General features: G+C 68.6%; 81 protein-coding genes and 3 pseudogenes (1 of these 84 running past the window's edge). 60 read left to right on the forward strand and 24 right to left on the reverse strand.

The genetic code is table 11. From position 1 onward, the window contains the following. Nucleotides 1-988, reverse strand: the 5' portion of a protein-coding gene (locus H4281_RS37740; protein ID WP_182895641.1) for an ABC transporter ATP-binding protein. 806 nt of this gene lie to the left of the window's left edge; the window shows 988 of its 1,794 coding nt (coding positions 1-988); its start codon is at nucleotides 986-988; its stop codon lies beyond the left edge, outside the window. Between the two features lie 209 nt (nucleotides 989-1,197). Here H4281_RS37740 and ffh point away from each other — a divergent pair, with 209 nt between their 5' ends. From ffh to H4281_RS37835, 19 genes are all read left to right on the forward strand, one after another. Next, a complete protein-coding gene (gene ffh / locus H4281_RS37745; RefSeq protein ID WP_182895642.1) occupies nucleotides 1,198-2,739 on the forward strand; it encodes a signal recognition particle protein in 1,542 nt (513 codons plus the stop codon). Then, a complete protein-coding gene (locus H4281_RS37750) occupies nucleotides 2,736-3,809 on the forward strand; it encodes an amidohydrolase family protein (protein ID WP_182895643.1) in 1,074 nt (357 codons plus the stop codon). The genes ffh and H4281_RS37750 overlap by 4 nt, the downstream gene beginning before the upstream one ends. A 182-nt stretch (nucleotides 3,810-3,991) precedes the next feature. Beyond that, on the forward strand, nucleotides 3,992-4,714 hold the full coding sequence (locus H4281_RS37755; RefSeq protein ID WP_182895644.1) for a CPBP family intramembrane glutamic endopeptidase: 723 nt from the start codon (nucleotides 3,992-3,994) through the stop codon (nucleotides 4,712-4,714). 88 nt (nucleotides 4,715-4,802) lie between these two features. After that, entirely contained in the window at nucleotides 4,803-5,594 is a 792-nt protein-coding gene (locus H4281_RS37760; RefSeq protein ID WP_182895645.1) for a CPBP family intramembrane glutamic endopeptidase, read from the forward strand. A 190-nt stretch (nucleotides 5,595-5,784) separates the two neighbouring features. After that, nucleotides 5,785-6,228, forward strand: coding sequence for a 30S ribosomal protein S16 (gene rpsP / locus H4281_RS37765; RefSeq protein ID WP_116205654.1), 444 nt, complete (start codon nucleotides 5,785-5,787; stop codon nucleotides 6,226-6,228). After that, entirely contained in the window at nucleotides 6,225-6,464 is a 240-nt protein-coding gene (locus tag H4281_RS37770) for an RNA-binding protein (protein WP_003103110.1), read from the forward strand. Before rpsP ends, H4281_RS37770 begins: the two co-directional genes overlap by 4 nt. A gap of 26 nt (nucleotides 6,465-6,490) precedes the next feature. Next, nucleotides 6,491-7,006, forward strand: a complete 516-nt coding sequence (gene rimM / locus H4281_RS37775; RefSeq protein ID WP_182895646.1) for a ribosome maturation factor RimM — start codon at nucleotides 6,491-6,493, stop codon at nucleotides 7,004-7,006. Between the two features lie 10 nt (nucleotides 7,007-7,016). Then, nucleotides 7,017-7,724, forward strand: coding sequence for a hypothetical protein (locus H4281_RS37780; RefSeq protein ID WP_182895647.1), 708 nt, complete (start codon nucleotides 7,017-7,019; stop codon nucleotides 7,722-7,724). A 4-nt stretch (nucleotides 7,725-7,728) separates the two neighbouring features. After that, a complete protein-coding gene (trmD, locus tag H4281_RS37785; RefSeq protein ID WP_182895648.1) occupies nucleotides 7,729-8,475 on the forward strand; it encodes a tRNA (guanosine(37)-N1)-methyltransferase TrmD in 747 nt (248 codons plus the stop codon). A gap of 197 nt (nucleotides 8,476-8,672) precedes the next feature. After that, nucleotides 8,673-9,041: a 50S ribosomal protein L19 gene (rplS, locus tag H4281_RS37790; RefSeq protein WP_009074470.1), complete on the forward strand. Its 369-nt coding sequence runs from the start codon at nucleotides 8,673-8,675 to the stop codon at nucleotides 9,039-9,041. 31 nt (nucleotides 9,042-9,072) lie between these two features. After that, the gene (gene lepB / locus H4281_RS37795; protein WP_182895649.1) at nucleotides 9,073-9,999 is read left to right on the forward strand and encodes a signal peptidase I; all 927 of its coding nucleotides are present in this window, start codon (nucleotides 9,073-9,075) and stop codon (nucleotides 9,997-9,999) included. 95 nt (nucleotides 10,000-10,094) lie between these two features. Then, on the forward strand, nucleotides 10,095-10,883 hold the full coding sequence (locus H4281_RS37800) for a ribonuclease HII (protein WP_182895714.1): 789 nt from the start codon (nucleotides 10,095-10,097) through the stop codon (nucleotides 10,881-10,883). Next, on the forward strand, nucleotides 10,880-11,203 hold the full coding sequence (locus H4281_RS37805; protein WP_003096226.1) for a DUF2469 domain-containing protein: 324 nt from the start codon (nucleotides 10,880-10,882) through the stop codon (nucleotides 11,201-11,203). Before H4281_RS37800 ends, H4281_RS37805 begins: the two co-directional genes overlap by 4 nt. 247 nt (nucleotides 11,204-11,450) lie before the next feature. After that, entirely contained in the window at nucleotides 11,451-11,831 is a 381-nt protein-coding gene (locus H4281_RS37810) for a YraN family protein (protein WP_182895650.1), read from the forward strand. Then, nucleotides 11,831-13,342: a YifB family Mg chelatase-like AAA ATPase gene (locus tag H4281_RS37815; protein WP_182895651.1), complete on the forward strand. Its 1,512-nt coding sequence runs from the start codon at nucleotides 11,831-11,833 to the stop codon at nucleotides 13,340-13,342. The genes H4281_RS37810 and H4281_RS37815 overlap by 1 nt, the downstream gene beginning before the upstream one ends. Nucleotides 13,343-13,736: 394 nt before the next feature. Then, nucleotides 13,737-13,952, forward strand: a complete 216-nt coding sequence (locus H4281_RS37820; RefSeq protein ID WP_182895652.1) for a hypothetical protein — start codon at nucleotides 13,737-13,739, stop codon at nucleotides 13,950-13,952. Then, complete coding sequence (gene dprA, locus H4281_RS37825) at nucleotides 13,949-15,121, forward strand: DNA-processing protein DprA (RefSeq protein WP_182895653.1); 1,173 nt, start codon at nucleotides 13,949-13,951, stop codon at nucleotides 15,119-15,121. Before H4281_RS37820 ends, dprA begins: the two co-directional genes overlap by 4 nt. A gap of 51 nt (nucleotides 15,122-15,172) precedes the next feature. After that, a complete protein-coding gene (locus H4281_RS37830; protein WP_246412606.1) occupies nucleotides 15,173-16,192 on the forward strand; it encodes a tyrosine recombinase XerC in 1,020 nt (339 codons plus the stop codon). Beyond that, nucleotides 16,167-17,150, forward strand: coding sequence for a FliA/WhiG family RNA polymerase sigma factor (locus tag H4281_RS37835; RefSeq protein ID WP_182895654.1), 984 nt, complete (start codon nucleotides 16,167-16,169; stop codon nucleotides 17,148-17,150). Before H4281_RS37830 ends, H4281_RS37835 begins: the two co-directional genes overlap by 26 nt. 160 nt (nucleotides 17,151-17,310) lie before the next feature. On the opposite strand, the gene H4281_RS45955 is transcribed toward H4281_RS37835, so the two are convergent. Further along, a complete protein-coding gene (locus tag H4281_RS45955) occupies nucleotides 17,311-17,826 on the reverse strand; it encodes a murein hydrolase activator EnvC family protein (protein WP_376772008.1) in 516 nt (171 codons plus the stop codon). Nucleotides 17,827-18,982: 1,156 nt separating this feature from the next. On the opposite strand from H4281_RS45955, the gene rpsB reads away from it, so the two are divergent. The 5 genes from rpsB (at nucleotide 18,983) to H4281_RS37865 (ending at nucleotide 23,396) form a co-directional block, all read left to right on the forward strand. Further along, on the forward strand, nucleotides 18,983-19,864 hold the full coding sequence (gene rpsB, locus H4281_RS37845; protein WP_182895655.1) for a 30S ribosomal protein S2: 882 nt from the start codon (nucleotides 18,983-18,985) through the stop codon (nucleotides 19,862-19,864). Between the two features lie 82 nt (nucleotides 19,865-19,946). Beyond that, nucleotides 19,947-20,762 carry a translation elongation factor Ts gene (gene tsf / locus H4281_RS37850; protein ID WP_067589176.1) on the forward strand — a complete coding sequence of 272 codons (816 nt, stop codon included), beginning with the start codon at nucleotides 19,947-19,949 and terminating at the stop codon, nucleotides 20,760-20,762. 96 nt (nucleotides 20,763-20,858) lie between these two features. Then, nucleotides 20,859-21,605, forward strand: a complete 747-nt coding sequence (gene pyrH, locus H4281_RS37855; RefSeq protein ID WP_037366649.1) for a UMP kinase — start codon at nucleotides 20,859-20,861, stop codon at nucleotides 21,603-21,605. A gap of 49 nt (nucleotides 21,606-21,654) precedes the next feature. Beyond that, nucleotides 21,655-22,212 carry a ribosome recycling factor gene (gene frr, locus H4281_RS37860; protein ID WP_037810317.1) on the forward strand — a complete coding sequence of 186 codons (558 nt, stop codon included), beginning with the start codon at nucleotides 21,655-21,657 and terminating at the stop codon, nucleotides 22,210-22,212. 296 nt (nucleotides 22,213-22,508) lie between these two features. Next, nucleotides 22,509-23,396, forward strand: a complete 888-nt coding sequence (locus tag H4281_RS37865; RefSeq protein ID WP_237601018.1) for a phosphatidate cytidylyltransferase — start codon at nucleotides 22,509-22,511, stop codon at nucleotides 23,394-23,396. Nucleotides 23,397-23,400: 4 nt separating this feature from the next. On the opposite strand, the gene H4281_RS37870 is transcribed toward H4281_RS37865, so the two are convergent. After that, entirely contained in the window at nucleotides 23,401-24,243 is an 843-nt protein-coding gene (locus tag H4281_RS37870; protein ID WP_182895657.1) for a VOC family protein, read from the reverse strand. 108 nt (nucleotides 24,244-24,351) lie between these two features. Between H4281_RS37870 and H4281_RS37875 the strand changes: the two genes are divergently transcribed. After that, nucleotides 24,352-25,176, forward strand: a complete 825-nt coding sequence (locus H4281_RS37875) for a class I SAM-dependent methyltransferase (RefSeq protein WP_237598514.1) — start codon at nucleotides 24,352-24,354, stop codon at nucleotides 25,174-25,176. Here the strand turns inward: H4281_RS37875 and H4281_RS37880 are convergent. Then, nucleotides 25,110-25,778, reverse strand: coding sequence for a PadR family transcriptional regulator (locus tag H4281_RS37880; protein WP_182895658.1), 669 nt, complete (start codon nucleotides 25,776-25,778; stop codon nucleotides 25,110-25,112). The genes H4281_RS37875 and H4281_RS37880 overlap by 67 nt on opposite strands. A 183-nt stretch (nucleotides 25,779-25,961) precedes the next feature. Between H4281_RS37880 and H4281_RS37885 the strand changes: the two genes are divergently transcribed. Further along, nucleotides 25,962-27,614, forward strand: coding sequence for a glutamate--tRNA ligase (locus H4281_RS37885; protein ID WP_182895659.1), 1,653 nt, complete (start codon nucleotides 25,962-25,964; stop codon nucleotides 27,612-27,614). A gap of 43 nt (nucleotides 27,615-27,657) precedes the next feature. Here the strand turns inward: H4281_RS37885 and H4281_RS37890 are convergent, their stop codons facing one another. Beyond that, on the reverse strand, nucleotides 27,658-28,302 hold the full coding sequence (locus tag H4281_RS37890) for a response regulator transcription factor (protein ID WP_182895660.1): 645 nt from the start codon (nucleotides 28,300-28,302) through the stop codon (nucleotides 27,658-27,660). Continuing rightward, nucleotides 28,287-29,531: a sensor histidine kinase gene (locus tag H4281_RS37895; RefSeq protein ID WP_182895661.1), complete on the reverse strand. Its 1,245-nt coding sequence runs from the start codon at nucleotides 29,529-29,531 to the stop codon at nucleotides 28,287-28,289. The genes H4281_RS37890 and H4281_RS37895 overlap by 16 nt, the downstream gene beginning before the upstream one ends. A 182-nt stretch (nucleotides 29,532-29,713) precedes the next feature. Between H4281_RS37895 and H4281_RS37900 the strand changes: the two genes are divergently transcribed. Continuing rightward, nucleotides 29,714-30,121: a hypothetical protein gene (locus tag H4281_RS37900; RefSeq protein ID WP_182895662.1), complete on the forward strand. Its 408-nt coding sequence runs from the start codon at nucleotides 29,714-29,716 to the stop codon at nucleotides 30,119-30,121. Here the strand turns inward: H4281_RS37900 and H4281_RS37905 are convergent. Together H4281_RS37905 and H4281_RS37910 are read right to left on the reverse strand one after the other, a co-directional pair. Continuing rightward, complete coding sequence (locus H4281_RS37905) at nucleotides 30,105-32,459, reverse strand: penicillin acylase family protein (RefSeq protein ID WP_182895663.1); 2,355 nt, start codon at nucleotides 32,457-32,459, stop codon at nucleotides 30,105-30,107. The two genes, H4281_RS37900 and H4281_RS37905, sit on opposite strands and share 17 nt — an antisense overlap. 456 nt (nucleotides 32,460-32,915) lie before the next feature. After that, nucleotides 32,916-34,172 (reverse strand): aspartate aminotransferase family protein, encoded by a 1,257-nt coding sequence (locus H4281_RS37910; protein WP_182895664.1) that lies wholly within the window; start codon nucleotides 34,170-34,172, stop codon nucleotides 32,916-32,918. Between the two features lie 87 nt (nucleotides 34,173-34,259). Here H4281_RS37910 and H4281_RS37915 point away from each other — a divergent pair, with 87 nt between their 5' ends. Continuing rightward, nucleotides 34,260-35,225: a LysR family transcriptional regulator gene (locus tag H4281_RS37915; protein WP_182895665.1), complete on the forward strand. Its 966-nt coding sequence runs from the start codon at nucleotides 34,260-34,262 to the stop codon at nucleotides 35,223-35,225. Here H4281_RS37915 and H4281_RS37920 read toward each other — a convergent pair. Continuing rightward, nucleotides 35,159-36,112 (reverse strand): NAD(P)H-dependent flavin oxidoreductase, encoded by a 954-nt coding sequence (locus H4281_RS37920; protein ID WP_182895666.1) that lies wholly within the window; start codon nucleotides 36,110-36,112, stop codon nucleotides 35,159-35,161. The two genes, H4281_RS37915 and H4281_RS37920, sit on opposite strands and share 67 nt — an antisense overlap. Nucleotides 36,113-36,159: 47 nt before the next feature. On the opposite strand from H4281_RS37920, the gene H4281_RS37925 reads away from it, so the two are divergent. Beyond that, complete coding sequence (locus H4281_RS37925) at nucleotides 36,160-36,498, forward strand: winged helix-turn-helix transcriptional regulator (protein ID WP_182895667.1); 339 nt, start codon at nucleotides 36,160-36,162, stop codon at nucleotides 36,496-36,498. A gap of 34 nt (nucleotides 36,499-36,532) precedes the next feature. On the opposite strand, the gene H4281_RS37930 is transcribed toward H4281_RS37925, so the two are convergent. Further along, nucleotides 36,533-37,300 (reverse strand): hypothetical protein, encoded by a 768-nt coding sequence (locus tag H4281_RS37930; RefSeq protein ID WP_182895668.1) that lies wholly within the window; start codon nucleotides 37,298-37,300, stop codon nucleotides 36,533-36,535. 3 nt (nucleotides 37,301-37,303) lie between these two features. Continuing rightward, nucleotides 37,304-37,873 carry a papain-like cysteine protease family protein gene (locus tag H4281_RS37935; protein ID WP_446680398.1) on the reverse strand — a complete coding sequence of 190 codons (570 nt, stop codon included), beginning with the start codon at nucleotides 37,871-37,873 and terminating at the stop codon, nucleotides 37,304-37,306. 398 nt (nucleotides 37,874-38,271) lie between these two features. Here H4281_RS37935 and rlmN point away from each other — a divergent pair, with 398 nt between their 5' ends. The 4 genes from rlmN to H4281_RS37955 all read left to right on the forward strand — a co-directional run bounded on the left by rlmN (nucleotide 38,272) and on the right by H4281_RS37955 (nucleotide 43,502). After that, nucleotides 38,272-39,378 (forward strand): dual-specificity RNA methyltransferase RlmN, encoded by a 1,107-nt coding sequence (rlmN, locus tag H4281_RS37940; RefSeq protein WP_182895670.1) that lies wholly within the window; start codon nucleotides 38,272-38,274, stop codon nucleotides 39,376-39,378. A gap of 30 nt (nucleotides 39,379-39,408) precedes the next feature. Continuing rightward, entirely contained in the window at nucleotides 39,409-39,684 is a 276-nt protein-coding gene (locus H4281_RS37945) for a hypothetical protein (RefSeq protein ID WP_312872254.1), read from the forward strand. A gap of 833 nt (nucleotides 39,685-40,517) precedes the next feature. Beyond that, nucleotides 40,518-42,041, forward strand: a complete 1,524-nt coding sequence (locus H4281_RS37950) for a flavin monoamine oxidase family protein (protein WP_182895671.1) — start codon at nucleotides 40,518-40,520, stop codon at nucleotides 42,039-42,041. A 117-nt stretch (nucleotides 42,042-42,158) separates the two neighbouring features. Then, complete coding sequence (locus tag H4281_RS37955) at nucleotides 42,159-43,502, forward strand: MFS transporter (protein WP_182895672.1); 1,344 nt, start codon at nucleotides 42,159-42,161, stop codon at nucleotides 43,500-43,502. A gap of 59 nt (nucleotides 43,503-43,561) precedes the next feature. Here H4281_RS37955 and H4281_RS37960 read toward each other — a convergent pair whose 3' ends face one another. Together H4281_RS37960 and H4281_RS37965 are read right to left on the reverse strand one after the other, a co-directional pair. Continuing rightward, a complete protein-coding gene (locus tag H4281_RS37960) occupies nucleotides 43,562-44,749 on the reverse strand; it encodes a saccharopine dehydrogenase family protein (RefSeq protein WP_182895673.1) in 1,188 nt (395 codons plus the stop codon). Nucleotides 44,750-44,791: 42 nt separating this feature from the next. Then, on the reverse strand, nucleotides 44,792-45,184 hold the full coding sequence (locus H4281_RS37965; protein ID WP_182895674.1) for an acyl-CoA thioesterase: 393 nt from the start codon (nucleotides 45,182-45,184) through the stop codon (nucleotides 44,792-44,794). Between the two features lie 168 nt (nucleotides 45,185-45,352). Between H4281_RS37965 and H4281_RS37970 the strand changes: the two genes are divergently transcribed. From H4281_RS37970 to H4281_RS37985, 4 genes are read left to right on the forward strand one after another with little or no spacing between them, the layout of a single operon-like run. Then, complete coding sequence (locus H4281_RS37970) at nucleotides 45,353-46,855, forward strand: AMP-binding protein (protein ID WP_182895675.1); 1,503 nt, start codon at nucleotides 45,353-45,355, stop codon at nucleotides 46,853-46,855. Then, complete coding sequence (locus H4281_RS37975; protein WP_182895676.1) at nucleotides 46,852-48,408, forward strand: acyl-CoA carboxylase subunit beta; 1,557 nt, start codon at nucleotides 46,852-46,854, stop codon at nucleotides 48,406-48,408. The genes H4281_RS37970 and H4281_RS37975 overlap by 4 nt, the downstream gene beginning before the upstream one ends. Then, entirely contained in the window at nucleotides 48,405-48,620 is a 216-nt protein-coding gene (locus tag H4281_RS37980; protein WP_182895677.1) for a biotin/lipoyl-binding carrier protein, read from the forward strand. The genes H4281_RS37975 and H4281_RS37980 overlap by 4 nt, the downstream gene beginning before the upstream one ends. A 3-nt stretch (nucleotides 48,621-48,623) precedes the next feature. After that, the gene (locus tag H4281_RS37985; RefSeq protein WP_182895678.1) at nucleotides 48,624-49,997 is read left to right on the forward strand and encodes an acetyl-CoA carboxylase biotin carboxylase subunit; all 1,374 of its coding nucleotides are present in this window, start codon (nucleotides 48,624-48,626) and stop codon (nucleotides 49,995-49,997) included. Nucleotides 49,998-50,183: 186 nt separating this feature from the next. Here H4281_RS37985 and H4281_RS37990 read toward each other — a convergent pair whose 3' ends face one another. Then, nucleotides 50,184-50,813, reverse strand: coding sequence for a TetR/AcrR family transcriptional regulator (locus H4281_RS37990; RefSeq protein ID WP_182895679.1), 630 nt, complete (start codon nucleotides 50,811-50,813; stop codon nucleotides 50,184-50,186). A 56-nt stretch (nucleotides 50,814-50,869) separates the two neighbouring features. On the opposite strand from H4281_RS37990, the gene H4281_RS37995 reads away from it, so the two are divergent. The 7 genes from H4281_RS37995 to H4281_RS38025 all read left to right on the forward strand — a co-directional run bounded on the left by H4281_RS37995 (nucleotide 50,870) and on the right by H4281_RS38025 (nucleotide 59,623). Next, the gene (locus H4281_RS37995) at nucleotides 50,870-52,507 is read left to right on the forward strand and encodes a GMC family oxidoreductase (protein ID WP_182895680.1); all 1,638 of its coding nucleotides are present in this window, start codon (nucleotides 50,870-50,872) and stop codon (nucleotides 52,505-52,507) included. Then, nucleotides 52,504-52,935, forward strand: a complete 432-nt coding sequence (locus H4281_RS38000) for a hypothetical protein (RefSeq protein WP_182895681.1) — start codon at nucleotides 52,504-52,506, stop codon at nucleotides 52,933-52,935. Before H4281_RS37995 ends, H4281_RS38000 begins: the two co-directional genes overlap by 4 nt. Before the next feature lies 1 nt (nucleotide 52,936). Next, nucleotides 52,937-54,427 carry an aldehyde dehydrogenase family protein gene (locus H4281_RS38005; protein ID WP_182895682.1) on the forward strand — a complete coding sequence of 497 codons (1,491 nt, stop codon included), beginning with the start codon at nucleotides 52,937-52,939 and terminating at the stop codon, nucleotides 54,425-54,427. A 138-nt stretch (nucleotides 54,428-54,565) separates the two neighbouring features. After that, nucleotides 54,566-56,104: a flavin-containing monooxygenase gene (locus H4281_RS38010; RefSeq protein WP_182895683.1), complete on the forward strand. Its 1,539-nt coding sequence runs from the start codon at nucleotides 54,566-54,568 to the stop codon at nucleotides 56,102-56,104. Then, nucleotides 56,101-57,141, forward strand: coding sequence for an alpha/beta hydrolase (locus tag H4281_RS38015; protein ID WP_182895684.1), 1,041 nt, complete (start codon nucleotides 56,101-56,103; stop codon nucleotides 57,139-57,141). The genes H4281_RS38010 and H4281_RS38015 overlap by 4 nt, the downstream gene beginning before the upstream one ends. 83 nt (nucleotides 57,142-57,224) lie before the next feature. Beyond that, nucleotides 57,225-58,763 (forward strand): long-chain-fatty-acid--CoA ligase, encoded by a 1,539-nt coding sequence (locus H4281_RS38020; protein WP_182895685.1) that lies wholly within the window; start codon nucleotides 57,225-57,227, stop codon nucleotides 58,761-58,763. Beyond that, the gene (locus H4281_RS38025) at nucleotides 58,760-59,623 is read left to right on the forward strand and encodes an NAD(P)-dependent oxidoreductase (protein WP_182895686.1); all 864 of its coding nucleotides are present in this window, start codon (nucleotides 58,760-58,762) and stop codon (nucleotides 59,621-59,623) included. The genes H4281_RS38020 and H4281_RS38025 overlap by 4 nt, the downstream gene beginning before the upstream one ends. On the opposite strand, the gene H4281_RS46700 is transcribed toward H4281_RS38025, so the two are convergent. Then, complete coding sequence (locus H4281_RS46700; protein ID WP_182895687.1) at nucleotides 59,620-60,852, reverse strand: PucR family transcriptional regulator; 1,233 nt, start codon at nucleotides 60,850-60,852, stop codon at nucleotides 59,620-59,622. The genes H4281_RS38025 and H4281_RS46700 overlap by 4 nt on opposite strands. Nucleotides 60,853-61,024: 172 nt before the next feature. Between H4281_RS46700 and H4281_RS38035 the strand changes: the two genes are divergently transcribed. From H4281_RS38035 to H4281_RS38045, 3 genes and pseudogenes are all read left to right on the forward strand, one after another. After that, nucleotides 61,025-61,438, forward strand: a complete 414-nt coding sequence (locus H4281_RS38035) for a nuclear transport factor 2 family protein (RefSeq protein ID WP_182895688.1) — start codon at nucleotides 61,025-61,027, stop codon at nucleotides 61,436-61,438. A gap of 701 nt (nucleotides 61,439-62,139) precedes the next feature. Next, nucleotides 62,140-62,712: pseudogene (locus H4281_RS38040) on the forward strand (radical SAM protein); the annotation flags it as partial. Nucleotides 62,713-62,745: 33 nt separating this feature from the next. Next, on the forward strand, nucleotides 62,746-63,018 hold the full coding sequence (locus H4281_RS38045; RefSeq protein ID WP_182895718.1) for a hypothetical protein: 273 nt from the start codon (nucleotides 62,746-62,748) through the stop codon (nucleotides 63,016-63,018). A gap of 343 nt (nucleotides 63,019-63,361) precedes the next feature. Here H4281_RS38045 and H4281_RS38050 read toward each other — a convergent pair whose 3' ends face one another. Continuing rightward, nucleotides 63,362-63,595, reverse strand: coding sequence for a GIY-YIG nuclease family protein (locus tag H4281_RS38050; RefSeq protein WP_182895689.1), 234 nt, complete (start codon nucleotides 63,593-63,595; stop codon nucleotides 63,362-63,364). 95 nt (nucleotides 63,596-63,690) lie between these two features. On the opposite strand from H4281_RS38050, the gene H4281_RS38055 reads away from it, so the two are divergent. Next, nucleotides 63,691-64,359, forward strand: a complete 669-nt coding sequence (locus H4281_RS38055) for a hypothetical protein (RefSeq protein ID WP_182895690.1) — start codon at nucleotides 63,691-63,693, stop codon at nucleotides 64,357-64,359. 220 nt (nucleotides 64,360-64,579) lie between these two features. On the opposite strand, the gene H4281_RS38060 is transcribed toward H4281_RS38055, so the two are convergent. The 3 genes from H4281_RS38060 to H4281_RS38070 all read right to left on the reverse strand — a co-directional run bounded on the left by H4281_RS38060 (nucleotide 64,580) and on the right by H4281_RS38070 (nucleotide 68,654). Then, the gene (locus H4281_RS38060; protein ID WP_182895691.1) at nucleotides 64,580-66,781 is read right to left on the reverse strand and encodes a hypothetical protein; all 2,202 of its coding nucleotides are present in this window, start codon (nucleotides 66,779-66,781) and stop codon (nucleotides 64,580-64,582) included. A gap of 46 nt (nucleotides 66,782-66,827) precedes the next feature. Then, nucleotides 66,828-67,418, reverse strand: coding sequence for a GNAT family N-acetyltransferase (locus tag H4281_RS38065; RefSeq protein WP_182895692.1), 591 nt, complete (start codon nucleotides 67,416-67,418; stop codon nucleotides 66,828-66,830). Between the two features lie 573 nt (nucleotides 67,419-67,991). Continuing rightward, complete coding sequence (locus H4281_RS38070) at nucleotides 67,992-68,654, reverse strand: hypothetical protein (RefSeq protein ID WP_182895693.1); 663 nt, start codon at nucleotides 68,652-68,654, stop codon at nucleotides 67,992-67,994. Nucleotides 68,655-69,077: 423 nt separating this feature from the next. On the opposite strand from H4281_RS38070, the pseudogene H4281_RS38075 reads away from it, so the two are divergent. The 4 genes and pseudogenes from H4281_RS38075 to H4281_RS38085 all read left to right on the forward strand — a co-directional run. Continuing rightward, nucleotides 69,078-69,650, forward strand: a pseudogene (locus H4281_RS38075) (radical SAM protein); the annotation flags it as partial. Between the two features lie 30 nt (nucleotides 69,651-69,680). After that, nucleotides 69,681-69,956, forward strand: a complete 276-nt coding sequence (locus H4281_RS38080; RefSeq protein WP_312872255.1) for a hypothetical protein — start codon at nucleotides 69,681-69,683, stop codon at nucleotides 69,954-69,956. Between the two features lie 1,012 nt (nucleotides 69,957-70,968). Further along, the gene (locus tag H4281_RS45290; protein WP_220508432.1) at nucleotides 70,969-71,403 is read left to right on the forward strand and encodes a DUF262 domain-containing protein; all 435 of its coding nucleotides are present in this window, start codon (nucleotides 70,969-70,971) and stop codon (nucleotides 71,401-71,403) included. Then, nucleotides 71,361-73,076, forward strand: coding sequence for a GmrSD restriction endonuclease domain-containing protein (locus tag H4281_RS38085; RefSeq protein ID WP_376772009.1), 1,716 nt, complete (start codon nucleotides 71,361-71,363; stop codon nucleotides 73,074-73,076). The genes H4281_RS45290 and H4281_RS38085 overlap by 43 nt, the downstream gene beginning before the upstream one ends. A gap of 400 nt (nucleotides 73,077-73,476) precedes the next feature. Here the strand turns inward: H4281_RS38085 and H4281_RS38090 are convergent, their stop codons facing one another. Then, a complete protein-coding gene (locus H4281_RS38090) occupies nucleotides 73,477-74,076 on the reverse strand; it encodes a TIGR03086 family metal-binding protein (protein ID WP_182895695.1) in 600 nt (199 codons plus the stop codon). Between the two features lie 55 nt (nucleotides 74,077-74,131). Further along, nucleotides 74,132-75,004 carry an alpha/beta fold hydrolase gene (locus H4281_RS38095; protein ID WP_182895696.1) on the reverse strand — a complete coding sequence of 291 codons (873 nt, stop codon included), beginning with the start codon at nucleotides 75,002-75,004 and terminating at the stop codon, nucleotides 74,132-74,134. A 60-nt stretch (nucleotides 75,005-75,064) separates the two neighbouring features. On the opposite strand from H4281_RS38095, the gene H4281_RS38100 reads away from it, so the two are divergent. After that, nucleotides 75,065-75,667 carry a TetR/AcrR family transcriptional regulator gene (locus H4281_RS38100; RefSeq protein ID WP_182895719.1) on the forward strand — a complete coding sequence of 201 codons (603 nt, stop codon included), beginning with the start codon at nucleotides 75,065-75,067 and terminating at the stop codon, nucleotides 75,665-75,667. Here H4281_RS38100 and H4281_RS38105 read toward each other — a convergent pair. The 3 genes from H4281_RS38105 to H4281_RS38115 form a co-directional block, all read right to left on the reverse strand. After that, nucleotides 75,606-77,783 carry a molybdopterin-containing oxidoreductase family protein gene (locus H4281_RS38105; RefSeq protein ID WP_182895697.1) on the reverse strand — a complete coding sequence of 726 codons (2,178 nt, stop codon included), beginning with the start codon at nucleotides 77,781-77,783 and terminating at the stop codon, nucleotides 75,606-75,608. The genes H4281_RS38100 and H4281_RS38105 overlap by 62 nt on opposite strands. A 120-nt stretch (nucleotides 77,784-77,903) precedes the next feature. Beyond that, a complete protein-coding gene (locus tag H4281_RS38110) occupies nucleotides 77,904-78,518 on the reverse strand; it encodes a VOC family protein (protein ID WP_182895698.1) in 615 nt (204 codons plus the stop codon). A gap of 53 nt (nucleotides 78,519-78,571) precedes the next feature. Continuing rightward, complete coding sequence (locus tag H4281_RS38115) at nucleotides 78,572-78,979, reverse strand: MmcQ/YjbR family DNA-binding protein (RefSeq protein ID WP_182895699.1); 408 nt, start codon at nucleotides 78,977-78,979, stop codon at nucleotides 78,572-78,574. Between the two features lie 49 nt (nucleotides 78,980-79,028). Between H4281_RS38115 and H4281_RS38120 the strand changes: the two genes are divergently transcribed. From H4281_RS38120 to H4281_RS38150, 7 genes and pseudogenes are all read left to right on the forward strand, one after another. Further along, nucleotides 79,029-80,567, forward strand: coding sequence for a PucR family transcriptional regulator (locus H4281_RS38120; protein ID WP_182895700.1), 1,539 nt, complete (start codon nucleotides 79,029-79,031; stop codon nucleotides 80,565-80,567). Between the two features lie 117 nt (nucleotides 80,568-80,684). After that, entirely contained in the window at nucleotides 80,685-81,947 is a 1,263-nt protein-coding gene (locus H4281_RS38125) for an NAD(P)/FAD-dependent oxidoreductase (RefSeq protein WP_182895701.1), read from the forward strand. 7 nt (nucleotides 81,948-81,954) lie between these two features. Further along, entirely contained in the window at nucleotides 81,955-82,125 is a 171-nt protein-coding gene (locus H4281_RS38130; protein WP_037810387.1) for a hypothetical protein, read from the forward strand. Between the two features lie 87 nt (nucleotides 82,126-82,212). Next, nucleotides 82,213-82,671 carry a GreA/GreB family elongation factor gene (locus tag H4281_RS38135; RefSeq protein WP_182895702.1) on the forward strand — a complete coding sequence of 153 codons (459 nt, stop codon included), beginning with the start codon at nucleotides 82,213-82,215 and terminating at the stop codon, nucleotides 82,669-82,671. Nucleotides 82,672-82,699: 28 nt separating this feature from the next. Beyond that, entirely contained in the window at nucleotides 82,700-82,930 is a 231-nt protein-coding gene (locus H4281_RS38140) for a hypothetical protein (RefSeq protein ID WP_067590978.1), read from the forward strand. Between the two features lie 148 nt (nucleotides 82,931-83,078). Then, nucleotides 83,079-83,450, forward strand: coding sequence for a hypothetical protein (locus H4281_RS38145; RefSeq protein WP_051728743.1), 372 nt, complete (start codon nucleotides 83,079-83,081; stop codon nucleotides 83,448-83,450). A 94-nt stretch (nucleotides 83,451-83,544) separates the two neighbouring features. Continuing rightward, nucleotides 83,545-83,919 (forward strand): annotated as a pseudogene (locus tag H4281_RS38150) (hypothetical protein); the annotation flags it as partial.

Raw genomic sequence — 83,919 nt, forward strand, 5'->3', positions numbered from 1 at the left:
ACAGCGCCTTCGCCGACGAGACGTTCTGGCCAACCGTCTGCATCGCGGTCGCCGGAGCGAGCAGCCGGTTCACCATGCTGGTGAACGCGACGACAGTGCCCAGCGAGATCGGCGCCGCGCCGCCGGCGAGTTCCAGTCCGGCTGCCCAGTAGACCAGCGCGGGGATGATCGTCAGGCTCATCGACCGCGCCGCGCGCTGCCACCGTCCGGCCAGCGCGGCACTGCGCTCCAGCGCCGCGACCTCGCGTGATTCCTCGGCGAACCGGTCGCGCATCAGCTTCGCGTTGCCCATCGTCTTCGCCAGCAGCACGCCGGTGACCGACAGCGATTCCTCGACGATCGTGGTCAGCCGCGCCATCCGCCGGGTCCGGCCGCGGGCGAGCTTCCGCTGCTTGCCGCCGAGGCGCAGCGTGAACAGCAGGAACAACGGCACGACGACCAGCGCCAACAGCGCCAGCTGCCAGTCCATGACCAGGATCGCCACCGCGATCGCCAGCGCCGTGGTGCCGTTCTGCACGATCGACGCGGCGGTCCCGGTCACGACGTTGTCCACGCCGCCGATGTCGTTGAACACCCGCGACAGCACCTCGCCGGTCTTGGTCCGGGTGTAGAAGCCGAGCGACATCCGCTGCAGATGGCTGTACACCGCGACCCGCAGCTCGTTCATCACGCGCTGGCCGATGGTGTTGGACAGCCCGGTGGTCCGCACGCTCAGCGCGCCGGACCCGAGCGCGGCGGCGATCATCCCGGCCGCCAGCAGGCTGACCAGCAGGGCGTCGCGGTGCGGCAGCGCGTCGTCCAGCATCTCGCGCAGCAGGAACGGCGAGGTGACGCCCAGCCCGGCCTGCACGACCAGCAGGGCGCACAGCCCGGCCAGCGCCCGCCGGTGCGGCCGGAACAGGCCCGCGATGCGGCGGAACGGGACCTGTTCGTCCTCGTCGCCTGCCGGTTCGGCGAGCGTCGGACGCCGGGCAGTAGCTGATGTCATACGCCTATGTTTACTTAATTTCCGAGCCAGTGCGAGAGGTTTTCGCCTGGTTGACCTGTTGCCGCGCGGTCAATTAATACGCGCACGCGTAGTACCCTTCCCGTACCCGTGAAGGCCGGGCGGCCGGGGCGGCTACCCTCGGAAGATGCCGGGGGTGCCGAGCACCGCCCGGCACGCGAACTTTCGACCCAGCTGGAGCGTGCACCCCCGTGTTCGACACCCTCTCCGATCGGCTCACCTCGGCCCTGCAGTCGCTCTCGCGCAAGGGCCGGCTGTCCGACGCCGACATCGACGCCACCGCGCGCGAGATCCGCATCGCGCTGCTGGAAGCGGACGTCGCGCTCCCGGTGGTCAAGGCGTTCATCGCGAAGATCAAGGACCGGGCGAAGGGCGCCGAGGTCTCCCAGGCGCTGAACCCCGCGCAGCAGGTCGTGAAGATCGTCAACGAGGAGCTCGTCGGCATCCTCGGCGGCGAGACGCGGCGGCTGAACCTGGCGAAGAACCCGCCGTCGGTGATCATGCTCGCCGGTCTCCAGGGCGCGGGCAAGACGACGCTGGCAGGCAAGCTGGCGATGTGGCTGAAGAAGCAGGGCCACGCGCCGATGCTGGTCGCCTGCGACCTCCAGCGGCCGAACGCGGTCAACCAGCTGCAGATCGTCGGCGAGCGCGCGGGCGTCACCACGTTCGCGCCCGAGCCGGGCAACGGCGTCGGCGACCCGGTCGACGTCGCCCGCCGCGCGATCGAAGAGGCCAAGCACGCGCAGCACGACATCGTCGTGGTCGACACCGCGGGCCGGCTGGGTGTCGACGAAGAGCTGATGAAGCAGGCCGCGGACATCCGCGAGGCCGTGCAGCCGGACGAAGTCCTGTTCGTGGTCGACGCCATGATCGGTCAGGACGCGGTCACCACGGCCGAGGCGTTCCGCGACGGCGTCGGCTTCACCGGCGTGGTGCTCACGAAGCTCGACGGCGACGCCCGCGGTGGTGCGGCGCTGTCCGTCCGCGAGGTCACCGGCCAGCCGATCCTCTTCGCGTCCAACGGCGAAAAGCTCGAAGACTTCGACACGTTCCACCCGGACCGGATGGCCTCGCGCATCCTGGGCATGGGCGACGTGCTGACCCTGATCGAGCAGGCCGAACAGCACTTCGACCAGGAGCAGGCCGAACAGGCCGCGCAGAAGCTCACCAGCGGGCAGCTCACGCTGGAGGACTTCCTCGAGCAGATGCTCGCCGTGCGCAAGATGGGCCCGATCGGCAACCTGCTCGGCATGCTGCCCGGCGCAGGCCAGATGAAAGACCAGCTCGCCGCGGTCGACGACAAGCAGCTCGACCGGCTCCAGGCGATCATCCGCGGCATGACGCCCGCCGAGCGCGCCGACCCGAAGATCATCAACGGCTCGCGCAGGCTGCGCATCGCGAACGGCTCCGGCGTGACCGTCCGCGAGGTCAACGACCTGGTCAACCGCTTCTTCGAGGCGCGCAAGATGATGGCGCAGATGGCGGGCCGGTTCGGCTTCGGCGGCGGAGGCGGCGGGAGCAAGAACCGCAAGGGCAAGAAGGGGAAGAAGGGCAAGAAGGGCCCCACGCAGCCGAAGATGCGCGGCGGGATGCCCGGCGGCATGCCGATGCTGCCCCCCGGCGGCGGGATGCCCGGCGGGATGCCGGACCTGTCCCAGCTCGGCGGCATGAACGACGTGCCCGGCTTCGACCCGTCCAAGTTCAAGCTGCCGAAGGACCCGAAGAACAATTGAGCCCGCTGCACCTTTCCGGCACCGTCCTGCCCGACGGCGAACCGCGTGACCTCTGGATCCAGGACGGAAAGCTGTCGTTCGAGCCGGTTCCCGGCGCGGAAACGCTGTCCGCCGGCGGATTCGTGGTCCCCGGGCTGGTCGACGCGCATTGCCACCCGGGCCTCGGCCCGCGCGGCGGACTGTCGGTGGAGGAGGCGGCGGACCAGGCCGCGACCGACCGCGACGCGGGCACCCTGCTGATCCGCGACTGCGGCCTGCCGCTCGACGTCCGGCCGCTGCAATCCCGTGCCGACCTGCCCACGATCATCCGCTGCGGACGCCACCTGGCGCTGCCGAAGCGGTACATCCCCGGCTTCGCGATCGAGCTGGACGACCCGGCCCTGCTGCCCGAAGCCGTCGCCGAACAGGCCCGCGACGGCGACGGCTGGGTCAAGCTCGTAGGCGACTGGATCGACCGCGGCCAAGGCGACCTCGCACCGCTGTGGCCGGACGACGTGCTGGCCGAAGCCATCCGCATCGCCCACGACCTCGGCGCACGCGTCACAGCGCACGTGTTCGGCGAAGCGGCGTTGCCGGGCTTGATCGGCGCGGGCATCGACTGTCTCGAGCACGGCACCGCACTGTCGCCAGACCAACTCGCCGAACTCGCGCGCCGCGACGTCGCGCTCGTGCCCACGCTCATCAACATCGAGAACTTCCCGGGCATCGCGGACAAGGCAGGCAAGTACCCGACGTACGCGGCCCACATGCGCGCACTGCACGCCGGGGTGGGCGAGATGGTGTCCTCAGCGGTCGAAGCGGGCGTACGCGTCTTCGCGGGTACGGACGCGGGCGGCATGGTCGCGCACGGCCGTATCGCCGACGAGGTCGAAGCACTCCACCGCGCGGGCATGTCGCGTACGCAGGCTCTCGCGAGTGCTTCCTGGGAAGCGCGCGAATGGCTGGGCCACCCCGGCATCGAGCACGGTGCCCCAGCCGACCTGATCGTTTACGCCGACGACCCGCGCGCCGACCTGGCCGCGCTGCACCACCCGACGCACATCGTCTTGGGCGGCACCGTCTTCCACTGACGACCTCGGACCGCGTTCGGTGCGGGAGACGTCCCCAATGCGGCGTTGGTTGCGCTGAACGCACCCAATGTGGCGTTCGGTGCGTCAGACGCACCCAATGCCACATTGGGGCGCATTCCCGGCAGCGATCGCGAGACGACCCCGCCTCGATGCGCCACAACACAGGCACATAGCGTGAACCCGTGGCCGAAGACGGTGGGGGAAAGCGAATTCTGGGCGCCCATTGGGCATTCGCCGCGTTCTTTTTCGGCGTAGCCGGCTACTACCTCGTCACCCTCCTCACCGCGGCCGCCTTCAACCGGCACGTCGGCGACGACGACCCGGTCGAGGCGTACGCGGGACCGTTGCTGCTGCTGGCGTTCCTGCCGAACCTGATCCTCGGCCTCGGCCCGGCGATCGCCTCGCTGCGGTACGGCTCTGGCCTCGAACGCGACTTCGGACTTCGCACCCGCGGCCGCGATCTCCGCATCGGCCTCGCCTGCGGCCTGCTCGCGCTCGTCGTCGGCTTCGTGCTGAACGCCGCCGAAATAGCGGTCTTCGGCGGCGACGAGGTGTCCGACAGCCCGCTCACCGACCTGCCCGACGTGTCCGGCGGCAGCCCGGTCTGGCTGATCGCGACCGCGCTGGTGCTGGTGATCGCCGTCCCGCTCACCGAGGAACTCCTTTTGCGCGGTGCGCTGTGGAACGCCCTGCTGCACTACAAGATCCCGCCGTGGGTGGTGCTCGTGCTCACCTCGCTGGTGTTCGCGCTGCTGCACGGCGAGACCACGCGCACGATCGCGCTGTTCGGACAGGGTCTTGTCCTCGGGCTGGCGCGGCAGTTTTCCGGCCGGACCTCGGCGAGCGTGCTCGCGCACGCGGCCAACAACCTGCCGCCCGCCGTCCTTCTCTTCACCGGACATTGACGGAAACCGGTGACCGCTCGAGTACTGTGCGAAACCATTTCGGCCGCTAGGCTCGACCGGTGAGCAGAGCGAGCACGGGGAGGCGGGCGTGACCACATCACAGCCCCGTGAACCACTCTCTCGTGCGCTCTCCCCGGAGGACTTCGTGGCCGAACCGACCGCGTTCCCGGCTCATCGCTGGGGATTCGGGGCGTTCCTGCTGGTCGAGGCGGTGCTGCTGGCGTCGGCCGCGTTCATCGGCGCGCTCGCCGGCCCGACGGCTCCGGGCCGGCCCCTGCCGATCGGCACGGTGCTGCTCGGCACGATGCTGCCCACCATGATCGCCGCGGGCGTCGCGGTGCTGATCACCGTCGTGCGCGGCAACGGCCCGAAACTCGACCTGCGGCTCGAATGGCGCTGGGCGGACGTCTGGACCGGGCTCAAATTCGGCATGCTCGGCCTCGTGCTCACCTCGCTGAGCGCCTACGTGTGGACCCAGCTGGTCGGCTCGGCGGACGCGACGTCGGCGATCAGCGCGCTGGTCGACGACCGCAAGATGTCCGTGCCCGCCGCCGCGGTGATGTTCGGCTACCTGTGGCTGCTCGGGCCGATCTGCGAGGAGATCATCTACCGCGGCCTGCTCTGGGGTGCGGTCGAGCGGCTGCAGTGGCGCAGCGAGCGCTGGGGCCGGGTCGCCGCGTTCCTGCTGTCCACCGCGGTCTTCGCGGCCAGCCACCTGGAACCGCTGCGCACCACGCTGCTGCTGGTGATCTCCATCCCGATCGGGCTGGCCCGGCTGTCCACCGGACGGCTGGCGGGCAGCATCGTCGCGCACGCGGTCAACAACTTCCTGCCCGCGGTCGCGATCCTGCTCGGCGCGCTCGGCCTCGCGTCCTTCTGACGCTGGTCACGCACGTCTAACCGGGGCCTTGTGCGGGCACGGCGACGGGCATCTGGCAGAATGTTTGCTTGCCCGCTTCCGCCGGACCCTCTCGCCGTGTGGAAGCTCCTGACCTCCGGGCGCCGCAAGCCTGTCCCCACGGGTTCGGCGCGCGCCCTGCACCACACAGCACTGAGGAGTACCCACACCCGTGGCCGTCAAGATCAAGCTGCAGCGCCTCGGCAAGATCCGTGCGCCGTACTACCGCATCATCATCGCCGACGCGCGGACCCGCCGGGACGGCAAGGCCATCGAGACGATCGGCAAGTACCACCCGAAGGAAGAGCCGAGCTTCATCGAGGTCGACACCGAGCGGGCGCAGTACTGGCTGGGCGTCGGCGCGCAGCCGACCGAGCCGGTCCAGCGCATCCTCGAGATCACCGGCGACTGGCAGAAGTTCAAGGGCCTGCCGGGCGCCGAGGGCACCCTGAAGGTGGCCGAGCCGAAGCCGTCCAAGCAGGACCTGTTCAACGCGGCGCTGGCCGCGGCCGGCGAGGAGCCCTCCACCGAGGCCACCACGCCGAAGAAGAAGTCGGCCCCGAAGAAGGCCGAGGCCGAGAAGGCGGAAGCCGCTGAGGGCGAGAAGTCCGAGTGAGCTTCCTCGCCGACTCCCTCGAGCACCTGGTGCGCGGGATCGTCGACAACCCGGACGAGGTCCGGGTCGAGCTGCTGACCACGCGTCGTGGCCGCACGCTTGAGGTGCACGTCCACCCCGACGATCTCGGCAAGGTGATCGGCCGGGGCGGGCGCACCGCGACCGCTCTGCGCACCGTGATGGGCGGCATCGGCGGCCGAGGCGTCCGCGTGGACGTCGTCGACACCGATCGCTGACCCGAGATTCTCGGAAACGGTCAGGTATGGACGTCGTAGTCGGCCGTATCGCGAAGGCGCACGGCATCCGCGGCGAGCTCGCGGTCGACGTGCGCACGGATTCGCCGCAGCAGCGGTTCGCGATCGGTGCGGTCGTCACGACGAAGCTGCGCGACGGCAGCACGAGAGAACTCACCATCGCAGCCGCCCGCGAACACAGCGGGCGGCTGCTGGTGCGTTTCGAGGAAGTGCTCACGCGCGACGTCGCGGAAACCCTCCGCGGTGCCCTGCTGCTGGCGGACACCGACTCGCTGCCGCCCACCGGCGACCCGGACGAGTTCTACGACCACGAGGTGGCCGGGCTTCGTGCCGAACTGGCCGACGGGACGGTCGTGGGCAAGGTCGTCGAAGTGGTCCACTCGCCCGCCGGGGAATTGCTCGAACTCGATCATGACGGACGCTCGGTCTTGGTACCTTTCGTCCGCGCCATCGTTCCGGTGGTGGATGTCGCGGGGGGCCGGGTCGTGCTCGATCCGCCCGAAGGCCTCCTCGACGCTGACTGAGGGGGAGCTCGTGAAGTTCTGGACGAAGGCTGTCTTCGCAGCCGTTCTGGCCACCGCTTTCGCCGCGCCGTCCGCGCAGGCCGCTTCGCCGGTGTACGGCGACTTTTCGCTGATGTTCCAGCGCAGCGCCGGCCAGTACGCGCCGCCGGGGGAGAAGGCGTTCCAGTGGGCCTGGTCTCCGCAGTCGGCCACCGAATCGCAGATCACCTGGGGCGACCCGGTCACGTGGCCGCCCGCGACCGCCGAGCACTTCGTCCGCTCGGGCGACTGGGTGCTGATCGACGGCTGGGACGGCAACGGCACGTACTACACGGAGCGGGTCACCGAAGAATCCGTGTGCACCGGCTCCACCTGCACGCCGATCCCGTCCGACGGCGGCCGCCAGCACTACGTGCGCTGGACCGTGCCGTCCACCGACTACCGGCTCGTCGCGCGCGGGACGATCACCGAGAAGAGCTCGGGCAAGGTCGTCCACTTCGAGCACCTGCAGACGTGGGGCGCGCCGGCTCCGTGCTCGAACGCCCGTTTCGGAGCGCGCACCTGCGTCACGCAGACCGAGACCTGGTCGGACGACAACGGGCTGCCCGCCGGGTCGCCGATCCGCAAGACCCTGCACCGCAGCATCAAGATCGCGAAGGGGCTCGGCATGGCCTTCGCGATCGACCAGGACGTCCCGAGCCCGTGGCACGCCGAGGCCACCGAGTACTGGAACTGGTAACCGCTTGCGCATCGACGTCGTCACCATTTTCCCCGAGTACCTCGACCCGCTGCGCGCCGCGCTGCTGGGCCGGGCGATCGACCGCGGCCTCATCGAGGTCGGCGTGCACGACCTGCGCGACTGGACCCATGACGTGCACCGCGCGGTCGACGACGCGCCGTACGGCGGCGGCCCCGGCATGGTCATGAAGCCGCAGATCTGGGGCCCGGCGCTGGACGACGTGTGCGGCGACGGGACCCGGCTCGTGGTCCCGACCCCGGCGGGCAAGCCGTTCACCCAGGAGCTGGCGCACTCCTACGCCGCGGAAAAGCATCTGGTGTTCGCCTGCGGCCGCTACGAGGGCATCGACCAGCGGGTCGTCGACGACGCGGCCCGCCGGATGCCGGTCGACGAGGTCTCGATCGGCGACTATGTGCTGGTCGGCGGCGAGGCCGCGGTGCTGGTGATCGTCGAGGCCGTGGTCCGGCTGCTGCCCGGCGTGCTCGGCAACGCACGGTCGGCTGCCGAGGACTCGTTCTCCGACGGCCTGCTCGAAGGCCCCAGCTACACCCGCCCGGAGGTGTGGCGCGACCTGGCGGTTCCGGACGTGCTGCGCTCGGGCAACCACGCGCTCATCGACCGCTGGCGGCGCGACCAGGCGCTGGAACGCACCGCGCGGCGGCGGCCGGATCTGCTGGCCCAGCTGCCCGAGGGGAGCCTGGACAAACGGGACCGCGAGGTGCTCGACGGGCTGGACGACCAGCCCGGATAGGCCCCGTGCGAGGTCTCCGGGGGCCTCTGCCATAATGAATCAGTTGGTGTGACGCTTTGTTCTTGACATGCGCCTCAGGCGGATGTCAAGTACCGCGAAGCCAACCGTGAATGCCATCAGCCCTGGGTTAGTCACAGTGACTTTGACTGTGCGCTCAAGCTGTACGTAAGCCACACGAATACGAGGACGGACCACCGATGAACACCCTGGACGCGCTGGACGCGCAGTCACTGCGTTCCGACATCCCGGACTTCCGCCCCGGCGACACGCTCAAGGTGCACGTCCGCGTCATCGAGGGCAACCGCGAGCGCAACCAGGTCTTCCAGGGCGTCGTGATCCGCCGTCAGGGCGGCGGCATCCGGGAGACCTTCACCGTGCGCAAGGTTTCGTTCGGCGTCGGCGTCGAGCGCACCTTCCCGGTGCACTCGCCGAACCTGGCCGAGGTCGAGGTCTTCAAGCGCGGCGACGTCCGCCGGGCGAAGCTGTACTACCTGCGCGAGCTGCGCGGCAAGAAGGCCAAGATCAAGGAGCGCCGCGAGAACCGCGAGACCACCTCCGCCTCCTGAGTGACGAGCCGGTTACCGGTAGCCTGGCGACGTGGTCGAACCTGTGTCGCGGAACGCCGATGAGGACGGCCCCGAACGCCCGGACGAGGACCAGGAACGGTCCGGCGGGCGTCGGGGGTCGCACCGGCGGGGCAAGTCCTCGAAAAAGCGGTCGTTCTGGAAGGAACTGCCGATCCTGATCGTGATCGCCCTGGTGCTCACGATCCTGATCCAGGCGTTCCTCGCCAAGGTCTACATGATCCCGTCGGGGTCCATGGAGTCCACGCTGCACGGCTGCCCGAGCTGCACCGGCGACCGGATCCTGGTCGATCGCGTCACTTACGACTTCACTGACCCCTCCCCGGGGGACGTGATCGTGTTCAAGGGCCCGCCCGCGTGGACCGAGAACGAGATCGCGCCGCAGGAGTCGAGCAACATCGTCGTGCGCGCGCTGCGCGGCCTCGGCTCGCTGGTCGGCTTCGCGCCGCCGGACGAGCGGGACTTCGTCAAGCGCGTCATCGCCACCGGCGGCCAGACCGTCCAGTGCTGCGACGACCGCAACCGGGTGATCGTCGACGGCAAGGCCCTCGACGAGCCCTACATCCACTGGGAAGACGACCACCACCGCGTGCAGGAGCCGTTCGCCCCGGTGAAGGTCCCGCAGGGCGCGCTCTGGGTGATGGGCGACAACCGCAACAACTCCGCCGACTCGCGCTATCAGGGCGGCGGCGGACCGAACGGCGCGGTGCCGGTCGACGACGTCATCGGCAAGGCCCGCGTGATCGTGCTGCCGCCGAGCCGCTGGGGCGGGATCTCGGACCACAATCCGCAGGAGAACGCCCAGCCGGTCGCGCTCGGCGCACCCGCGTGGCAGCAGGGGCTGCCGCTCGGCATCGGTTTCGCCACCGCGGTGCCGACGCTCTTCGTCGGACGCCGGTTGAAGGCAGGCCTCCGCAAGGCGGCCGGCCGGAGACGGTAAGCGGTGCGCTCCGTCGTCCGCGACTCCCGGGTGGTGTTTCGGTGACTCTCCCTCCTCCCCGCACTCCGGCAGAACCGCTGCGCCCGCCGCGTGCTGTGGTGCGCGGCGAGCTGTTCTGGGGTCTGCAAGGCGCACTCGAACGACGCGGCCTCGGCCCGGTCGCCGGCGTGGACGAAGCCGGTGCCGGAGCCTGCGCGGGCCCGCTTGTGGTGGCGTCCTGCGTGCTCCGTCCCGGCGACGGTGCGCGCCTGCCCGAGCTGACCGATTCGAAAATGCTCACCGCGAAGGCCCGGGACCGGGTTTACGACCGGGTTCTGCAACGCGCCCTCGACTACTCGGTGATCGTCATTCCTTCCGAGCAGGTGGACCTGCTCGGCATCCGGGTGATGAACCTGGAAGGCATGCGCCGCGCCGTCGCCGGACTGCGCACCCATCCCGGCTACGTCCTCACCGACGGTTTCCCCGTTCCCGGCATTCCCGCGCCGAATGTCGCGGTGATCAAGGGAGACCGCAGCGTCGCGAGCATCGCGGCGGCGTCGGTCCTGGCGAAGGTGACGAGGGACCGGATCATGGCCGGCCTGCACGAAGAGTTGCCGGCATACGGCTTCGACGTGCACAAGGGCTACAGCACCTCGGACCATCTGGCTGCGCTGAGTGAGCACGGCCCGAGCCCGGTGCACCGCTGGTCCTACACGAATGTCGCCACTGTCGCCCTCGCGCACGGACTCACTGCCCCGCATCCGGTCGTGCTCACCTACGCTGCACTGGAGAATGCCCTGGAAAAAGCGGGCGGGCCGGTCCGTGCCCCGGGCCGCTCGGTGGGTAAGAATGAACGCTCCGCCGCCGGAGCAGGACGAACGCGAGGAGGGGCGCGGATTTCATGAGCGCAGAGGATCTCGAGAAGTACGAGACCGAGATGGAGCTCTCGCTGTACCGCGAGTACCGCGACATAGTGGGCCAGTTCTCGTACGTGGTGGAGACCGAGCGGCGGTTCTACCTGGCCAACGCGGTGGACGTGCAGGTCCGCGACGGCGGCGGCGAGGTGTACTTCGAGGTGCGCATGTCGGACGCCTGGGTGTGGGACATGTACCGCCCCGCCCGGTTCGTGAAGCACGTCCGGGTCATCACCTTCAAGGACGTCAACGTCGAAGAACTCGACAAACCCGACCTGCGGCTCCCCGAGGACGGCCCGTTCTCGGGCTGACCCCACTGCTTGCTTTCGCCACGAGGCCACCCGGCACTTCGCCCGGGTGGCCTTCGTCGTTCTCTCCCCCCCGCACACCACACTGACAATCCACCTGGCTCTCACCTCCTCAGACCAGTTCTGATCCACAACCCCCGGGTTATCCACAGCTGCTCCGGATCCCCCTGGCGCTGGGTTTGATCACGCTGCGATCGTGACAACACACGCACCGTGATCGACGGTGCTCGCGCTGTCCGAGGGGGACACCATGAACGACGGCCCGCACCCTGGCGCGGCCTGGCGCCGGACGTTCGGCCGCTGGGGCGAGGACCTCGCCGCCCGGCATCTCCAGGCCGCCGGCATGGTCCTGCTCAGCCGGAACTGGCACTGCCGCGAGGGCGAGCTGGACCTGGTCCTTTCCGAAGGCGACCGGGTGATCTTCTGCGAAGTCAAAACCCGCTCCAGCACCGAATACGGCACCCCGGCCGAATCCGTCACGCCGGACAAGATCGACCGCGTCCACCGAGCCGCCATGCGCTGGCTCAAGGAACACCGGGTCGGCTGGTGCCGCATCCGCTATGACGTCGTGACTGTCTACGCTCCCGACGGCGAAGAGCCCGTCGTCCGGCACCTGATAGGTGCTTTCTGATGCCGCACGCCAAAACCTGGTCCGTCGCATTGCTCGGCATCGAAGGCCGGGTAGTGGAAATCGAAGCCGACCTAGGCGGCGGCCTGAGCCGAGTAACCCTGGTCGGCCTGCCCGACGCCGGCCTCCGCGAGGCGAAAGACCGAGTCCGCTCCGCAGTCCGCAACTCCGGCCAATCCTGGCCGGACGGCAAGATCACGCTGGCCCTCTCCCCAGCCAACCTGCCCAAAATGGGCTCGGGCTACGACCTGGGCATCGCCGCCGCTGTCCTGGCGGCCATCGGCGCCGTTCCAGCCAGGAAACTCCTGCACACGATCCTCCTCGGCGAACTGGCCTTGGACGGCCGAATCCGCCCGGTACGCGGCGTCCTTCCCGGTCTGCTGGCCGCCAAAGCCGCAGGCCACGAACGCGCCGTAGTGCCCACTGAGTCGTTGGTCGAAGCCGCCTTGGTGGACGGCTTGGAAGTCTCCGGAGTAACCCGCCTGGCCGAACTGATCGCCTGGCTCAAAGACGAAGCCGACCTGGAACTCCCCGCCGCTCCCACGGTCGCCGCCCCCGCGGAAGTCCCCGACCTGGCCGACGTAGTAGGCCAGCCAGAAGCCAGATGGGCCCTGGAAGTCGCCGCAGCAGGCGGCCACCACCTCCTGCTCGCCGGCCCGCCCGGCGTCGGCAAAAGCATGCTGGCCAGACGCCTCCCCGGCCTGCTGCCGGATCTCTCTCCAGCCGAGTCCCTGGAAGTAACCGCCATCCACTCGGTAGACGGCTCCCTGTCCAAGTCGTCGCCCCTGGTGACAGTCCCGCCTTTCGTCGCCCCACACCACTCGATCAGCCCCCCGGCCCTCATCGGCGGCGGCACCGGCCTGGCCGCTCCCGGCGCCATCAGCCGGGCCCACCGAGGTGTGCTTTTCCTGGACGAGGCCTGCGAATTCGGCAACCAACGCCTCGACTCGCTCCGCACCGTCATGGAGGAAGGCGAAGTCCGCATCGCCCGCGCGAAGGGCGTCGTCCGCTATCCCGCCCAGTTCCAACTGGTCCTGGCCACCAACCCCTGCCCCTGCGCGCCACCCCGGGAAACCGACTGCACCTGCTCAGTAACCACTCGCCGCCGCTACCTGTCGCGCCTCTCCGGCCCTCTCCTGGACCGAGTAGACCTCCGCGTCCGCCTACGCCCCCTGACCGCGATCTCCGCCCACCAATCCACCACCCCCGAACCGTCCTCGACCGTCCGAGCCCGAGTACAAGCCGCCCGCGACCGAGCCAAACACCGCTGGCACGAACACGGCTGGCAATCCAACACCGAAGTCCCTGGCCCCGTCCTGCGCCGAGACTTCGCCCTGCCGCCACCCGCCACCGCAGTCCTGGACCGAGCCCTCGACCGGGGTTTGCTGACCGCCCGGGGAGCCGACAGATGCCTGCGCATCGCCTGGACTTTGGCCGATCTGGCAGCCCTGCCCCAACCCGACGCCGACCACGTCACCGCAGCCCTGGACTTCCGGGAACGCAAAACCGGCTGACCGACCCCGCGCGCCGAATCCACGGCAACTCCAGCCCCGGACGGACGGACGGTCCGTCCCGACCGGATCAGCTCGAAGCCGTTCGCGATGCCCTCGCCTCCGGAGGCTCACGCCGACACGGGCGAGCGCATCCTGCCCGGCGCCGTCAGGCCGATGCCACGTGGCGGACGTCATCGGAACCGCGCCGCTGAGCGTCGCCTCGGCGGACGGCCCGACCGCGGCGGTTCTGATGCCTGCTCAGCCGTGCACCGAGACCGTCAGACCGACGGCCACACGCGCTGTGCCTGCAGCGAGCCCGAAACCTGCCCGCCCCAGCCCGCTGGAGCCCGACCAGATGTCCCAACCCGGCCAGGCAAACCCGCCCGTCCGGAACCTCCGACGAAAGGAAAGCACCATGTCCGACCGAGCCGTCCCGTCCTCGTCCCAGCGCACCCGGCACCGCAGGCCGAAGACGCCGCAGCACAAGATCGTCCGGCATCTGCATCCGGTCCGGCGCCGGGAAATCCGCCCCGAACACGATCCGGTCCGGGTCCGAGAACGGTTGGCGCTGCACCGCCACCTCGCCGTCGTCCGCTCCGAAAACCCTGGTGGCCGAAGAGGTGCGGCGTGAGCGTGGCCGTCGAGGACACCACAGCGGCGACCGACTCCGAACGGCTCGCCCGCGCGTATCTGCTCGGCGTCGCTGAACCACCGGCGCCGCACCTGCTGGAGTTCGTCGGCGAACACGGCCCGGTCAAGGCCGCGGAACGGGTCCGGGCGGGGGACTGTCCTGAGAAGGTTTTCCGCGAAACGGCCGCACGGCGGGAATCCACGGTCGCGGAACGAGATCTTGAGGAGGCCGCCAAAGCCGGTGCCCGGCTCGTGGTTCCCGAAGACCACGAATGGCCCGCGTGGCCGCTGCTGTCGCTGGCGGTAGCAGCCGGAAACGGCGTGAAGCACGTGGCGGCGCCGCTCGGACTCTGGGTGCGCGGCGACGCGAGCCTGGCCGAAGTCGCGGACCGTGCGGTGGCGGTCGTCGGCGCGCGGATGGCCACGGACTACGGCCTGCACAACGCCCTCGAGATCGGCCACGCCTTGGCGATCCGCCAAGTACCGGTCTTCTCCGGTGCCGCGCTGGGCATCGACGCCGCCGCCCATCGAGGTGCGCTCAGTGGCGGCGGAGTCACTGTCGCGCTGCTCGGTTGCGCAGTTGACTATTCCTATCCCGTGGGGAACAGCGGCTTGTTGGACCGCATCGTCGGCGAGGGCGGCGCGATCGTCAGCGAGTACGCGCCGAAGACGCCGCCCGCGCGCCATCGATTTCTGGTGCGCAACCGCCTTATCGCAGGCCTTACCGACGGCACAGTCGTTGTGGAGGCCGGGATCCGCAGCGGTGCGCGCAACACCGCCACGATCGCGGGCGCGCTCGGCAAGGTCGTGATGGCGTTGCCGGGATCAGTGCATTCGGGCAGTTCAGCCGGTTGCCACGCGCTGATCCGGGACTGCAAGGCCACATTGGTCACGTCAGTTGACGAGGTGCTCGAGACCGTGGGCCGGTTCGGCGCCGCGGCTCCGGCCGTTGAGCCACATCGGCGGCCCACGGACAATCTCGGTCCGGAGGCGTCACGGGTCTACGACGCGCTGCTTCCCCGGGCCGGCCGGGCTCCGGAGGAGGTCGCGGAAAGCGCTGGAGTGCCCGTTTCCCGAGTTCGCGCCTTGTTGCCCGCACTGGAAATCGACGGCTTCGCGGTGCGCGGCGAGACCGGCTGGCGGCAGATCGTCCGAACGGCCAACCGATGATGGGCGTGGCGATGCTTGACCAATGGCGATGGTTCGCGCAGCGTAATCGCCATGCCGTCAGCGAGTGCACGCAAGGACGCGGTCCCGCGTCCCGGTGGACACCGGAAACGCCCGCCACGACCCGATCTTCGTGCACTTCGCGCCGAATTGCCGGAGTCCGCCGAGTCGGTGGTGGCCGGTTACGAACGGCATCTGTCGTTGGAGCGTGGGCTGTCTCCGCACACCGTGCGCGCGTACGTCGGCGACGTCGTTTCGCTGTTGGCGTTCCTGACCGCGGGGGAGGGCGACCGTCCCGCGCGGCGCTTTGAGGACTTGGACGTCACGCAGCTGCGGGCGTGGCTCGCGGGGCAGCGCTCGGATGGCGCCGGGCGCACCACCCTCGCGCGCCGCGCCGCGGCCGCGCGCACCTTCACGGCTTGGGCGCACCGCACCGGTTTGCTGAAGTCGGACCCGGGCGGTCGGCTGGCCGCGCCGCGCACGCACCGGACCTTGCCCGGAGTGCTCCGTGCCGAACAGGCCGACGCGCTCATGGACGCCTCCGCGAAAGGGGCAGCCGAACGGGATCCGATCGCTCTGCGTGACCGCGCGTTGGTCGAATTGCTGTACGCAACCGGCATTCGGGTGTCGGAGTTGTGCGGACTGGACGTCGGCAGCGTGGACTTTTCCCGCCGCGTGGTTTCGGTGGTGGGCAAGGGAGACAAGGAGCGGACAGTTCCGTTCGGCGTCCCGGCGGCCGAGGCGCTGACCGCGTGGCTGGAGGACGGACGGCCCGCGCTGGCTGGGGAAACGCCGTTGACGGCGCTTTTCCTGGGCGTTCGCGGCAAGCGCCTCGACCCGCGCGCGGCGCGCCGCGTGGTGCACGAGGCGGTGGCCGCGGTGCCGGGCGCAACGGACATGGGGCCGCACGGGCTAAGGCATTCCGCCGCGACGCATCTGCTCGAAGGAGGTGCCGATCTCCGGAGCGTTCAGGAACTGCTTGGTCACGCTACGCTGGCCACGACCCAGCTCTACACTCATGTGACCGTCGATCGGCTGAAGGCGATCCATGACCGAGCACACCCGCGGGCCTGAAGAGGCCGGCGGCGGCTCGGCCGGGGACGGCAGGGCCGAACCGCCGGCGCACGCGCATCCGCACGAGCACGGAGACCACACTGAGCAGCACGCCGAGAACGACCGTGCAATGACTTCCACGTCGCAGGTCACGGAAGCCGGGGCGGAACGCCCCGGCGTGCAGGACGCCGTCAACGGGGACGGTCGTCCTGTTCAGGACGTCGACGCGGGGATTCAGGCGCTGTGGCAGCAGTTCGCCGACAAACCGGACCAGACGTCGCGCGACCGGCTGGTGCTGCACTACGCACCGCTGGTGAAGTACGTCGCGGGCCGGGTCGGCACCGGTCTGCCGACACACGTAGACGTCGGCGACCTTGTGCAGTCAGGCATTTTCGGGCTGGTCGACGCGATCGAGAAGTTCGATCCGGAACGCGGCCTGCGCTTCGAGACGTACGCGATGCAACGCATCCGGGGCGCCATCCTGGACGACCTCCGCTCCCAGGACTGGGTACCGCGCGCGGTGCGCAGCAAGGCGAAGGAAACGGCCCGCGCGCTGGAGCGCCTCGGCGCCCGCCTGCACCGAACCCCGACCGACGCCGAACTCGCCGGCGAAATGGGCATCAGCCTCGACGATCTGCGCGACTTTTACGGCCAGCTCCGCCTCACCAGCGTGGTGGCGCTGGAAGACCTGGTCGCCGCGGGCAAAGACGCCGGCTCGCTGGTCGACACCCTCCCCGACGACGGCGCGGTCGACCCGGTGGCCGTCCTCGTGGACCAGGACAACCGCCGTCAGCTCGCCGAAGCCATCGCGCAGCTGACCGACCGGGACAAGATCGTCGTCAGCCTCTACTACTTCGAAAGCCTGACCCTGGCGGAAATCGGCAAGGTCCTCGGCGTCACGGAATCCCGCGTGAGCCAGTTGCACACCCGCGCGGTGATGCGGCTGCGCGCCAAGCTGATGGAGCAACCCAGCGGCTGAACCCCGGTTCCGCACCCGGCGCAATGGCGACTGCCTTTGCCGCGACGCTGTCCGGTGCTCGCGTGCGTTCGGTGCGGGCCACGGTCGACGTGGCGGTGGTTTGAGCCTGATGACCTCCTTCGGATCGATCGGCCGGCGAGAGGCGGGGGCCTCCTTGGTGTTACGGGCCTTCTGCCCACGGCTTGAGGCGTACCCGGCCGGGGGCGCCGACCAAGGCGAGCGGGTCGATGTATTCCGTGTCGCGGCGGGCTCCCCAGTGCAGGCAGACGGCGGTCGGGCAGCCGGGATGGCCTGGGGCCGCGGTTCCCAGCGGCTGTCCGCGGTAGACCTGGTCTCCGGCGGCGACTGCCGGGGCGATCGGGAGGTAGGTCGTGTGGAGGCCGCCGTCGTGGTCTACGGCGACAACTCCCTGGCCTGCGACCTGACCGGCGAAGACCACCACTCCCCTGTCCGCGGCCAGTACTTGCTGTCCGGCGGCGGCTTCCAGGTCTACGCCTCGATGGCCTGGGCCGAACGGGGTCGCGGGCGGTTCGAAGTTGCGGGTGACGTGCGGGCGGGGCGTCAGAGGCCAGGCGAGGCGGCCGGGTTCTTCCGGAACGGGCTGGAGGGGCGCGGCGTCGGCTCGGGAGTGGAAGAGGGCGGCTGAGCCCGCCGACAGGGTCAAGACCGTCGCCAGGATCAGCCACGTTCGGGTGGTGCTTTTGCGGCTGAACGGCGGGAGATCGCCGCCTGCCCCGGCCAAGCGCAGGGGTGGATGCCCCCAGCTGAAATCGCAGGGCAGGGAGATCCGGATGCTCGGCAAGAGGGCCGCGGGTCTGGGGCGGGCAGGACGGAGGAGCCGACGGGAGACGAAGAGGGCGTAACGGTTGGCGGTGCCGGCGGCGGACGTCGCGCGGGCCCAGACGCGGCGGAGCGCGGTGCGGATTCTGGGCGGTCTGGCGGGTGGTCTGCGGTGACGGCCGCTTCGAGGGAGAGAACCCGTCCAGGTACCGGGCGGGACCGCGTCGTCCGGGCTCAGCAGGGCTGCGGCCGCAGGTGGGTGCTGGGTGAGCAGGGCGGCGGTCGCCAGGACTACTGGGTGAGCCGAATCCGGGGGAGACGGGACCGGCGAGGGACCGGCGTGGCTGCTCGCTTCTCTGTCCGGGCGAGGAACAGGGGAGGGCGTTGAACTGGCCCGGCTCGGTGTCGAGGGCGTGCGCAGCGGGGATGCGGTGCGGGAGCCGGTGGGGCCGGCCGCAGCGGCGACGATGGGCGAAGTGCCCGGTGTCGAGGGCGAATGCAGCGGGCGAGCCGCGCGGGAATCGGCGGGGGAACCGGCAGCGGGCGAAGAACTCGGCGCCGAAGGCGCGCGCAACAAGGATGTCGCAGGAGAATCGGCAGTCCGGGAAGCAGCAGCGGCAACGGGAAAAGATCGCGTAGTGGTCATGTCCCCATCCTCGGCCACCGCCCGACCGGAACCCGCTGTTCAGCGGCAGTTGTCCACAGGCGGACGGGGTTGTGGACAACCCCGGGCCGGGCGAAGGCCGCCCGCAGGGGCGGGCCTGGTGGCAGGGGGTAGAATCAATTCCGCAGTCCACTCGCTGGGCTGACTTCGCGTGCACGTGCGCGCGTCCCCGGACGGGCCGCTTCGGCGGGAACCCGGACGGAGGGGCGCACGGTGTCCGGCGGTCCCTGGGGTTTCGCTCTGCCGAACCCGCGGGTCCGGGCATCGGCTGCTGCACCAGGGCCCACGACCTCCCGGTCGGGGGCGACTAACCGGAACAGCGCCTCCGCGGGCGGATCGAACACCGACAGCGGGAGCGCGCGACTACAGAGAAGGTGTGATTCCGGCAATGGCCGTCGTCACCATGAAGCAGCTGCTCGACAGCGGCGTGCACTTCGGGCACCAGACCCGTCGGTGGAACCCGAAGATGAAGCGCTACATCTTCACCGAGCGCAACGGCATCTACATCATCGACCTGCAGCAGACGCTGACGTACATCGACCGTGCGTACGAGTTCATCAAGGAAACCGTCGCGCACGGCGGCACGATCATGTTCGTCGGCACGAAGAAGCAGGCTCAGGAAGCGATCGCCAACGAGGCCGCGCGCGTGGGCATGCCCTACGTGAACCAGCGCTGGCTCGGCGGCATGCTGACCAACTTCCAGACCGTCCACAAGCGCCTTCTGCGCCTGAAGGAGCTCGAGGCCCAGGAGCAGACCGGCGGCTTCACCGGGCTGACCAAGCGCGAGATCCTCACGCTGACCCGCGAGAAGGACAAGCTTGAGAAGACCCTGGGCGGCATCCGGGACATGGCCAAGGTGCCGTCCGCGGTGTGGATCGTCGACACCAAGAAGGAGCACATCGCCGTCGGCGAGGCTCGCAAGCTCAACATCCCGGTCGTCGCGATCCTCGACACCAACTGCGACCCGGACGAGGTCGACTACCCGATCCCGGGCAACGACGACGCGATCCGTTCCGCCGCGCTGCTGACGAAGGTCGTCGCCGAGGCCGCCGCGGCCGGGCTGATGGCCCGTTCCGGCCGCAACGGCGCCTCGGCCGACGCCAAGCCGGAGACCGGTGCTTCGGACGAGCCGCTGGCCGAGTGGGAGAAGGAGCTCCTCGCGGGCTCGGAGACCGCCGCCGCCGACGCGACCGAGGCCGCCGCCGCGACCGAGACCGCCGCGACCGAAACCGCGGAAGCGACCGGCGAGCAGGCTCCGGCCAACTCCTGATCCACCCCGTCCGGGCGGTCCGCGCAGGGCCGCCCGGACGGCGCTCACCGCACACGTACCTGAAACGGACGGATTCAACACGATGGCGAACTACACCGCCGCTGACGTGAAGCGCCTGCGCGAGATGACCGGCGCGGGCATGATGGACTGCAAGAAGGCCCTCGAGGAGAACGACGGCGACTTCGAGAAGGCTGTCGAGTTCCTGCGCATCAAGGGCGCCAAGGACGTCGGCAAGCGCGCCGAGCGCGCCACCGCCGAGGGCCTGGTCGCCGGCGACGGCGGCGTCATGATCGAGCTCGACTCGGAGACCGACTTCGTCGCCAAGAACGACGACTTCCAGCAGCTCGCGGCGAAGATCGTCGAGACCGCGAAGGCGCTGAAGTCCAGCGACGTCGAGGCGCTGAAGGCCGCCGACCTCGACGGCAAGCCGGTCAACGAGGTCGTGCAGGAGCTGTCGGCCCGCATCGGCGAGAAGCTCGAGCTGCGCCGCGTGGTGTCGTTCGAGGGCAAGACCGCGACCTACCTGCACCGCCGCGGCTCCGACCTCCCGCCCGCCGTCGGCGTGCTGGTCGAGTTCACCGGTGACGACACCGACGCCGCCCGCGGCGCCGCGATGCAGGTCGCCGCGCTGCGCGCGAAGTACCTGACCCGCGAGGAGGTGCCGGCCGAGATCATCGAGAACGAGCGCCGCATCGCCGAGCAGACCGCCCGCGAGGAAGGCAAGCCGGAGCAGGCGCTGCCGAAGATCATCGAGGGCAAGGTCAACGCGTACTACAAGGACAACGTGCTGCTCGAGCAGCCGTCGGTCAAGGACAACAAGAAGACCGTCAAGGCCCTGCTCGACGAGGCCGGCGTGACCCTGACCCGGTTCGCCCGGTTCGAGGTCGGCCAGGCCTGAGCGAGGCACTGGGACTAGGTTCTGGCACTGTGCCCCGTCTCCGCGCATCGGGGACGGGGCACAGTCGGGTCTACCGAGGGGCAGGAGGCGACAGACATGGGTGAGGACCGGGTCGAGGGCGGGTACCGCCGGGTGCTGCTGAAACTGGGCGGCGAGATGTTCGGCGGCGGCGCGGTGGGCGTCGACCCCGACGTCGTGCACTCCGTCGCCCAGCAGATCGCCGACGTCGCGCGCACCGGGGTGCAGATCGCGGTGGTGATCGGCGGCGGCAACTATTTCCGCGGCGCGGAGCTCTCCCAGCGCGGCATGGACCGCGACCGCGCCGACTACATGGCGATGCTCGGCACCGTGATGAACTGCCTCGCGCTGCAGGACTTCCTCGAAAAGGAAGGCCTTCCGACCCGCGTGCAGACCGCGATCACGATGGGCCAGGTCGCCGAGCCCTACATCCCGCGCCGTGCGGAACGGCACCTGGAGAAGGGCCGCGTCGTCATCTTCGGCGCCGGCGTCGGCATGCCGTACTTCTCCACCGACACCGCCGCCGCGCAGCGCGCGCTCGAACTCGGCTGCGAAGCCGTGCTGATGGCGAAGGCCGTGGACGGCGTCTACACCGCGGACCCGAAGACCGATCCGGACGCGAAGATGTTCACCGAGATCAGCCACCGCGAGGTGCTCGAGCGCGGCCTCAAGGTCGCCGACGCCACCGCGTTCAGCCTCTGCATGGACAACAAGATGCCGATCATCGTGTTCAACCTGCTCACCGAGGGCAACATCGCCCGCGCGGTGGGCGGTGAGAGGATCGGCACGCTGGTCTCGACCCCCGCCGACGAGGCGTCCGCCTAGACCTGCTGGGATCAAGCTCAGGTCCGACAACACAACACCGGGAGTAGCCGTGATCGACGAGACCCTCCTCGACGCCGAGGAGAAGATGGAAAAAGCGGTGTCCGTCGCGAAGGAAGACCTCACGTCGGTGCGCACCGGGCGGGCCCACCCGTCGATGTTCTCCCGCATCGTCGTCGAGTACTACGGTGCGCCGACCCCGTTGAACCAGCTGGCCAGCGTCAACGTGCCGGAGGCCCGGATGGCGTTGATCAAGCCTTACGACCAGACGCAGCTGAACGCCATCGAGAAGGCGATCCGCGAGTCCGACCTCGGCGTCAACCCGAGCAACGACGGCAACGTCATCCGCATCGTCATCCCGCAGCTCACCGAGGAGCGGCGCAAGGAGATGGTGAAGGTCGCGAAGGGCAAGGGCGAGGACGCCCGCGTCTCGATCCGCAGTGTCCGCCGCAAGGCCAAGGAAGAACTCGACCGCATCGCCAAGGACGGCGAAGCGGGCGAGGACGAGGTCGCGCGCGCCGAGAAGGAGCTGCAGAACCTCACCGACACCTACGTGCACCAGGTCGACGAGCTGGTGAAACACAAGGAAGCCGAGCTGCTCGAGGTCTGATGAGCCAGGTGAGCGAGGAACGCGACGAGCGGGTGAGCGACACCCCGCCACCGGGCCCGGCCGCCGAGCCGGACCCGGTTTCGCGGCTGGAACCGGCTCCGGAAAACCCTGCTGGGCAGCGGAACTCGGATTCCGTGACGAACGCGCGCGCGGAATCCGGTGCTGCGGCAGGGAATCACGCGGAATCCGAGGGCGAGTCGGCGAAGGGCGCGAAAGGCGTTCCCGCGTACGGGCCGGGCCAGGGCGGGAAAGCCGCGGGCGAGCCGGGCAAGGGCGAACAAGCCGAAGGCGGCTCCGTGAAAGGCGTTCCGGCCGGCGGGCCGGCCAAGGGCGAACCCGGGGACGGCGCGAAAGCCGAACCGGAGAAGAAGGCGTCCCGGGCCGGGCGCAACCTTCCCGCGGCGATCGGCGTCGGGCTGCTGCTCGGGGCCGCGATCATCGTTTCCCTGCTCACCGTCCGGTTCCTCTTCATCGGGGTCATCGCCGCCGCGATCGCGGTCGGCACGTTCGAGTTCTCCGGCGTCCTGCGCCGGGTCGCGGACACCAAGGTCGCGCTGATCCCGGTGCTCGTCGGCGGGCAGGCGATGATCTGGCTTGCCTGGCCGTTCGGCCGGGAAGGCGCGCTCACCGCGTTCGTGCTCACCGTGCTCGCCTGCCTCCTGTGGCGGTTGCCCGGCGGCGCGAAGGGCTACGTGCGCGACGTCAGCGCTTCCGTTTTCGCCGCCGCGTACCTGCCGTTGTTCGGCGCGTTCGCGGCCATGCTCGTGCCGCCGCACGACGGCGTCGGGCGCGTGCTCACCTTCCTGATCGCCGTGGTCGCCTCCGACACCGGCGGCTACATCGCCGGCGTGCTCGGCGGCAAGCATCCGATGGCTCCCACGATCAGCCCGAAGAAGTCCTGGGAAGGCTTCGCCGGTTCGATGATCGCGGGCATCGTCGCGGGCGTGCTCACGATCAGCCTGATGCTGGACGGCCACGCCTGGCAGGGCGTCATCTTCGGCGCGGCCATCGTGCTCACCGCGACGCTCGGCGACCTCGTCGAATCGCTCATCAAACGCGACCTCGGCATCAAGGACATGGGCACGCTGCTGCCCGGCCACGGCGGCATCATGGACCGCCTCGACTCGCTGCTGCCTTCGGCCGTCGTGTCGTGGCTGCTGCTGTCGGCCTTCGTTCCGGCCTGAGTCCTCAGTCGTCGTACGGGTCGTCGACCTCGGCGCGGCCCACGTCTTCCAGCGCCCGCGAGTGGTCGATCACCGCGAACACCGCGCCGTCCGGATCGGCGAGGATCGCGGTGCGGCCGAACGGGGTGTCGTACGGTTCGATCACCACCGAACCGCCCAGCATCAGCGCCTCGCCCGCCGCCGCGTCCGTGCCGCGCGCGGGGTCGATCTCGAAGTACACGAGCCAGTGCGGGGGAGTGTCCCGGCGGTATTCGGGCCCCATCACGTAGCGGTACAGCACCGCCGTGTGCTCAATGGAATATTCGGCATAGTCAACGCTTTCGCCGTCGCCGACCTGACGGCTCGAGTAGTTGAACAGCTTGGTGTAGAAGTGATCCGCGGCCACGCCGTCGTGCGTGTTGAGGTCCGCGCCGCTGAACGTGTTGGGCACGCCGCCCGCGAACTGCCAGTCCGGCGGGGCTTCCCAGAACACCACCGGCGCGCCGCACGCGTCGATCGCGTGCAGGATGCTGCCGCGCTCGGGGATCGCGATCGGCCCGAGCGTCACCTGCCCGCCGAGGTGTTCCACCCATTCGGCGGCGCTCGCCGTGTGCGGCACCGCGAGCTGCAGCGTCCAGCCGGGCGCGCTGCGGGCCCCGGCTTGGTACAGACCGCCGGCGGCCACTCCGTCGCACGAGGCGATGGAGTACCGGCCGGTCGGCGCCGCGGGATCGCGCCGGGTTTCGTATTCCCAGCCGAAAAGGCGGGAGTAGAAGTCCTGGGTCCGGGCTTCGTCGTGGCACGCCACCTCGACCCAGCAGGGCAGGCCTGCCGGGAGCGTGCGGGCGAGTTGCCAGTCGGTCGACATGCGTTCTCCTCCCCGAGAGGGTGAAGTCTATTCGGCGGAGCGGCGTTCTACGCTCTGAGCGGGAAAGCTGCCGCGCCGGTCGGAGCCCCGGGACCGGAAAGGAGTGCCGTGCGCTGGTTGTTCCGCGGTCCGGCGGCGTCCGAGGAAGTCGTTCCCAGCCCGAACATCTGGTACTACCAGCACGTTTACGACGTGGAGAACCGGGCGCAGGACGCGGACGGCGAGATCTGGCGCGTACTGCGCGAAGAGCGCGACTGGACCGGTCTCGACGTGCTCGATCTCGGCTGCGGTGACGGATACCACCTGCCGCTCTTCGCCGAGGACGCGCGTTCGGTGCTCGGAATCGAACCGCACCCGCCGCTCGCGCGGGACGCGGAGCGACGGGTGCGGGATCTGGAGAACGTGCGGGTCCGCTTGGGACGGGCGCAGCGGCTGCCCGCGGACGACGCCAGTGTGGACATCGTGCACGCGCGCACCGCGTATTTCTTCGGCCCTGGATGCGAACCGGGGTTGCGCGAAGCGGAACGGGTGCTGCGGCCCGGAGGATCGATCATGATCGTCGACCTCGACGTGACCAGCGAGCCGTACGGCGGGTGGATGCGCGCGGACTTGCCGCACTACGACCCGCCTGCGGTGGAACGGTTCTTCGCCGCGCACGGCTTCAACTGCCGGCGCGTACGCACGCGTTGGCGCTTCGCGGACTTCGCCGCGGCGGAATCAGTGTTGAAGATCGAGTTCAGCGCGAAGGTCGCGAAGCGGGCAATCGCTGACACGCGCCGCTTGAACCCGGGATCGGGCGAGGTGACGCTGCCGGTGGGTTATCGCGTGCATTGCCGCGTCAAACCCACCGGCCTCGTCCTGCCCGGTCACTCGGCTGCCTCTCCGGACTCGGCCGAATCCTCGGACTCCTCGACCTCGCCAAGGATCGAGTAGATCGACCGGCGTGCCTCGTTGAGCACGTCCACCGCGCGGGCCTGCTGGTTCTCGCTGCCCGCGCGCATCACCTGCACGACCGCCGCGGCGAGCGTCGCGCCTGCCTTGCGCAGGTCGTGCTCGACCGGTTCGACGTCGTCGGTGAAGTGCTCCCACGGCGGGGTGCCGGTCTGCTGTTCGGCGGTGCTGCGGCCCTCGTCGGTGAGCTCGAAGAGCTTCTTGCCGCTCTCGTCTCGGCTCACGACCAGGCCTTCGTCGGCCAGCATCTGCAGGGTCGGGTAGATCGAGCCGGGGCTGGGCTTCCAGAGCCCGCCGCTGCGCTCGCCGATCTCGCGGATGATCTCGTACCCGTGCCGCGGCTGTTCCGCGAGCAGGGTGAGGATCGCCGCCCGCACGTCGCCGCGCCTGCCGCGCCGGGAGCCGCGGCGTCCGCCCGGACCGTGGCCGCGGCGTCCGCGACCGCCAGGCCCGAAGGCGAACTCGCCGAATTCCCGGCCCCACGGGCCGAACGAGGAGCGTCCGCGCTCGTCGTGTTCTCCGTGTTCGTGATGTCCGCCGGGGAACGAGCGTCCGCCGGGGAAGGGGTGTCGTCGTCGGTTCATGGTCTTGGTTTCCTTTCTCGAACTGTTGCGACACGTTCACGATATATCGGAAACGGTCGGTTGGCAACCGTGCCGACAACCACAGCGGCGACCCGGGGACCTGACCGACCGGGGAAGACGGCGGTCGGCGATACTCGAAGCACTAGCGAAAACACCCGAACGACCTGGGAGACCCGACCTCCGATGCTGGACCGTGCGGTCATCGACGCCCTGTTCCCCGCGGATCTGCCCGAGCCTGAGCACTGGGAACAGCGCTATCCGGCCCGGCAGCTGCCCGACGGCGCGAAGGTGACCCGGTTCGGCCCGTCGCCGACCGGCTTCGTGCACATCGGCGGCATCTACGTCGCGACGATCGACCAGGACGTCGCGCGTCGTTCCGAGGGGCGCTACCTGGTACGCGTCGAAGACACCGACCAGTCGCGCGAGGTCGAGGGCGCGCTGGAGCAGTTCGAACGCGGCTTCGCGTACTTCGGGCTGCAGGCCGACGAGGACGCGGTGCGCGGCGGCGAGTACGGGCCGTACCGGCAGTCCGAGCGCGAGCAGATCTACCTCACCTACGTACGGCACCTTCTGCGCGAAGGCCGCGCGTACATCGACTTCGCGACGAAGGACGAACTGGCGTCCATCACTGCGCGGCAGCAGGCGACGAAGCTTCCGACGGGCTACTACGGCTCGTGGGCGATCTGGCGCGACGCCGACCCGGCCGACGTGCAGGCGAAGCTCGACGCGGGCGAGCCGTGGGTGGTCCGCTTCCGCGCGCCCGACGACACCGGTCAGCGCGTGCGCTTCACCGACGCCATCCGCGGCACCATCGAGGCCGAGGCCAACCGCAACGACGTGGTGATCCTCAAGAGCTCCGACCAGAGCCCGCGGCTGCCGACCTACCACTTCGCGCACGCGGTCGACGACCACCTGATGCGGGTGAACCTCGTGATCCGCGGCGACGAGTGGATCTCCTCGGTGCCGACGCACCAGCAGCTCTTCGAGGCGCTCGGCTTCGAGCCGATCCAGTACGCGCACATCGCGCCGCTGATGAAGCAGGAGGGCGGCAGCAAGCGGAAGCTGTCCAAGCGCAAGGACCCGGAAGCCTCCGTCGACTTCTACCTCGAAGCCGGCTACCCGGTCCCAGCGGTGCTGTACTACCTGCGCGGCCTGGCGAACGGACGGCTCGCCGAGATGCCGCTGCCCGAAGCGCTCGACGCGCCGATCAACCTCGACGAGTGCGGCGTCGCCGGCCCGCTCGTGGACCTGGTGAAGCTGGACGACCTCGCCGCCGACTACGTCGCGACGCTGTCCGGCGAGGAGATCCTCGCGTCGGTGCTGGAGTGGGCCGAGCGGTTCGACCCGGAGCTGAAGGCGGTCCTCGAGTCCTCGCGCGAGCTGGCGCTGCGCGCGCTGGCGGTGGAGCGCGAGGGCGTCGAGAACCCGCGCAAGGACCTGAAGAAGTGGAGCGAGTTCCGCGCCGTCTACGGGTTCTTCTTCCCGCAGCTGCACCAGGCGGCGACCGGTCCCGACGACGAGCGGATCGCGGCGCTGGGCGTTCCGGCGGACGTCGTGCGCGCGGTGGCGTCGGACTTCGTGTCGGCGTACCAGCAGCTCGACGACGGCCAGGAGTGGTTCCAGCAGATCCGCGAGGTCGCGGCGAAGCACGGATTCGCCAAGAACGCCAAGGAATACAAGAAGGACCCGGACGCCTACCCGGGTTCGATCCGCGAGGCGTCGCAGATCATCCGGATCGCGATCACCGGGTCGACCCGCAGCCCGGACCTGCACTCGATCACCCAGGCACTGGGCGCGGAAGAGACGCTGCGGCGCTTCGGCGATCTGGTCAACTGACCCCGTCGTGAGTGCTGATCGCGGTTCTCACCGTGATCAGCACTCACGAGTTGAGGTACGTCAGCACCGCCAGGACGCGCCGGTTTCCGGTGTCGTCGTCGGTGATGCCGAGTTTGCCGAACAGCGACGTCGTGTACTTGCTGATCGCGCTTTCGCTCAGGAACAGCCGCCGGGCGATCTCCGCGTTCGACAGGCCTTCCGCCATCAGCTCCAGCACCGAACGTTCGCGCTCGGTCAGCGAGCCGAGGCGCTGGTCCGGCGCCCCGCTGGTGAGCAGCTTCGAGATCACCGCCGGGTCCATCGCCGTGCCGCCCGCCGCGACGCGTTCGAGCGCGTCGATGAACTGCTCGGCCTCGAAAACGCTGTCCTTCAACAGATATCCGACGCCGCTGGCCCCGTCGACCAGCAGTTCGCGGGCGTAGAGCTGCTCGACGTGCTGCGACAGGATCAGCACCGGCAGCCCGGGCGTCTCGCGGCGCGCGGCGAGAACCGCACGCAGGCCCTCGTCGGTTTGCGTCGGCGGCATGCGGACGTCGACCACGGCGACGTCCGGCCGGTGCTCCCGCAGGACGGCGACGGTTTCCGGGCCGGTCGTCGCGGTCGCCACCACCTCGTGGCCGTAGGCCTGGAGGAGCCGGACCAATCCGTCTCGCAGCAGGTAGAGGTCTTCGGCTACGACGATGCGCATGGCACCATCATCCACGCTCGCGTCGGACCGCCTTCCGGGCTGGTGACCTCCAGCGTGCCGTCGAAGACCGCGAGACGGCGGCGCAATCCGCCGAGTCCGCCGTCCGGGTGGATTTCGGCCCCGCCGAGGCCGTCGTCCTCGACCGCGGCGCACAGCCGATTCCCCTCCTGTAAAAGGGAAACCTGCACGTGCGACGCATGCGCGTGCTTCACCGTGTTGGCGAGCAACTCCGCGATTCCGAAGTACAGCGCGGATTCGATCGGCGGATCGAGCGGCTGCGGCAAATCTGCTTCGACCGTCACGTCGAGCGGCAGATCCATCGCCATCGCGCGGACCGCGTCGGCAAGACCGCGTTCGTTCAGCACCGGCGGGCTGATGCCGCGGACCAGCTCGCGCAGTTCGGTGAGCGACGTGGCCGCACCGGCGCGGGCGTCGCGCAGCAATTCCTTGGCCTGCTCGGGATTCGTCTCCATCAGCTTCTCCGCCGTCGCCAGCGCGAGGCCGAGCGCGACGAGCCGGGCTTGTGCTCCGTCGTGCAGATCCCGTTCGATGCGGCGGATTTCCGCGGCTTGCGCGATGGTGGTGTCCGCGCGCAACGCGGTCAGCGTGTCGACCCGGTCGGCCAGTTCCATCGTGGCGGACGCGCCCAGGAACCGCGTGGCCACCGGGATGACGCTCCGCCAGGCGTACGGCGCGGTCGCGATCGTGACCAGCAGGCCGGCGAGGTATCCGCCCGGAAGGTTCACCATGGTCAGCACCGCCGCGACGACACCGAGCAGCGGCACGAGCGCGACCAGGCCGAACGAGACCGGCGCGATCAGGGCGAACCGCAGGTCCCGCCAGGTCGCCGGGTCGTAGCGCCAGTTCTTCAAGCGCTGCTCGCGCCGGGCCTCTTCCCTGGTGCGCGAGTAGGAGTGGCCGTTCCACCAGTATCCGGTCGAGAGCTGGGTGATCGGCGGCAGCTTGCGGTATCCGGGCGGCAGGGCGATGCCGGTCCAGTTCGCGACCATGGTCCGCGTCATCCGGCAGACCGGCTTCGCCAGCGCCAGCGTCCCGATCCCCGCCCAGATGAACGGCGCGATCCATGACCAGGGGCTGCCGCCCCACAGCTGCCACAAGCCGACCGCGGCCGCCCACACGGCCGGGATCAGCAGGGCCACGCCCGCTGCTTGGGCGGCGCGGACGAATCCCACCCCGCAGTCGCGCACCCAGGACCGTAGCTGTCGCATCGTTTCTTCCCCCTGTCCATCCGGCTTCGCGGTCCACTGTGCACCACGAAACGCCGGATTCCCGCCGCCGCGGGACAGGAGTGGGTCCAGCCCCACCCCCTTGTGCGGCCAGACCCATACCGGGTCCGGCCGCGGCTTCCTAGCGTTGCTGGCACAACGGGAAACCACAAGGGAGAACAGCGATGCAGACCATCGAACGCACCACCGGAACCGCCGCCCAGCGTCCGTTCGGCCTCGTGAAGGGGTTCGTCGTGGCCTACGGGGCGATGGGCGCGGCCGTCTTCGGCACGATCGTCGCGCTGGCTGCCGCCGACGGCCCGGCGTCCGGCTTCATGTGGACGCGGTCCGCACTGGTGCCGGTCAGCGCAGCGATCATGTACTGGCTGGTCACGCTCGCGGCGCGGGGCTCGCGCCGCGCTTACGAGCGGGCCCGGCTCATCTCGGTGGTCGCGCCGATCGCGCTCGTCGGCGTCGATCTGATCCCGGGCGCGTGCCCGCTCTGGTTCCTGCTGCTGCAGTCCGCCTGCGCCGTGCTGCTGGCTTGCGCGGCGTTCCCGCTCGTCCGGATGCGGGCTACGTTCCCGAAGTGAACCTCGGGACCAGCCGGATCCGGGTGTCGAGGTTGCGTTCGACGGCCGAGCGGCTCGACAGCAGGGGGAACGAGCCGCCGGACGCCCACAGGTCGTTCAGGTCGCGGTAGTGCGGGCTGCGCGGATCGCCGGACTGGCCGGGTGCGTTGATCGCCCGCGACGCGTCCCAGTCGCCGACGTCGAGCGCCATCTTGAAGGTCGCACCGATGATCTGCTGGTAGGTGAGCGGGTGGAAGAACGACGGGTGGACGGTCTGGTAGTCGCCGCCGACCGGGGTCGGGCCGACGTTCGGGCCCCCAGCCGGGTGCACGAACTCCTGGTACTGCAGCGAGCCCCAGCGCCACTTCCCCGGGTCGCCGCCGAGTTTTCCGGCGACGTCGCGGAAAGCGAGCGGGAGGGTGTCGAGGATCAGCTTGTCGCGCTTGGCCGCGCCGCCGGGGCCGAACCACGCGTCCGGGTCGGCGAAGGAGGCGAGCACGAGGCTGAAATCCGGATTGATGGTGCGGGACAGGACATCCGCGGCGGCTTGCGGGAGCATCGCGTGCGCCCAGCCGCTGTGGAGGTACTTCAGCAGCCACGTTTCGTACAGCGCGGCGGGTGCGGAATCGACTGAGGCGACGCCGTCGAAACCGCGCAGCAGATCGAGCGCCTTCGCGGTGTCCGGATCGGTGGCGGAGAGGTTTCGCAGGAACGGGACGAGCCGGGTGGCCAGCAGAGACTTCTCGTCGCGCTGGATGGCGAGCGAATCGGCGACGCGGGCGCGCGGCGCGGACTTGATCAGCTCGTCGATCCGCTCCTTGCGGTACGGCAGCTGCCATTCGTAGTTCGACACCACGGGGAAGCCCGGCGGGAGGTTGTAGTCGTTGGCGGAGGCGAAGAATCCGGCGGGCGGATTGTGCTGCCAGGGGAGTTCGGAGTTGGCGTAGAAGCCGCTCCACTCGTAGCGCCCGTCACCGGGGACGGGCAGCAGGCCGTCGTATCCGGCCCCGGTGCGGCGCGGGGTCAGCGCGCCGGGGACGTAGCCGATGTCGCCGTGGACGTCGGCGTAGACGAGGTTCGATCCGGGCACGCCCCACGTGCGCATTCCGGCGGTGAACTCGGTGAAGTTGCGGGCCCGCTGGTAGTTCAGGCTGCCGAGGTAGGCCGCGCTGCCCGGTTCGGTCCACGCGGTGCGCACGGCGAACGCCCGGTTGGCTGCTTCGTCGACCTTCACGATCGGGCCGTGCCGGGTGAAGGACAGTTCGCGGGTCGCCGGCCGGCCGCCGAGCACCGGGATCGTTTCGGTGACCTTGGTGATCGGCTCCCAGCCGCCGCGGTAGCGGTACCGGCTGTGGTCGGCGGGGTCGAGATCGTAGACGTAGAGGTCGGTCTGGTCGACCGGCAGGTTCGTCAGCCCGAACGCGACGGAATCGTTGTGCCCGATGGCGATGCCCGGGTTCCACGGCTCGCCCGCGCCGGTGAGGTTCAGGCCGGGCGCGGAAAGCTGGGCGACATAGCGGCCGGACGGCAACGCGTCGGCGCCGCGGTGCGGGTCGTTGGCGAGGATCGGCCGTCCGGTGGCGGTGCGGCCCGGGCCGATCGCCCACGAGTTGCTGCCGCTCGTGGCGTCGGCGATGTCCTTCGGCCCGGCGACGCCCTTCGGGAACGTGACGGCCGCGGTTGCCTTGTTGTACACGGAAAGCACGTCGCCGGGGACGGAACAGGGGTCGAGGCCTTCGGGCGCCGCGGCCTCGTGGTCGGGGTGCAGGCTGCGGAGGTATCTGCTCGCGTCCGGCCCGGCCTGGCACACCATTTGCGCGCGGGCGACCTCCCACATGAGGTTCTCGCCGATCGCGTGCGTGCGGATGCGGACCACGTCCTCGGGCTGCCACCGCGACGGCTGGTAGCCGAGCTTGCCGAACTCCGGCGGGGCGGCTTCGGGGTGTTTGGCGAGCCAGTCGATGTAGGAGTTGATCCCCTCGGCGAAGCGGGTGGCGGCGAGTTTGGCTTCGGGACCGTAGGAAGCCCATTCTTTCTGCATGTCGCCGCGGTAGAGGAAAAGCCGGGCGGCGCGGTCTTGGTCCACATAGGACTCGCCGAGGACTTCGCTGAGCAACCCGAGTCCCCGGCGGCGCCAGGTGTCGAGCTGGAAGAGCCGGTCGCGGGCGACGGTGAATCCCTGTGCGTAGAACAGGTCCGCGGTGTTGGCGGCGTAGATGTGCGGGACGCCCCACTTGTCGACGAGCAGGTCGACCGGGCGGGAAAGACCGTCCAGGGCGACGGTCCTGGCGCCGGCCGCGGCCGGTGTGGTGCCGAGCAGCGTCAGAACGAGTATCAGGACGGTCGCTTTGGATCGCATTCCCCACCCCCCGGGCAGCAGCGTTGACCCCGCGCACGCTAATCGCGGCGATCGGCGGGACCCACCCCTGAACCGGGACGAGTAGGGGGAACCGGACTCCGGGTGCCGCACTGTCCCTGCTCAGACCGAACTCCTGGGGGAATCGATGCGCCGGACGGCAAGACCGGCGCCCCGCTCGCGAGCACCGACCCGTGCAGCCTGCTGAAGCCCTCTGACGTGCCCGAACTCAGCCAGAAGAGCGGCGCCGCGGCCAAGACCGTCGGCCGCTGGTGCCAAGGCAGCGGATCCGGCGTCATCATCTCCGAGGTCGATCTCAAAGGCTGCTTCGGCATGTTCAAGAACCCGTCGGTCAAGCCGATCCCCGACATCGCCGGTACCCGGCGGGCACGATCGAGAACACCGACCCGGGGGCCAGGACCTGCGCAGTCGTCCTCGCGGGCCGCATTCCGCGCTGAGCTACGAGACGTCCCCGATCGCCTCGTCCAGAATGGACAGTCCGAGGTCGATCTCGCTGCCGGAGGCGGTCAGCGGCGGCGCGATCCGGAACACCCCGCCCATGCCGGGCAGTTGCACGATGTTCATGTGCAGCCCGAGTTCGAGGCACCGCTGCGTCACGCGCGCGCCGAGTTTGTCCGTGTCCGGGCCGCCGCCGCTCAGTTCCAGTCCGGCGAGCAGTCCCCGGCCGCGGATCTCGCCGACCGCCTCGTGCCGCGTCGCGATTTCGTCCAGTCCGGTGCGCAGCCGGGCGCCGAGGTCGCGGGCGCGTTCGTCGAGGCGGTCGCGGATCAGCACGTCCAGCACGGTGTTCCCGACCGCGGCGGGAAGCGGGTCAGAGACGTGCGTGGTGAAGAACAGGTACCCGCGTTCGTGGGCTTCCTGCTCGATTTCCGCGCTCGTCAGCACGGCGGCGAGCGGCAGTCCGGCACCGAGCGTTTTGGACACCGTGAGGATGTCCGGTACCACGCCGTCGTGCTCGAAGGCGTACCAGGTTCCGGTGCGGCACAACCCGGTCTGTGCTTCGTCGAGGATCAGCAGCATGCCGCGTTCCCGGCATTTCCGTTGCAGGGCCTGGAAATAGCCCGGCGGGGGCACGAGGATTCCGCCGGAGCTGAGGATCGGCTCCACCAGGCACGCGGCGAGGCTGCCGACCGACTGCGCGTCGATCAGGTCGAATGCGAGATCCAGCTGGTGTTCCCAGTCCGCGCCGGGCACCGGGATGGCGAAGTTGCCGGGTGCGCCGGGGCCGTAGCCCTTGCGGCCCGCGCTGTAGGTGGCGCTCGCCGCGGCCTGCGTCATCCCGTGCCAGGACCGGGCGAACGAGACGATCTCGTGCTTGCCCGTCACCAGCTTGGCCATCCGCAGCGCGGCCTCGTTGGACTCGGCGCCGGTGGTGAGCAGCAGCGCTTTTTCCAGCGGGTCCGGCAGCGTTTCGGCGAGCCGCCGCGCGAGGTCGACCACGGGACGGCTCAGCATCCCGCTGAACAGATGGTCGAGCTTCGCGGCCTGTTTCCGGACGGTCTCGACGATTTCCGGATGCGCGTGCCCGAGGATCGCGCTCATCTGCCCGGACGTGAAGTCGAGGATCCGCCGCCCGTCCTCGGTGAAGACGAAACTGCCCTCGGCGCGGTCGATGATCTCGCCGGTGAACGAGCCGGGGCCGGCGTAGCGGACGAGGTGCCGGTCGACGTCGGACCAGAAGGTGTCGGTGGCCATGGCTTCGACGGTAAGGCCGGGCCGAGCGCCGCGTCCATCTCACAGTTTCCGCTTGCCTGTGCGATGGCATCGAACAACGATGGGGGCATGCTGAACCCCTGGCGGCTGCGGCTGCTGAGCCGGCTCGCGGTGCTGGGCACGGTGCGCGCGGTGGCGCAGGACGTGAATCTCAGCGCTTCCACGGTGTCGCATCAGCTCGCGTTGCTGGAGACCGAAACCCGCACCCGGCTGCTGGAACGCACCGGTCGCCGCGTCCGGCTGACTCCGGCCGGGGAGAAACTGGCCCGGCAGGCACGCGCGATCCTCGATCATCTCGACGCGGTCGAGGCCGAACTGCGCGGCGGCGAACCGGCCGGGCTCGTGCGGATCGGCGCGTTCCAGAGCGCGATCCACACCTTCGCCGTACCCGCCGCGACCCGTCTCGCGCAGACCTATCCGCGGCTGGAAACCGAACTGGCGGAACGGGAACCGCACGAGAGCGTCCCGGCGCTGCGGGCGGGCGACAGCGACGTCGTCATCACCACGACCGACTTCGCCGACCTGCCGCTCGGCCCCGACCTCGAGATCATCCGGCTGGCGACCGACCCGATCGTGCTGGTCACCGCGCTCGACCGGCCGGAGCCGCCCGGGCCCGCGGTGCTCGCGGACTACGCGGGCGAACCGTGGGCGCTCGACATTCCCCCGTCCTACATGGCGAATCTGACGCTGCGGCTTTGCCGCGAATCGGGATTCGAACCGCGCGTGGTGTGCCGGTTCAGCAACTACCTGATGACGTTGCAGCACGTCGAAGCCGGGCTGTCGATCGCGTTGCTGCCCGGGCTGGCGGTGGACCCGCGGTACCGGGTCGCGACGAAAGCGCTGGCAACGCCGGTGACGCGCACGATCGTCGCGGTCACCCGGTGCGGATCGCCGCGGCGCGCGGCGGTGAACGCGGTGCTCGACGCGCTGCGGCAGCCGGTCGAGCTTCCGGCGGACGTGGAGCAGGCTCAGCCGACGAGGTCCGCGACGATTTCGGCTGCTGGAGCGATGTTTCGGAGCAACCCCGCGGATTGACCGGCGTAGTGCGCCAAAGCTTCGAGGTCTCCGGTCATCCCCGGCACCGGGATCATGTCGTCGTAGCGATGCCACGGATTCCCGGCCGCGTCCGTTGCCACGACGTCGCCTTCGCCAGGGCGTTCCGCGCGTGGTTCGCCCGCTGCTTCCCATCGCGTCAGTGTCGAATTGCGCAGGGCGCGGTGCGGCGCATCGGGCCAACCGCCGTCGAAACAGCGGGTGTGGACGGCGTCCTCGAGGTCCGCGGCGAGGACGGCTTCGCGGTAGGAATCGTGGGTCGCTGCTTCGGTCGCGGTCAGGAAACGGGTGCCCAGCCAGCCGCCTTGCGCGCCGAGAGCGAGCACCGCGGCGAGCCCGCGGCGGTCGGCGATTCCGCCTGCGGCGAGCACGGGAATCGGAGCGACCGCATCCACGACGGCGGGCACCAGCACGAGCGTCGACGCCTGGCCGCGGACGTGTCCGCCCGCTTCCCAGCCTTGCGCGACCACGACGTCGACGCCTGCCTCCGCCGCTTGTCGCGCTTCGGCGACCGAGCCCGCGGTGTGGATCAGCTGCGCGTCCTTGACGCGTGCGGCGACCTTGGCGGGGTCGCCCCAGAACGTCGAGACGATCGGGACTTCCTCGGCGAGGCAGGCGTCGAGCACGTCGTCGATCGGGAAGTCGAGCACGAGGTTGACCGCGAACGGACGGTCGGTGCGGCGGCGCACCTCGCGGATCCGGCGGACTGCCTCGTCCGGGTCGGTCCAGGTGAGCGCGAGCGTCCCCAGACCGCCCGCGTTCGAGACCGCGGCGGCGAGCGCCGGGGTCGCCGCGGAGCCGATCGGGGCCTGCGCGACGGGCACGTCGATGCCGAGCGCGGTGCAGACCTGCTTCGGAAATCGAATCATGGCGGCCGATGTTAGTGTTTCGAAAATCGAAGCACAAGGAGGCGCGGATGGCGACGCCGAAGCCGGGACAGCCGGTCCGGGGCTCCACGACCGGCCGTCCGCTGATGGCCGCGCTCGACCTCTTCGGGCGGCGGTGGTGCCTGCGGATCGTGTGGGAACTACAGGTCGGCACCCTCGGGTTTCGTGCATTGCAGCAACGGTGCGACGGGATGTCTTCGAGTGTCCTGCGGCAACGCTTGGTCGAACTCGGCGAGGCCGGCTTGGTGCACCAGACCGACGAATCGCACTACGCGTTGACGACGCTGGGCCGCGAGGCGTTCGACGCGCTGCGGCCGCTCGTGTCGTGGGCGGATCGATGGGCCGCGTCTCTCGACCGCGGCCAGTGATCGGCGGCAGGGGCAGACCCCTGCCGCCGAGGGATCACTTGCTGTGCTGGGAGCGGCGGCGCAGGAGGAACGCGCCGCCCGCGGCAGCCGCGGCCGCCCCGCCGATGGCGAGTGCGGTGGCCGGGCTTCCGTCCCCGTCGGTGTTCGGGACCGCGACTGCGTAGCCGCCGCCCGCGCCGGTCTTGTCGTAGGTCGAGCCGGGCAGCTTGTCGCCGTAGCGTTTCTGCAGTTCGGCCCGGTAGGCCGCCAAGGTGACGCGGGTGCCCGCCGGCACGCCGGAGACCGCGCCGTCCAGGACGGTCACGGTGTCGCCGTTGACCGAGTACCACGCGTTGACCTGCGGTTCGTGCAGCAGGTAGCCGCCGTGCGCGGCCGCCGCGTGGGCCTGTTCGTCGTTGCCGGACGCGACGTTGATGACCTGCCACCCGGCCTTGCTCGGCTGTGCCCACACGGTCGCGACGCGGCCGTCGGCGAGGTGGGCCGGGGACGCGACGTAGGCCAGGGCGGCCGGCACGTCGGATTCGCCGTTGATGAAGGCTGCGGTCGGTTCGTAGACCGGGATCTGCGTGCTCGCGTCAGCCGCGGCGCGGGTGGCGTGCGCGGCCGCGGGAGCCGCACCGGGGAACTTCGTGTGCGCGAGGCGGGAGGCGGTGTCCGGGCTGGCGAGCAGGCCGGAGATCGCGGCGGTGTCCGAGGCGGACGGCCCGGTCGGCGACTGCGCGGCCGACGCCGGGTTCGCGGCGAACACGGCAGCGGCGATGGCTCCCGATGCGACGGTGGTGCGGAGGATGGTTCGCAGCATGAGTCAGCCCACCATTCCGTAGACGGTGTGGGTCCAGGCGAATTGGTTGTTGGAGACGTAGGTGCTGTAGTTCATCGAGTTGTAGCGGTTGTTCGAGGGCCACGGGTCGCCGTATTCGACGATGCTGCGGCCGTTGGAGTCGTCGTAGCCGTAGAGGACGTGCATGTGGCCGCCGCCGGACGTCCAGCCGATCCGGGTGCCGATGGGCTGCCCGGCGTCGATCTGGTTCTTGATGCCGGAGAAGGAGAGCCGGTAGCCGTTGGAATTGTAGGTGCCGACGCTGCGGAACCCGAGGTAGCGGAAAACTCTTTGCTGATCGCTGAGATAGCCCTGGTTGTTCGCGCAGTCGCTGCCGGACTCGTTGTGCGCGATCTGGCAGAACCGGGTCTGGGTCAGGGAATAGCCCCAGAACGCGGCGATGGTGTTGCCGCTGGCGTCCCAGCACCACTGGTCTTTCTGCTGGGCCTGCATGGAGATGTTCGTTTCGCCCGCGTCCGCGGCGGCGGGAACGGCGAGCGCGGCGGCCGCGGCGGTCGCGACCGCCGCTATTGCGCGCAGAATCGAAGAACGCACTTTCACGGGATCCTCCAACGGGGAAGCCCGGCCGGCCCGGGGAATTCCCGGGCCGGTGGGGAAGGGGGAGATGCGCCGGGAACGCTACGCGCGCGAAGTTTGCGGCGACTACCGACTAACGGCGGTATTCCGCCGCCGAAGTGCCGCGGCGGATGTTTCTACGCCGGTCGATTATTTGTGCGCCCGGCGTCGACTATAAGGGAATTCACTCCGGAAAGCAGCAGGCAATCCGACTTTCGTAGGGTGTTTTTCCGTTGAAACGCGCCCGTCCTTCGTCGCCCGCCGTTCCGGCGACCCGCCCGCCGGATCGCGCCGATGCCTGCCGCTGACCCGGTTCGCCCGCCCGCTCCCGAGGGGGAGGAGCGGCGGGTTCGCGCGTATGAGACACTTGATCGGTCATGACTGCCCTCCCTCTTGTTTTCGACGCGCCCAAGCGCGGCCTGCCGCCGCGCCATCTCGCCGACCTCACGGTGGCCGAGCGAGCCGAGGCCGTCGTCGAACTGGGGGAGAAGGCGTTCCGCGCCAAGCAGCTGTCGAACCACTACTTTTCGCGGCTCACCGTCGACCCGGCGGAAATGACCGACATCCCGGCCGCCTCGCGCGAGAAGCTCGTCGCCGACCTGATGCCGCCGCTGCTCACCGAGGTGCGCGCACTGGCCGCGGACGGCGGCGCGACCCGCAAGACCCTGTGGCGCGCGCACGACGGGACGCTGCTGGAAAGCGTCCTCATGCGCTACCCGGACCGCGCGACGCTGTGCATCTCCAGCCAGGCCGGCTGCGGCATGGCGTGCCCGTTCTGCGCGACCGGCCAGGGCGGTCTCGACCGCAACCTCTCGACCGCGGAGATCGTGGACCAGGTCCGCGACGCCGCCGCGGTCATGCGCGACGGCTCCATGCCCGGCGGCCCGGGCCGGCTGTCGAACATCGTCTTCATGGGCATGGGCGAACCGCTGGCGAACTACAAGCGTGTGGTGGCCGCGGTGCGTCGGATCACTGATCCGGCTCCGGGCGGACTCGGCATCGGTCAGCGTTCGGTGACGGTGTCGACGGTGGGTTTGGCTCCGGCGATCCGGAAGCTGGCGGACGAGAAGATGCAGGTCCGGCTGGCGGTGTCATTGCATACGCCGGACGATGAGCTGCGGGACACTCTGGTGCCGGTGAACAACCGGTGGTCGGTGGACGAGGTGCTGTCCGCAGCCCGGTATTACGCGGACACTTCTGGTCGTAGGGTGTCGATCGAGTACGCGTTGATCCGGGACATCAATGACCAGCCGTGGCGAGCGGAGTTGCTGGCGAAGCGGCTGCGGAAGCATTTGGGCCAGTTGGTGCATGTGAATGTGATTCCGTTGAATCCGACGCCGGGTTCGAAGTGGGATGCGTCGCCGAAGCCGGTGGAGCGGGAGTTTGTCCGCCTGGTGAACGCTGGCGGTGTTGCGTGCACGGTGCGGGATACGCGTGGCCAGGATATTGCGGCGGCGTGTGGCCAGTTGGCTGCTGAAGGCTGAGTTGTTGGTTTCGATGATGGAGTGTTTGTCGTGATGTATGCCCCCAGCCTGTTGGAGCCGGCTGCGGAGGAGCTGCGGCTCGCCGATGTGGTGGGTCGTGGCGCTACTGAGGTGGCGCGCGAGGCGCGGACTCTGTTGGGTGAGCGGTTCAGTTCGGTGACGTTCATGTACGTGCTGATGCGGGCGTTCGAGGTGGACTACACGGCGGCGCGGGATGCTTCGCGGTGGCACGAGTTTCACGGGGGTCCGCGGGCGTTGTCGGATGCTGATCTGGAGAAGTTGCTCGCTCCCTGGCTCGCCCGCTGACCACTCCGCATGCGTGCGGCTGACCGACGAAGGCTGGACGTACGAGACGCGTGACTGCGCCGCTCCGGCCGTCCCGCAGCGCGCGAGTGTCTTCGTCGCGTACGCCCGCAATCTCAGCGACCGGGGTGCCGCAATGTGCTGCTGACTGGCCAGCAGTTGTCGGCACGAGAAGTGCTTTTCACCGCGTCTGGCGAAATGCCGCCGGTGTAGACCTCGCGGACGACCTGAGTATGCGGTTCCACGGCACGTTCATCGGAGTCGATTGTTTGGGGCTCGAACCCAGGGCTGCGGATTAAAGTTGAGTTTCGGTAAATTCGAAATTGTTTCTAACTGTATCAATTATGCAGGTCGAGCGCGGTTTTGGGGATGCGCGAATGACCATTGATGACGTTCTGTACCGGGCTCTGCGTCGGCTCCGGAGCACATTCCGGGCACATCGCCGGGTCGGGGGTTCTGTGTAGCTGGGGCAGCCGGAGATGTTGCGGAATGTTGCTGGCAGCCCCTTGTGCCGGGGTTCAACGCTGGTCGGCTGTGTCGGTGCGATGGCGGACCGTCTGCCCGAGCCGCGGCTTGTTCCTGGGGCTGACCGTGTGGCCGGTGCTCATACGACGCCGAGGTTTCGGCGGCCCTGGCTGCTTCTGCTCCCGGCCGCAGTGACTATCAGAGCGCGCCGAATCGATCACGCGGATGGCCGGTGCCCGTTCTGCCCGGCGGTGTCTGGTTGCCCGACGGCCCTGGTGAACAGTGCACCACCGCCGAGCCGCAGCCGGTGGGTGTTGCCGTAGTGCCGGGGTGACCCCGGTCACGACAGTGAACGGCGACAGAAGGTCTGGGTGCAGAGCGAGGAATTCATGGAACGCGAGAACGCTACGGTCGACGTCATCGTGGTCGGGGCCGGTCTGTCCGGGCTCGTTGCGGCGCGTCGTCTCAGCCAGGCGGGCGTCACGTCCCTTCGAGTGCTCGAAGCTCGTGACCGGGTCGGCGGGCGCACCAAGGTCCACCAGCTCGGGAACGGGCGGTTCGCCGAGGAAGGCGGACAGCTGGTCGGGCCTGAGTACACGAGGCTCATCGCGCTGGGAGAAGAACTCGGCGTGCCGACTTGGCCGCACAACGAGCGCGGCAAAGCGGTGTTCGAGCGCCGCGGTCGCGTGCTCAAGTTCGACGGATCGATGCCGTGGATCGCCGACCCGCTCGGATCAGCGGACTTCGCGCAGTCCCTGGTCCGGCTGGGCCGGCTGTGCAAACGCGCTCCCCGCGCCGACGCGCTGGCGACGCCAGAGGCAGAGAAGCTGGACGCGCTCACTTTCGAGTCCTGGGTCCGGCGCAGCACCAAGACGGCGACAGCGCGCACGCTCTGGGCGATCATCGGCGCGTTGACGCTGGGATCGCGTCCGGGCGACCTGTCCTTGCTGTTCGTCGTCCGTCACTTGAACCTGATCGGCGGGGTGGAGACGCTTCTCGCGTCGTTGTCCGGCGGCGCCGAGCGTTCGTTCGCCGGCGGGTCGGCCGAGCTGAGCCACCGGATGGCCGCGGACCTCGGCGACCGGGTCGCCTTGGGTTCCCCGATCCTGGCGATCCGCCAGCACGACGACGGGGTCGAGGTCGACACGCCGGCCGGCACGCATCGCGCACGCCGCGTAGTCCTCGCGATGAGCCCTCCGGACCGGGCCGGCATCCAGATCGATCCGCAGTTGCCGCTTCCCCAGCGGACCATCGGCGAGCGGATGTCGATGGCGCACGCCTACAAGGTCCATGTGACCTATCCGGAACCGTTCTGGCGTCGTCAGGGACTGAGCGGCGCGAGCATGAGCGATGCCGGACCGTTGATGCTGACCTGGGACGACACTCCGCCGGAGGAACGGCAGGGTGCACTCGTCGGCTTCGCGCGCGCCGATGGCGGGATCAGCGCGGATCTGCCCGATCCCATGCCTGGCGACCCCGAGCAGCGTCGCGAGGCAGTCCTCGCCGGCCTGGCCCGTGCTTTCGGCGACCAGGCGCTGCGCCCCGACGAGTACCACGAGATGAACTGGACCGAGGAGCGCTGGACGTCCGGCTGCATCCCGATCTGGTCGCCCGGGCTGCTCACCACCTGCGGGCCGGGCTACGCCGCACCGGCCGGGCGGTTGCACTTCGCCGGTTCGGAGGCGTCTCCGGCGTGGCCCGGCTCGATGGAGGGCGCGGTCGTCGCAGGGGAACGGGCGGCGGCTGACATCGCTGCCCTGATCGACGCGGAGGGAGCCGATCGGCAGGCCTCCGGGAAGCAGCCAGGCGGTGCGCAGCCTCGCCAACCACGCGAGAACGCGGCCCGCTCGCACCGCCGAGCGCAGGAAGTGCGTGCGGCTCGGTCCGACAACTGACTACGGGAGAAACGGATGACAGACCTCAACGATGCGGTCGGAATGCCGGCGAGAATCGGCACCGGAAGGGAGCCGGCCCGCTGGTTGCTCATTGCCGTGGCGGGATTCCTCGGGACCGTGACAAATGCGATCGCGTTCATGCTGCCGCCCTTGCTGCCGGACATGCAGGAGCAGTATCACCTCAGCGTCGCGTCCGGGGCCTGGGTTTTCACCGCGATGACGCTGGCCTCCGGCGCGGGTTTCGTGCTGATCCCGCGCCTGTCGGATTTGCGCGGGGACCGCACGACGGCGCTGGCTTCGGGTGTCGTGATGACTGTCGGCGCGCTGGTCGCCGCGGTCGGCCATGCCTACCCGGCGTTGGTCGCCGGGGCAGCGCTGATGGGCTTGGGCAGCGGTTCGATGCTGCTCCCGCTTGTTTTCCTGCGGCGGCTGCTGCCGGGGAGCGCGATCGGCGTCGCGGTGCGCGTGTCCATCATCGCGAGCGGAATCGGCGTGGTCCTGGGTTTGACCGGCGGCGGAGTGCTGGTCAAGTACTTCTCCGTCGACACCTTCTTCTACGCGATGGCGGCGGTGCTGGCGCTGACGACTGTTGCGCTCGTGGCTGTCCTCCCGGCGGAACGGGCGACGTCCCGCGGCCGCATGGGGGTGCTCGGAACTGCGTGGATGATCGGGTGGCTCGGCCTGGTTCTCCTCGCCCTCTCGCAGGGCACGGTCTGGACCGGGAGCCTGCCCTACATTCTGCTGGCGGCGGGCGTCGTCGCCGGTGTGGTCTGGGCAGTGGCGGAACGCCGGTCCTCGACGTCGGTCTTCGACGTCGGCCTGCTGAAGAAGCCTTACGTTTCCGCCTCGTGCCTGTCGGTCGGGCTTTTCGGCGCGACGGACGGCGCGTTGCTGCTGCTGGTGACCTACTACACGCAAACCCCGGCCGCGGCGGGATACGGGCTCGGATACGACGCGTTGAAATCGAGCCTGTTGATGTTGCCGTTCGCGTTGTCGATGTTCGCCAGCGGGGCCGCTGCCGAGAAGTTCGTCGCGAAGGGACGGCCCGGAGTGGTTCTCGTGTTCGGCGGTCTCGTGTCGGCGGCGGGTTTCCTGTGGCTCGCTGTGGCGCACGGCCAGCCGTGGCACTACCTCGTCGGTTCCGCGATCATCGGGCTCGGCAGCCGGGCCGGATACAGCGGCGGGTTCGCGGTCCCGCAGTACGCCGTCCCGGAGGACAAGGCGGGAATGGCCTCTGGTATGGGAGGCACCGCGATGGCCATCGGGTTCGCATTCGGTTCGGCGGTGATCTCCGCCGTGCTCGGTTCCGGCACCGACGCCGCGACCGGTTTGCCGAAGGAATCCCTCTACACCACCGGCTATGTGGCAGCCGTCGGGATGTCGCTGGTGGTTCTTCTTGCCACGGGCGTGTCGCGGCTGCGCCATCCGCGCGGGATCGAGATGCGCCCCGCGGCGGCCTGAACGCCGTGACAGTGTTCGAAGGAGGTGCACCTCGGCCCGGCCGAGGTGCACCTCCTTGCTTACCTGGCGGTGATTTCCTCGACGACGACCTCGACGACGTCGGCAGGGCGTTCGTTTCCGGGTGCCTGGCGCGCGTGCTGAGCCAGGTCTGCGAAGAACGTGCGGGCGTCGAGGACCTCCGGCCCGTGGACGCCTGGTCGGCCGCCCTGGCCTCGCGCTGTCATGAGCGTCGCCACGGCCAGCGGAATGCCGGTCATCGTGCCCATGCTGTCGTCGGGGACGACGAGGGGGCGGGCGCCGACGCGGATTCGCTTGCCGTCCTTCGTTCCCTCCGCGACGGCGAAGAGCACCGGCAGCGACGGCGCGGGACCCGCGGCGGAGCCCATCGTGCCCGGCTCGAGAACCAGGGCTCGGCTCGCTGCCGCCACGTCGAGTTCGCCGGAGCGGACCCGGTTCGCCGTGCGGATCACCGCCTCCATCAACCGCGGCCTGGACGTCATGAGATTGAGGGATTCCCTTACGCCGCTTCGGGAGCGGGGGAGGGTCAGTGGTTCGGGATGGCCGCACACCCAGACCGTCGCTTCGCCCCGTCCCGGATAGCTGAGCGTGCGCTCCTCGAGCGGCTGGGTGTCGGCGAGACCGCCGTCGCGCCACGCTTTGATCGTCGCGGTGCAGTTGTGCAACCAGTGTTCGACCGCCGCGGACGACCGCACACTGTCGTCGACTTCGGCGCGCTGGAAACCCGATGCACGCCAAGAGGTGTAGACGGTTTCCACCGCGTCGCACTCGTTCATCGCCAGCACGCCGAGCAGGTTGCTGATGCCGGGACTCGCGCCGACCCCGATCACCGCGGTGACGCCGGCTTCCCGCGCGGCGGCATCGAGACCGAGCATCTCGAGCGTCGGCTCGAAGTCGTCGCAGATGTCGAGGTAGTGCGTTCCGGCGGCGATCGCGGCGCGCAGGACGAGCGGGCCGAACCGGTAGAACGGCCCCGTCGTGTTGAGCACGATGTCGATGCCGGACAGTGCGCTGGCGAGCGCGGCCGCGTCGGAGATGTCCAGCGCGAGCGGCTTCGCCCGCGGGCCGAGCACATCCGCGAGTGCGGTGGCAGCCGCCTCGTTCCGGTCGGCGACAAGTACTTCGGCGATCTCCTCGGCACCGGCCAGGACACGACAGGCGTGCGCGCCCATCTCGCCCGCGCCGCCCGTGACGAGGACACGTTTTCCAGTGCGGCGTTCAGCAGCCATAGTGATGTTCAACCTCCTGTTTGGACAGCGGGAATCCGGTGCTCATGCGGTGATGTCCGCGCTGAGGGCGTCGCGTTCGCCCGCGGTGAGCGGCCGCGGACGGCGCGTCTCGAGGTTCCAGGCCACGAGCGTCGCATCGGAGCGGTTGCACACGGCGCCTTCGGCATCGCACAGCAGTTCCGCGAGATCGAAGCTCGAGCGGCCCACCCGTACCGGCCGGAGCGCGACCTTGAGCGGGCCGTCCGCCTCGAGGACCTCCTTGAGGTACTGCATCCGTTGCGCGGCAACCACATAGGCCGGTGCGCGGGTTCGCCACCGGTCGCGCAGGTAGTCCACCCGCGCCTGCTCGAACGCCTTCGGGTAGACGGCCGCGGTCAGGTGTCCGAGGTAGTCGAAGTCGGACGACCACGGGTGCACTGTCGTCGTCCAGGTCATGGCGGGCTCCCAGTCATCGCGACCTCCACGGGGGTTGACAGCGGATGGACGAGAACTGTTCTATATCAAACGTCTGAAATAATAAACCCCGAGGACCGAAGGGATCTCTTCGTGAACGACGTCAGCAGGTCCAGGTCCCGTCCGCGGGCGGCCGGTCGCGTGAGCCCCGTGGACGACCTGCTGCGCGCGGTCGCCCGGGACGCGGGCCGCCCGCTGCTCCGCACGCGCGGCCAGGTTGTCTCCACCGGGGAGCTGGCGGAGCGGGCGCGTCGCGTGGCGGCGGCGCTGCGCGGCCGCGGGGTGTCCGCAGGGGACCGCGTCGCGCTGGTGAGCGGAAATTCGATCGACCGGGTCGCGTGGATGTTCGGCATCTGGTGGCTCGGCGCGGTCGAGGTGTCGGTCAACGTCGAACTCCGCGGCCCGATGCTGGCGCACGTCCTGGCCGACTCGGATCCATGCCTGATCGCCTGCCAGGACGAATGCCTGGGGCCGGTGCGCGAGGCGGCGTCCGGCGACGTCCTGCCGATGAGCGAGCTGACCGCGGATCCGGTCGGCCCGGCTGAGCGGGACGAACTCGATGCGGCGCAACGAAGTTTCGGCCCCGGCGACCTCGCGACCATCCTCTACACGTCAGGAACGACGGGGCCGGCCAAAGGCGTGATGCTCCCGCGTGCGTACTTCTCGAATCTCGCCGAGATCTGGGCCGACCGGCTCCGTCTCGACGCCGACGACGTTGGGTACTTCCCGTTGCCGTTCTTCCACGTCGACGGGCACGTCAAGCTCGCCGCGTGCGTGCAGTCGGGCGGCTCGATGGCCTTCCGCGAACGGTTTTCCGCCAGTGAGTACTTCGCCGATGTCCGCGAGTTCGGGGCGACGTGGGCCGCGGGGGTGGGAGCGATGCTGTCGATCCTGGCGCAGGGGGAGCTGCCCGAACCGGGGTCGCACCGGCTGAGCAGGATGATCGGGGCGCCGATTCCGCGGATCGCCTACGAGACGTTCGAGGACCGGCTCGGCATCCCCGTCCTGACCCTGTTCGGCCAGACCGAATGCGACGGCATCGCGATGGACAGTGTCGAGCAGCGCCGCCGCGGCGCGGCGGGACATCCGCACGACGCGATCGAGGTGCGGGTGGTGGACGAGAACGACCGCCCGCTGCCCGCGGGCGAAACAGGCGAGATCGTCTACCGCCCGCGCCGTCCGCACCTCACGGCCCTCGGCTACTGGCGCCGACCCGAGGCGACGGTCGAGGCCTGGCGCAATCTGTGGTTCCACACCGGTGATTCCGGCCATCTCGACGCCGACGGCTTCCTCTGCTTCGACGGCCGGCGGACGGACAGCTTCCGCCGTCGCGGCGAGAACATCTCGGTCTGGGAGCTGGAGCACAGCCTGAACACGGCTGACGGAGTCCGGGAGTGCGTCGCCATCGCGGTGCGCGACGAGCACGGCGGCGAGGACGAGATCAAAGTCTTCGTGGTCCCGGACGGCGACGGCCTGGTGCCCGACGAGTTCGTGGCGCACTGCCGCAAGGTGCTTCCCCGGTTCGCGATGCCGAGATACCTGACGGTCACCGACGGCTCCGAGTTCGTGCGCAGCGCCGGGACCGGCGTGGTCCAGAAACATCTGCTCTCCCGCGACATCACGTCGCCCGACGTCATGGAGGTGCCGCGATGAGCACACCCGGCGGATTCAGCTGGGCGGACGCCCTGGACGCATTCGAGGTCCGCCGCGCGCAGGCCCGCAAGCTCGGCGGCGAGCGGCGGGTGGCCCGGCAGAAGGACCAGGGCCGGTACACGATCCGCGAACGCATCGCCGCGATCTCCGAGAGCTTCAGCGAGATCGGCGAATTCGCGGTCTTCGAGGAGCGCGACGCACTCGGCAACCGGCTCGGGACGCTGCCGTCGAGCTACGTGTGCGGACTGGCCAAAGTGGACGGTCGGCCGGTCGCGCTCGGCGGGGAGGACTTCACCGTGCGCGCGGGCGCCCCGCAGAGTTACCTCGACCGGATGAAGGGCGGGATGGGCGGCTTCGTCGAGGATCTCGCCCACGAGTACAAGATCCCGCTCCTGATGTTCGTGGAGGGCATCGGCGGGGACGTCGCGGCCCAGGAGGACAAAGGGCACACCTATCTCACCAGTTCCGTGAGCTGGACGCGTTCCTTCGAGCTTCTCGGCGAGGTCCCGGTCCTCACGATGGTGAGCGGAGCCGCGGTCGGCGGCAGCGCGGCGCGGGCGGTGGCCAGCCACTTTTCGGTGATGACCAAGGATTCCGTGCTCTTCGCCGGCGGCCCGCCGCTCGTGCGGCGCGCGCTGGGCATCGACATCGACAAGCACGAGCTGGGCGGCGGTCCCGTCGCGACCGCGAGCGGCGCGGTCGACAACCTGGCGCGGGACGAGGACGACGCGATCGCCCAGCTGCGGGCGGTGCTGAGCTATCTGCCGCAGAATGTCTGGCAGCTCCCGGAACGCACGTCCTGCGACGATCCGGTCGACCGCCGCGCACCGGAACTGCTCGAGATCATCCCGGAGAACCGGCGGCAGGCCTACCGCGCGGCCAAGGTGATCAACGCCGTCGTCGACCGGGACTCGTTCTTCGAGATCGGCCCCCGATGGGGCAAGAGCCTGGTCACCGGTCTCGCCCGGATCGACGGGATGCCGATCGGCGTCCTCGCGAGCAATCCGCAGCACCTCGGCGGCGCGATGGACGCCGCCGCGGCGGAGAAACAGGTGCGGCTGATGAATCTCTGCACCACCTTTCACCTCCCGGTCCTCTACTTCGTCGACGTCCCCGGCTTCATGGTCGGCCCGCAGGCGGAGCGGGCGAACGTCATGCGCTGGGGAGTGCGCGCGATCCAGTCGGTGGTCGAGGCGACGGTCCCCATCGTCACCGTGCAAGTGCGCAAGGCCTACGGACTCGCCGTCTCCGCGACCTCGAACCCGGACCGGCTCGGGCTGCGCCTGGCGTGGCCGAGCGGCGAATGGGGCGACCTTCCGATCGAAGGCGGAGTGGAAGCCGCCTATCGGCGCGAAATCGAGGCGGCGGACGACCCCGCCGCGATGCGGGCACAGATCGAGGACCGCATGCGCTCGCTCGTCGATCCGTGGCGGACCGTCGAAGCGTTCGGAGTGGAGCACATGATCGACCCGCGCGAGACCCGCGAGGTCGTGGCCTCGTTCCTCGAAGCCAGCCAAGGCGCGCTCGCCGTGCAGACAAGGAAGAAACCATGAACGAAATCGTCGCCGACTGTGCGGCTGCAGTGTGGAAAATCGTTGTGACGACCGGAGACCAGGTCAGCGAGGGGGACGTGCTGCTCGTCCTCGAGTCGATGAAGATGGAGATCCCGGTCGAGGCCGAGGACGACGGCGTCGTGGCCAAGATCCACGTCGCCGAAGGAGCCGTCGTCTCCGACGGCGACGTGCTCGTGACCCTGGAGGACTGATTCGTGTTCGGCAAAGTCCTCGTCGCGAACCGGGGCGAGATCGCGGTCCGCGTCATGAAAACGTTGCGGCGAATGGGAATCGCCAGCGTCGCCGTCCATTCCGACGTCGACGCGGGCAGCCTGCACGTCCGGACGGCCGACGAAAGCGTGCCGATCGGCGCGGCCCCGGTGGCCGAAAGCTATCTGAGGATCGATCGCATCGTCGAGGCCGCGCTGTCCACCGGGGCCCAGGCGATCCATCCGGGCTACGGCCTGCTGTCGGAGAATCCGGAGTTCGCCCGTGCGTGCGCGGCGGCCGGGCTGGTCTTCATCGGCCCGAGCCCGGATTCGATGGAGATGATGTCGTCGAAAATCCGGGCGCGGGAGACAGTTTCGGCAGCCGGCGTCCCGGTCGTTCCCGGGTGCACCGAACCGGTTCACCCCGGACCGAAAGCGTTCGCGACGGCGGCGGCGATCGGCTACCCCGTCGCCGCCAAGGCCGCGAGCGGCGGTGGCGGGAAGGGGTTTCGCGTGGCCGGCGGTCCCGACGAACTCGCCGCCGCGGTCGAAGGCGCAGCGGGGGAGGGCGAGCGCTTCTTCGGCGACGCCACGGTCTACCTGGAGCGCTATCTCGAAGACCCGCGCCATGTCGAGGTGCAGATCATCGGCGACACGCACGGCAACATGGTCCACCTGTTCGAACGGGACTGTTCGGTCCAGCGGCGGCACCAGAAACTCGTCGAGGAAGCACCCTGCCCGCTGCTGACCGACGCTCAGCGCACCCGGCTGGGCGAGATCGCGGTGCGAGCGGCGCGAGCGGCGGACTACTTCTCGCTCGGCACCGTCGAAGGACTGCTCGCCGGCGACGACTTCTACTTCCTCGAAATGAACACCCGCGTCCAGGTCGAGCACCCGGTCACCGAACTCGTCACCGGCCTCGACCTGGTCGAGGAGCAGATCCGCGTCGCCGCGGGCGAACCGCTCGGCTTCGCCCAGCCCGGCGTGCGGATCACCGGCCACGCGATCGAATGCCGGATCAACGCCGAATCGGCCGCCAAAGGGTTCCGGCCGGGCCCCGGCCGGATCGAGAGGTTCGCCGCACCGTCGGGAGACCGGGTGCGGGTCGACACCGGCGTGGCCGAGGGGGACGCCGTGCCGCCCTACTACGACCCGCTGATCGCCAAGGTGATCACCTGGGGCGAGGACCGCGCCGCCGCCGCGGCGGCGATGCGCAAGGCCCTCGACGAGACCGTCGTCGAGGGTATTCCGACGCTGCTCCCGTTCCATCGCGCGTTGCTGGCGAGCGAGGAGTGGGAGCGGGCGGGCACGTGCCGCGATCTGGTCGCGGACCGGGCGTGGCTGAAGTCCACCGACGACTGGGCGGACCGGCGCGAATGACGGGTGCAATGTGCACCCCCGTGCGTTCGCGGACACCCCAGATGTGTGTGGCGCGCGCCGACGGCCATGTCGAACCATGGGCACCGCGCCGGGCGAGCGGTCCGGCGGACGGAGTTCGGGAGTGCACCCATGACAGGCAACGGAGCCTTCGCCGCCGCCGGACCGCGGCGGCCGGGCGGTCCGGGTTCAGCGCCGCGCCGAGCCCGCGGCGCTCATCGCGAGCGCCGACTCGACCCAGTCCCGGACCGGGGGAGCGACGGTGCGATCGCCGCCGTTCCACAGGTTCGAGCCGAGCACCTCGTAACTGGCGTAGCCGTCGATGACCGCCACGAGGTGGTCGCCGATCTCCCGCGCCCGGGACGTCGGCAGGCCGCGCGAATCCAGCGCCGCGCGCACGTGGTCCTCGACCGTCGAACGCCACGAGGTGAGGTAGTTGAGCATGTCTTCGCCGAGCTTGTCCGGGGAGCTGGCCGCTTCGGCGTAGAAGAACAGCGTGATCCGGGCGAAAGCCACCGACGGCCCGTCGAGCGGCAGGTGCGCGGTGAGGATGCGGACCAGCCGCTCGGCCGGCTCCAGTCCGGTCTCCTCGGCAATGGCCGCCAGCCGCTGTCCGGAGAGCCAGAACGTGTGCCGGAAGGCCAGCCGCAGCAGGTCGTCCCGGCCGCCGACGTAGTGGTTCAGCACGCCGGTTGACCAGCCGCTGCGGTCCGCGACATCGCGCAGGGTGACGGCGCCGACGCCGTCCTCGGCGACGATCGCCAGCACGGCGTCGGCGATCTCGGCACGCCGCTGGCGGTGGTCGACGATCTTCGGCATGCCCGTATTTAAACACAACCGTCTGACTTAAATACCGAGCAAGAGGGAGCGCGCCCATGACCGTGCCTGGCCCGTCTTCGCGAGACGGCGACGTCGACGCGCTGATCATCGGCGCGGGGCCGTCCGGAGCCACCGCCGCGCGGCTGCTGGCCGAGAGCGGGTTCCGCGTGACTGTCCTGGAACAGGGCGACTGGCCTGCCGCCGCCGACTATCCCAGCGACAAGCCCGAACGCGATCTGCTGGTCGCCGGTCCGTGGAATCCGAACCCCAACCACCGCGGCCGGCCGAGCGACTATCCGGTCAACGACTCCGATTCGGACGTCCATCCGCTCATGTTCAACGGGGTCGGCGGCAGCAGCGTCCTGTTCTGGGCGGAGTGGCCGCGGATGATCCCGTCCGACTTCCGGGTGCGCACCCTCGACGGCGTCGCCGACGACTGGCCGCTCACGTATGAGGAACTGGAGCCGTATTACGACGCTGTCGACGAGATGATCGGCGTCTCCGGGCTGGGCGGCAACATCGCCTATCCGCCCGGCTACGTGCCTCCCCAGCCGCCGCTGCCCATCGGCCGCATCGGCCGGATCGCGGCCGAGGGCATGAACAAGCTGGGCATCGGCTGGTGGCCGGGAACGTCGGCGATCCTGTCGAAGGGCGTCGGTTCCCGCGGGCCGTGCGCCCGCTGGGGGACCTGCGGCAGCGGCTGTCCCGAGGGGGCGAAGGCGTCCTTCGACGTCGCGATGTGGCCCGGCGCGCTGGCGGCAGGAGTCAACCTGGTGACCGGGGCGCGGGTCCGCGAGATCACCGTCTCCGGTCAGGGCCTCGCGACCGGTGCCACGTGGATCGACCGCGCGGGAATCGAACAGCACACGGCCGCGCCGGTGGTGATCTTGTGCGCCAACGGGATCGGCACTCCTCGGCTGCTGCAGTTGTCCGCGTCGTCGCGGTTCCCGGACGGGCTCGCGAATTCCTCCGGCTACGTCGGGCGCAACCTGATGATGCACCCGGTGGCGACCGTGCTGGGCGAGTACGAGAAGGACGTCGAGCCCTGGCTGGGTCCGGAGAGCCATCCGATCTGGTCGATGCACTTCGCGGAGACCGATGCCAGCCGGGGCTTTCGCCGCGGGGCCAAGTGGACGGCTGTCGTGCTCCAAGGCCCGGTGGGGCTGCTCCAGCGGTTCGCGGAGCTGCCGCTCGCCGAGCGCAGCGGCACGGCCGGGCATGAACTCGTCGAGCGGCTCTACGGCCGGGCGTTCGAGATTTCGGCGTCCATCGAGGATCTGCCCGCCTTCGACAACCGGGTCGTCCTCGACGCGGACCTCGTCGACAGCGACGGCATTCCGGCGCCGAAGATCCGCTACACGATGTCAGACGAGAGCAAACGCGCGCTCGACTGGCATCTGGACCGGATCACCGAGGTCCACGAAGCGGCCGGGGCCGTCTCCACCAAACGCGTGGACTTCGGGGGCGAGACCGGCTGGCACCTGCTCGGCACCGCCCGGTGCGGCACCGATCCGGCGACCTCGGTGGTCGACGGATACGGGCGGTCGCACGACGTCCCCAACCTTTACGTCTTCGACGGCAGCGTTTTCGTCACGTCGTCCTCGGTCAATCCGACGCCGACGATCACCGCCTTCGCGCTGCGCGCTGCCGAGCACCTCGTCGAAACCGCCGCCGGCCAAAGGATTCCGCTGTGATCGATTTCCCCGACGACCAAGCCCGCGCCGGCGCTGCACGCCTCGCCGACCTGTGGTTTCCCGGCACCGGACGGTCGCCCCGGCTGACCGCCCTGCCTGGCTACGCCGCTCTCGTACACCGCGCGCTCCAGGCCAATCCCGACCTCGCAGCAGCCTTCATCCAAGCCGCCGAGCTGGCCGCCGCGGCCGGCGAACTCTCGGCCGAGGCAGTCGCGGACTGGCCGGCCGAACTCGCCGAAGCGGCCTTCTATTTCCTGGCCAGCACCTACTACATGGCGCCCGAGGCACGCCGCGCGGTCGGCTATCCCGGCCAGGTCCGCAGGCCCTCGGCCGAGGCCACGCCCGACCAGTTGCTCGACGACGACCTGCTCGCCCCCGTGCTGGCGCTCGGCCCGACCTACCTCCCCACCCCGACCGAAGGATCCTGAGATGACCCCCGAGAAGATCCTCGCCGACGCGCAGCGGCGCATCGACGATCTGGCTCCGGCCCTGTACATCGGCGGCGGCTTCGTCCCGAGCACGAGCGCCGAGACGATCGAGGTGACCAATCCCGGCACCGGCGCGCGGCTGGGGGTCGCCGCGAACGGCACCGCGGCCGACGTCGACGCCGCGGTGTCGGCAGCGCGCACCGCACTGCCCGCCTGGGCGCGGACGACGCCCGGAGCCCGCGCCGAGGCGCTGTTCCGCTTCGCTGACGTCGTCGACGAGCACGCCGAACTGCTTGCCGCGCTCGAAGCGCTCAACGTCGGCAAGTCCTATGCGTACGCCACCTACGAGATTCCCCTGATCTCCGACTGCTTCCGCTTCATGGCCGGAGCCGCGCGAACCGCTCAGGCCCCGGCACCCGGCCAGTACGTCGCGGGCCAACTGTCCTATATCCGGCGCGAACCCGTCGGCGTGATCGGCGCGATCACGCCGTGGAACTTCCCGTTGCTCATGGCGGCCTGGAAGATAGCGCCGGCGCTGGCAGCGGGGAACACGATGGTGCTCAAGCCGTCCGTGCTCACCCCGCTCAGCACCCTCGTCCTGGCCGGCCTCGCCACCGGGGTCCTGCCCGACGGCGTGCTCAATGTCGTGACCGGCGCCGGCGCGACTGTCGGCCGTGCGATGAGCCACCACGACGGCATCGACATGATGGCGCTGACCGGCGGCGTCGGTTCGGGCCGGCAGGTCGCGGCGGGCGCCGCGACCACGGTCAAGCGGGTCCATCTCGAACTCGGCGGCAAAGCGCCCGTGGTGGTGTTCCCGGACGCCGACCTCGACCTCCTCGTGCAGACGCTGATCGCCGTCGGCTACGGCAACGCCGGCCAGGACTGCGGCGCCGCGACGAGGGTGATCTGCCACGAGGACGTTCGGGACCGGCTCCTGGAAGCGCTCACCGCGGCCGCCCGGCAGCTGCGCAGCGGGAACGCCGCGGCGGGCGAGGAGTTCGAACTCGGACCGTTGATCAGCGGGGCCCATCGCTCCCGCGTCGCGGCGATGGTGGACCAGGCGCGTCAGGACGGCGCCAGGGTCGTCCTCGGCGGCGAAATGCCCGCAGGCCCCGGCTTCTTCTACCCGGCGACGATCCTCGCCGACGTCGCTCCCGGGACGGAGATGGCGCGCGAGGAGGTGTTCGGCCCGGTGATCTCGGTGGAGACGTTCGCCGCCGAGGCGGAGGCGCTGAGCAAGGCGAACGACGTCGAATACGGTCTCGCGGCATCGGTGTGGACCCGCGACCAGGCCCGCGCGCTCCGGTTCACCGAGGAACTGGCGTTCGGCTCGGTCTGGGTCAACTCGCACCTCAGCTTCGCCAGCGAAATGCCGTGGAACGGCTTCGGGAAATCGGGCTACGGCCGCGACAACTCCGCCTACGCCCTCGACGACTACACGCGCACCAAGCACGTGATGCTCCCGATCGGAACGCCGGACGGCTCCTGACCGCCGGGCCCGGTGCACTCTGCACCAGACCCGTCCCCACGACGCCACTGATGTGCGTGGCATCGGCCATATCCCTTGGCGCAGCATGACTTCCTGGCCGGACGACCGGCCTGAGCAGATCGAGACGAGGAGCTCACCATGGCCGGCAACGACGCCCGCCCCGAGGCCGCCGACATCGTCATCATCGGAGCAGGGGTCTCCGGCGTGGGATCGGCGTGCTACCTCAGGGACGCCTTTCCCGGCAAGAAAATCGTCGTGCTCGAAGGGCGCGGCCGGATCGGCGGCACGTGGGACCTCTTCCGGTATCCCGGTGTCCGCTCCGACTCCGAACTCCACACCTACGGCTACCAGTTCAAACCGTGGAGCCACGAGCACGCGATCGCGGACGGGCACCTGATCCGCGAGTACCTCGAAGAAACCGCCGCCGAGCACGGTGTCGACGACCTGATCCGCTACCATCACCAGGTTGTGTCGGCCGACTGGTCCAGCGCCGAGGGCGCCTGGACGTTGCAGGTCCGGGTCGCGGTCCCCGGCCAGAAGCCGAAAACTGTGCAGCTGAAGACCAAATGGGTCTACGGCGCCACTGGCTACTACCGGTACGACGAGGGTTTCGCGCCTGGCTTCGAAGGTCGCGAAGACTTCGAGGGCGACATCCTGCACCCGCAGTTCTGGCCCGAGGACTACGACTACGCGGACAAGAACGTCGTCGTGATCGGCAGCGGCGCGACCGCCGTCACCATGGTTCCCGCGATGACGACCGGCCCCCGCGCGGCCGAACACGTCACGATGCTGCAGCGCACCCCCACTTACATCATGACGCTGCCGCGCATCGACAAGATCTCCCAGGCGCTGTACCGAATTCTCGGGCTGCGGCGCGGATACGCGGCCACCCGGTTCAAGAACGTGTGGCGGGACTTCTTCTTCGTCGGGTACATGCTCAAGTTCCCGAACTCCGGGCGGAAACTGATGCGCAACCTGACCAAGAAGGCATTGCCGAAGGGCTACGCCGTCGACACGCACTTCAACCCGCCGTACAAACCCTGGGAACAGCGCCTGTGCATGACTCCCGACGGAGACTTCTTCAAGGCGATCTCCGCGGGCAAGGCGTCCGTCGTGACGGACACGATCGAACGCTTCACCAAATCCGGCGTCCTGCTCGCCTCGGGAGGGGAGATCCCCGCGGACGTGATCGTCACTGCCACCGGGCTCAACATGCGCATGTTCGGCGGGATCCCGCAGACGGTCGACGGGCGGAAACTGGACGTCGGTTCCTGCGTGACCTATCGCGGGATGCTGTTGTCCGGCCTGCCGAACTGGTCTTTTGCCTTCGGGTACACGAAATATTCGTCGTGGACGCTCAAGGTCGGCCTGACCGCGCAGTACGTCATCCGGCTGATCCGGCACCTGGACGCGCACGGCTACACCAAAGCCATGCCGGTGGCCGAGCCCGGAATGGCCACCGAACCGCTGCTCGACCTGAACGCGGGCTACGTGACCCGCAACGCGGACAGCATGCCCAAGCAGGGCACCAGGCTGCCGTGGCGGATGCTCACGTCGTACCAGGCCGACAAACGACTGCTCAACGGCCCGCTCTACGACGAGCATCTGCAGTTCAGCTCCGCCGGCGACCAGCAGGCGGCCCGTGCCGCCTCCTCGAGCAAGGAGCAGGTGCGATGAACACCGCGACCACCACCCGGATCTCGGCCGGGGACTGGGTACAGCGACAGCTCGGGATCGGTATGGGCAAACTCCCCCCGTCGCTGGTGAAGCGACTGGTCAAGGTGCCCGTGAACGCGGACGGCGAGCAGATGGCCCCCGAGATCGCGATGCTCATGTCCGTCGTGGCGAAAGCCCCCGATTTCAGCGACCTCAGCCCCGTCGAGGCGCGCGCCGCCGAACTGAAGGACGCGGCGATCTACGGCGAGCGCCCGCTCCCGATGAACATCGTGGAGGAACTGCGGTTGCGCGGCGGCCTCGCAGCGACCCGGTACCGCGCACGCGCCTCCTCCGCCGGGCTCATCGTGTTCTTCCACGGCGGCGGGTTCGTGCTGGGCAGCCGGGCGGTTTATGACGGCCCGGTGCGCTTGATCGCCCATCACACGGGTATGGACATCCTGTCCGTCGAATACCGCCTCGCGCCGGAAAACCCTTATCCCGCACCGCACAACGACGCGATGGCAGCCTGGGAGTTCGCCGTCGCGCACGCCGCCGAGTGGGGCGTCCCGGACGGTCGCATCGTCGTCGCGGGCGACAGCGCGGGAGGGAACCTCGCGGCGGTTCTTGCTCAGAAGCTGCGCGATTCCCGGGTGAAGCCGGCACTGCAGGCGCTGATCTATCCCGTTACCGACCTGGTCGGCTCCCGGCCCTCGAACCGCGAGTTCGCCGACTCGCCCGCGCTGACCGCCAAGCAGATCGCGTGGTTCACCGATCACTACCTGCCGCCGTCGGTCGAACGCGCCGACCCGCGCGTGTCGCCGCTGTTCGCCGAAGACTTGACCGGACTGCCGCCCGCTCTGGTGACTGTCGCCGGTTTCGATCCGCTGCGCGACGACGGCCTCGCGTTCGCCGCCAAGCTGACCGAAAGCGGCGTCCCGACGCAGCTGGTCAGGGAACCGGGCCTGGTGCACGGCTACCTCTCCTACACCGCGCTCAGCGCGACCAGCCGGGACGCGGTCAGGCGCGTCGCGTCCGCCATCACGTCGGCCATGGCCTGAACGCACCCCGATGAACCCCGGGCCGGGCGCCGGGATCGCACCCGCCGCCCGGCCCGGACACCACGCCGCCGACTGGAGCCGCCATGCTGAACCTTTCCGTCCTCCTGGAGGACTCCGCCCGCAACCATCCCGACAGAACCGCGCTGGTGCTGGACGAGAAGCGCATGACCTACCGCGAGGTCGACGCTGCGGCGAGCCAAGTGGCGAACCTCTTGGCCGAGCGCGGCGTCGCATCGGGAGACAAAGTCGCTCTCAGCTGCCCGAACCGGCCGGAGTTCGCGATCGTCTACTACGGAATCCTCAAGGCGGGCGCGATCGTCGTGCCGCTGAACGTCCTGCTCAAGCGGCGCGAGATCGCCTACCACCTCGCGGACGCCGGTGCCGTCGCGTACTTCTGCTTCGAGGGCAGCGCGGAACTCCCGATCGGTCAAGAGGGGCGTCAAGCATTCGACGACGTCGCCGCCGTCGAGCATTTCTTCCTGATCGCCGCCGTCCCGGAGACGAGCACGGCCGCGGAAACGTTGCACGAGGCTCTCGCCGGGCAACCGGAAACGTTCGAATCCGCCGTCACCGAAGCGACCGACACCGCGGTGATCCTCTACACCTCCGGCACGACGGGCCAGCCGAAAGGCGCCGAGCTGTCGCACGGAAACACGATGCTCAACGTGCTCACCCTGAACCGGATACTCCGGAACCGGCCGGCCGGCGACAGCCATGTGGTGTGCTTGCCGCTTTTCCACACCTTCGGCGCCACCGCCCAATTGCACGCCGGCTTCTCGACCGCGGCGACGCTCCACCTGGTGCCCCGTTTCGACGCCGGCCGCGTCGTCCGCCTGATGTCCGAAGAGGACATCACCTTCTTCGCCGGCGTCCCCACGATGTGGTGGGGGCTGCTGCGGGAGCTGGGCCCTGACGTCGACGTCGCCCGCATCGTCAAGAACCTGCGCATCGGAATGTCCGGCGGCGCACCCCTGCCGGTCGAGCTGATCAAGGAGATCGACGCCCGGCTCGGCGTGCGGGTCATCGAGGCCTACGGGCTGTCCGAGACCTCGCCGCTCGCGACGATCGGCGATCCCGGCGCCCCGCCCCGCCCCGGCTCCATCGGCAAGCCGGTCTGGGGCGTTCAGCTGAAACTGATCAAGCCCGACTGGACCGAGGTGACCGGTCCGGGCGAGGTCGGCGAGATCGCGGTCCGCGGGCACAACGTGATGAAGGGCTATCACGGCAGGCCCGAAGCGACCGCCGACGCCATCCGCGACGGCTGGTTCCGCACCGGCGATCTGGCCCGTCGCGACGACGACGGCTGGTACTACATCGTCGACCGCGCCAAAGACATGATCATCCGGGGCGGGTACAACGTGTACCCGCGGGAGATCGAGGAAGTGCTGCTGACCCATCCGGCGGTGTCCCTCGCGGCTGTCGTGGGCGTCCCGCACGACAGCCACGGCGAAGAGGTCAAGGCGTTCGTGATCCCGCGCGACGGCGCCGAGGTGACGCCGCGCGAGCTAGTGGAATGGAGCAAAGAACAGATGGCCGGCTACAAATACCCGCGGCTCGTCGAGATCGTCGGCTCCCTGCCGACGACCGCCACGGGCAAGATCCTCAAACGGCGGCTGCGATGACTCGCCCGCCCCGGCACGATGTGGCCGTGCTCGGCTGCGGATTGATGGGATCGGCACTGGCGCGGAGGTTCGCGTCCGGCGGCCTCGCGGTGACGGCGTGGAACCGCACGTCGCGCCGGGCCGAGGCGCTCGCCGCCGACGGCGTCCGTCCGGCCGCGTCCGTCGAAGACGCGGTGGGGAGCACCGGACTGGCTGTCGTCTGCATGTCGGATGTCGACGCGTCCCGGGCCGTGCTCGCATCGGCTTCCAGCCTCGCCGGGCGCACAGTGGTCAATCTCAGCGACGGAACCAACGACGACGTCGAAACGCTGGCGAGCTGGGTAGGAGAGCAAGGGGCTTCGTTCCTGGACGGGTCGACCTTGTGCTATCCCGACCAGATCGGCGAACCGGGTGCGATGGTGGCATTCTCCGGCCCGTCCCCGGTGTGGGCGCGGCACGAGCCTGTCCTGATGCTGCTCGGCGGGCGTTCGCGGCACGTGTCGGACGAGATCGCCGGCGCGAAGGAGCTGTACCTGGGCTGCGGCGCTTTCTTCGTGACCGCGATGAGCGGGTTCGTCGAATCGGCGGCGTGCCTGCTGCGGCGGGGCCGGACGCTCGAGGAAGTCCGGTACGCCACGCTGCACGGCATCGAGGTGCTGCGCCATGCCGCCGAGGAGGCGGCCGCCGCGATCGAGTCCGGGCGGCACGACACGGACCAGGCGACGATCCATGTGTTCGCCGAGGGCGTCCGGAGGGCACTGGGAGAGCTGGAGAGCGCGGGCGTCGACTTGTCGGTGACGACCGCGGTGTCGAAGAAGCTCGACGCCGCGGAGAGCGCCGGGATGGGGCGCCTCGGGTTCTCCGCGCAGGCGTTGCTCTAGGCCCGCTGCTCGCCGCTCTGCAGCTCCACCAGGGCCAGTGCGGTGTCGACAGCGGCCGGGTTCCGCGCGAGCGGGCGCGGGAGCAGTTCGTCCACCCGGACCAGACGGCGGTCGATCGTGTTGCGGTGCGCGAACAACCGGTCGGCCGCCTTCGAGATGTTGAACTGTTCGGCGATGAAGACCCTGACCGTGTCGCGCAGCACCCGGTCGGCGGTTGCCAGCTCGCCTAGAGTGTCCGCGACGAACTGACGCGCCTCGGCGAGATCGTTGGTCAGCAAGGAGACGAGCTGCACGTCCTCGAAATGGACGGCACGGCATCCGGACCGAAGGCGCGTCAGCAGCGACTGCGCCGCGTCGGCGTCGAGGTGGCTGCGCCGGAAGCCGTGCACGTCCGGCGCCGGCCGTCCCAGGGCGATCCGCACGTGGGGGACATCCGCCACGATCTGGTCGAGGTCTGTTCGGGAGGGCGCGGAACTCCCCGGAATCCACATCCACAGCGTCGTCGTCCCCGCGACGAGCGTCAGGCGGCGCGCGGCGCCCGCGGCGCGCATGACCCGCTCCGCCGCGTCCTCGAGGAAGGCGAGCTGATCGGGGGAGTCGCCCCAGAGGATCGCCGCCACATGATGTCCGGTGAGCGCGTAGCCGAGCTGGGCTTCCGCCCGGGGCCGGGCGATCGGGGCGCCGCGGAGCAGCAGTTGCACAGTCGCCAATCGCTCGCTTTCCGGCCCCTCGGCAAGCTCCGCCCGCGCCTCGTCGATGTACGCCGCGACCGCGACCATCGAGTCGTCCACGTACGTCACCAGGGAATCGCCGGATATCTCGACCAGCTCGCGAAGCTCGTCCTTGTCGTCGGTCGTGTCGAAGCAGAACCGCAGCCATGCGGACCAGTTGACTCGCTGCGACGCCCGCCATGCCTCGACGTCGTTCGTGTCCATTCCGCGGAGCGCGAGGTCGCGCGCGTAGTGCCGGGTGTCGGGGATCATCGCCGTCTCGACCCGGCAGCCGGGATCGTCAATGTTGGCGATCAGCCAATGGGCCAAAGTGGACGCACAGTAAACACGGTCCATTTCGGACAGAATCGGGTCTTGTGCGAGGGCGCGCTCGCGCAGGCTCCGCTGGCCCGCGGCCCACATCTCGTGCGCGATCTCGGCCTGGTGCACCTGCATCTTGGCCGCGGCGGCGCGAAAAAGCTCGCGCGTCCGCTGGCTCCGTTCGTCCTCCGCGTCCACGGTTGCCTCCAAACCCGAGCCGGACGAACAGCCTAGGCGCAGAGGCGGCGGCCGTCACGAGTGCAGAGTGCACCGAACCGTCGGCCAGCGCGGTGTTCCTTGGTGTAGGTCGCTGCCCTTGGCGCGAGCAAGGTGGTGTGGCCAGCCAGTCGCTTCCCGAGGAGGACAACCCGTGTCCAGTGCCAAGCTCGCCCGCTACGTCCAGAGGATGAACGAGATCTGCGCCGCCGTCGCTGCCCACGACCTCGACAAGGTGCTCGAGTACTTCGACGACGAGTGCGTCGTCGTCAACGGCGTGGGCGGGACAGTCGGCGACAAATCGGCCTTGGCCCCGGGATTCGAGGAAATGTTCGCGACCTTCCCTGACTGGACCCCGCGAGTAGCGGCGTCCTTCCTGGAGGGCGACACCATCGGCGTTCTTTTCGAAGTGACGGGAACAGCCGGTGGCACCGGCCCGAAAGTGACCTGGATCGGCACCGGCTACTCCACCTTCGACCCGGAAACCCTGAAGATCGTCCGCGACGTCTACTTCATGGACGAGGCGGCACTGGAGCAGAAGATCAACGACGCCGCAGTGACCGGCTGACCGCGGGCAGGCCCAGCAACCCGCCAGCTCTATCGCACACCGCTGCGGACCAGCAGCTGGGATACCTGACGAACCGCCGCAGCACGGCAGGTCCGCAACGAGTGATCGTCGACCGCGAACGCGATTTCGAAGCTGAGGCCCCATGGATTCCTGCCCCGCGGCCTCACCGCCGGGCGGGAGGATCGGAGGGGCACGGGCGGCCAGTTCGCCTGTGCGTAGGCGGTGGTCTCCATGGGTGCGGAAACGGGCGTTTTCAAACGCTGCGGTTGCCGAGGCGCCGACGGCCGGATCCTGGGCAGCTGATGTCGTCGATTGCGGGCGCGGGGTCACGGGAGCTGGTATTTCCGGGTGGGGAAGCCGCCGCGTCCGGACGGGCGGAGGCGGAAGGTTCGCCGGGGCGGGTTCTCGTCGCAGTGCGCGGCGCGGCAAGCACGGGCCTGCTTGTGCGATGCCGGCGGGAGAGCGTTGTCGGCCGCGACTAGCACGGGCGGACAGGGGCAGCAGTTGTGGCTGGACGCGCGGGTCGGGCCGGGCGCGCCGACGTTGCGCAGCTACCGCCGGCACGTCCGTAGGTACCCCTTTCCGTATGCGGGGCGACCAGCTGCTCGGGGGAGTTGGGCAGCTGTGACTCGCTGCACATCGACGAGAATTTTGTGTGCTTTGAGCTGGGTGAACGCTGGCTGTTTCGATGTTGTAAACGGGTGGGGATGGGCGAACCTCTAGCTAACTATCGGAGGGTAGTCAACGCGGTACGGAGGATCACCGAGCCTGCGCCGTCGGGTTTGGGGATTGGTCAGCGTTCGGTGACGGTGTCGACGGTGGGTTTGGCTCCGGCGATTCGGAAGCTGGCGGACGAGCGGATGCAGGTTCGTCTCGCGGTTTCCTTGCATACGCCGGACGATGAGCTGCGGGACACGCTGGTGCCGGTGAACAACCGCTGGTCGATCGACGAAGTGCTTTCCGCTGCGCGGTATTACGCCGACACCTCGGGTCGGCGGGTGTCGATCGAGTACGCGTTGATCCGGGACATCAACGATCAGCCGTGGCGCGCCGAGTTGCTCGCGAAGCGGCTGCGGAAGCACTTGGGCCAGCTGGTGCACGTCAATGTCATTCCGCTGAACCCGACGCCGGGCAGCAAGTGGGACGCGAGCCCGAAGCCGGTGGAGCGCGAATTCGTGCGGCTGGTGAACGCGGGTGGTGTTGCGTGCACGGTGCGGGACACGCGTGGTCAGGACATTGCGGCGGCGTGTGGACAGCTCGCTGCCGAAGGTTGAGTTGTTGGTTTCGATGTTGGAGTGTCTGTCGTGATGTATGCCCCCAGCCTGTTGGAGCCGGCTGCGGAGGAGTTGCGGCTCGCGGATGTGTGCGGCCGTGGTGCCACGGAGGTGGCGCGTGAGGCGCGGTCGTTGTTGGGTGAGCGGTTCAGTTCGGTGACGTTCATGTATGTGCTGATGCGGGCGTTCGAGGTCGAGTACACCGCAGCGCGGGACGCGGCGCTGTGGCATGAGTTCCACAGTGGGACGCGAGCCCTGTCGGATGATGACCTGGAGAAGCTGCTCGCTCCCTGGCTCAGCCGCTGATCTTGGCGGTGCTCGCTGTAGCTCGTCTTCGGCGACGCTTGCCAAGTTAGCTTGCCCGGCATGTATGAACAGCACGGGCCGGTCGGTCTGCCTCGAGAACGTGGATGCTATTCGGTCACCTGAGTCGGTTCCAGAGCGTGTGTTTGGCGAGCGCGGAGAGTATCTCCTTCTCAAGCGTTCGTGCTGTCGGGCCATCGGCGGAGACGGCCCACGAGACGTGCAGATTGGCTCGTTCGAAGGCGAGCACGCCCCATTGCAATGCGCGACGGGCGTGGCCGCCGTCGACTTCGCGGATGCGGTCGTGCAGCCATTGCGAGTCTGCGAGTGCGCGGTCGAGGACGACTTAGCCGAGGCCGCTTGCGAGGGCTTTGCCACGTGCGTAGACCGTTAGGCGCCCGCGAATGCCTTTACCATGGCGTTCGCCGGCCATGCCGACGTAGACCAGCTCGCCGTCGGCCCCTTCACGTGCTAGGTAGACGCCAGGCACAAGCGGTGCCAACTCGTGAGCTGCGGAGAAGGGTGCCCAGTCCGACCAGTCAGCGAGCCGGTGGACGATCTCGAGCGCGGTCGACTTCACTTCCGCAGTATGACGGTTGCGCACGGCTCCAACGGGTCAGCAAAAGTCGACGTGTCTTACGTGCCAGATGACCAACCTGCGGCCACCCTGGGGCGATGGTTGCTGCGACCTTCGAGGAGAAGACCTACGAAACCGCGTATAACGCGGATCTCATCGCGGGTGCGGGCGGCAACTGGCGGGTCTTCTCGCCTGGACAAGTCCTGGAGAAAGTGACTGGCTTCGACGTCGCCGCGGATCCTGGTCCCGAGCATCTGATTTGGCGAGTACTTCGGGTGCCTCGTCCTCGAGGTCTGTCGCTCATGCCGTCGCATTGGGCATCATCGCGATCCGGCGTGCCGAAGGCGCGGGAACTGCCAAGTATGCCCCTGAGCCTGATTCTCCAGTTCAAACGGCCGGAATACCTCTATGGTTCGCGAGCTGCCCAGCGACGGCTGTGGCACGGTCCTTACTACCGGTTTTCTCGCAGCACAGAGCAGCACTCTGTCTTGAAGAGGCTGGAGTCGAAGCTCGCTGACGACGCCATCGTGCGATACGCATCGCCAGCTTTTCATACGTTGGGGGAGTTAGAGGAGGCGCAAATGAAACGAAAAGTAATTGCGCTATCCGGACACGTGGCTCCCAGTGTTTTTGGGCGACATCGGGTGTGGACGTATAACGCGGCCGGCACGTATGGGCGCGGAAACCCGGCAGGCAGGGCGCGGCCTGTTGAAGCATTCGACGATCTGTTCGCGTCGTTGATCGGCGTTTCAAGCGGGCGTGGATAGATGGTCAAGTATGACGACATAATCGAGCATGTCGCGGTACTTGCGGATGCATGTCGACATCGAAATCGGCAGTTGCGTGGCGTGGTGGCCGAATGGGCTGCAAGCTTACGCAGGGTGGACATCCCGTTGAGTTTGATACCCCAGTTGTCGGACTATGCAACTGTGCAGACATTGACAACGTGGTATGGTGCCGGATGGTGGATCTTTGATCGGCGTGACGTCAGTGTTGGGGCGGGTTGAATAGTCGACGCGCTTGAGTGAGTTCTTCGGGTGTGAGGCAAGGGTCGCCAATGACTGATAGAAGAGATGTATCCCAATCGCGCAGGCCGTCGCGGCGTGGGGTAAGTAATACTCCGACGGATAAAAGGTTCGCAGGTCTATCTAGGCCCTCCCAGAGTTCGTGATGCCGGAGCAGCATCCAATACTTGAAGTTGTTTGACGTAGCCTCGTCGTATTTCGAACACACGGCGAAGCCGAGTTGTGGGCCGTCTGCTGCGCGGAAGATGCGTGATCGCCACGCGACGGTGCCCTCGTCGGCGTCAGCCACTGCCGACAAGCCGCCGAGTAGATGCCTGCCGAGGTCGGTTCGGTGGCCGACGGGAAGGCTGTCGATGGCGGCGAGGACGGTGACTCTGTCCTTCTCAGGTCTGTTGTTCAGGGGGCTGTGAGCGATGTCTTCGCAGATGATGCGGACGAGGCCGTGGGCTTCGTTGTCGTCGCTGCCGGCGGGTGCGGTAGGCAGGAGTGGGGCTGACACTTGGGAGCCGGTTGGGCCTAATTGCGGAACAGGAGGACCGGGTGTCGCGGCGGCATCTTCCACGGCAAGTTCGTAGTACCGTGCGGGCTCGTCGCCAAGACGTGCCGTGGAGGTCTCTACCCGATCCAGGTACCCGAGGACGGCGGCGGTGGAGCGCAGTTGCTGGAACAAGAACTCCCAGTCGCGTCGAAGCAGTACGACGACCGGAATCCGCTCCGCTGGTGGGGTGATCGGGCAGTCGTCGGGTGGTGCAGGGTGGTCGATGATGACGACGCCGGTCCAAGTGATACGCGGCCCGTCGATGTCGATGGCGCGTCCGCGTCCGTTGGTCATGATCGTGGTGATCGCGGACAGCTGGCGGGCTGTTCCTCCGACTTGCCGTGCAGCTTCAGCGATCTTCTTGCCGAGCCAAGATCGTTCTTTATCGGGCGTGCCGGGTTCGGCATCGCGACTCTTGACCTGCGTTATGAGACCGCGGTCGCCAACGACGATAAGGCCATCGCTGATCTCACGCACGCCGCCGCGGCCCTTGCGCATGCTCATGGGTGATAAGACGAAGTCCGGAAGGCCCCAGGTCGCGGCCGCGTTCCGGGTGGCGCGTTCGGCGGCGTAGCCGCGCGGTGCATACGGACTGAGCGTCGTGGCTTCGGGGATCGATCGCTCGAAGACGCCTTGCTGGGTTTTGACGAGGAATGTTGACGTCCGGTCGTCGGTGACGATGCCGATCCCGGAGTCCGACTGGGCGAGGTCCCGGAGTTCCTCCTCGGTCCATGCGCGTGCCGATCGGACGGCTTCGATCCAGGGGGAGGGGCTGTCGCTATCCGGCGTGATGGCCTGGGCGACTGGGAGATCGCCGGTCACCTCTTCGAACGCGGCGATGAACATCGTCACCGTCCGGACGACTTCGTTGAGTCCCTCGTCCAACGCGCTCGGGCTTTGGTCGGCGCCCGATGGAGTGTCGGCGAACGAGATGTCTATGAAGCTGTTGGGCATGACGGAGATTTCTGCGTCTTGGGAATAGCCTGCCAGCGTGTAGCGCGCGAGTACCTTGTCGGGGGCAGCGGGACCAGGTGCGCAGGTCTCGACGTGTTCGATTGTGACAGGTGCGTCCACGAAGAACTCCGGCTCACCCGGGGTCACCCAGGCGCCGACTTGGTTACCGTCGTAAAGGAGGTCCGTCCACAGCATCAGCTTCGTGAGGCCGGCACGCAAGGTGAGGACGAAGGGAGAGTCTTCGTCTTCCCAGAATGGCTGAGACCGAACCACGAGGCTCGCCAAGTCGTTCGGTATACCGTCGAGGCAGCTCTCGTGTAGTAGGAGGTTGAGACCCTCGGCTGACGCGGCGATAGGGAAGAATCGGGGATTCTCTGGCCTGCGGATGCGTCGGATGGCCGAGTATATCTCCAGCGCTCGAGATATGAGCGAGTCGAGTGCGGCCCAGAGTTCGTCGACGCAGAGTTGAAGCTTGGCGGTCAGGGCTGCCTGTGTACCATCCGGCCACTCGGCTGTGACGCTGACGACGCCTGTGCCATTGTCGTTGGTTGACACAGACAGATCGAAGAGGTCATCGTCGAGGAGTTGTGCCCACGAGTCGGTCATGGACTTGCGCGCGTTCTTCGCGCTTTCCACATGGTCGCGCGCTTCGGGGTAGTGTTCGCCAATCATCGCTTCAGTCTCAGTCGGGGCGTTTTCTAGGAGTTAGCTAAGATTGTCAATTTGCGTGGGCGGTAACTCTTTTGATCGGCTTGTAAAAGTAAAATGCCACGTCGGGGTGTACGCCGAAGGGGAGCCAGTTCTTTCCCAGGAGGTCGGGGAGAGGCTGCCTGTCTTCAAGCACGGTGAAACCGTGTGTCCTGTAGAACTTCCGGAGCGCATCGGTGTTCAGGTCGGTCGTCACATTGCCGAACCACACGCGGGTGCCGCGTTCGCGAAGTACTGTCTCCATGTGGGCCAGCATGGCGCCGCCGATACCTTGACCGCGCATCTCGGGTTCGACGGCCATCAAGTCAAGCTCGCTATGCTTGTCCAGCACACTGCGATAGTCGCGGTCTTCGGGCAGTGGGAACTTCGAGGATGCCTCAGGTCGGAGCATGCTTACGCCGGCTGCCAGCTGGGTCCTGCAGCTTGACGCGGCACCGAGGAGCTTGCCGGATTCCGGGGAGCGGTACTGCACGACGAGCGGGGCGTACATCCCGTCGGCATCGGTCATCGGAACCGCCGTCGGAGCGATGTCGTCGAACACGCGGTGGAACAGGGCCAGCACGTCCGCGCGTTCTTCGTCGGTGTCGGCGTGCGTAATCATGAATGAGTCGTCGCCGCGGCTGTCGGCGTCGTTACGGGGAGCGAGAGCCGTTACCTGGTCGTGTCGTGATCGTGGCGGTTGGACGGCAGCGGTCTTCGGGCGCAGGCAATGAGGCTAGCCTGCTGAGCAAGCCTTACGGAGCCGTACCTGTATTTCTTGGTGCGTCGTGGCCAGGCTTGGAATGGCCACGACGCACCTGTTCGCATTTTTGGCGCGATGACGTGCTATCTGCCGATGAGGTGGGCAATCGCGTCATAGCCCGCAGCGGCGACCAGCCCAGCAGTTCCTGAGGCCAGCCAACGGAATCGCTCGAGGGATCGTAAGCGGGCCTCATGGTCAGCTCGCTCAGCAGCGAGGAAGTCAGACGTAGCTTCCATCTTGGCGAGGCGGCGCAGGTTCTTTCGGCCGAGTGTCACGTGAGTGGTGTTTGCGGCGCACGATGGGCACCCTTGTGTGGGCTTGGGCATGAGGAATCTACCCTTTCGGGTTATTCCTGGTACCCATCTCCAGGCGACCGCGTGCGTGGGACGTGCCCAACTCACACCGATGCGGTGCGGGTGCTTGCGTCCGACTTTAGCACTGCGGGCCTGCGCGGGGGATCCATCGGTCATGTGGCGGGAGGTAGATTTTCGCGCGCCACGCGAGGCGGTACTCGTCGGGGACGGTCTCGCTCTCCGGAGCCAAGCTCTCCGCAGGCCCTGCGGGCACTCGTTCTGGCGACATATCGAGAAATTCCGACGACGGCAGAGCCGGAGGAACCGCAAGATCCACGAGATCGGCCGAGTCGAGTCTGGTATGGCCGTGTTTGCATCCGACCTGCCACCATCGGGTGAGCCCGTCAAAGCTGTCGGCAAAAGCCCAGTTACACACGCCATGTTTAGGCTTGCCGCTCGATGTTCTGCCGACGAAGTATATCCGGCTGCCGCCACCGTGAAGTGCGAAGCAGTACACCCGGGCGAGTGGGCAGCCCTTCTCGCGGCAACGCACGGCCACCTGGGGAACGGACGTGCGTCGACGTGGGCTCATGGCCTGTAGCTGCGACGCGTACCAGTCGTTCACCTTCTGCCATAGCGCGAGTTCGGCTGGCCATCTCACCGACTTCGTCCATTGCTTGAATTCCTCGAAGTCAGCTGGGTCTTTCGAGCGAAACCATCGTTCGTTGAGCTCCTGGCGTCGTTCGTAGCCTGCCGTTGCTTCCAGTTCGGCCTGCCACACCTCACGTGGTTCGTGGATCATCGGTCCAGCTCCCGGGTCAAGCCATCGCAGTCGTGCTCAGGCGAGTGCCAGATCGGAAGGTACGCCGAGGGCGTAGCGGCAGGCAACGAGGTGTCTGTGTGAGCGGCTGCGGTCGCCGGCACCTGGCGAGGGCGATCTTCGAGGTCCGGAGCCGCACTGGTCGCTATGTCGAGCCTGTTAGAGGATGCCAGACAGGCCCGGTACTCGATTCCGCGCAGCTAGTGCGCAGACGTCAGAGTTCACCTTGCTCAGGCCCCCAGTGACGTCGAGATTTACGAGCGCCTGACGTCGAAGAGCACCGACACGGCCACGCAGGCTCACGGTTGCATCGAACGCAGCTACCGTGCAGGTCTGATTGCGGTCGACGAGGGTGAGCGCGTGAACTCTTTTAGTCAAACTTGCTGGTCAGAGTGTTGTAAGAGGGTAGGCATGGGCGAACCGCTGGCGAACTACAAGCGTGTGGTGGCCGCGGTGCGTCGGATCACTGATCCGGCTCCGGGCGGGCTCGGCATCGGTCAGCGTTCGGTGACGGTGTCGACGGTGGGTTTGGCTCCGGCGATCCGGAAGCTGGCGGACGAGAAGATGCAGGTCCGGCTGGCGGTGTCATTGCATACGCCGGACGACGAGCTGCGGGACACGTTGGTGCCGGTGAACAACCGGTGGTCGGTGGACGAGGTGCTGTCCGCGGCCCGGTACTACGCGGATACTTCTGGTCGTCGGGTGTCGATCGAGTACGCGTTGATCCGGGACATCAATGACCAGCCGTGGCGAGCGGAGCTGCTGGCGAAGCGGCTGCGGAAGCATTTGGGCCAGTTGGTGCATGTGAACGTGATCCCCCTGAACCCGACGCCGGGTTCGAAGTGGGACGCGTCGCCGAAGCCGGTGGAGCGCGAGTTCGTGCGGCTGGTGAATGCCGGGGGTGTCGCGTGCACCGTGCGGGACACACGCGGTCAGGACATCGCGGCGGCGTGTGGCCAGTTGGCTGCTGAAGGCTGAGTTGTCGTTTTCGATGATGGAGTGTTTGTCGTGATGTATGCCCCCAGCCTGCTGGAACCGGCTGCGGAGGAGCTGCGGCTCGCCGACGTGTGCGGTCGTGGAGCTACCGAGGTGGCGCGAGAGGCGCGGACGCTGCTGGGTGAGCGGTTCAGCTCGGTGACGTTCATGTATGTGTTGATGCGCGCGTTCGAGGTCGACTACACGGCGGCGCGGGATGCTTCGCGGTGGCACGAGTTCCACGGCGGTCCGCGGGCGCTGTCGGACGCTGATCTGGAGAAGCTGCTGGCCCCGTGGCTTGCCCGCTGACGCTCGTGGAGTCACAGCTCTGGGCGAGCTAGCAGCGGGTCCTGCCCGTCGCTGACATCAGCCGGTGCTCTTGCTCGTGCGTCGGCCCTTCTGCGGTGGGACATTCCTCGCACTGTCAGTCGGCGAGAGGCCCTGATGTCACGGACGCACTGGGACTCATGCGGCTGCTCGCCTACGCACGAGCATGAGCGGCTCTCCCGCTCCCGGGAGGGCTTCTTGAGATCCGCTGTGGGTTGGTGGTCTATCCCGCTCCAAGCCGATCCTGGCACTCTGCGCTTCCCCTTCTCAGCGACCATCTACTCGCACTGATCGGTGCCACAAAGCCGCCCGAGTTGGATGTGATCAGCTACCGAGCTAGTTCTTTCTGTCAAGATCGGCCTCGTCGGCCCTTGTGTCTCGTAAGCTGGAGAAGGCTTCGCAGGGTACGGGCTACACCTTCGTTGGCCGGCGCGAGCCGCAACACAGAGCTCCGCGTTGGTTCTCGACGACGACATTCCGCGGCGAAGCCTAGTTAGGCCACTAGACGTGGCTACGCTGTACCCGCGACGAACCTCGGTGATGTCCATGGTCGCCATGGACCGCCCGGAGATCGGGTCATCCCGTCGACACTTCACAAGCAAGCCGGTGCTGGCGGCCGCGGTTGCGCGAACAGTTGTCGAGCGAGCCGTGCCGCCGATGCAAGGACTCTGGTTTCGCGAACTATGTACGTGCCGATGCTGGAGAAGCTGTTCGCTCCGTGGCTTGACCGTCGACCTCGCCGAGTCGAGATGCTGACTGAGTTCCAAGCACGGCTAACCACCGCCATCCGATTGTTCCGCCGATCAATCGGTGCTGTTTGCGCCTGGGCGTCATGGAACGCGCTAACGTGTCCTCTGTGGCGGGGTCCAGGATTCGTGGTGCAGCGGACGGCGAGACGCCGAGATTCTGCTTCGGCGGCAGTAATGCAATTTGGCTGATCTGAGGTGCCAGCGTGGTAGACAAGGCATGATGGGCTCGACCAGAAGGAGGGGCTGTGGAAACCGTCGTACGCACGCCGTTGGACATCTTCAACCTGCCTCAGCACTTGGTGATCCCACTCTTCCAGCGACCCTACGTCTGGAACGAGGAGAATCAATGGGCGTCTCTGTGGCAGGACGTGCGGCGCATGGCCGAACTTCGCTTGGCTGACCCTAGCAGCACAGCGACGCACTTTCTTGGGGCGATCGTGCTCCAAGCCCAGGACAATCCGACGGGTACGCTTCAGCTCCGGCAGGTCATCGACGGTCAACAGAGGTTGACGACACTGCAACTGCTCATGGACGCAACAGCCAGCGTCTTGGAATCCCGTGCAGAAGACAACCTTGCGCTCCGGCTCGAGGAGCTGACGCACAATTCCGCGTCCAGTCTGACCAGGATGTTCTCAAGCTGCAGCACACCAACCGCGACCGGGCTGGTTACGACGAAGTAATGCGTGCTGATCCGCCGATCGCCTACGGTGAGCTGAAGCAAAGTCGCAGCTTGCTGGTTCTCGGTCACAAGTTCTTCGGCGGGCAGGTCGAGCAATGGCTCGGTGACGATAGCAGCCCAGATTTTGCGATGCGCGCGCAAGTGCTCACCAACGTAATAACTCGAGCTTTGCAGATCGTTGTTATCGACTTGCGGGCGGACGAGAACTCGCAGGAAATTTTCGAGACCCTTAATGCTCGCGGTACTCCGCTCACGGCAGCAGATCTCATCAAGAACTTCGTCTTCCAAAGGCTTGCTGCTGAGCGCGTTGACACGGAAAAAGCGTACGTCGAAGATTGGCCTTTCGAATCATCCTTCTGGGAAAAAGAAATCGGCGTAGGTCGTTACTTCATTAGTCGAAGCTCTCTCTTTCTTAATCAGTGGCTGATGTCGCGTGTCGGCGAGGAGACTTCGCCTAGGCAAACGTTCGCCCGGTTCAAGTATTTCGTTGAGCACGAAGCGGGCATGACGATGGCGCAACTGCTTCCTGTCTTGAAACGTCAAGCGCTTCTGTACGAGCGTTGGACCAATCGGGCTGCTGACCCGCATGCAGACTTGAGTGTCGTGGAACTTTCGGTGTACCGGCAGCAAGCCAGTGAAATCGAACTCATGAAACCGATCCTTGTCTGGCTTCATGAGCCGGAGGAAAACTATGGCGACGCCGTGATCGAGCGAGTTGTCCGAGCGGTCGAGAGCTGGGTTTTTCGCAGGGCGCTCTTGCGGTTGCCCACGGCGGACTTGGGCCGAGTCGTCGCTGATCTCATCAAGACCCATCGGGCAACCCCGCAGGCCGAACTCGCGGGCCGGGTCGAAGCCTACCTGTCACGGCTCAATGTGGCGAGCACCTACTGGCCCGGCGATGCGGAGATCGAGCGCGCGCTCGCAACCGAGCCGGCGTACCGGCGCTTCAAGCGCGGCCGGTTGCGAGTCTTCCTGGAAGCCGCAGAAGATCACTTGAGGGGATACTCTGATTCGTCCGGGCTTTCGGGTGGTCGAATAGCCCGCGCTGGCTATCCAGTCGAACACATCATGCCTCAAAAGTGGGAGACGTACTGGCTCGTTGACGACCTTGCTGCTGAGGTTAACCGACGTGAACATGTACACCGGCTCGGCAATCTCACACTGCTGACAAAGTCGCTGAATTCGAGCATCTCCAATGGTCCTTGGCTCGGTGAGGGAGGAAAACGCGCGAAACTGCGTGAGCATGACGTTTTCTTGTTGAACCGGAAGATCGAGGACGTCTCGGCGGATGGGTGGGACGAGGACCTTATCGACCGGCGCACGTCGGACTTGATCGGCGCGCTGCTGGCAACTTGGCCCGTGCCCGAGGGACACGTCGGGGAGGTCAAAGACGCGCCGGCTGAGTCGCTTGCCTCCGTATCTCTCAAGCAGCTCATCGCTGCTGGCCATCTTGCGCCGGGAACAACTCTCAGAAGCCGGCCGGGCAACTGGGGCGATCACGAGGCCGTTGTGCTGGAAAACGGTGCGCTTTCATTGGCCGGTCAGGTATTCAGCTCTCCTTCTGCGGCTGGACATCACCTTCGCAAGGGTGCGACCAACGGGTGGTACTTCTGGCTGCTTCCTGACGGTCGACGGCTCACCGACCTGCGCGAGGCCTACCGGAACGGAGGCTGACTTCAGTCGTCGTTGTACGGTCGGCCGCTGGGACGGCGGTTGGAGACACGGAGCGGAAGTCAGAAGCCCGACGCGACTATATCTGGGATCTCGACGGACATCGGTATGTCGACTACGTAATGGCCTAGGGTCCACTCGTGCTCGGTCACGGCGACCCGCGCGTTCTGGCCGCCGTGGCCGAGGCTGTGAAGAAGATGGAGGTCGTCGGCATTGGCGACACCTCGAGCGCCTCGCCGCGGATGCGGTCCTCGACGCCGTGCCTCACGACGAGCGGCTGCTGCGCCATGCATCGTCCCGGTAGCACTACGCCGAGTGGGAGGCGGCTGACCGCGAGACCTCGGCGGGTAGCCGCGGAAGACCTGACTCTGTTGAGCGAGCGGTTCTGCGCGGCGGCAGCAGATCAGTCCGCGCGCCAGCCAGGGTTCCGGCCCATCAAGCGCAGCAACCGATCCTGCCGAGACGCCGACCCGCGGGCCGCCCCCGGCGCGGCGAAGAACCGGTGCGTCGTCTCAGTTGCGACAGGGGATTCCGCCAACCCGGCGTAAATCTCCCCGAGCCCATCGCTGATCCACGCGACCAGAGCGGGGTCGAGCCGGTCGTCCACTCCCAGCGCCCGGGCCAGATCCCAGGCGTGAACGGCGGAATCCGCCGCGCGCACGGCCAGCGCCTGCCGTCCGGTCACCTGGCCCAACGGGTAGTCCAGCACCTGATCCAGTGCGCCGGGACGGGCGAGAGCGTCGGCGACCAATTGCACCGACGCGGTGTAGGCGGCAAGCGGGTCGTTGCCCAAGGCGTCCACATCGCGCATCCGCAGGAAGTTCTCCCGGGTGCCGCCGGCCAGGAGGTCGGTGTAGTTGAGATTGCCTCGGACCATGTGGTTGACGAGCTGGCGCACGTTCCATTCCGCGCAGGGCGTCGGGACCGTCCACTGTTCCGGACGGATCGCGGAAAGCCGCTGGTCGAATTCGGCGCTGGCGGCGAGGAAACGGCCGAGGATCATGGTCGCCAGTGTTTCGCCGCGAAGACGCTCTCGCTGGCGCAAATCCGACGTGGCATTACCCCGCGATGAACGTGGTCAAGGCCGCCACGACCGCGTCGGGTTGTTCGTCGGGGATGAAGTGGCCGGCGTCAGGGATGACGACGCCGGTCACGTTGTTCGCCCAGGGGCTCAGGGAAGCGGCCATGTCGGGGATCGAGCCGTGGGAGCTGGAGATTCCCAGGACGGGGACGGTCAGGGGCCGTCGGGCGACAGAGTCGCGGTTCTTGCGGGCTGATTCCTCGGCATCGCGGTAGTAGGCGAGCGACGCGCGGAGACCTCCCTCGGCGGCGAGCGAGGCGGCGTAATGGTCGGTCTCCGCGTTGTCGAACGGGGACAGGGATTTGGCCTTCAGGAACCAGTCGACGTACTCGCGTTCGCGGCCGGCCAGCAGGGTTTCGGGGAGGTCGGGCACTTGGTGGAACGCGAAGTGCCAGGTCTTCCAGGCTCGGTGATCCGTGGGGATGGAGCCGGGGAGGGTGATTCCGGGGATGCCAGCATCCAGCAAAGCGACCCCGTGCAGGCGTTCTTCGTGCTGAAGGGCCAGCGAGAAGGCGACCCAGGCTCCGATGTCGTGGGCGGCGAGCCAGTACTTCGGCACGTCGAGCGCGGTCACTGCGGCGTGGACGCGCGAGGCGACGGTGTGCGTGTCGTAGCTGTCGTGCGGACGGTCGGAGTGGCCTTGTCCGGGCAGGTCGATCGCGAGGACGCGGAATCGGCCGGCGAGGGCGGGCATCGCTTTGCGCCAGGCCCACCAGGTCTGCGGGAATCCGGCGAGCAGGACGACAGCGGGTCCGGTCGGCTGGCCGCCTTCCACGGCATGGATTCCGTCGACCCAGCGGTGGGTGAAACCGGTCAGGTCGGGCAGCGGCAACGTGGGGAGCGGGTTCATGGCTCGAGCCTAACTCATCTTGAACCGAACAGTTCAAGATGAGTTAGGATGGCATGCGTGATGGCAGGCAAGAAGCAGTTCGAGATGGACGTCGTGCTCGACGCGGCGATGGTCCAGTTCTGGCGGGCCGGGTACGCGGACACTTCTCTGGACGACCTCTCCAAGGCGACCGGGTTGAACCGCAGTTCGATCTACTCTTCGCTCGGGGACAAGGACGCGCTGTATTTGCGCTGCTTGGACCGTTATGCCGCGCGTTATGGGGACCAGTATGACCAGGCGCTCGCAGGCGCGGCTGAGGATCCGCTGCGGGCTATCCAAGCTTTCTTCGAAGTCACCCTGCAGCGCATTGCTGACCCTGAGTTGCCGGACGGATGTCTCGTCGCGCAGACCGCGATGGCGATCCCGGTGTTGAGCCCGGAGGTCGCGGCGCGGGCGACCGAAGTGCTGAGCCGTCAGCATGCGCGGTTGCGGACGGCTTTGCGTGCCGCGAAATTGGCCGACGCGGACGACTTCGCCATTCACCTCGCGGCGGTCAACCAGTCGTTGGCGGTGATGAGCCGGGCCGGGGCGAGTCCGGAGCAGCTTCGCGCGATCGTCGACATCAGTCTGGAGGCGCTTTCGCGATCTCGCAAAGGGAAGCGCGCAACGGCGAACTGCCGCTGATCGGGTCGCTCGGGCCCTGGCTCAGCACGAGATTGAGGTTCGCGCTGCCGTCGCCGAAGGGCGGATAGCCGGGCTGGCCGAGTTCGCCCGCGGGCTGCCACCAGCCATGCTGTCCGCACACGACGTTCGGGCGCAGGTTGACGTTGAACTTCGCCTTCGCGCGCACACTCCCCAGCGGCGTCTCCAGCCGAACCCAGTCCCCGGCCGAGATTCCGCGGGCCGCGGCGGTTTCAGGATGGATTTCTACGGCGGGCTCAGGGGCGGATTTGCGCAGGCTGGTGATTTCCCGATGCTGGGTTTCGCAGAAGAACAACGACTTCGCACAGGTGAGGATCAACGGATACCGCGTCGCCAGATCTGGTCGGGACAGCGGGCTGATCGACGGTTCGGTGAAGGTCGGCAGTGGCGGGTATCCGTGTTCCAGCAACGGCTCCGAGTACAGTTCGATCAAACCGGACGGGGTCCGGAAGCCGCGTTGTTCGTACTTGCGGTGCACCGTTTCCAGCGGCAGCTGGATTCCTTCTGGGGCGGCGCGCAACTGGTCGAGGGTGAGACCGCTGGGTGCGAGTTGATATTTCCAGGCCGACTCGATATCTCCCTGGAAGAACTGGTGGCCCAGCCCGAGTGCGAGGGCGAGGTCGAAGATGATTCGCAGATCCGGCCGAGCCTCGCCGCGTGCGGCGACCAGTGGCTGTCGCAATTGGACAGTCGACTGCGCGGCCTGGCTGGTCTCGAAACCGATCCGCAGCGCTTCGGCCTCCCACGCACTCGCCGCGGGCAGCACGAGGTCCGCTTGCTCCGCGGTCGGATTGAGGAACAAATCCGTGTGGACAAAGAAATCCAGTGCGCGCAGAGCGTCCCGGCCGCGTGCGCTGTCGCCGTGGGCCATCACCAGGTTGCCGCCGAAGTTGACCAGCGCCCGGGCTCGGTAGGGCACGCCGTCGAGCGCCGCGCGGTAGAAGTCCTCGCCGGTGACGAACTCGAACCGGGCGGGTCCGAGCGGACGTGTCCGCACGCCGATGGTTTTGGCGCGTTGCTCGGGTGCCAGCAGTTCCCGGCCGTCGATCGGATTGGTCGGCACGGGAGTGAACAGCACGTTCCCGCCGGGCGCGTCGATGCATCCGGTGAGCGCGTAGAGCTGGCCGATGGCGCGCACGGTCTGGGTCGCGTTGCTGTGCTGCTCCAGTCCGCTCCAGGTGTAGAACGCGACCGGGCGTTGCTCCCACAGCAGCCGGGCGGTGGCGACGATCTGCTCCGCGGGCACGCCGGTGATCTTTTCAGCGACCTCGGGCGGGTACTTCGCGCACTCCTCGACGATCAGGTCCCACACCCGGCCCGACGCATTGACCGGCTTCGGCGCGTTGGTCCACCGTTCGACGAATTCCTTGTCGTACCAACCGTTGTCGATCATCACGTGCGTGAGCGACAACGCCAGCGCAGCGTCCGTTCCGGGGCGGACGCGCAGCCACTGGTCGGCCTTGCCGGCCAGCCCGGCGCGCCGGGGATCGACCACGACGAGCTTGGCTCCTCGCCGCAGCGCGGCGGTGGTCGCGGTGGCGTGCGCGAGCCGCGAGACCGACGGGTTGTAGCCCCAGTAGAGGACGCACTGCGCGTTCTCGAGATCGGGCAGGTAAGCGCCGGGGACCGGCTCGCCCCAGGTGCAGAGCGTGCCGAGGTGCCGGCCCCAGCCGCAGAGTTCCATGTAGACGGCGAAGTTGGGGCTGCCGAAGGCGCGCCGGAGCCGGGTCAGCCATTCGATGGTGTCCGACATCGCCGACGTCGACGGCGAGGCGCTGCCGAACACCACCGCTTCCGGGCCCGATTCCTCGGCGATCGCGGTCAGCCGGGACGCGATCGTGGCCAGTGCTTCGTCCCAGCTGATCCGCTCCCAGCCCGGGTCGGCGGCGCTTTTCGGAGCGGTGCGGCGGAGGGGATGCAGCAGCCGGTCCGGATGCGCGACGATCTCCGGCGCGGCCTTGCCCTTGACGCAGATCGCGGCTCCGGTCGGATGGCCGGGCAGCGGGCGGAGCGCGAGCAGCCGCCCGTCCTCGACCGTCGCGGTGGCTCCGCACTTCGACACGCACAGCGGGCAGAACGTCGGCACTTCGGTCGCCATCGCGCACCTCCGGACTTTGCCTGGAAGTCGGGGCTGCGCCGTCCGATGTAACAGCCGGTCACGTTCTCGTGAGTGTTCATGCCGGTTCTAACCGGCATGAACACTCACGAGACCGCGGCCTCATCCGGCGAGAACCGAGGTCTCCCAGGCGAATCCGTCCGGGTCCGTGATCCGCCCGGCGTCCCCGCCGATCGTCAGCAGATGCGAACCCGAACCCTCCTCCGGCACCCCGGCGTCCTTCGCCAACGCCTTCCGCCCGTAGAGCGCCAGCTTGATCGGGCTGGTCTCGAATTCCACGTACTTGCGCCCGTAGCTCTTGCCGACCGCGAGCCCGTGCGAGACGTAAAACTGCTTGGTCGCAGCCACATCCGACGCGCCCAGCAGCAACACCATCTGGTCGTATTCGCGGACTCCCGCGCCGGAGTCCTTCTTCGTGGAGGTCGCGACCTTCCAGATCGCACCGTCCGGAGCCTGCACCACGCCGCCGAAACCCCACAGCGACTTGGCCGCCGGCTTCAGCGAAGCAGCGCCCGCGGCGAGAGCGGCGTCCAGGTAAGCGACGGCGTTGGCGGGCTGGGAAACGGTGAGCGACAAGGTAAATCCGCGGAAACCGGTGCTCGGCGCGGCGGCCTGCCGGAAGCGCAGACGGTCGCCCAGATCGAACGCGGCGGTGTAGAAGCGTTCGGCGGCGGCGACATCGGGAACGTCCAGGGTGACAAAGTCGAAGGAAGTCATGCCGTAAACGCTAAGTCCGGCACCGACCCGGATGCTTCTTGATTCCTGATCGCTTACCGGGCCCGCGTTCCGGACAGCCACGCTTCGCGCCGGCGCGGTGACGCACGGGAGAGCCAGGCGTCCTCGACGACCTCGGCCAGTTCCTGCCGCGTCAACGAGCCCAGATGAGCGGCGCGGATCAGCACCGACAGGTGGCCGTCGAAGTGCGGAGTGGTGAAAAACGGGCTGTCCGGATCCTGGACCAGCGCCTGCTTGTCCGATTCGGACGGCACCCAGAACACGATCACGTCCGGATACCGCTGCCCTGTCTCCGGGTCGAAGGCGTCCGGCCGAGGCGTCCGGAAGAACACGAACGACTTGCCGCCGACCTGGTAGACGGGGTTTTCGCGGGAGCCGCGCACCACCGTGACGTGGGGCATCCCCAGCGCCAGTTCGTGCACGTCTTCGACCCGCGCCCGCATGATGTGCACGATACGACTCCCACGGCGCCGCGTCAGGTATGAACGGGGCATGGTCACGCTGGATCGGCTCGTCAACGTCCTCGGTGGGTACGGCGCGCGGTTGTGCTGCTGTCCCGTCGCGCGCGAAGTGGCCTTGCGGGACGTGGTGATGGAAGACCCCGCCGACCCGCGCGGGTTGCGCGGCGACGTCTACCTCGCGGTCGGTGCCGATTCGGTGCTGGAAGCCGTCGAACGGGCCGCGGAAGCACGGGCGTCGGTCGTGCTGGTGCGCGGATCGACGCCGCCGGGGCCGGACGCGGCGGCCAAAGCGGAGGAGGGCCGGGTCGCGGTGCTGCTCGTGGACCCGGAAGTGTCGTGGGGCCAGCTCGCGGGCGTCGTCTACGGCTTGGTGCTCGAAGGCCGCGAGACGGAGTCCGGCCGCGGTCCGACCGACCTGTTCGCGCTGGCCGACAGCCTCGCCGACGCACTCGGCAGCGCGGTCACCATCGAGGACCAGCTGTCGCGCGTGCTCGCTTACTCCAGCCGTCAGCAGGGCGCGGACCGCGTGCGGCTGGAGACGATCCTCGGACGGCGAGTGCCGGATCAGGTGCGCGAGCTGTTCGAGCGCCGCGGCGTGTTCGCGCATCTCGCCGTTTCGGACGAGCCGTTGTTCGTCGAAGCCGATCCCGAGCACGGGCTCACCGGACGCATGGTGGTCGCGGTCCGGGCCGGGCGCGAAACGCTCGGGTCGATCTGGGTGGAGTGCGAGAGGCCGCTGTCCGACGTACGGCGCACTGTCTTGCACGACAGTTCCCGCACGGTCGGGCTGCATTTGCTGCGGTCGCGAGCGAGCGCCGACCTCGAACGGCAGGTCGAATCGGACCTGGTGATCCGCCTGCTGGAAGGCACCCCGGACGCGGCTGCGGTGCTGAGCAGGCTCGGCCTGCCGCCCGGCCGGTTCCGCGTGGTCGCGCTCCAAGCGCACATCGCCGACGAACGGCATGCCGCGCTGCTGCTCGCGTTCGAGCGCGCGACCACCGGGTTCGGCTGGTCGCGACCGGGCCGGAGCACGCTGTTCAGCAATACCGTCTACACCGTTCTGCCCGGCGAGGACGTCGAAACCGCTCGCGCGTGGATCGACGGGATCCGCGACGCGCTGCCCGCGCAGGTCACGGTCGCGGCGGGGATCGGCGCGCCTGCCTCCACCGCGGATCTGCCCGCGAGCAGGCGGGAATCCGACGAGTGCCTCGCACTGCACGACGTCCGCCCGGAGCCCGGCGCGACCGTCGCGTACGACGAGTCCTGGGACGACATCCTGATCCTCCGCCTGCGTGCCGCGGCGGCAGCGGGACGAGCCCCGGCACGCGGCCCGATCGCCGATCTGGCCCGGCACGACGCGGCCAACTCGACCAGCTACGTCGCGACTCTGCGCGCGTGGCTCGAGACCCAGGGCGACCTCACCGAGGCCGCCGAACGGCTCGGCGTGCACCCCAACACCATCCGCTACCGGCTGCGCAAGATGGCCGACGTGACGCCGCTGCGGCTCGATCTGCCCGCGAAACGGCTGGCGATGATCATCGAACTCGCCGTCGCCGATCCGCAGGATTGACCGATCCGGACAAACCGGCTTGATCCGTTTGGCCGAACTCGACAAAGCCTGTCCGCCGGATCCGGGTCATCCTGGCCGCACCAGCACAACCAGCGGCACAGTTCGGCGGAGGAACACATGGGCGATCTCGACCGGAAGGACGGCGGGCCGCGTTCGGCGATCGTGGTCGGCGCGGGCATCGTCGGGTTGTCCACCGCCTGGTTCTTGCAGGAACGCGGCGTACGGGTGACCGTCGTCGACCGCGAGGGCATCGCGGCGGGCTCGTCCTGGGGCAACGCGGGCTGGCTCTCGCCGGGGCTGTCGATCCCGCTCAACGAACCCGCGGTCCTCCGCTACGGCCTGCGCACCCTGCTCGATCGGCAGGCTCCGCTGCACGTCCCGGCCACCCCGGACCCGCGGCTGTGGCAGTTCCTCGCCCGCTTCGCGGCGAACTGCACCCACCGGTCCTGGAACCGGGCCGTGCGCGCGAACCTGCCGTTCAACGAACAATGCCTCGAAGCGTTCGACATCCTGACCTCGAACGGCGTGGACGCGCCGACCATCGACGCGCCCATCACCGCGCTGTTCGAGACGTCCGCGAAGGCGCAGACGCTGGTCAAGGAACTGGACCGGCTCGGCGACGCCGGGCAGAAGGTGTCCTGGACCCAGCTCGCCGGACCGGAGCTGCGCGAGCACTTCCCGCAGGTCGCCGACCGGATCGGGGCCGGCATCCGGATCGACGGCCAGCGGTACGTCGATCCCGGCCGGTTCGTCGAATCGCTCGCCCGCGCCGTGGTCAGCCGCGGCGGCACGATCCGGCACCGGTTCGAGGTCGCCGCGATCCGCAGGCACGAGTACGCGTACACCGTGCTGTCGGCGAACGGGCAGACCGTCAACGCCAACGCCGTGGTGCTCGCGACCGGCGCTTGGCTGGGCGAACTGGCGCACAAGTGGGGCGTGCGCGTCCCGGTGCGCGCCGGCCGCGGGTACTCCTTCACCGTGCCGACCGACGACCCGGTGCCGAGCCCGATGTACCTGCCCGACATCCGGGTCGCGTGCACGCCGTACCAAGGCGGGCTGCGGGTGGCCGGGACGATGGAGTTCCGCAAGCCGGACGACCCGTTGTACCCGGCGCGCGTCGACGCGATCATCGCTTCGGCCCGGCCGCTGCTCAAGGGCCTGCGCTGGGACCAGCGCACCGACGTCTGGGTCGGCTCGCGCCCGGTCAGCGCCGACGGGCGGCCGGTGATCGGCCAGACCGGCGCGCCCGGGATGTACGTCGCGGGCGGGCACGGCATGTGGGGCCTGTCCCATGGCGCGGTCACCGGGAAGCTGCTCGCCGAGCAGATGGTCACCGGCAGGCAGCCCGAAGCGCTGCGGCCCTTCGACCCGCTGCGGTGACCCGCGCGTGTCCGCCGAACCCGTCCCGCTGACCGGGGACGAGCACGCCGAACTGCTCTTCCTCCGCGCGGAGAACGCCTTGCTGCGCACCGAAAGAGACATCCTGGTGAAGGCCGCGGGCTGGTTCGCCGCCGACGCCGGCGTGCTCGACCGCCGCACCGAGCCCGAGCCCCGCTGACCGCCGCGGGACTCCTCGAAAGTCCGTGGGGGCTGGACGCCTCCTGCTAGCCCGGCCCCCACGGACGACATCCGAAAGGCGCCTCTCATGTCGACCGCTTCTTCGCGTCCCTGGCTGACCGCCGACGCGCACGCCCGCCTCGCCGCGGAACTCGCCGCCCTGCAGCGCGAACCCGACCTCGACGAGGGCGCGGGCGAGCACGACCGGCTCGACCGCAGGCAGCACCGCCAGGCACGGATCCGGCAGCTCCAGGACCTGCTGCAGAACGCCGTCGTCGGCGAGGACCCGCCGGACGACGGGATCGCCGAGCCCGGGATGGTCCTGACCGTCCGCTACGACGACGGCGGGGCCGAAACCTTCCTGCTGGCCGCGCGCGACGAGGTCGGCGGCGGGCTCGAGGTCTACTCGCCGGACTCGCCGCTCGGACGGGCGCTGCACGGGGCCAAACCGGGGGAGCAGCGCGAGTACGAGGTGCCCAGCGGCGCCCTCGTGCGCGTCACCCTGGTCGAGGCTTATCCCTACGGCCGCTATCGGAACGACGGCTGAACCCCGTTTTGTGATTACCCTGACAGATGTGACCGACGAAGAGCTCATCATCGAGTTCGCCCTCGCCCGGCTCGACAACCCGAGCCTCGACCTCGAGGAGGTCGCGGCGCTGCTCGTCCGCCGCGCCGGACCGGACCGCATGCTCGACTTCGCCGCGCGCAACCTCGAGACGCGCGGCGAACTGCGCGCCGCGATGTTCGAGTCGGCGGTCGAACACGTCTTACGCGTCGTCCTGACACTGCGCGGCCCGGCTGACTGAGCCGTGGACAATTCGCTGACCTGCGTGGACAACCCCGGTCATTGACCGTGGACGGCGAGCGGTTGAGGACAAAACGGGCGGCGCGCTGGGATGAGTGCACCGGGATTTCCCGGCTGTACTCCATTCCGATTCGTCCGAGGGGACACCCATGAAGATCGGCAAGACGCTGATGGCCGCCTCCGCGCTGGGGATCGCACTCGCCGGGATCGCCGCGCCCGCCGCGTCGGCGGACACCGCGGCTCCGGCGAGCGCGCAGAGCAAGCACACCGCGAGCATCAAGTGCACGAAGCCGTCCGGGAAGAAGGCCAACTACTCCTGGGGCGACGGGTTGACGAACGTCACCGTCTACTTCAACAACCACTGTTCGCACAAGGTGTCCGCGGGCATCGTGCTGAAGGACATGGACGGCGCGCTGAGCGTCCAGTGCATGACCACCAACGGCGGCACCAGCGGCAAGAAGAAGTTCCACATCGGCGCGGACCACACGGTCGCGCGCATCCAGAAGGGCTGCAAGCTCTGAGCGCCGGTCGCTGAACCGGCGGGCGGGCCCGGGGCTGCGCCGCCCCGGGCCGCCTGGCAACCTCCAAGGGTCGATGTCGATCATTGGAGGTGTCATGAGCGAGCCCGCGGCCGGGCAGCCCGGGGCCCGCCGGGGTCGCAAGCACATCGTGCCCGACGCCGGCGCGGGCCCGGTGGCCCGTTTCGCTTGCGCCCTGCTGGACCTGAAGCGGGAAGCGGGCGACCCGTCCTACGACCGCATGCGCACGGAACTCGGCGCTGCGGCGTCGAAGTCCGCTCTTTCGGCGGCCACCCGCGGCCGCGGCGCACCGTCCTGGCCGACGACCTGGGAGTTCGTCCGCAGCCTCGCCGTGACCGGCCTCGGCCGCGACGAGGAGACGGTGCGCCGCGAGTGGCTGGCGCGCTGGGAAGAGGCGGCAGGCGAGGCGACGGATTCGATCGATCGGCCCGGCGCGGGGGAGCGGACGTCG

The organism is Amycolatopsis dendrobii, from assembly GCF_014145675.1.
Lineage (GTDB): Bacteria > Actinomycetota > Actinomycetes > Mycobacteriales > Pseudonocardiaceae > Amycolatopsis > Amycolatopsis dendrobii.

Bases quoted from the DNA above. Each gene is read 5' to 3' on its own strand.
- H4281_RS37820 (WP_182895652.1), top strand. From the start codon at position 13,737: ATGTCCGACCGAGCCGTCCCGTCCTCGTCCCAGCGCACCCGGCACCGC.
- H4281_RS37975 (WP_182895676.1), top strand. From the start codon at position 46,852: ATGAGCACACCCGGCGGATTCAGCTGGGCGGACGCCCTGGACGCATTC.
- H4281_RS38060 (WP_182895691.1), bottom strand. From the start codon at position 66,781: ATGATTGGCGAACACTACCCCGAAGCGCGCGACCATGTGGAAAGCGCG.
- H4281_RS37830 (WP_246412606.1), top strand. From the start codon at position 15,173: ATGCCGTCAGCGAGTGCACGCAAGGACGCGGTCCCGCGTCCCGGTGGA.
- rpsB (WP_182895655.1), top strand. From the start codon at position 18,983: ATGGCCGTCGTCACCATGAAGCAGCTGCTCGACAGCGGCGTGCACTTC.
- H4281_RS38055 (WP_182895690.1), top strand. From the start codon at position 63,691: ATGGTTGCTGCGACCTTCGAGGAGAAGACCTACGAAACCGCGTATAAC.
- rplS (WP_009074470.1), top strand. From the start codon at position 8,673: ATGAACACCCTGGACGCGCTGGACGCGCAGTCACTGCGTTCCGACATC.
- H4281_RS37925 (WP_182895667.1), top strand. From the start codon at position 36,160: ATGGCGACGCCGAAGCCGGGACAGCCGGTCCGGGGCTCCACGACCGGC.
- H4281_RS37995 (WP_182895680.1), top strand. From the start codon at position 50,870: ATGACCGTGCCTGGCCCGTCTTCGCGAGACGGCGACGTCGACGCGCTG.
- H4281_RS38020 (WP_182895685.1), top strand. From the start codon at position 57,225: ATGCTGAACCTTTCCGTCCTCCTGGAGGACTCCGCCCGCAACCATCCC.
- rlmN (WP_182895670.1), top strand. From the start codon at position 38,272: ATGACTGCCCTCCCTCTTGTTTTCGACGCGCCCAAGCGCGGCCTGCCG.
- rimM (WP_182895646.1), top strand. From the start codon at position 6,491: ATGGACGTCGTAGTCGGCCGTATCGCGAAGGCGCACGGCATCCGCGGC.
- H4281_RS37910 (WP_182895664.1), bottom strand. From the start codon at position 34,172: ATGGCCACCGACACCTTCTGGTCCGACGTCGACCGGCACCTCGTCCGC.
- H4281_RS37900 (WP_182895662.1), top strand. From the start codon at position 29,714: ATGCAGACCATCGAACGCACCACCGGAACCGCCGCCCAGCGTCCGTTC.
- H4281_RS38125 (WP_182895701.1), top strand. From the start codon at position 80,685: ATGGGCGATCTCGACCGGAAGGACGGCGGGCCGCGTTCGGCGATCGTG.
- H4281_RS37920 (WP_182895666.1), bottom strand. From the start codon at position 36,112: ATGATTCGATTTCCGAAGCAGGTCTGCACCGCGCTCGGCATCGACGTG.
- H4281_RS37810 (WP_182895650.1), top strand. From the start codon at position 11,451: ATGAACGACGGCCCGCACCCTGGCGCGGCCTGGCGCCGGACGTTCGGC.
- H4281_RS38105 (WP_182895697.1), bottom strand. From the start codon at position 77,783: ATGGCGACCGAAGTGCCGACGTTCTGCCCGCTGTGCGTGTCGAAGTGC.
- H4281_RS37880 (WP_182895658.1), bottom strand. From the start codon at position 25,778: ATGAACCGACGACGACACCCCTTCCCCGGCGGACGCTCGTTCCCCGGC.
- H4281_RS37870 (WP_182895657.1), bottom strand. From the start codon at position 24,243: ATGTCGACCGACTGGCAACTCGCCCGCACGCTCCCGGCAGGCCTGCCC.
- H4281_RS37890 (WP_182895660.1), bottom strand. From the start codon at position 28,302: ATGCGCATCGTCGTAGCCGAAGACCTCTACCTGCTGCGAGACGGATTG.
- H4281_RS37960 (WP_182895673.1), bottom strand. From the start codon at position 44,749: ATGGCTGCTGAACGCCGCACTGGAAAACGTGTCCTCGTCACGGGCGGC.
- H4281_RS38045 (WP_182895718.1), top strand. From the start codon at position 62,746: ATGTATGCCCCCAGCCTGTTGGAGCCGGCTGCGGAGGAGTTGCGGCTC.
- H4281_RS37835 (WP_182895654.1), top strand. From the start codon at position 16,167: ATGACCGAGCACACCCGCGGGCCTGAAGAGGCCGGCGGCGGCTCGGCC.
- H4281_RS38015 (WP_182895684.1), top strand. From the start codon at position 56,101: ATGAACACCGCGACCACCACCCGGATCTCGGCCGGGGACTGGGTACAG.
- H4281_RS37885 (WP_182895659.1), top strand. From the start codon at position 25,962: ATGCTGGACCGTGCGGTCATCGACGCCCTGTTCCCCGCGGATCTGCCC.
- tsf (WP_067589176.1), top strand. From the start codon at position 19,947: ATGGCGAACTACACCGCCGCTGACGTGAAGCGCCTGCGCGAGATGACC.
- H4281_RS37805 (WP_003096226.1), top strand. From the start codon at position 10,880: ATGAGCGCAGAGGATCTCGAGAAGTACGAGACCGAGATGGAGCTCTCG.
- H4281_RS38090 (WP_182895695.1), bottom strand. From the start codon at position 74,076: ATGATCCTCGGCCGTTTCCTCGCCGCCAGCGCCGAATTCGACCAGCGG.
- H4281_RS37915 (WP_182895665.1), top strand. From the start codon at position 34,260: ATGCTGAACCCCTGGCGGCTGCGGCTGCTGAGCCGGCTCGCGGTGCTG.
- H4281_RS38065 (WP_182895692.1), bottom strand. From the start codon at position 67,418: ATGATTACGCACGCCGACACCGACGAAGAACGCGCGGACGTGCTGGCC.
- H4281_RS38115 (WP_182895699.1), bottom strand. From the start codon at position 78,979: ATGCGGGCGCGGGTCGAAGACGTGCACGAACTGGCGCTGGGGATGCCC.
- H4281_RS38005 (WP_182895682.1), top strand. From the start codon at position 52,937: ATGACCCCCGAGAAGATCCTCGCCGACGCGCAGCGGCGCATCGACGAT.
- H4281_RS38100 (WP_182895719.1), top strand. From the start codon at position 75,065: ATGGCAGGCAAGAAGCAGTTCGAGATGGACGTCGTGCTCGACGCGGCG.
- H4281_RS38010 (WP_182895683.1), top strand. From the start codon at position 54,566: ATGGCCGGCAACGACGCCCGCCCCGAGGCCGCCGACATCGTCATCATC.
- H4281_RS37905 (WP_182895663.1), bottom strand. From the start codon at position 32,459: ATGCGATCCAAAGCGACCGTCCTGATACTCGTTCTGACGCTGCTCGGC.
- H4281_RS38110 (WP_182895698.1), bottom strand. From the start codon at position 78,518: ATGACTTCCTTCGACTTTGTCACCCTGGACGTTCCCGATGTCGCCGCC.
- H4281_RS38145 (WP_051728743.1), top strand. From the start codon at position 83,079: ATGAAGATCGGCAAGACGCTGATGGCCGCCTCCGCGCTGGGGATCGCA.
- H4281_RS37990 (WP_182895679.1), bottom strand. From the start codon at position 50,813: ATGCCGAAGATCGTCGACCACCGCCAGCGGCGTGCCGAGATCGCCGAC.
- H4281_RS37815 (WP_182895651.1), top strand. From the start codon at position 11,831: ATGCCGCACGCCAAAACCTGGTCCGTCGCATTGCTCGGCATCGAAGGC.
- H4281_RS37930 (WP_182895668.1), bottom strand. From the start codon at position 37,300: ATGCTGCGAACCATCCTCCGCACCACCGTCGCATCGGGAGCCATCGCC.
- H4281_RS38025 (WP_182895686.1), top strand. From the start codon at position 58,760: ATGACTCGCCCGCCCCGGCACGATGTGGCCGTGCTCGGCTGCGGATTG.
- pyrH (WP_037366649.1), top strand. From the start codon at position 20,859: ATGGGTGAGGACCGGGTCGAGGGCGGGTACCGCCGGGTGCTGCTGAAA.
- H4281_RS38135 (WP_182895702.1), top strand. From the start codon at position 82,213: ATGTCGACCGCTTCTTCGCGTCCCTGGCTGACCGCCGACGCGCACGCC.
- H4281_RS37980 (WP_182895677.1), top strand. From the start codon at position 48,405: ATGAACGAAATCGTCGCCGACTGTGCGGCTGCAGTGTGGAAAATCGTT.
- H4281_RS38120 (WP_182895700.1), top strand. From the start codon at position 79,029: ATGGTCACGCTGGATCGGCTCGTCAACGTCCTCGGTGGGTACGGCGCG.
- H4281_RS38095 (WP_182895696.1), bottom strand. From the start codon at position 75,004: ATGAACCCGCTCCCCACGTTGCCGCTGCCCGACCTGACCGGTTTCACC.
- H4281_RS37965 (WP_182895674.1), bottom strand. From the start codon at position 45,184: ATGACCTGGACGACGACAGTGCACCCGTGGTCGTCCGACTTCGACTAC.
- H4281_RS37895 (WP_182895661.1), bottom strand. From the start codon at position 29,531: ATGCGACAGCTACGGTCCTGGGTGCGCGACTGCGGGGTGGGATTCGTC.
- H4281_RS38070 (WP_182895693.1), bottom strand. From the start codon at position 68,654: ATGATCCACGAACCACGTGAGGTGTGGCAGGCCGAACTGGAAGCAACG.